The 115,343-nt window shown below is 61.3% G+C and carries 99 protein-coding genes and 11 pseudogenes (1 of these 110 only partly in view); 67 read left to right on the top strand and 43 right to left on the bottom strand.

What is annotated here, in order from left to right:
• The 8 genes from BB934_RS38705 to BB934_RS38670 form a co-directional block, all read left to right on the top strand.
• On the top strand, nucleotides 1-197 hold the final stretch of the coding sequence (locus BB934_RS38705; RefSeq protein ID WP_162299266.1) for a GntR family transcriptional regulator. 472 nt of this gene lie to the left of the window's left edge; 197 of the gene's 669 nt are visible here — the last part of the coding sequence; the start codon falls outside the window, past its left edge; it ends in the stop codon at nucleotides 195-197.
• Between the two features lie 197 nt (nucleotides 198-394).
• Nucleotides 395-1,207 (top strand): Bug family tripartite tricarboxylate transporter substrate binding protein, encoded by an 813-nt coding sequence (locus BB934_RS38700; protein ID WP_157934593.1) that lies wholly within the window; start codon nucleotides 395-397, stop codon nucleotides 1,205-1,207.
• Between the two features lie 48 nt (nucleotides 1,208-1,255).
• Nucleotides 1,256-2,473, top strand: a complete 1,218-nt coding sequence (locus tag BB934_RS38695) for a mandelate racemase/muconate lactonizing enzyme family protein (RefSeq protein WP_099515012.1) — start codon at nucleotides 1,256-1,258, stop codon at nucleotides 2,471-2,473.
• 348 nt (nucleotides 2,474-2,821) lie between these two features.
• Nucleotides 2,822-3,694: an NAD-dependent epimerase/dehydratase family protein gene (locus BB934_RS38685; RefSeq protein WP_099515010.1), complete on the top strand. Its 873-nt coding sequence runs from the start codon at nucleotides 2,822-2,824 to the stop codon at nucleotides 3,692-3,694.
• A 65-nt stretch (nucleotides 3,695-3,759) separates the two neighbouring features.
• On the top strand, nucleotides 3,760-4,215 hold the full coding sequence (locus BB934_RS38680; RefSeq protein ID WP_099515009.1) for a tripartite tricarboxylate transporter TctB family protein: 456 nt from the start codon (nucleotides 3,760-3,762) through the stop codon (nucleotides 4,213-4,215).
• On the top strand, nucleotides 4,215-5,720 hold the full coding sequence (locus BB934_RS38675; RefSeq protein WP_099515008.1) for a tripartite tricarboxylate transporter permease: 1,506 nt from the start codon (nucleotides 4,215-4,217) through the stop codon (nucleotides 5,718-5,720). Before BB934_RS38680 ends, BB934_RS38675 begins: the two co-directional genes overlap by 1 nt.
• A gap of 100 nt (nucleotides 5,721-5,820) precedes the next feature.
• Nucleotides 5,821-5,967: a hypothetical protein gene (locus BB934_RS47960; protein ID WP_157934592.1), complete on the top strand. Its 147-nt coding sequence runs from the start codon at nucleotides 5,821-5,823 to the stop codon at nucleotides 5,965-5,967.
• Nucleotides 5,968-6,287: 320 nt separating this feature from the next.
• Nucleotides 6,288-7,967, top strand: coding sequence for an MFS transporter (locus BB934_RS38670; protein ID WP_099515007.1), 1,680 nt, complete (start codon nucleotides 6,288-6,290; stop codon nucleotides 7,965-7,967).
• Nucleotides 7,968-8,296: 329 nt separating this feature from the next.
• On the opposite strand, the gene BB934_RS38665 is transcribed toward BB934_RS38670, so the two are convergent.
• From BB934_RS38665 to BB934_RS38655, 3 genes are all read right to left on the bottom strand, one after another.
• Nucleotides 8,297-9,307, bottom strand: coding sequence for an ABC transporter ATP-binding protein (locus tag BB934_RS38665; protein WP_099515006.1), 1,011 nt, complete (start codon nucleotides 9,305-9,307; stop codon nucleotides 8,297-8,299).
• Nucleotides 9,228-9,575, bottom strand: coding sequence for an oligopeptide/dipeptide ABC transporter ATP-binding protein (locus BB934_RS38660; protein WP_099515005.1), 348 nt, complete (start codon nucleotides 9,573-9,575; stop codon nucleotides 9,228-9,230). Before BB934_RS38660 ends, BB934_RS38665 begins: the two co-directional genes overlap by 80 nt.
• A gap of 126 nt (nucleotides 9,576-9,701) precedes the next feature.
• Entirely contained in the window at nucleotides 9,702-10,469 is a 768-nt protein-coding gene (locus tag BB934_RS38655; RefSeq protein WP_099515004.1) for an IclR family transcriptional regulator, read from the bottom strand.
• 113 nt (nucleotides 10,470-10,582) lie between these two features.
• Here BB934_RS38655 and BB934_RS38650 point away from each other — a divergent pair, with 113 nt between their 5' ends.
• The 11 genes from BB934_RS38650 to BB934_RS38600 all read left to right on the top strand — a co-directional run bounded on the left by BB934_RS38650 (nucleotide 10,583) and on the right by BB934_RS38600 (nucleotide 21,532).
• A complete protein-coding gene (locus BB934_RS38650) occupies nucleotides 10,583-11,860 on the top strand; it encodes an ABC transporter substrate-binding protein (protein ID WP_099515003.1) in 1,278 nt (425 codons plus the stop codon).
• 78 nt (nucleotides 11,861-11,938) lie between these two features.
• Nucleotides 11,939-12,946 (top strand): carbohydrate ABC transporter permease, encoded by a 1,008-nt coding sequence (locus BB934_RS38645; RefSeq protein ID WP_099515002.1) that lies wholly within the window; start codon nucleotides 11,939-11,941, stop codon nucleotides 12,944-12,946.
• On the top strand, nucleotides 12,943-13,761 hold the full coding sequence (locus BB934_RS38640; protein WP_099515001.1) for a carbohydrate ABC transporter permease: 819 nt from the start codon (nucleotides 12,943-12,945) through the stop codon (nucleotides 13,759-13,761). Before BB934_RS38645 ends, BB934_RS38640 begins: the two co-directional genes overlap by 4 nt.
• Nucleotides 13,762-13,865: 104 nt before the next feature.
• Nucleotides 13,866-14,576 (top strand): RraA family protein, encoded by a 711-nt coding sequence (locus BB934_RS38635; RefSeq protein WP_237050721.1) that lies wholly within the window; start codon nucleotides 13,866-13,868, stop codon nucleotides 14,574-14,576.
• Nucleotides 14,577-14,627: 51 nt separating this feature from the next.
• A complete protein-coding gene (locus BB934_RS38630) occupies nucleotides 14,628-15,680 on the top strand; it encodes an ABC transporter ATP-binding protein (protein ID WP_099514999.1) in 1,053 nt (350 codons plus the stop codon).
• Nucleotides 15,681-15,706: 26 nt separating this feature from the next.
• A complete protein-coding gene (locus BB934_RS38625) occupies nucleotides 15,707-16,696 on the top strand; it encodes a mannonate dehydratase (protein ID WP_237050720.1) in 990 nt (329 codons plus the stop codon).
• 58 nt (nucleotides 16,697-16,754) lie between these two features.
• A complete protein-coding gene (locus BB934_RS38620; protein WP_157934591.1) occupies nucleotides 16,755-17,771 on the top strand; it encodes a mannonate dehydratase in 1,017 nt (338 codons plus the stop codon).
• Nucleotides 17,768-18,940 (top strand): extracellular solute-binding protein, encoded by a 1,173-nt coding sequence (locus BB934_RS38615; RefSeq protein ID WP_157934590.1) that lies wholly within the window; start codon nucleotides 17,768-17,770, stop codon nucleotides 18,938-18,940. The genes BB934_RS38620 and BB934_RS38615 overlap by 4 nt, the downstream gene beginning before the upstream one ends.
• The gene (locus tag BB934_RS38610; protein ID WP_099514996.1) at nucleotides 18,937-19,764 is read left to right on the top strand and encodes an SMP-30/gluconolactonase/LRE family protein; all 828 of its coding nucleotides are present in this window, start codon (nucleotides 18,937-18,939) and stop codon (nucleotides 19,762-19,764) included. The genes BB934_RS38615 and BB934_RS38610 overlap by 4 nt, the downstream gene beginning before the upstream one ends.
• Nucleotides 19,761-20,531 carry an SDR family NAD(P)-dependent oxidoreductase gene (locus BB934_RS38605; protein WP_099514995.1) on the top strand — a complete coding sequence of 257 codons (771 nt, stop codon included), beginning with the start codon at nucleotides 19,761-19,763 and terminating at the stop codon, nucleotides 20,529-20,531. Before BB934_RS38610 ends, BB934_RS38605 begins: the two co-directional genes overlap by 4 nt.
• 29 nt (nucleotides 20,532-20,560) lie before the next feature.
• Nucleotides 20,561-21,532: an aldose 1-epimerase family protein gene (locus BB934_RS38600; RefSeq protein ID WP_099514994.1), complete on the top strand. Its 972-nt coding sequence runs from the start codon at nucleotides 20,561-20,563 to the stop codon at nucleotides 21,530-21,532.
• Nucleotides 21,533-21,903: 371 nt separating this feature from the next.
• Here BB934_RS38600 and BB934_RS38595 read toward each other — a convergent pair whose 3' ends face one another.
• Nucleotides 21,904-22,995 (bottom strand): mandelate racemase/muconate lactonizing enzyme family protein, encoded by a 1,092-nt coding sequence (locus BB934_RS38595; protein WP_099514993.1) that lies wholly within the window; start codon nucleotides 22,993-22,995, stop codon nucleotides 21,904-21,906.
• A 7-nt stretch (nucleotides 22,996-23,002) separates the two neighbouring features.
• Nucleotides 23,003-23,794 (bottom strand): NAD-dependent epimerase/dehydratase family protein, encoded by a 792-nt coding sequence (locus BB934_RS38590; protein ID WP_099514992.1) that lies wholly within the window; start codon nucleotides 23,792-23,794, stop codon nucleotides 23,003-23,005.
• Nucleotides 23,795-24,475: 681 nt separating this feature from the next.
• Here BB934_RS38590 and BB934_RS38585 point away from each other — a divergent pair.
• The 7 genes from BB934_RS38585 (at nucleotide 24,476) to BB934_RS51290 (ending at nucleotide 30,403) form a co-directional block, all read left to right on the top strand.
• The gene (locus BB934_RS38585; protein ID WP_099514991.1) at nucleotides 24,476-25,447 is read left to right on the top strand and encodes a TRAP transporter substrate-binding protein; all 972 of its coding nucleotides are present in this window, start codon (nucleotides 24,476-24,478) and stop codon (nucleotides 25,445-25,447) included.
• A gap of 167 nt (nucleotides 25,448-25,614) precedes the next feature.
• Nucleotides 25,615-26,103: a TRAP transporter small permease gene (locus BB934_RS38580; RefSeq protein ID WP_418294836.1), complete on the top strand. Its 489-nt coding sequence runs from the start codon at nucleotides 25,615-25,617 to the stop codon at nucleotides 26,101-26,103.
• Nucleotides 26,094-27,377: a TRAP transporter large permease gene (locus BB934_RS38575; protein WP_099514989.1), complete on the top strand. Its 1,284-nt coding sequence runs from the start codon at nucleotides 26,094-26,096 to the stop codon at nucleotides 27,375-27,377. Before BB934_RS38580 ends, BB934_RS38575 begins: the two co-directional genes overlap by 10 nt.
• Before the next feature lie 48 nt (nucleotides 27,378-27,425).
• Complete coding sequence (locus BB934_RS38570; protein ID WP_099514988.1) at nucleotides 27,426-28,193, top strand: cupin domain-containing protein; 768 nt, start codon at nucleotides 27,426-27,428, stop codon at nucleotides 28,191-28,193.
• Nucleotides 28,194-28,370: 177 nt separating this feature from the next.
• A complete protein-coding gene (locus BB934_RS38565; RefSeq protein ID WP_099510510.1) occupies nucleotides 28,371-28,793 on the top strand; it encodes a helix-turn-helix domain-containing protein in 423 nt (140 codons plus the stop codon).
• On the top strand, nucleotides 28,682-29,332 hold the full coding sequence (locus BB934_RS38560; RefSeq protein WP_237050355.1) for an IS630 family transposase: 651 nt from the start codon (nucleotides 28,682-28,684) through the stop codon (nucleotides 29,330-29,332). Before BB934_RS38565 ends, BB934_RS38560 begins: the two co-directional genes overlap by 112 nt.
• Nucleotides 29,333-29,821: 489 nt before the next feature.
• On the top strand, nucleotides 29,822-30,403 hold the full coding sequence (locus tag BB934_RS51290; RefSeq protein WP_099514987.1) for an aldose epimerase family protein: 582 nt from the start codon (nucleotides 29,822-29,824) through the stop codon (nucleotides 30,401-30,403).
• Nucleotides 30,404-30,530: 127 nt separating this feature from the next.
• On the opposite strand, the gene BB934_RS38550 is transcribed toward BB934_RS51290, so the two are convergent.
• A complete protein-coding gene (locus tag BB934_RS38550; RefSeq protein ID WP_099514986.1) occupies nucleotides 30,531-32,393 on the bottom strand; it encodes an IclR family transcriptional regulator domain-containing protein in 1,863 nt (620 codons plus the stop codon).
• Here BB934_RS38550 and BB934_RS38545 point away from each other — a divergent pair.
• From BB934_RS38545 to BB934_RS38535, 3 genes are all read left to right on the top strand, one after another.
• Nucleotides 32,377-33,168 carry an RraA family protein gene (locus tag BB934_RS38545; protein WP_099514985.1) on the top strand — a complete coding sequence of 264 codons (792 nt, stop codon included), beginning with the start codon at nucleotides 32,377-32,379 and terminating at the stop codon, nucleotides 33,166-33,168. The genes BB934_RS38550 and BB934_RS38545 overlap by 17 nt on opposite strands.
• Complete coding sequence (locus BB934_RS38540) at nucleotides 33,158-33,610, top strand: nuclear transport factor 2 family protein (RefSeq protein ID WP_099514984.1); 453 nt, start codon at nucleotides 33,158-33,160, stop codon at nucleotides 33,608-33,610. The genes BB934_RS38545 and BB934_RS38540 overlap by 11 nt, the downstream gene beginning before the upstream one ends.
• A gap of 157 nt (nucleotides 33,611-33,767) precedes the next feature.
• A complete protein-coding gene (locus BB934_RS38535) occupies nucleotides 33,768-34,466 on the top strand; it encodes an IS6 family transposase (protein ID WP_099514983.1) in 699 nt (232 codons plus the stop codon).
• Nucleotides 34,467-34,702: 236 nt separating this feature from the next.
• Here BB934_RS38535 and BB934_RS38530 read toward each other — a convergent pair whose 3' ends face one another.
• Nucleotides 34,703-35,542 carry a hypothetical protein gene (locus tag BB934_RS38530; RefSeq protein WP_099514982.1) on the bottom strand — a complete coding sequence of 280 codons (840 nt, stop codon included), beginning with the start codon at nucleotides 35,540-35,542 and terminating at the stop codon, nucleotides 34,703-34,705.
• Nucleotides 35,539-35,994 carry an ABA4-like family protein gene (locus tag BB934_RS38525; protein WP_099514981.1) on the bottom strand — a complete coding sequence of 152 codons (456 nt, stop codon included), beginning with the start codon at nucleotides 35,992-35,994 and terminating at the stop codon, nucleotides 35,539-35,541. Before BB934_RS38525 ends, BB934_RS38530 begins: the two co-directional genes overlap by 4 nt.
• A 209-nt stretch (nucleotides 35,995-36,203) precedes the next feature.
• Here BB934_RS38525 and BB934_RS38520 point away from each other — a divergent pair, with 209 nt between their 5' ends.
• Nucleotides 36,204-36,890: a TetR/AcrR family transcriptional regulator gene (locus BB934_RS38520; RefSeq protein WP_162299265.1), complete on the top strand. Its 687-nt coding sequence runs from the start codon at nucleotides 36,204-36,206 to the stop codon at nucleotides 36,888-36,890.
• Between the two features lie 170 nt (nucleotides 36,891-37,060).
• Here BB934_RS38520 and BB934_RS38515 read toward each other — a convergent pair whose 3' ends face one another.
• Complete coding sequence (locus tag BB934_RS38515; protein WP_099514979.1) at nucleotides 37,061-37,963, bottom strand: EamA family transporter; 903 nt, start codon at nucleotides 37,961-37,963, stop codon at nucleotides 37,061-37,063.
• A 90-nt stretch (nucleotides 37,964-38,053) separates the two neighbouring features.
• Here BB934_RS38515 and BB934_RS38510 point away from each other — a divergent pair, with 90 nt between their 5' ends.
• Nucleotides 38,054-38,536, top strand: a complete 483-nt coding sequence (locus tag BB934_RS38510) for an Lrp/AsnC family transcriptional regulator (RefSeq protein ID WP_099514978.1) — start codon at nucleotides 38,054-38,056, stop codon at nucleotides 38,534-38,536.
• Nucleotides 38,537-38,610: 74 nt separating this feature from the next.
• On the opposite strand, the gene BB934_RS38505 is transcribed toward BB934_RS38510, so the two are convergent.
• On the bottom strand, nucleotides 38,611-39,783 hold the full coding sequence (locus BB934_RS38505; protein WP_099514977.1) for a mandelate racemase/muconate lactonizing enzyme family protein: 1,173 nt from the start codon (nucleotides 39,781-39,783) through the stop codon (nucleotides 38,611-38,613).
• Nucleotides 39,784-40,000: 217 nt separating this feature from the next.
• Here BB934_RS38505 and BB934_RS38500 point away from each other — a divergent pair, with 217 nt between their 5' ends.
• The 9 genes from BB934_RS38500 (at nucleotide 40,001) to BB934_RS38460 (ending at nucleotide 49,651) form a co-directional block, all read left to right on the top strand.
• A complete protein-coding gene (locus BB934_RS38500) occupies nucleotides 40,001-40,741 on the top strand; it encodes a FadR/GntR family transcriptional regulator (RefSeq protein ID WP_099514976.1) in 741 nt (246 codons plus the stop codon).
• Between the two features lie 105 nt (nucleotides 40,742-40,846).
• Complete coding sequence (araD, locus tag BB934_RS38495) at nucleotides 40,847-42,571, top strand: L-arabinonate dehydratase (RefSeq protein WP_099514975.1); 1,725 nt, start codon at nucleotides 40,847-40,849, stop codon at nucleotides 42,569-42,571.
• Between the two features lie 14 nt (nucleotides 42,572-42,585).
• The gene (locus BB934_RS38490) at nucleotides 42,586-43,302 is read left to right on the top strand and encodes an RraA family protein (protein WP_099514974.1); all 717 of its coding nucleotides are present in this window, start codon (nucleotides 42,586-42,588) and stop codon (nucleotides 43,300-43,302) included.
• 53 nt (nucleotides 43,303-43,355) lie between these two features.
• Complete coding sequence (locus tag BB934_RS38485; RefSeq protein WP_099514973.1) at nucleotides 43,356-44,837, top strand: ABC transporter substrate-binding protein; 1,482 nt, start codon at nucleotides 43,356-43,358, stop codon at nucleotides 44,835-44,837.
• Entirely contained in the window at nucleotides 44,834-45,856 is a 1,023-nt protein-coding gene (locus BB934_RS38480; RefSeq protein ID WP_099514972.1) for an ABC transporter ATP-binding protein, read from the top strand. The genes BB934_RS38485 and BB934_RS38480 overlap by 4 nt, the downstream gene beginning before the upstream one ends.
• Nucleotides 45,849-46,868, top strand: coding sequence for an ABC transporter ATP-binding protein (locus tag BB934_RS38475; protein ID WP_162299264.1), 1,020 nt, complete (start codon nucleotides 45,849-45,851; stop codon nucleotides 46,866-46,868). Before BB934_RS38480 ends, BB934_RS38475 begins: the two co-directional genes overlap by 8 nt.
• Entirely contained in the window at nucleotides 46,865-47,785 is a 921-nt protein-coding gene (locus BB934_RS38470; RefSeq protein WP_099514970.1) for an ABC transporter permease, read from the top strand. The genes BB934_RS38475 and BB934_RS38470 overlap by 4 nt, the downstream gene beginning before the upstream one ends.
• A 1-nt stretch (nucleotide 47,786) precedes the next feature.
• Nucleotides 47,787-48,623, top strand: coding sequence for an ABC transporter permease (locus tag BB934_RS38465; RefSeq protein ID WP_099514969.1), 837 nt, complete (start codon nucleotides 47,787-47,789; stop codon nucleotides 48,621-48,623).
• A gap of 62 nt (nucleotides 48,624-48,685) precedes the next feature.
• On the top strand, nucleotides 48,686-49,651 hold the full coding sequence (locus tag BB934_RS38460; protein WP_099514968.1) for an NAD(P)-dependent oxidoreductase: 966 nt from the start codon (nucleotides 48,686-48,688) through the stop codon (nucleotides 49,649-49,651).
• 283 nt (nucleotides 49,652-49,934) lie between these two features.
• On the opposite strand, the pseudogene BB934_RS38455 reads toward BB934_RS38460, so the two are convergent.
• Nucleotides 49,935-50,639 (bottom strand): annotated as a pseudogene (locus BB934_RS38455) (Tn3 family transposase); the annotation flags it as partial.
• An 81-nt stretch (nucleotides 50,640-50,720) separates the two neighbouring features.
• Here BB934_RS38455 and BB934_RS38450 point away from each other — a divergent pair.
• Both BB934_RS38450 and BB934_RS38445 read left to right on the top strand, forming a co-directional pair.
• On the top strand, nucleotides 50,721-51,842 hold the full coding sequence (locus tag BB934_RS38450) for a tyrosine-type recombinase/integrase (RefSeq protein ID WP_099514967.1): 1,122 nt from the start codon (nucleotides 50,721-50,723) through the stop codon (nucleotides 51,840-51,842).
• Complete coding sequence (locus BB934_RS38445; RefSeq protein WP_237050718.1) at nucleotides 51,839-53,893, top strand: tyrosine-type recombinase/integrase; 2,055 nt, start codon at nucleotides 51,839-51,841, stop codon at nucleotides 53,891-53,893. The genes BB934_RS38450 and BB934_RS38445 overlap by 4 nt, the downstream gene beginning before the upstream one ends.
• Before the next feature lie 252 nt (nucleotides 53,894-54,145).
• Here the strand turns inward: BB934_RS38445 and BB934_RS38440 are convergent.
• Together BB934_RS38440 and BB934_RS38435 are read right to left on the bottom strand one after the other, a co-directional pair.
• Nucleotides 54,146-56,419 (bottom strand): annotated as a pseudogene (locus tag BB934_RS38440) (Tn3 family transposase); the annotation flags it as partial.
• Between the two features lie 157 nt (nucleotides 56,420-56,576).
• Complete coding sequence (locus tag BB934_RS38435; RefSeq protein WP_157934589.1) at nucleotides 56,577-57,035, bottom strand: GNAT family N-acetyltransferase; 459 nt, start codon at nucleotides 57,033-57,035, stop codon at nucleotides 56,577-56,579.
• Nucleotides 57,036-57,169: 134 nt separating this feature from the next.
• Here BB934_RS38435 and BB934_RS38430 point away from each other — a divergent pair, with 134 nt between their 5' ends.
• The 3 genes from BB934_RS38430 to BB934_RS38420 all read left to right on the top strand — a co-directional run bounded on the left by BB934_RS38430 (nucleotide 57,170) and on the right by BB934_RS38420 (nucleotide 65,960).
• On the top strand, nucleotides 57,170-57,574 hold the full coding sequence (locus tag BB934_RS38430; protein ID WP_099515626.1) for a nuclear transport factor 2 family protein: 405 nt from the start codon (nucleotides 57,170-57,172) through the stop codon (nucleotides 57,572-57,574).
• Nucleotides 57,575-58,140: 566 nt separating this feature from the next.
• Nucleotides 58,141-65,652, top strand: a complete 7,512-nt coding sequence (locus tag BB934_RS38425; RefSeq protein ID WP_162299263.1) for an HYD1 signature containing ADP-ribosyltransferase family protein — start codon at nucleotides 58,141-58,143, stop codon at nucleotides 65,650-65,652.
• On the top strand, nucleotides 65,649-65,960 hold the full coding sequence (locus BB934_RS38420; protein WP_099514963.1) for a DUF6881 domain-containing protein: 312 nt from the start codon (nucleotides 65,649-65,651) through the stop codon (nucleotides 65,958-65,960). The genes BB934_RS38425 and BB934_RS38420 overlap by 4 nt, the downstream gene beginning before the upstream one ends.
• Before the next feature lie 590 nt (nucleotides 65,961-66,550).
• Here BB934_RS38420 and BB934_RS38415 read toward each other — a convergent pair.
• Nucleotides 66,551-66,808, bottom strand: a pseudogene (locus tag BB934_RS38415) (IclR family transcriptional regulator domain-containing protein); the annotation flags it as partial.
• Between the two features lie 449 nt (nucleotides 66,809-67,257).
• Here BB934_RS38415 and BB934_RS38410 point away from each other — a divergent pair.
• Nucleotides 67,258-67,788 (top strand): annotated as a pseudogene (locus BB934_RS38410) (transposase); the annotation flags it as partial.
• A 148-nt stretch (nucleotides 67,789-67,936) separates the two neighbouring features.
• On the opposite strand, the gene istB reads toward BB934_RS38410, so the two are convergent.
• Nucleotides 67,937-68,683, bottom strand: coding sequence for an IS21-like element helper ATPase IstB (istB, locus tag BB934_RS38405; RefSeq protein WP_099508289.1), 747 nt, complete (start codon nucleotides 68,681-68,683; stop codon nucleotides 67,937-67,939).
• Between the two features lie 13 nt (nucleotides 68,684-68,696).
• Entirely contained in the window at nucleotides 68,697-70,235 is a 1,539-nt protein-coding gene (gene istA / locus BB934_RS38400) for an IS21 family transposase (protein ID WP_099508288.1), read from the bottom strand.
• Nucleotides 70,236-70,412: 177 nt separating this feature from the next.
• Between istA and BB934_RS38395 the strand changes: the two are divergent.
• Nucleotides 70,413-71,348, top strand: a pseudogene (locus tag BB934_RS38395) (transposase); the annotation flags it as partial.
• A gap of 255 nt (nucleotides 71,349-71,603) precedes the next feature.
• Here BB934_RS38395 and BB934_RS38390 read toward each other — a convergent pair.
• The 5 genes and pseudogenes from BB934_RS38390 to BB934_RS38370 all read right to left on the bottom strand — a co-directional run.
• Nucleotides 71,604-72,398 (bottom strand): DUF1194 domain-containing protein, encoded by a 795-nt coding sequence (locus BB934_RS38390; protein ID WP_099514961.1) that lies wholly within the window; start codon nucleotides 72,396-72,398, stop codon nucleotides 71,604-71,606.
• Between the two features lie 159 nt (nucleotides 72,399-72,557).
• Nucleotides 72,558-73,412 (bottom strand): lysine/arginine/ornithine ABC transporter substrate-binding protein, encoded by an 855-nt coding sequence (locus BB934_RS38385; protein ID WP_099514960.1) that lies wholly within the window; start codon nucleotides 73,410-73,412, stop codon nucleotides 72,558-72,560.
• A gap of 718 nt (nucleotides 73,413-74,130) precedes the next feature.
• Nucleotides 74,131-76,743: a tyrosinase family protein gene (locus BB934_RS38380; protein ID WP_099514959.1), complete on the bottom strand. Its 2,613-nt coding sequence runs from the start codon at nucleotides 76,741-76,743 to the stop codon at nucleotides 74,131-74,133.
• Nucleotides 76,743-76,997 carry a hypothetical protein gene (locus tag BB934_RS38375; protein WP_099514958.1) on the bottom strand — a complete coding sequence of 85 codons (255 nt, stop codon included), beginning with the start codon at nucleotides 76,995-76,997 and terminating at the stop codon, nucleotides 76,743-76,745. Before BB934_RS38375 ends, BB934_RS38380 begins: the two co-directional genes overlap by 1 nt.
• A 280-nt stretch (nucleotides 76,998-77,277) precedes the next feature.
• Nucleotides 77,278-77,478, bottom strand: a pseudogene (locus BB934_RS38370) (hypothetical protein); the annotation flags it as partial.
• Nucleotides 77,479-77,619: 141 nt separating this feature from the next.
• Between BB934_RS38370 and BB934_RS51285 the strand changes: the two are divergent.
• Nucleotides 77,620-77,835 carry a LysR substrate-binding domain-containing protein gene (locus BB934_RS51285; protein ID WP_418294827.1) on the top strand — a complete coding sequence of 72 codons (216 nt, stop codon included), beginning with the start codon at nucleotides 77,620-77,622 and terminating at the stop codon, nucleotides 77,833-77,835.
• Nucleotides 77,836-78,063: 228 nt separating this feature from the next.
• On the opposite strand, the gene BB934_RS38360 is transcribed toward BB934_RS51285, so the two are convergent.
• Nucleotides 78,064-78,345: a hypothetical protein gene (locus tag BB934_RS38360; protein ID WP_099514957.1), complete on the bottom strand. Its 282-nt coding sequence runs from the start codon at nucleotides 78,343-78,345 to the stop codon at nucleotides 78,064-78,066.
• 645 nt (nucleotides 78,346-78,990) lie between these two features.
• Between BB934_RS38360 and BB934_RS38355 the strand changes: the two genes are divergently transcribed.
• From BB934_RS38355 to BB934_RS38345, 3 genes are all read left to right on the top strand, one after another.
• A complete protein-coding gene (locus tag BB934_RS38355) occupies nucleotides 78,991-79,335 on the top strand; it encodes a c-type cytochrome (protein ID WP_237050716.1) in 345 nt (114 codons plus the stop codon).
• A 129-nt stretch (nucleotides 79,336-79,464) separates the two neighbouring features.
• Complete coding sequence (locus tag BB934_RS38350; RefSeq protein WP_099514955.1) at nucleotides 79,465-80,490, top strand: IS110 family RNA-guided transposase; 1,026 nt, start codon at nucleotides 79,465-79,467, stop codon at nucleotides 80,488-80,490.
• A 659-nt stretch (nucleotides 80,491-81,149) separates the two neighbouring features.
• On the top strand, nucleotides 81,150-81,359 hold the full coding sequence (locus BB934_RS38345; RefSeq protein ID WP_157934588.1) for a hypothetical protein: 210 nt from the start codon (nucleotides 81,150-81,152) through the stop codon (nucleotides 81,357-81,359).
• Nucleotides 81,360-81,726: 367 nt separating this feature from the next.
• Here the strand turns inward: BB934_RS38345 and ald are convergent, their stop codons facing one another.
• The 8 genes and pseudogenes from ald to BB934_RS38310 form a co-directional block, all read right to left on the bottom strand.
• Nucleotides 81,727-82,836 (bottom strand): alanine dehydrogenase, encoded by a 1,110-nt coding sequence (gene ald / locus BB934_RS38340; protein ID WP_099514953.1) that lies wholly within the window; start codon nucleotides 82,834-82,836, stop codon nucleotides 81,727-81,729.
• Between the two features lie 12 nt (nucleotides 82,837-82,848).
• Nucleotides 82,849-84,285 (bottom strand): aspartate ammonia-lyase, encoded by a 1,437-nt coding sequence (gene aspA / locus BB934_RS38335; RefSeq protein WP_099514952.1) that lies wholly within the window; start codon nucleotides 84,283-84,285, stop codon nucleotides 82,849-82,851.
• Between the two features lie 42 nt (nucleotides 84,286-84,327).
• Nucleotides 84,328-85,209, bottom strand: coding sequence for a GNAT family N-acetyltransferase (locus BB934_RS38330; RefSeq protein ID WP_099514951.1), 882 nt, complete (start codon nucleotides 85,207-85,209; stop codon nucleotides 84,328-84,330).
• A 33-nt stretch (nucleotides 85,210-85,242) separates the two neighbouring features.
• Nucleotides 85,243-86,472 (bottom strand): aminotransferase class V-fold PLP-dependent enzyme, encoded by a 1,230-nt coding sequence (locus tag BB934_RS38325; RefSeq protein ID WP_237050714.1) that lies wholly within the window; start codon nucleotides 86,470-86,472, stop codon nucleotides 85,243-85,245.
• Between the two features lie 24 nt (nucleotides 86,473-86,496).
• On the bottom strand, nucleotides 86,497-87,819 hold the full coding sequence (locus tag BB934_RS38320; RefSeq protein ID WP_099514950.1) for an NAD(P)/FAD-dependent oxidoreductase: 1,323 nt from the start codon (nucleotides 87,817-87,819) through the stop codon (nucleotides 86,497-86,499).
• A gap of 344 nt (nucleotides 87,820-88,163) precedes the next feature.
• Entirely contained in the window at nucleotides 88,164-88,445 is a 282-nt protein-coding gene (locus tag BB934_RS38315) for a multicopper oxidase domain-containing protein (RefSeq protein ID WP_335645680.1), read from the bottom strand.
• Nucleotides 88,446-88,463: 18 nt separating this feature from the next.
• Nucleotides 88,464-88,637, bottom strand: coding sequence for a hypothetical protein (locus tag BB934_RS50735; RefSeq protein ID WP_335645679.1), 174 nt, complete (start codon nucleotides 88,635-88,637; stop codon nucleotides 88,464-88,466).
• A 282-nt stretch (nucleotides 88,638-88,919) separates the two neighbouring features.
• A pseudogene (locus BB934_RS38310) lies at nucleotides 88,920-89,138 on the bottom strand (FAD-dependent oxidoreductase); the annotation flags it as partial.
• A gap of 55 nt (nucleotides 89,139-89,193) precedes the next feature.
• On the opposite strand from BB934_RS38310, the gene BB934_RS38305 reads away from it, so the two are divergent.
• A protein-coding gene (locus BB934_RS38305) for an IS3 family transposase (protein ID WP_418294720.1) occupies nucleotides 89,194-90,335 on the top strand; the annotation gives its coding sequence in 2 pieces (ribosomal slippage) (nucleotides 89,194-89,452 and nucleotides 89,452-90,335; 1,143 coding nt in all).
• Nucleotides 90,336-90,353: 18 nt separating this feature from the next.
• On the opposite strand, the gene BB934_RS38300 is transcribed toward BB934_RS38305, so the two are convergent.
• From BB934_RS38300 to BB934_RS38275, 5 genes and pseudogenes are all read right to left on the bottom strand, one after another.
• Entirely contained in the window at nucleotides 90,354-91,430 is a 1,077-nt protein-coding gene (locus BB934_RS38300) for an NAD(P)/FAD-dependent oxidoreductase (protein ID WP_099514948.1), read from the bottom strand.
• A 730-nt stretch (nucleotides 91,431-92,160) separates the two neighbouring features.
• Nucleotides 92,161-92,826 (bottom strand): annotated as a pseudogene (locus BB934_RS38290) (ornithine cyclodeaminase family protein); the annotation flags it as partial.
• Between the two features lie 165 nt (nucleotides 92,827-92,991).
• Nucleotides 92,992-94,752 carry an adenylate/guanylate cyclase domain-containing protein gene (locus BB934_RS38285; protein WP_237050713.1) on the bottom strand — a complete coding sequence of 587 codons (1,761 nt, stop codon included), beginning with the start codon at nucleotides 94,750-94,752 and terminating at the stop codon, nucleotides 92,992-92,994.
• Between the two features lie 440 nt (nucleotides 94,753-95,192).
• Nucleotides 95,193-95,765, bottom strand: coding sequence for a PRC-barrel domain-containing protein (locus tag BB934_RS38280; RefSeq protein WP_099514946.1), 573 nt, complete (start codon nucleotides 95,763-95,765; stop codon nucleotides 95,193-95,195).
• 209 nt (nucleotides 95,766-95,974) lie between these two features.
• Nucleotides 95,975-96,205, bottom strand: a complete 231-nt coding sequence (locus BB934_RS38275; protein WP_099514945.1) for a hypothetical protein — start codon at nucleotides 96,203-96,205, stop codon at nucleotides 95,975-95,977.
• Nucleotides 96,206-96,681: 476 nt separating this feature from the next.
• On the opposite strand from BB934_RS38275, the gene BB934_RS38270 reads away from it, so the two are divergent.
• On the top strand, nucleotides 96,682-99,150 hold the full coding sequence (locus BB934_RS38270; RefSeq protein ID WP_099514944.1) for a PAS domain-containing protein: 2,469 nt from the start codon (nucleotides 96,682-96,684) through the stop codon (nucleotides 99,148-99,150).
• Nucleotides 99,151-99,251: 101 nt separating this feature from the next.
• Here BB934_RS38270 and BB934_RS38265 read toward each other — a convergent pair whose 3' ends face one another.
• Both BB934_RS38265 and BB934_RS38260 read right to left on the bottom strand, forming a co-directional pair.
• Entirely contained in the window at nucleotides 99,252-99,698 is a 447-nt protein-coding gene (locus BB934_RS38265) for a putative zinc-binding metallopeptidase (RefSeq protein WP_237050712.1), read from the bottom strand.
• Nucleotides 99,699-99,874: 176 nt separating this feature from the next.
• A pseudogene (locus BB934_RS38260) lies at nucleotides 99,875-100,316 on the bottom strand (YciE/YciF ferroxidase family protein).
• Nucleotides 100,317-100,668: 352 nt separating this feature from the next.
• Between BB934_RS38260 and BB934_RS47955 the strand changes: the two are divergent.
• From BB934_RS47955 to BB934_RS51495, 8 genes and pseudogenes are all read left to right on the top strand, one after another.
• Nucleotides 100,669-100,902 (top strand): hypothetical protein, encoded by a 234-nt coding sequence (locus BB934_RS47955; RefSeq protein WP_157934587.1) that lies wholly within the window; start codon nucleotides 100,669-100,671, stop codon nucleotides 100,900-100,902.
• A 50-nt stretch (nucleotides 100,903-100,952) separates the two neighbouring features.
• Nucleotides 100,953-102,734, top strand: coding sequence for an adenylate/guanylate cyclase domain-containing protein (locus BB934_RS38255; RefSeq protein ID WP_099514943.1), 1,782 nt, complete (start codon nucleotides 100,953-100,955; stop codon nucleotides 102,732-102,734).
• Between the two features lie 64 nt (nucleotides 102,735-102,798).
• Nucleotides 102,799-103,236 carry a transposase gene (locus BB934_RS47950; protein WP_157934586.1) on the top strand — a complete coding sequence of 146 codons (438 nt, stop codon included), beginning with the start codon at nucleotides 102,799-102,801 and terminating at the stop codon, nucleotides 103,234-103,236.
• Between the two features lie 542 nt (nucleotides 103,237-103,778).
• A pseudogene (locus tag BB934_RS38245) lies at nucleotides 103,779-103,982 on the top strand (aldo/keto reductase); the annotation flags it as partial.
• Between the two features lie 20 nt (nucleotides 103,983-104,002).
• Complete coding sequence (locus BB934_RS38240; protein WP_157934584.1) at nucleotides 104,003-104,683, top strand: DUF6064 family protein; 681 nt, start codon at nucleotides 104,003-104,005, stop codon at nucleotides 104,681-104,683.
• A gap of 253 nt (nucleotides 104,684-104,936) precedes the next feature.
• The gene (locus tag BB934_RS38235; protein ID WP_099514940.1) at nucleotides 104,937-107,090 is read left to right on the top strand and encodes a carboxypeptidase-like regulatory domain-containing protein; all 2,154 of its coding nucleotides are present in this window, start codon (nucleotides 104,937-104,939) and stop codon (nucleotides 107,088-107,090) included.
• A 37-nt stretch (nucleotides 107,091-107,127) separates the two neighbouring features.
• A pseudogene (locus BB934_RS51500) lies at nucleotides 107,128-107,436 on the top strand (PQQ-dependent sugar dehydrogenase); the annotation flags it as partial.
• Nucleotides 107,422-107,610: a PQQ-dependent sugar dehydrogenase gene (locus BB934_RS51495; protein ID WP_237050787.1), complete on the top strand. Its 189-nt coding sequence runs from the start codon at nucleotides 107,422-107,424 to the stop codon at nucleotides 107,608-107,610. The pseudogene BB934_RS51500 and the gene BB934_RS51495, both read left to right, overlap by 15 nt.
• Nucleotides 107,611-107,785: 175 nt before the next feature.
• Here the strand turns inward: BB934_RS51495 and BB934_RS38225 are convergent, their stop codons facing one another.
• Nucleotides 107,786-108,568, bottom strand: coding sequence for a Bax inhibitor-1/YccA family protein (locus tag BB934_RS38225; protein ID WP_099514938.1), 783 nt, complete (start codon nucleotides 108,566-108,568; stop codon nucleotides 107,786-107,788).
• 49 nt (nucleotides 108,569-108,617) lie between these two features.
• Between BB934_RS38225 and BB934_RS38220 the strand changes: the two genes are divergently transcribed.
• The 6 genes from BB934_RS38220 (at nucleotide 108,618) to BB934_RS38195 (ending at nucleotide 112,410) form a co-directional block, all read left to right on the top strand.
• Nucleotides 108,618-109,058, top strand: coding sequence for an FAD-dependent monooxygenase (locus BB934_RS38220; RefSeq protein WP_099514937.1), 441 nt, complete (start codon nucleotides 108,618-108,620; stop codon nucleotides 109,056-109,058).
• A gap of 141 nt (nucleotides 109,059-109,199) precedes the next feature.
• On the top strand, nucleotides 109,200-110,003 hold the full coding sequence (locus BB934_RS38215; RefSeq protein ID WP_099514936.1) for a sulfite exporter TauE/SafE family protein: 804 nt from the start codon (nucleotides 109,200-109,202) through the stop codon (nucleotides 110,001-110,003).
• A 186-nt stretch (nucleotides 110,004-110,189) separates the two neighbouring features.
• Nucleotides 110,190-110,387 (top strand): hypothetical protein, encoded by a 198-nt coding sequence (locus BB934_RS38210; protein WP_099514935.1) that lies wholly within the window; start codon nucleotides 110,190-110,192, stop codon nucleotides 110,385-110,387.
• Entirely contained in the window at nucleotides 110,368-110,769 is a 402-nt protein-coding gene (locus BB934_RS38205; RefSeq protein ID WP_099514934.1) for a response regulator, read from the top strand. Before BB934_RS38210 ends, BB934_RS38205 begins: the two co-directional genes overlap by 20 nt.
• A gap of 2 nt (nucleotides 110,770-110,771) precedes the next feature.
• Nucleotides 110,772-111,203: an anthrone oxygenase family protein gene (locus tag BB934_RS38200; protein ID WP_099514933.1), complete on the top strand. Its 432-nt coding sequence runs from the start codon at nucleotides 110,772-110,774 to the stop codon at nucleotides 111,201-111,203.
• Nucleotides 111,204-111,459: 256 nt separating this feature from the next.
• Entirely contained in the window at nucleotides 111,460-112,410 is a 951-nt protein-coding gene (locus tag BB934_RS38195; RefSeq protein WP_237050711.1) for a GNAT family N-acetyltransferase, read from the top strand.
• Between the two features lie 26 nt (nucleotides 112,411-112,436).
• Here the strand turns inward: BB934_RS38195 and arsH are convergent, their stop codons facing one another.
• From arsH to BB934_RS38170, 5 genes are read right to left on the bottom strand one after another with little or no spacing between them, the layout of a single operon-like run.
• On the bottom strand, nucleotides 112,437-113,171 hold the full coding sequence (arsH, locus tag BB934_RS38190) for an arsenical resistance protein ArsH (protein WP_099514932.1): 735 nt from the start codon (nucleotides 113,169-113,171) through the stop codon (nucleotides 112,437-112,439).
• Entirely contained in the window at nucleotides 113,164-113,868 is a 705-nt protein-coding gene (locus BB934_RS38185) for an aquaporin (RefSeq protein WP_099514931.1), read from the bottom strand. Before BB934_RS38185 ends, arsH begins: the two co-directional genes overlap by 8 nt.
• On the bottom strand, nucleotides 113,865-114,290 hold the full coding sequence (gene arsC / locus BB934_RS38180; protein WP_099514930.1) for an arsenate reductase (glutaredoxin): 426 nt from the start codon (nucleotides 114,288-114,290) through the stop codon (nucleotides 113,865-113,867). Before arsC ends, BB934_RS38185 begins: the two co-directional genes overlap by 4 nt.
• Nucleotides 114,291-114,298: 8 nt before the next feature.
• Nucleotides 114,299-114,841, bottom strand: coding sequence for an arsenate reductase ArsC (locus BB934_RS38175; protein ID WP_099514929.1), 543 nt, complete (start codon nucleotides 114,839-114,841; stop codon nucleotides 114,299-114,301).
• On the bottom strand, nucleotides 114,834-115,190 hold the full coding sequence (locus BB934_RS38170; RefSeq protein WP_099514928.1) for an ArsR/SmtB family transcription factor: 357 nt from the start codon (nucleotides 115,188-115,190) through the stop codon (nucleotides 114,834-114,836). Before BB934_RS38170 ends, BB934_RS38175 begins: the two co-directional genes overlap by 8 nt.
• Between the last annotated feature and the right edge of the window lie 153 nt (nucleotides 115,191-115,343).

Here is a 115,343-nt window from a genome sequence, read left to right as displayed (position 1 = left end):
TGATCGATGCGCTGCGGCGCACTTTGGGCAATCGCCCGGGGCGGCTGGAGGAAATCATCGTCGAGCACCGCGAAATTCTGGACGCCATTGCGAGCGGCGATGCGGAGCGTGCCTTCAAGTCTGCGCAGCAGCACACGGCTCATGCGCGGGACCACATGCTTGACAACATCAAGGAAGCGGCTGGGACAACAGCCTGAACTCTGAGGAAACCATGCTTAAGAACGGTATTTCAAGACGCGCTCTTCTTGTCGGCAGTGCAGTTCTGTCCGCCGCGCTGATCGGGCCGGGCACGGCGGGCGCCCAAGCAGCCTACCCGTCGCGCCCTGTGCGCTTCGTAATCGGGTTTCCCGCTGGTGGGGCCTCCGACACCGTCGCCCGGCACCTTGGAGCGGAGTTGTCGAAGAGCCTCGGTCAGCAGTTTGTTGTTGAGAGTAAGCCGGGCGCCAGTGGCAACATCGCGACACAAAGCCTGATCGGCGCCCCAGCCGACGGGCACACCATCTATCTCGCGCAGATCGTGCTGGCGACCAACCCCTTCACGATGGATGTGGGCTACGATCCGCAAAAGGATCTGACGATGGTCACTCAGATCACCAGCATTCCCGTCGTCATGCTGACCCACCCGAGATCGGGCCTCAAAACAGTGCAAGACGTCGTTGCGGCAGCGAAAGCCAAGAATGGTGAGTTGAAGTTTGGTGGTGTATACGGGACCTCGTCCCATCTCGCGCCTGAGCTTCTGGCGCGGGATCAGAACTTCAAGTTCAAGCTGGTGCCCTATCGCGGCGGCGCACTCGCCGTACAGGCGCTGATGTCCGGGGAAGTCGATGTGGTCTTTGACCTGATGTCGGCCACGCTAAAGGGATTGCTTGACAGCGGGACCTTGCATGGCGTGGCCATGATGCAGGACACGCCCGTAAAGGGTTTTGAGAAGATCCCGACAGCAAGTTCTGCCGGGGTTACGCCGGCCGGCTTTTTCCGGAGCTGGATGGGCATCTGTGTCAAGGCCGGGACGCCGCAGCCGATTGTCGACAAGCTGCATGCTGCAACTTTGGCAGCCCTCGACAAGCCGGATCTGCGCAAGAAACTCGAGGATCTCGGCAATGAGGTCGAGACAAGCGCCAGTCCGGCTGAGTTCCAGAAATACTATCTCGAAGAGATCACACGGTTCGGCGATCTTATCAAGGTGATCGGCTACAAGCCGCAATAAGGCGTGCAGGCACACCATTCCAGCACTCTCAGCAATGAAATAGGGCCAATGAGAATCGTTGATATTGTTCCCCTGCTGATGCAGGCCGGTGCGCCATCCGTCACCTCATGGACTGGCTCAGGTGGGCAAAGTGCACTCGCAACGGGCCGGAACTGGCTGTTCGTCAAGGTCATCACCGATGTGCCAGGATTGGTCGGCATTGGCGAAGGCTCAGGCTGGCCGAGAGTGATTCATACGGCAGTCACTGATCTCAAGTCGGAGCTGATCGGGCAGGATCCGCGCAACATCGAACAGCTGTGGCAGCGCATGCGTCTCGCCCTGATGGGACATGGTGATACCGGGGTTGTGGGCGCAGGCGCGATCACGGCGATCGACATGGCACTCTGGGATATCAAGGGCAAGGCGCTCTCGACACCGGTCTGGAACCTGCTTGGCGGCAAAGTGCGGGGCAGGGTACGCTACTATGCCCACGCCAAAAGCGTCTTGGACGCGAAGGCGCTGGCCGCGCGCGGCGTCACGACAGTTAAGCTGGGCGGCCATGCCGGCATTGTCAAGCGTGTTGCCGAAATGCGCGCGGCGCTCGGTCCTACAATCGATTTGGCCGTCGATCTGCACGGTCCGCCCTGGCTGCCCGCCAACGACGCCATTTCCATTGGCAAGGCACTGGAACCCTACAATCTGCTGTTCCTGGAAGACCCGGTCGCGCCGGAAGACATGGAAGGGTGGGGCCGCGTGCGCCGCGCCCTGCCGCATACCCCAATTGCGGGCGGAGAGCGCTTCGCGACGAAGTGGGGTGCGTATTCTCTGATCAAGCAGGGCCTTGTCGATATCATCCAGCCCGATACCGGTCGCGCCGGTGGGATTACCGAAATGAAGAAAATCGCCGCGCTGGCGGAGACGCATTTCGTGCAGTTCGCGCCGCATTCCGGCTCGCTCGGCCCCGTGGCGGAGTTCGCCGCCGCGCACCTGATGGCGGCCATCCCCAACGCACTCATGATGGAGCGCCTGGAGCCGGACTGGTCCGGCAAGGCCGAGGCCATCAAGCCGCCGCTGGAAGCTATCGATGGCCATATCACCGTGCCTGACGGCCCAGGTCTGGGCGTCGGGCTGGTCGAGGAGTTCATCGCGGCTCATCCAAGCCAGCGCAATGTCGCGATCGCCACCGGCGGCTGGCAAGATCCTGACGAGGCGGGCGCAACCTATGTCGCCATGCGCCGCCGCCGCGCCGAACTGCTGACGTCAGAATTAGGCCCTGTAGCGCCATGATCCAGGCCGCGACAGCTCGTTCCACACAAGGTCACACCAACCTGGTGGCGCCGCCCGCGACGCGGGGCGCAGTGTTGTTCGGTTGCCGCTACCCTGACGCCTTTCTGCGAGGGCAGGGGGCCCTCAACTTCGATGCCCCGCTTAGGAACGAACGTGGCGAGGGTGTCGTTGGCATGCCCGCCTATCGCGCGCTGGAGATCGCGGACAAAACCGTAGAGCACACGGCCGATCAGGGCAGGGTTAGGGAAGAAGTCCGTGATGCGAGCAGCCGGTTCGGGCTTTATTCCATAGTCCAGCAGGCTGTGACAGACCGCTTGACAGGGCGGGGTTAGGGCAGCGGGTGATAAAATGACAAGGCACCAAGTCTCCGGCAAACCGACCATTCTCATCACTGGTGCAGCGGGTCGCATTGGCTCATTGCTGCGCCGAACCCTGCCGCACGACCCGGCGCTCAAGGAGCACTTTAAGGGTTCCTTTGCACTCAAAGTAACGGATATTCTCGACCCAGGACCAGGCAACAAAGAGGACGAAGTGTTTGTCGGCACTCTCGCCGATCCAGCCTTCGTTGCCAGCATGTTTGTCGATGGCAGCGTCCGGGCTGTGATCCATCTCGCAGGCTATCCGCGCGAAGCCGATTGGGACGTTCTGCTCGATGCCAATATCCGCTCCTCGATCAACATCTGGGAAGCGGCGCGCAAGTTCAAGGTGGAACGAGTCCTCTACGCCAGCTCGAACCATGCGATCGGTTTTTATCCGCGTTCGCGGACGATCGACAGCACGATGCCACAGCGGCCTGACTCGCGCTACGGCCTCACCAAAGTGTTCGGCGAGGAGCTGGGGTTTCTCTATGCCTATAAATTCGGTATTCGCTCCTTCAGCATGCGGATCGGCATGTTCCTGCCCGAGCCAACCACCCATCGCGGATTGTCGACTTGGTTGTCTCATCCTGACATGGTGGCGCTGGCCAAGGTTGGTCTGACCGCGGATTATACCTGCGAGATCGTCTACGGCGTTTCGGACAATTCCCGCTCGTTCTGGGACAACTCCGCAGCGCAGCGTCTTGGCTATCACCCACAGGACAGTGCGGATGCTTACGCCCATCTCTTCCCCGCATCGGACCTTGCGCAGGACGATGCTGCCGAGCATTTCCAAGGCGGTCCCTACATCAACGATGGCCTGACGAGTTCACCAGCCTTCCGCGCGGAGCTCGACAAGGATTAAGGTCTGTTCGCCGTCAAGAATGCTGACAGTCAAAAGAAGAACGGATCACAGCAGGGAGAAACACCATGATACGCATTCGTGCGCCCCAGGATCTTGGGGCCGGGATCATCTTTCTCGGCGTGGGGTTCGCAGGGCTCTATCTGGGCGCAAACCTTTCAGGAATAGGCGCTAGCGGCCAACTCGGCTCCGGGACCATGCCACGCATTCTGAGCTGGATCTGCCTTGGCTTCGGCGCTCTTATGCTGTTTCGCGCGCTGCGCATTGATGGCCCTCCTGCGGCAATTGTGCCGTGGCGGGCGCTCGCGTCGGTCACGTTCGCTGTCATTCTGTTCGGCTTTCTGATCGAGCGCGTCGGCTATGTGCCGACAGCGATCGCGACGCCGTTGATCGCAGCCTTCGGCCTGCCTGGGGTGCGCTGGAAGGAAGCTGCTCTGGTAGCGGTTCTCCTAGGCCTGGGCACGGCGCTGCTGTTTGTCATCATCCTGGGTCAGCCGCTCAAGCTTTGGGGGGGAGCGCAGTAATGGACATTCTCGCCAATCTCGCGTTGGGACTCAGCACGACATTCACGCCCATCAACCTCGCCATGTGTCTGACAGGGGGGGTGATCGGCACCCTCATCGGCGTGCTGCCCGGCATCGGGCCGATCGCCACCATCGCCATGCTGCTGCCGCTGACCTTCTCCCTGCCGCCGGAGGGCGCGCTGATCATGCTGGCCGGCATCTACTACGGTGCGCAGTATGGCGGCTCGACCACTGCCATCCTCGTCAACATTCCCGGCGAAGCATCGAGTGTCATCACCACCATCGATGGCTATCAGATGGCGAGAAACGGCCGTGCAGGTCCAGCTCTGGCGATCGCTGGCATAGGCTCCTTCGTGGCGGGTTCTATCGCGACGGCGCTCATCGTTGCGGTCGGTCCCAGCCTGGCTGGACTGGCACTCTATTTCGGGGCAGCGGAGTACTTCTCGCTGATGGCGCTCGGGCTGGTCGCTGCCACGGTTCTGGCGAACGGCGATCTGGTCAAGGCACTCGGCATGATCTTTGTCGGGCTGTTGCTCGGCCTCGTCGGCACGGATGTCAACACCGGCGCACAGCGCTTCACCTTCAATCTCAACATTCTGGCCGATGGCTTGGGTTTTGTGCCACTCGCCATGGGCATGTTCGGTCTTGCCGAGATCATCAACAATCTGGGGCACCCTGCTGAGCAACGCTCATTGGTGACCAAGCGCATCACGGGGCTGTTCCCGACCAGGGCGGATCTAAAGGCTTCTGCTGGCGCGGTCCTGCGGTCCACGGCGCTGGGCTCGGTCCTTGGCGTGCTGCCCGGCGGCGGGCCCACCCTGGCGGCCTTCTCCGCCTATGTGCTGGAAAAGAAAATCGCCGGCACGAGTGGAACATTCGGCAAAGGCGACATTCGCGGCGTTGCAGCACCGGAAGCGGCCAACAATGCTGCGGCGCAGACATCCTTCATTCCCATGCTCACCCTGGGCCTGCCGTCGAACGCGATCATGGCGCTGATGATCGGAGCCATGACCATTCATGGCATCGCCCCCGGCCCGCAGGTGATGACCTCCAATCCCTCGCTGTTCTGGGGTCTGATTGTCTCGATGTGGGTGGGAAATCTGATGCTGCTGGTGATCAATCTGCCCATGGTCGGTGTCTGGGTTCAACTGCTCAAGGTGCCTTATCGCATCCTGTTCCCGGCCATTGTTCTGTTCTGCTCCACGGGGGTGTATGTCATCGGGCTTTCGGTCTTTGAAGTTTATGTCATGGCCGCTTTCGGTCTTATCGGGCTGGCTCTGGCCCGTTGCGGCTGTGATCCGGTGCCGCTTCTGCTTGGCTTCATCCTTGGACCCATGATGGAGGAGAACCTGCGCCGTGCGCTCCTGATCACCAACGGCGATGCCAGCATCTTCCTGTCCCGCCCACTCTCTGCGGTTTTTCTGGCACTGGCCGCACTCCTGATCTGTCTTGCCTTGCTACCATCCCTCGGCCGCAAGCGGGAGCAAGTCTTCCAAGAAGCTTAGGAAACGGGAACGTGCTCTGGAAGAGGAGCAAATTTGGGTATGAAGGAGGCTGGTCTCCGTGCCAAAACAACAGAGGCACTTCATTGGGAGGTCTCAAGCGATGGGATACCTACCCTACAAGGGAGCGTTAATCACGCGGCGACTGAACCAGATTGGCGCACCCAACAACCTGATCGACAATGTCTTGATTCTGACGGCAATCACGGCAGCAGTCGTGGTGTACCTGATCGCTCGTCAGATGCCCTAGCCAGAGAGCATCGATGAGAGGATTACTGTTTCTCAATTCTTAGTGCTAACCGGTGTCGCAGTCACTCTCGATCAAAGGTCGGTGGCGAAAGATGACTGCGACAAGGTGAGGGTCACAGCACGGTAGTGTTTCCTGGTGCCGCGTCGCGCCAAGGTTCAGGAGCGCCAGAAGCCGGCTAGAGGCAGGACGAGGAGTTCGCCTGTTCTCCCTGGTTCAAGGGACGCCCCTTGTGCACTGCTAGGACCCTCAGGCGGGTCGCCATATCCGCACGTCCACCACGTCGGCCGATTGCTGATCATCCTTGCGAACCTGAGTTGTCTATGCTGACAAGAGACCATCAAGCGTCGGGTAACAAAGGGTCTCCCTTGTCACCCTTCCGGCATCACATCTTTCTCGCTGTTTGGATTGCAAGCTTGGCCTCCAACTTCGGAGGTCTGATTCAATCGGTTGGCGCGGCCTGGCTGATGACCTCGATCGGCGGTTCCGCCGATCTCGTTGCCTTGGTACAAGCATCGATCACGCTCCCAATTATGCTTTTGTCGCTCGTGGCGGGAGCCATTGCTGACAATTCCGACCGACGCAAACTGATGCTGGCATCGCAGCTTTTCCTCCTGACTGTGGCAGTCGCTCTTGCCTTATGGACCTACTTCGGTGTGATGACACCCTGGCTTCTGCTTGCCTTCACGTTTCTGGTCGGTTGCGGAACAGCGTTCAACGGTCCGGCGTGGCAGTCACTGGTGGGTGAGATGGTGCCACGATCCGACCTGCCGGCTGCAATCGCGCTCAACGGTATGGGTTTCAATATTGCACGCAGTGTGGGACCTGCCATTGGAGGTATAATCGTTGCAACGGTCGGTGCATTCGCTGCATTCGCGGCAAATGCGATCAGCTCCGTCGGCCTGATTGTCGTTCTGGCACGCTGGCACCCTGTTGGGACGCCCAGGATCCTGCCGCCTGAAACGCTCGGCGCTGCCATGGCTGCGGGCATCCGTTATGTTGCGATGTCGCCCAATCTTGGCGTTGTTCTGTTGCGCAGCGCCGTGTTCGGCTTCGCTGCCATTGGCGTCCAAGCCCTAATGCCGCTCATTGCCCGCGACCTGATCCACGGCGGGCCGCTAATCTACGGTCTCCTGCTTGGCGCCTTCGGCGCCGGGGCCGTCGGCGGTGCTCTGCTCAGTGCCCGGTTGAGGCAAGCCCTGTCACTTGAGGTCCTGGTCCGCATCGCCTTCTTCAGCTTCGCGATCTGCGCAGCCGTAGCGGGATTGAGCCCCTTCCCATCGCTAACTTTCGCTGCGATGGCGCTGGAAGGGGCTGGTTGGGTGCTTGCGCTCACCAGTCTCAATGCCGCCGTGCAGCTATCCTCGCCGCGTTGGGTCGTTGGTCGCGCTCTCGCGCTCTATCAGATGGCGACCTTCGGCGGAATGGCCTTCGGCAGCTGGAGCTGGGGCATGGCAGCCGAACGTTTAGGCACGGCGGACGCACTCCTGATGTCGGCGGGAGTGCTGCTGGCCGGAACCGTGCTCGGCGTTCGCTTTCCGCTGCCCGAGTTGAAGATGCCGAACCTCGATCCGCTTAATCGGTGGACGGAGCCCAACATCGCCTTGGACATCCGCCTACGCAGCGGTCCCATCGTGGTTACAGTCGAATACGTCATCCGCGAAGCGGATGTGATGGCATTTCTCGCAGTCATGGCGGAGCGAAAACGGATCAGACGCCGGGATGGGGCGCGTCACTGGTCGCTGTTGCGTGACTTGGAAAACCCGCACATCTGGATCGAGCTCTATCGCGTCTCCACGTGGCTGGAATACGTGCGGCTCAGCCAGCGTATCACACAGGCTGACGCTGCCGTGGGAGACAGGCTGCGGGCACTCCATCAGGGACCGGATGGGCCGCATGTCCGTCGCATGATCGAGCGCCAGACAGGCTGGCCGACCTCGGACCCGGAGGCTCAGGCCGATGACATGGCCGACCCGCTCACAGATACGACCCGGTCGTCCTGAGCCCTTGCCACAACCCGGCCTTGTCACCCGAAAGCTGAAGGGTGGGCAAGTACGCAGGAGAGTAGGGGGATGCAGCTGCGCCTCGTGCATAAGAGTCATGCAGGCGGCCTCTGCCGCAAATCCTGACTGAAGTTGAAGGTCTTGAAAGGACGGACGCGAACTTTACTCCGCATGATGCCTCGCCGTTTACCTGATGCCTGTAAAAGGACAACAACACACCACGATCAGCCCCAAGCGCTGCACTTCTTCATCATTCCCTGGCAGAGAGGGGTCAAGCCGAACATTCATCGAGCCACTGGCATCAAGGGCGTGCATACCGGGACAGAATTTCAGGACTGATCTGTGCCACGGGAGCCCAAGCGTCCATCACGGGCATCCAAGTCATCGCGGATGCAGGCTTTGGCGTGCCCCGGCGCGACCTCGGTGAGTTCGGGCCTGATTTTTGCACAGGCTGGCAACGCAAAGGCACACCGTGTGCGGAACACACAGCCGGATGGCGGGCTCATAGGGCTCGGGATTTCGCCCGTGAGCTCGATGTGGGAGTGCTGGGTCGGCGTGTCATGTCGCGGGATCGCCGAGAGCAGAGCACGCGTGTAGGGGTGGTGGGCGCGCTCGAACAGATCGTCGCTCGAGGCAATTTCCATCACCCGGCCGAGGTAGAGCACGGCGACACGATCACTCACATGCTGCACCACAGCAAGATCATGGGCGATGAACAGCAATGTCAATCCGAGCCGTTCCTTGAGGTCTTCGAGCAGGTTGATCACCTGCGCTTGCACGGGAACGTCGAGCGCGGAGACGGTTTCATCGACAACGATGAGATCAGGTTCGACCGAGAGCGCGCGAGCGATGCCAATACGCTGGCGCTGGCCGCCTGAGAATTCATGCGGATACCGTTCCGTGGCCGATGCGGGCAGACTGACGAGATCGAGCAATTCACGCACGCGCCGACCGCGTTCGGCAGCGTTTTTTGCAAGGCCATGAATCTGCGGCCCCTCGCTCAAGATCTGCGATACGCGAAGCCGCGGATTGAGGGAGGAGTAGGGGTCCTGGAAGATCATCTGGACACGCCGACGGGCGGAACCCTGCTGGTTGCGTAACGCCTCGGCGAGCGTTACCCCCTCGAGCCGGATCTCACCCGAGGTCAGCTGCACAAGCCCCACGACTGCCTTGCCAATGGTGCTTTTGCCGGATCCGGATTCTCCGACAAGGCCGAGAACCTCACCGCGGGCGATCGAGAACGAAACACCGTCAACCGCCTTAACAGCCGTTGCTGTTTCGCCAGAGCCGGTAGGATAATATTGCTTGAGACCCTGGACTTCGAGCAGGGGCCGGTTCATGTCGCATCCTCCTTGATGCTGGTGTCCCGCCATCGTAGGCAGCGCATCGATGCCCCCTGATCGGTAGCTTCCAGCTCGGGGAGAAGGCGCACGCGCCGGGAAGGAGGCGCAGGTCGGGCACTTGCCCGGCCAAGACCGCAAGGCGGTGCGGGCGCGCGCGTTTTGGCGCGAGGCGTGGCAGCGAGGCGAGAAGGCCTTTCGTGTAGGGATGGGTCGGTCGCGAGAGAATCGTTGCAGTTTCGCCCGTCTCGACGACCTCGGCGCCCACCCCGAGATCGTGCGTAGCTGTCGATGCTGCTCCCGCCTATGCCGGACCGACGCTGGGTTCTCGCCCGCCAGAGGGGCGTGGTTCGTGCCATGTCTCTGGGTGGTAGCAAAGAGGCACCCCTCTGGTTCAAGCTCCCAAGCGGCGTGAAATCGCCTCGGCGGTTCGCAGCAATTCGGGTACGATATGCTCAGAGAGTTCCTCAGCGTTTGCAACGAACGTAATGCTGAGTGCCGCGACCACGCGCTGCCCCGCATCATGAATGGGAGCCGCGAGTGCTCTGACACCTTGGACGAACTCACCGCGGTCCTCGGCCCAGCCCTTGCTTCGGATCTCCGCTAGCTCGTGCCGCAGTGCTGCCTTGTCAACGATTGTCGTGTCCGTATGCGGAAATAGCTTGCGCGACAGCACCAAATGGACGTCCTGCTCTCCGGCATAGGCGAGCAAGAGTTTGCTTGCAGCGCCCGCGTGAAGCGGAAAGCGTCGCCCGACCTGTGCGGCAATGCTAAAGGGGCCACTGCCGAGCGCAACACCGATGACCACGGCTTCGTCGCGGTCGCGGATCGAGACCTTCACGGTGCGACCCTCGCGAGCCGCAAGGTCTTCAATATAGGGACGGCACACGCTTGCGAGATCGGGTGGCGTTGGGACCTGTCGCGCCAGACGCACAAGAGTTGGTCCCAACGAGAACACAGCCTCACCTGGGTGGCGGGTCACGATTCCATGCTCAGCCAGCGTGTTCAGCATCCGGTAGACGGTTGTGCGCGAGAGCTTCAGGTCGCGGGCAAGCTTTACCGCGGACGCCCCGTCCAGTGCTCCCTCCAGGGCGAAGAGCACGGTCATCATCTTATCAATGACCGGAATGCGGTGAATTGCAGCGACAGCTCCGTCGTCCATGGCGAACTCCCTTGACAGATGAGGCGGTTCTCGACATTCTTAATTCATATAAGAAGCATGGTTTCAAATATGAAACAAGCGGATTTTGAGGAAACGCAAAGGAGGAGACGACCATGACGCATCTCACGAGGCGCACAGCGCTTGCGGCCACGCTGGCACTGATGACAGTTCCGGCGGCCGCCCAGCAGCAAACAATCACGTGGATCACCCATCCCGTGATCTACGACGTCACCGGCAAGGGTGAACTTCTGAAACAGTTCACGGAGCGCACCGGTATCAAGGTCGAGGTCACGACCTTCCCGACCGACGCGCTGGCGCAGCGCATACCCGCCGAGTTCATCGCAGGCAGCGATGCCTATGATGTGATGACGATGGCGAACTTCTGGTCAGATCGCCTAACGCGTTACGTCGAGCCGCTTGAGCCGTATCTCGCCAAGAAGCCCGTTCCTGGCGGTATCGACGCATTCTCGGAAGGCTTTGTGCGTCAGTTCCGCATTCCACAGACGCCAGAAGGCAAGCTCTACGCCATCCCACTGCGGATGTCAGTCGACATTCTGTTCTACCGCAAGGACCTCCTCGAGCAGGCCGGCGTTGCGGTGCCAAAGACCCTCGACGAATACTATGAGGCAGCGAAGAAGCTGACCAAGGACGCCGATGGAGACGGCAAAACCGACGTCTACGGCGCCGTCTATCAGGGTGTCCAAGCCAACCAAGGTCTCTACGACTGGTACGATTGGGCAGCTCCCCTCGGCGTAGATATCCTTTCACCCGATGGCAAGAAGCCTGCCTTCAACACGCCCTCGGCGATCAAGGCCACAGAGATGCGCCGGCGCTTTGTCGCCGAGGGGCTCGTGAGCCCAGGGGTCCTGTCTTACAGCTTCGATGACGCCATCAGCGCGATGGCACAGGGCAAGGCGGCCATGTCGATCATGTTCGACGCTTACTGGTCACAGCTTGAGAATAAGGAGAAGAGCCAGGTGGCCGGCAAAATCGGCTATGCCGCCGCGCCACGCGATCCTGCCGTGGACAACGCCTACTTCGGTCGGGGATGGGGACTGTTTCTCAATGGCAAGTCGAAGCGCAAGGACGCCGCCTGGGAGTTCATCAACTGGCTCACGGCGCCTGAGCAGCAGCTTTGGATGGCCGTGAATCACGGCAACCCGATCAGCCGACCGGCAGTGGCCGCCCATCCGGATTTCATCGCAAAAGTGCCCGTTGCTTCGGCTCTGGCCGAGGCGCTCCCAAAGGCGCGGACTATGCCCGTATCGGGGGAGTTTGTTCGCGTGCAGGATATCCTTGTGAAGCATGTCAGTGCTGCTCAAGCGGGCAGCGTCACGGCCAAGGAGGCACTCGCCGCAGCCGAGCGTGAGGTCGCCCCGATCCTGAAGTGAACCAGCGTGGCGAAGGGCCGTGTCATACCGGCCCCCGCTCGTCTGAATGCCAAGCACACCCTTGCCAGGGGCGGAACGATGCGAACACAGCCTGACGGCGTCGCGCTTGACGTGCAGCCGATACCAGCCAACCGACAGAGCGCGCGCATGGATCGCGCCGTGGCCGAGCCTTTATCGCGCGGCCCAACAGGAGCGCTCAAGAGAATGCGAGACGGCCTTGGCGATCGAGCCATTCCCTATCTGCTCATCGCTCCCGCTGTGATCGCGCTGGCCGTCACGGTTGGCTATCCTATCCTCTACAACGTCTACATCAGCCTGTTCGACTGGAACATCCTCGACTCCGACGCTCCCGAACAGCTCATCGGTCTTGGCAACTACAGCGCAATCCTTGCCGATCCAGGGTTTCTGCATTCTTTAGGTGTTACTGCAGGTTTCACGATCCTGGCGGTCGGAATCGAATTCGTCCTCGGGCTGTCGTTAGCAATGCTTGTTAACGAGCAGATCTACGGCCGTCGCCTGATCCGCACGTTCCTTGTGGCTCCTGTCATGGCAACGCCCATCGTCGTGGGACTGATCTTCAAGGTGCTCTGGCATGCCGAGTTCGGGGTGGTGAACTACTTCCTGTCGCTTGTTGGCCTGGGACCCGTCCATTGGCTCTCGGATCCGAGCACGGCCTTCATTGCGCTCCTGATCACCGAAGTCTGGCATAACACCGCCTTCGTGTTTCTTGTTCTGTTAGGGGCGCTTCAAATGATTCCCGCCGAGCCCTATGAGGCGGCGATTGTCGACGGAGCATCCCTCGTTCAGCGTTTTCGCTATGTGACGTTGCCGCTTCTCAGGCCGGCGATCCTCGTCGCCTTGCTGTTTCGGCTCGTCTTCACCATTCGGCTCTTCGACGAGGTGTGGGCCCTCACCCGAGGGGGGCCCCAGAGTGCAACAGAGACAATCTCGATTCTGATCTACAAAGCCGCGTTCGAGCAGTTCCGGATGGGCTACGCCGCAGCGCTCTCGATCTTGCTTCTTGGACTGACAGCCGTCCTGGCCCTTGTCCTCATCCGTGTTCTTTACCGGAGCGAGCCCACATGAACCGAAGAACCCTTGTGCTTCTCTCGTTCCTTGCCGTGATCGCCGCGGCGACCACGCTGTTCCCAATCGCCTGGATGATCAATCTGTCGCTCAAGACGCAGGTTCAGGCCCTGAAAGTTCCGCCGGACTTTGTCTTCACGCCAACGTTTCAGGCCTATCAGGCAGCATGGAGCAAAGCCGGGTTCGGCCCTGCGCTTCTAAACAGCCTCGCCATCAGCGCCATTGCCCTGACGGTCGGTCTCACTCTCGGCCTGCTCGCAGCCTATGCCGTGTCGCGGTTCCGCTTTATCGGCGCGCAATCATTACTCTTTGCCATGCTGGTGACGCGCATCTTCCCGCCAGTCGCCTTGATCTTGCCGTTTTACCTCAATCTCAAAGCGATTGGTGGTCATGACACCTATTGGGGCCTCGCCTTGGCCTACGTCGCGCTTAACGTGCCGCTCGCGACCTGGATGTTGAAAGGCTATTTCGACGCCATTCCGAAGGAGCTGGAGGAATGCGCCATGATTGACGGTGCGTCGCGCTTCACGGCGGTCCGCAAGATCACGCTTCCCCTCATGGCGCCTGGCATCGTTGCAACGGCGATCTTTGCCTTCATCGTCTCGTGGAACGACTTCCTGTTTGCCTTGATCCTCACGAGCCGCAATGCGCGCACGTTGCCTGTCGTTATCGCCGAATTCGTCGGCGACACGGGTGTCGATTGGCCGGAAGTGATGGCCGCATCCGTGACGGCGCTCGCGCCGATCCTCGCGGCGACCTTCATTCTCCAGAAGCACATCGCACAGGGCCTGATGGCCGGCGCGGTCAAAGGCTGATCAACCCGAACCGATTGAAAACCGATACCAAGGAGACTTTTTCAATGTCAGTACCTGCCAGCAGAAGTTCTGTCGATACCGGCGCTCTCCAGCGGGAAGCCGGAATGATGAAGCTTGAACGCCTCATCGCCGAGCGCGAGACCATCGTGATCGCTGAATTCCCGGTTCCCACGAAGGATCTTCTCCAGCGGTACGAGAAACTTTACACGGGCGCCATCAGCGACGTGTTGCGCGAGTTCTGCCTGATGGACCAAGCTCTGCCGGGCTACCTGCAACCGCTGCGGCCAGAGCGGACCGTGGCCGGCATTGCTTTCACCGTGAAGAGCGCCCCGAACACCAAGGTCACTGGAGAACTGACGTTTCGCACCCAGATGCTCGATGAGATCGGCGAGGACACATTTGTCGTCTGGGATACGTCGGGGGACATGGACTCGACGGCCTGGGGCGGTGTCATGACAGCCACGGCCGTCGGCAAGGGAATCCGGGGAGCCGCCATCGACGGCGGCATCCGTGATACCAACCAGATCCTGGAGAAGGATTTTCCGATCTTCTACAAGTACCGCAGCCCCAATGGTTCGCTCGGCCGCTGTCTCATCACGCATTATCAGCTCCCGGTCAAATTCGGCACCGTCATGGTGCGTCCGGGCGACGTCGTCATCGGCGACATTGACGGTGTCATTGTCGTCCCCCGTCGGGTCGCCATGGACGTACTTCTACGGGCCGAGGAGATCACCCGCAACGAGAAGCAGATCTTCCAATGGGTCGCCGATGGTGATTCCGTCCAGGAGATCACCAAGAAGGGCGGCTATTTCTAAATGCGAGCGCCCGCCCCTTCAATCAGCCTGTCGTGAAGAGGAAATCAAGCCATGGCACGCGTCACCATCGAACACGTCCATAAATCCTTTGGATCCGTCCCGATCATCCGGGGGGTGTCGGTCGACATCGAGGATGGGGAATTCGTCATCCTCGTCGGCCCCTCGGGCTGTGGAAAATCGACCTTGTTGCGGATGGTGGCCGGGCTGGAGAACATCACCGATGGCGAGATCCGCATCGGCCCGCGGGTGGTCAACAATGTGCCGCCCAAGGAGCGTGACATCGCCATGGTGTTTCAGAATTATGCGCTCTACCCGCATATGACGGTTGGCGACAACATGGCGTTCTCGCTCAAGCTCAAGAACGTCCCCAAGAGCGAGATCGGCACAAAGGTCAACCGGGCCGCAGAAATCCTCGGCCTGACCCCGCTCCTCGCCCGGTATCCGCGCCAGCTCTCCGGCGGCCAGCGCCAGCGTGTGGCCATGGGCCGCGCCATTGTGCGCGACCCGCAGGTCTTCCTCTTCGACGAGCCGCTCTCGAACCTCGACGCCAAGCTGCGGGTGCAGATGCGCACCGAGATCAAGGCGTTGCACCAGCGCCTGAAGACCACCACGGTCTATGTCACACACGATCAGATTGAGGCCATGACCATGGCCGACAAGATCGTGGTGATGCATGACGGCGAGGTCGAACAGGTCGGCGCACCGCTCGAGCTCTATGACCGTCCGGCGAACCTGTTTGTGGCCGGCTTCATCGGCTCGCCGGCCATGAACATCCTGGACGGTCGCCTCAGCCCCGCCGGGTTTGCCATGGGGGATCTGCGCCTTCCAGTTCAGAATGCTCCTGCGGCCTCGGACGGACGGCCCGTTTATTATGGCGTCCGCCCGGAGCATTTCAGGCTCACGGGCGAGGGCCTGCCCGTGGAGGTCATCGTCATTGAACCCACAGGGTCCGAGACGCAGGTCGTCTGCAGAGCGGGCGGACGCGACATCACCTGCGTCTTCCGCGAACGGATCAGCGCGAAGCCCGGCGACATCCTCCAGGTCCAGCCTGATCCCGCCCTCGTGCACCTCTTCGACAAAGACAGCGGCATTCGGTTGAATTAAGCGCCCGACACACACGAGCCACGATTATGAAACTCTGTATGCTGCTCCCGCCGCGTCCCGATATCCGGTGGACGCTCGCCTCCCAAATGGGCGTGAAGCAGGCGATCGCCAAGCTTGCGCCGGAAGGGACGGGCACCCTTCCGCCTTGGGATCTCGACAGCCTGATGGCGCACCAAGCCCGCTACCGGGCAGGCGGCCTCGAGATCATTGGGCTTGAGGGCGATCAATTCGATATGAGCCGCATCAAGCAGGGGCTTCCCGGCCGCGATGAGGATATCGAGCGTTACAAGCGCATGCTCGCCAACATGGGCAAGGCCGGAATACCGCTCCTGTGCCTGAATTTCATGGTCACCGGTTGGCAGCGCACCGGCACCGCCGTGCCGGCAAGGGGCGGCGCCTTCGTCAGCGGCTTCGAGGCCAGCGAGGCGGAGGCCCTGGGTCCAACGCCGGCCGGCATCATTCCGGTCGATGATGTCTGGGATAATTACGCCTACTTTATCCGTCGGGTCGCGCCTGCGGCCGAGGAGGCGGGCGTGCGGATGGGCCTCCACCCGGATGACCCGCCGGTCGGGCGAATCCGCGGCGTCGGGCGCATTCTGACCTCGGCCGACGCGATCGCGCGCGCCATTGACCTCGCCCAAAGCCCGCAGGTGGGGCTCACCTTCTGCCAAGGCAGTTTTCAGACCATGGGCGAGGACGTCATCCAGACGGTCCAGCGCTTCGCGAACAGAATTTTTTTCGTGCATGTCCGCGATGTTCGCGGAACGGCCGAGAGTTTCGTCGAGACCTTTCCGGAGGAGGGTGACAGCGACATGGCGGCGATGTTCCGCACCTACCGCGATATCGGCTTTGATGGTCCAATCCGGCCCGATCATGCGCCTGCCATGGCGGGCGATCCTGTCCACCAGGGAGAGGTCTCCGGCACCAATGTCGGATATGAGGCCACAGGCATGGTCTACACTGTCGGGTATATGAAAGGCCTGATGCAGGCCACCGGTCTGACTTGGAACGCGTGAGGGAACAATGACTGCTTTAGAGACGCTGCCGCCACGACACGATTGGAAGAGCCTTTCGATGCGAACGGCGATGGCGACCTTCTGGCCGCCGACGGACGACCGCCTCCGCTTCATGAAGCAACTCGGCATCGACGACACCATCCTGTGGGCGACGACCTTCCCGACGCCGAAGGCCGTCAGCTTCAAGGAACTCCTGAGCATCCGCACACGGTGCGAGGCACACGGACTGCGCGTGTTCGCTGTTGAGAGCGTGTCCGCGCATTTCTACGACCGGATCGTCCTCGGCAAAGAGGGCCGGGACGATCAGATCGAAGCCTACAAGCGCATGATTCAGGCTGTCGGACGCGCCGGCATTCCGCATCTTGGCTACAACTGGATGATCAACGGTGTCTGGCGCTCCACCTATGCGAACCCGATCCGCGGCGGCGCCAAGGCAACCGGCTTCGACTACAACCTCATGCGCAACGCGCCTCTGATCGCCGACCGTGAATATTCGGAAGAGGAATTCTGGGACAACTACGAATACTTCATCCGCCGCGTCATCCCGGCCGCCGAGGCCGAGGGCGTGAAGCTCTCGATTCATCCCAACGATCCGCCGGTCGAGCGACTCGGCGGATTGCCCTGTCTGATGCGCTCGCGCGCCAATCTCGAGCGCGCGCTCGCGATCCAGCCGAGCGAGGCCCATGGGCTCACGTTCTGCCTCGGCAATTGGGGCGCGATGGGGGCTGACCTCGTCGAGGCGATCCACCATTTCGGGCCGCTCGGCAAGCTTCATTATGTGCATTTCCAGGCCACGAAGGGCACCGTACCGGCCTTCACCGAAAGCTTCGTCGACGATGCGGATTACGATCCGATTGAACTCATCGCGGCCTTGGACGAGGTCGGCTTCAATGGCGTCATGATCCCGGGCCACGTGCCGCAGATCGATATGGATATCGAGTGGCGGACGGAGCTCTCGGCCAAGAAGACGCCGTATCACCACCCGATGGGCGGGTTTGCCGCCCGCGCGTTCACGATCGGCTACCTCAAGGCGACGATCGCTGCGGTTCGCAGGAGCAGGGAGGGTCGGCCGTGATCCACCTGCGTGGCATAACCTGGGCCCACACGCGCGGCTTTGCGCCCTTGGCGGCGCTCGGGCGGGTCTGGGAGGATTTTCACTCCGACCAGAAGGTGACATGGGAGACGCGTTCGCTCTGGTCCTTCGGTGAGGAGCCGCTCGAGCGCTTTCTTGATGACTACGATCTGCTCGTGTTCGACTATCCGTTCGCGGGTGAAGCCCTTGCCAGCGGATGGGTCCGTCCACTGAACGAACTCCTTCCGGCGGATGTGCTCCGGGCCAGGCACGAGGGCACCGTCGGGCCGCTCTATGAGGCCTTTACGGTCGGCGCTGCCCAGACTGCGCTGCCCATCGACGTCGCGACCCATGTCGCGGCCTCGCGGCCTGACCTGCTCGACCGCTTCGGGGTGGGACTGCCGCGGAACTGGTCTGAGACCGTCGCACTGGCCCGAGATACGGGCAGCGTCGCCATGCCGATGCGTCCAACCGGGATATGGGGCGCCTTCCTGACCCTGTGCGCCCATGCCGGGAGCGAGGCCTTCAAGTCAGACCTCGCCTTCGACCCCGACATCGCACATGCGGCCTTGAAGGACCTGCAGGCTCTCGCGCTCCATGTGCAACCGTGGTGCTACGAGACCTATCCGGTGGCCCTCCTCAATCGCCTGGCGACGACAGACGACATTGCCTTCGTTCCCCTCACGTATGGCTACTGCACGTATGGCATGAGAGGCTATGCTCCGCACCGCCTCGCGTTTCACAATCCTCGGCTTGGACCGGGCTGTCCGCGCGGTGCCATTCTGGGTGGTGCCGGTATCGGCGTCTCCGTACGGTCGAAGTACCCGCATGAGGCGGCCCAGCATGCGGCGTGGCTCACCTCACCCGATATCCAGAGCACCGTCTACGTGAGCGCCGGAGGTCAGCCGGCTCAGCGGGCTGCATGGGAAAACCCTGTCGCCGACGATCTTACAGGGGGGTTCTTCTCCAATACCCTCGCCAGTGCCGAACAGGCCTATGTCCGGCCCAATGCCGCGGGCTTCCATGATTTCCAGAACTTCGCGGCGGGCCTCCTGCACAGGATTGTCGTTGGACAAGGAGACGCACGGGCTGCGCTGCGCGATCTCAGTGAGGCATGGCGTGAAGGAATGCGGCGCGTGCCGCAATCACGAGCAGAGTCGACTGAGCCATGACGGCGAGCAGAGTGGTGGCCGAGGGCCTGGCCTTCCCTGAAGGCCCGGCGTTTGAGCCGGATGGAACCTTGTGGTGGGTAGAGATCGACGGGAGTGTGCTCGGCTGTCGCCGCAACGACGGCAGCATCGATCGCCGTGTGATCGGGGGAAAGCCGAATGGCCTGGCCTTCGACAAGGCCGGCGAGCTTTGGATTTGCGATCAGGGCGCGAACGCGGTGCGTCGGCACGATCCTCTGACGGGCGAAACCGCGACAATCGTCAGCGCCATCGACGGAAAGCCCCTGGGCAAGCCCAACGATCTCGCCTTCGACGCCATGGGCAATCTCGTCTTCACCTGCCCCAATGACGCCCGGCAGGAGCCGAACGGATACATCTGTTGTCTTGGGACGGATGGCGGTCTTCACCGGATTGCGAATGGCCTCTTCTTTCCGAACGGTCTCGCCTTCACGCCGGATGGCGCTCACCTTGTTGTCGCCGAGACCTATCGGCATCGTCTTTGGAAAGGCGTATGGGATCCTTTCAAGAGAGTTTGGGTTGATCCCCAGCCTTGGATCGAGGTCGGAGGCCCCATCGGCCCGGACGGGATGGCCTTTGCGAATGATGGGCTCCTCTATGTGGCGATCTTCGGCCAAGGCCTAGTGAGACTGTTCGATCACAATGGCGGTCCAAAGGGGACCATCGCAACACCAGGACAACGGCCAACAAACGTTGCCTTCGATCCCTCGGGACAGCAGGGGCTTGTGGTAACGGAAGCCGAGCACGGGCAGCTCTTGTCCTATCCCTCCATTCGATCCCTCCCGGTTCTTTTTCCGAGATCATCATGACATCAAATCTCTTCAATCTGTCCGGCCGGCGCGCACTTGTCACTGGCTCAAGCCGGGGCATCGGCCAAGCCATCGCACTCGGCTTGGCGGAGCATGGCGCAGCGGTTGCATTCCACTACGTGAGCCGCGAAGACGAAGCGAGCAAGGCGGCCCGGCAAGCCGAAGAGTTTGGTGTCCGCACCACTGTGGTGGGCGGCGACGTTTCCCAGGAGGGAGCTTCGCGCCGCATGGCCGAACAAGCCGCGGACCAACTTGGCGGTCCACTCGACATCGTCATCGCAAACGCTGCCGTCGAGATCCGCCAGCCGTGGGACGAGACAGCCTGGAGCAGCGGGCGACAGCAGTTCGATGCGAACATGCTGGGGACATTGGAGCTTCTTCAAGCGACGATCCCGAGCATGGTGGAGCGCAAGTGGGGGCGTGTCGTAACAATCGGCAGCGTCCAACAGGTTCGCCCGCATCCGCAGCTTGTGGTCTATGCGGCGCTCAAGTCGGCTCTTGTCAATATGGTCCGCAATCTCGCTCTCCAGCTGAGCCGGACCGGGGTCACCGTCAACAACATCGCGCCCGGAGCCATTCTGACTGATCGCAATGCCGCCGTGCTCTCTGATCCCAAATATCATGAATGGGCGGTCGAGCGCATTCCCATGGGGTTCGTCGGAGAGCCCGTCGATTGTTCGGGAGCAGTCGTTCTCCTGTGCTCGGAAGCCGGCCGCTACATGACAGGGGTGGACCTGCTCGTGGATGGCGGGATGCATCTTGGCTAGAGGTCAATAGGGTCGGTGAACCGAATCCCTTGCGCGGTGATGCGTTCGCGACCGTGCTGAAGCGCCTCCGAACCGCTAACAAGGTCGAAAGCAACACGATGTCTGAACGTCTCATCTTGATCAGCGAACACTTGCGGGTCGCCTTATCGTCGAAAGGTGCCGAGCTCCACTCCGTACTGGACAAAGACCATCGGGAATGGCTATGGCAGGGCGACCCGGGATCCTGGCCCCGACGCGCGCCCGTGCTGTTTCCGGTGGTTGGACGGTGCGGCGGGAACATCGTGCGCCACCGTGATACCTCTTATCCGATGACCATTCACGGCTTCGCACCTGATGCCGAGTTCGCCGTCGAGGCGCATGAGGAGGATCACTGTGTGCTCGTGTATACGGCAAACGATCAAACCCGCGAGTCATACCCGTTTGATTTCCGACTGCAGGTGAGCTTCGAACTGTCCGATGCAAGCCTGGTCCAAAGGGCGACGGTCACCAACCTCGGTGATGACGATATGCCTTCGTCCGTCGGCTTCCATCCTGGATTCCAATGGCCGCTACCGTCGAGCGGGACGTCGGGTCGCGAAAAGCACGTCGTCATGTTTGAACGGCACGAGGATCATCCCGTCCGCCGCATATCTGACTGCGGGCTGGAGCCGCCGGTCCATCCGACCCCCGTCTTCCACCAGGAAATCCATCTTGATGACGAGCTCTTCAGGGCCGGAGCGATTGTCTTTGATCGCCTCAGGAGCAGAAAAGCGTGGTTCGGGGTGCCTGGCTTGGAGGGAGTACGGATCGATCTGTGCGACATGCCCCACCTCGGCCTCTGGACGCTGCCCCCGGCGAACTTCCTCTGCATCGAGCCTTGGCAAGGCTATGGTGATCCTAAGGATTTTACCGGCCAGCTCTTGGATAAGCCGGGTATGGTCCGGCTTGCGCCGGGAGCGTCCTACACGCGAACGATCCGCATGGCTTTCCTGTGCGAAACACCGGATTGGCTCGGTTCCTGACGTTGGACAATGTCTAGTCTCGTTCTGTCATCAAGATCCATCACGCAATCGTCAAGGAAAACAGACCTGGGCTTTGAATTAAGCCAATGTAGGAGAGCCCATCGAGATCTCGGCTCGGTCTGGTCACAAAAACGGCTGACCGATCAGCGATTGTGCAGTAGGGTAGGGATGCAGGCGGGCTCTGTAGCAATTCCTGACTAAAGTTGAGGTTCTTGAAGGGACGGACGCGAACTTTACTCCGCATGTTGCCCCGCCTCTTCCCTGATTTCTATGAAAGGAGAACATTACGCTACTGTCAGCCCAAAGCGTTGCACTTCAAACGAGTCCCCGGCAGAGAGGGCTCGAGCCGAACATTCATCGCGACGCTGATATCAAGCGCGTGCATACCGAGACAAAACCTCAGGACTTGGCTCGAAACCAGAGCCCGGCACCTGTGGAATGGTGAAATCGCCTCCCGCCTGCAGCGATTTGATATCGCTCAACCAAGCTTCTGGGGTGACGAACAGGTACTCGAGCTGGCGAACCTGGGGCAAAGCAGCCGCGAGATGAAGTGAGGCATAGAAGCCAGGTCCAAAATAGGGGCAGTGGGGCAGGAGCTCGATTCCAGCATGAGCGGAAATCTCTGCAATCTTGAGGAATTCCGTGACACCGCCGACTTTAGTTACGCTGGGTTGAGCAAAATCGACGGACTTCGCGTCGAGCGCGGCCTGAAACTGGACAGACGTCGCCCAATTCTCGCCTGCTGCAATGGCGAGGCCGCTGCCACGCAAGCGCTTCAGTGCTGCGAAGTCCTCTGGCGGAAAGATTGGTTCCTCCAACCAGCTCGTTCTCAGGTCGATCAACTGATCGATGCTGTCGCGTGCAAACGTCTCGGACCAGTTGCAGTTTACGTCAACCGAAATGGGAATGTCAGGTCCGGCTGCGTCCCGGCACGCCGCGATCTCAGGCAGTGTGATCTCATGAAGCTTGAGCTCCTTGAAGCCGCATGCCAGTGCCTCCCCTGAGACCCGTGCGGCAATGGACTCATCCCCATAGCGGACCAGGCTCGCGTAGTAAGGCACCGATGTCTTGCGCTGTTGCCCCAGGAGGTGAAACAACGGCTTGCCTTCACGCTTTGCCTTGAGATCCCACAACGCAATATCGATGCCGGAGATTGCAAATATCGTAATGCCATATCGCCCGAACAGCGCAAGGCGGCGTTGTGTCTTATCGTTCCAGGTCGCGACGTCGTCGATGACTTCGCCTATGAGAAGCGGCGCAATCATTCTCTCAATGATGGCTTTGGTCGCATCCGCCGTGAAATACCCGAAGCCCTCTCCCCACCCGATGAACCCATCCTCATCCTCGATGCGGACGAGAACGGTCTCGAGGGTCCTCCAAGCCGTCGGCGTGAGACCCTCTCCTTTGCCACCGTCAATAAATGGGATCTCAATGATGGTAGTTTGAATCGATCTGATCTTCATCGGTCGCCTATCTGATGGGAAGAGGGGAGGCTGCATACGCCCCTCCGATATAGTCCGCGCCGTCTGCGTCGCTCATATGCGGATATGACTTGAAGTCCGGCGAAAGGTGGTCTTCTGCGCGATCCTGCGGGCGGTAACCGAGTTCTCGGGCACGTTCATTGGGAAAGAAAGGCCTTGGGCAAATCGAAACGCCATAGACGACATCATGGATAATTCGGTCGCTCACGAGCCCCAGCTTGACGAGTTCCGACAGATCACGAGGACTGACCCACATCCGCAATCGCCGCTCATCCAACACCGTTGGATCAGCGTTCCCAATCCGAATAACGAGCGTGCTGATACCATAGCGGTGCGCATAAAGAGCGCATGCCGCCTCTCCGAACGATTTGCTCAAGCCGTAAAAGCTGTCAGGAGCTACATCGGCCTTTTCATCGATTGAACGATCCTGATGGAGCTGGCCGAGCACATGGTGGCTGCTGGCAAAAACAAACCGCCCAACCTTATTCCGGTGTGCCGCCTCGAGCAGGTTGAGAGTCGCCCGATAATTTGAGTCCAGTGTCTCCTCAAAACCGACGCCAACGCCATGCACGCGCGCCAGATGAACAATTCCCGCAACTCCTTTCGCTGCACGCATGACATCGGCTTGAGCAGAAAGTTCGCCGACAATCACCTCTTCATTCTCCATAGGGCCCGGGCACGTGGTGCGGTCGAATAGGCGAAGCGCGTAGTGTGACCTGAGATAGGGGCGAAGAGCAGATCCGACTCGTCCTGCGGCGCCCGTTAGAAGGATTGTCTTCATGTCTGATTTTCACTCTTAGAGCGAGTTATGGTTCGAGCCGGCTGTTTCGAACTCCGAATTATCTTGACGAGACCCATCACCGCCGTCTGGTTTCTTTCGCATAGGCTGGTGCTTGCCGGGGCTGACGGAATCTCTCTACTTGTGCTGCCTGTTGGGGTAGATTTCCGTACCGGTCGCTGGCAAATTCGGCTCCATGATATGCAACGCGTCTCATCCTGCGGCATGTAATGCTGAACCTCGGCATGCCTCCTCCCGATCCGCCGTATTCGCTGCCCTCTACATTCCTGAAGGCGTGAGGCCAACCCTTCGCCAGTGCTAGTTCCCTCGCAGGCGAGGCTAGCCCCTTGTCTCATATATTGGATCAGAAAGTCACACTACTGTGCAATGCCGGAAGATCCGCCTCTTTATCATAATATGAGACGCGCGAGAGCGGGGCGCTTGGCTTACACGGGTATTGTGCCTAGCCTTTTCACGCGATCAAAGGAAGCTTGAGAAGGCTGCGCCCCATAGGCAGGCTCCGAGGCCTCGGCTAAGTCTCTGATGCTCACATGAGCACCAGACGTCACTTGCGAAGGTCAAGTCAAGATTTCTTAAGACGTGAATAAGTTACGATGTCACCGTGGCCCGTGGCCGAGGTGGCAGCGATAAGAATTAACGCCGTATCCCCTGGGAGGATAAATTATGCGTCGTGCACTCTGTACATTACTTCTTGGTGCCTTTGCTGCCCTGATGACTGTTCCTGCACAGGCCCGGGATTTTCGGGTGGCCGACAACACCGCGAGCGACTACCCCACAGTGGAAGCACTCAGGCATATGTCGAAGCTGGTGAGCGAGCGAAGCAATGGTCGGCTGGGAGTGAAGGTCTTCCCGAATGCTGCCCTCGGTAACGAGCGGGATACGATCGAGCAGGTCAAGATCGGCGGTCTCGACATGTTCCGCCTCAGCGCTGCCGCTTTGAACAACATCGTGCCTGAGACGATCGTCACTTCGTTGCCTTACATCTTCCGCTCTGAGGAGCACATGCGGAAGGTTCTTGATGGCCCGATCGGTGACGCGATTCTGGCTGCCATGGAAAAGCAGGGCATGGTCGGGCTCGCGTTCTACGAGGATGGTCCGCGCTCCATCTACACGAAAAAGCCAATCAAGACCTTGGCTGATCTCAAGGGTATGAAGATCCGGGTTCAGCCCTCCGATATGTTCGTCGCGATGGTTCACGCGCTTGGCGCCAGCCCCACCCCCTTGCCATACGGCGAAGTATACACTGCGATCACGACGGGCATCATTGACGGTGCTGAGAACAGCGTCCAGTCCTACGAGAGCTCACGTCATTTCGAGGCGGCAAAGTACTATACTCTGACTGAGCACACGCTCGTTCCCTCCGTCGTGGTGTTCTCCAAGAAAATCTGGGATGGCTTGACGTCCGAGGATCAGAAGCTGATCCGTCAGGCGGCCAAAGACTCCGTGCCGTATCTTCGCGAGGTCCTGGCGAAGCGGGCTGAGGCCTCGAGAAAAACCGTTGAGGCTGCGGGAAGTCAGATCGTGCCAGTCGATAACAAGCAGGACTTCGCGAATGCGGTGACGCCAATCTATTCGAAATTCGCGACCACCCCTGAGCTGAAGAGCCTGATCGAGCGCGTTCAGGCTGTAAATTAGACCAGATGGATGAGAGGCGGCGCCCTCACGCGCGCCGCCTCGATGTACTTGAGCTCGGGCTTTCAATCATTTCTGAGAGGGGCAGCGTGATCTCCGACAACAGTCTCGATCCTCATGTCGAGGATATTGTCCATGCGCATTCGGCTTCGGAGCAGCCCCTTACCGGCCTGCTAACCAGCTTCAATCGCACGGTGGCCCGATACGGGATGTGTCTGGCCGTCGCTGGTCTCTTCCTGATCATTGCGACGATCGCTTATCAGGTGTTTGGCCGTTATGTCCTAAACAATCCGCCGACTTGGGCAGAAGGCCTTGCACTTGTCCTGGTCCTCTGGGTGACGCTGATTGCCGCCGCGGTCGGTGTGCGCGACGCAGGACATATTGGCATGGAGTCCCTGCTGGTCCTTGCTCCGACGCGGATCAGGGAGCGAGCCGAAATCGTCATCCATACTCTCGTTGGCCTGTTCGGGCTCGCAATGGTCTATAACGGCACAATTCTGGGATTATCGGTGATGGACTACAAGATCCCCAACCTCGGCCTGTCGGAAGGGGTCCGCTACATCCCCTTCGTGATCTCAGGCGCGCTCATCGTCCTGTTTTCCATCGAACACATTATCGCGCTCGTACGCGGCAAAGAGGTCGTTCCAGCATGGCACTGATCATCTTAGGAGGTACGTTCTTCGCCCTCCTGCTTCTCGGAGTTCCCGTTGCCTTTGCGATTGGCTTGTCAGCACTGTGCACCATCTTCTACGAGGGGCTTCCGACGGCCGTTCTGTTTCAGCAGATGATGTCGGGGATGAGCATCTTCTCGTTTCTCGCCATTCCGTTCTTCGTGTTCAACGGAGAGCTCATGCTGCATGGCGGCATAGCGGACAAGATCGTCGCAGCTGCACGAAACACCGTCGGCCACATTCGCGGCGGCCTCGGGATGTCAAGCGTGGTCGCCTGTACTGTGTTCGGCGGAATTGCCGGGTCGCCCGTGGCTGACGTCTCGGCCATGGGGTCGGTGATGATCCCAATGATGAAGCGGGAAGGGTATGATGCCGACTATGCCGTGAATGTCACTACCCACGCCGCGCTCGTGGGGGCACTGGTTCCGACGAGCCACAATCTGATCATCTATGCATTGGCAGCGGGCGGGAAAGCGTCGATCGGCTCTCTCATTCTGGCTGGTGTCTTGCCGACGATCCTTCTGACCGTCTGCAACCTTGCTGCTGCATATTATGTTGCCAGAAGGCGCGGCTATCCGGCGCTTTCGAAGCCGCACCGGGACATCATGTATCGATCGCTCGCCGCGGCGACTCCAGGACTGTTTGTGCTCGTCATCATCCTGGCGGGTATCATCTCGGGTGTCTTCACGGCAACCGAGTCGGCCTCTATTGCGGTTCTCTACTCCATCGTCCTCACGTTCTTCCTCTATAAGACGATGACCTGGGAACGCTTCATGAAAGCCGCAGCCCACGCTGCGAAGACAACAGGAGTAATTCTCCTTCTCGTCGGCGCCTCCACAATGTTCCAGTACCTGATGGGACTCTACGAGGTCGCCGATATGGCTGGGACATTCATGCGAGGTATCTCGGACAAGCCTTGGGTGATCTTCCTTATGATCAACCTGATCCTCTTTGTCCTGGGCACGTTCATGGACATGGCGAGCACGATCCTGATCTGCACGCCGATATTCCTTCCGATTGCCATGCAATACGGCATGCATCCCGTCCAGTTCGGCATGGTGATGCTGATCAACTGCGCCTTGGGTCTCAATACTCCCCCCGTGGGCACCACTCAGTTTGTCGGCTGCGCCATCGGGGGAGTGCAGGTAATGGATGTCATGCGGTCGATCTTGCCCTTCTATACAGCATTGGTGGTGGCGTTGATGCTCGTCACATACGTGCCGGCGTTCTCCATGACCCTGCCCCGCCTGTTTATGCCTTAGGACCAACCGGAACAGCACCGCTTAATCCAAAAATAGCAGGAGAAACTCTTGAACAAGATCGCGCAAGAACAGATCGAGCCGAGCCTTTACGCCAATACCTCTTCGCGGACGCTTCTCGAAGGGGAGATCCAGGGCGCGACAGTCGTTCATCATTCACTGCTTGAGGGCGCTGCTCTAACTTCCATTGCGGATCTCCACGTGCTGCGCGTGTTCTTCCTCATCAGCGGGGACGCCTCTTTTTCTCATGGCGCCGCCAAACTGAGATTTAGCGAGCGGATGTGTCTTGTTCCCGATCCCCGCGAGGGCTTGCTTATAGCTGTCGATGACAGATGCGAACTTCTCGAAATCCGCTGGCAGCTGGCCAACGGTGAAGTCGAGGGTTTGTTGCCCTCTGTTGGAAGCTTTCCCTATGTCCAAATCTATTCCGATTGCGATCAGTATCGCGATTACTTCAAGAGCGAGAAGACGATCAGCCGAACGATCATCCCGCCGCACCTGCTCCCCCGCTTCTGCATGGGGTCGGTGGAGTCCATTGGACCTGACCGAATTGAGCCCCATGCTCACCCAATGCTGGACCAGCTGTTCTTCAGCTTGGCTGAGAACGACATCATTCTCTTGATCGATGGTGAGCGCCATCGCATGAAGGGGAACACGTTGCTCCATATTCCGCTGGGCTCAGACCATGGGGTTGACGTGCCGCCAGGCCACCGGATGCACTATCTCTGGCTGGATTTCTTCTCTGAAACAAAAGGGATGGACTACATCGTCGATGTTCATAAGGATGTCGAGCGGCGCACACTATCCGACACTGTTTAGGTCCGGCGTCGGCAGGCCTTGGCACAAGCGGACGGAGTCGGTGTACTCTCGATCGCCCTTCGCTGCTTTATGGCCGTCGTAAGCTAGATGCTTTTGCAGCTAAAGCGCTTTTGATCTGGACTTGAATCGCTTCGGGTGGTCTGTGCGTTGACTGGGATATGGCCCGGGAGGCAAACCATGCCCCAGCCCTATTCTCCTGATCTGCGTGAGCGTGTTCTTGTCGCCTGTGCGCGTGGCGACCTTCCTCAGGTTGAGATTGCCCGCCGCTTCCAGGTCTGCCCCGCCACCGTCTCGAACTGGCGCCGCCAAGAGCGCGAGGAGGGCCGACGCTGTCCCAAGCCGCACAGCGGCGGCGTGCCCTCGCGCCTGGATGCAGCAGCTCTGGAGGTGCTGCGTCAGCTCGTGGCCGAAGACAATGACGCGCTGCTGCGCGAGTACCGCGAGCGCCTGGCCGAGCGAACGGGCGTGACGGTGTGTCTGGCGGTGATCTGCGAGGCGCTCAAGCGGCTCAAGCTGCGTCCGAAAAAAAGACCCTTCGGGCGGCCGAGCAGGAGCGGCCCGAGATTGCCGCCGAGCGCGAGGCCTATCGCCAGCAGATGAGCGAGCTTCCCGTGGAACGCCTGGTGTTCCTCGATGAGAGCGGAGTGACGACCAAGATGGCCCGCACTCATGCGCGAGCGCCACGTGGGCAACGCGCCTATGGCTCCATCCCGCTCGGCTCGTGGCAGCGGCTGACGGTCTTGGGCGCACTCGCCTGTGAGGGCCTGGTCGCTACGATGAGCATCGAGGCCTCGACCTCGACCTCCGTGCTTTTGGCCTATCTCGAGCAAATCCTGGTACCGGCCCTCAAACGCACCAAGCCGGATGCCATTCTGGTGTTGGACAACCTGCGCCCGCATCGGGCCACAGAAGTGCGAGACCTGCTCGCGCAGGCCGGGATCGGGCTTTTGTACCTGCCGCGCTATTCCCCGGAGTTCAACCCGATCGAGCCCGCCTGGGCCAAGATGAAAGAGCGGCTCAAGGCGAAAGCGCCTCGCACTCTTGAAGCTTTGGAAGCGGAACTCAAACCCGCCCTCGACACCATCACCGCAAAGGATGCCCGAGGCTGGATCAGGCATGCCGGCTATGCCCTACACTGATCCCAAAAGCGCTTTAGTGCGAGCTCTGTAGAGCGTCTCGAGAGCATCAACAGTATCATTGGCCGTTCTATTCTGAACTGGCACCTCCAAACGCACGAGCAACTTTCTGCTCCTGTTTCGACCCGAGAGTGGACGTTCGACCGTTTGGAACAGGAGCGGCCTGAACATGCCTGCAGCCGAAGGAGATCCTCATTCGCCATTCTCAGGACTTGTTTGTCTCCAATCTGGATATCTTGAAGCGGCGCTTGCGCCGCGAATTGGGCGACTTGTCTCGTTCAGATCGTTCGACACGGGAGCACCAGACGATGTAATCGTCCCGCTTGAGGAGTGGCCGAGCGAACCGCGCCGCTGGGCAAAAGCTGGTGCATACCCACTAATCCCCTACTCGAACCGGCTAGTAAATGGCGAGTTGAGGAGCCGAGGGAGGATTCTCCGGATTGCCCGCATCCAGATGCATGGCCGCACAGTCGTCACGGTCATGCTCACCTCATGTCCTGGGCCGCTGACAGCATTGGGCCAGAAATGGCGACCCTATGGGCGACATCGGAACCGTGCGAAGACTGGCCGTGGCGCTTCCGCGCATGGCAAGAGTTTTGCTTATCGCCGAGTGCTCTGCGTGTGACGGTCGGAATCACCAATCTGGATATGGAGCCATTTCCCTTTGGCCTCGGGTGGCACCCTTATCTCGCCTGGCGGCCGGACTATCGGGTTCTGCACGCCGCTAGATGGTGGTGGCCGCATGATGGCGAGTATCTTCCCACAGGCTCGCGCGTTGCCTTGAACGGAGCAGATCCCCTTCAGGATTCTCGCACAGCTTATCTCGCTGACTGGACGCGGGTTGACATCGACCGTGGTGAGGCGGCTGCGCTCAGCATTACCGCCAGCACCTGTATGTCGCACCTCGTGATCCATCGAGCACCTCAGAACCAATATGTGTGCGTTGAGCCAGTGACCCACTTGGCCAATGCCTTCAACACCGCAGAGAGGGAATGGGATCAGACCGGAGTGCGTTTCTTGAAGCCGGGAGAGAGCGCCAGCGGATGGATCGAGGTCCGGATTACCACGCACTGACTTGGCACAAAGCACGACACCAAAGGGTGCTCCGGTGACATATGGCACGATGCTAAACGACAAGGCTTCCCTGTACCTAGTCGCCCGACGAACTGATTGGACGGAGGGACATGAACCTAGCCGGCACTCAGGTTCGTGCCTTGGTACCCGCGCTAGACTGTGAGGTCTCAGCGTTCAGATGCTGCGACGCAGACCCAGGCCGAGCGACGAGAAGCCGGCCGGAGAGCGGTGCATTGTCAAGCATGTCTCGTGTCAGGCCTCCCCGCGCTGTTGTGATGAAGATGCTCTGCCCGTCCGGGCCGCCGAAGGCAATGCCGGTCGGTCTTGGAACTGGGAGACCCAAAACGCGGTCGAACTCGCCCTCGGGTGACAAGCGGACAATACTCCAGCCGTCGTAAAGCGCCACCCACAATCTGCCCGAAGCATCGACCGCAAGTCCACGCGGTTCCCCAGATACGCGGGGAATTCGGCTGAGGATCTTTGGGGTACGATTGCCCGTCTGAAGAGCATAGATTGTCCCCTTCGACGGATCGGCCCCATACAAGGTTCTGCCATTCGGGGCCCAGGCCAACGCCTGAACCTGGGCCGCCACTGTCCAGATCGGCTCGATTTGGCCAGCCTTCGTCACGGATCCGATCCGGCTGCCTGCAGCGTCAACACCGGCTGCCCAAAATTGGCCGTCCGTCCCTGCCGTGAGCGCCATAATTTGCGTCTCGACATTCAAAGATTGGCTTGCAATGCAAGTGCCGTCCTTGATTTTCAGTTGCCTGTTCGCCAGGATCACAAGCATTGTCCCGTCTCGAAACGAAGCGGCATCGATTGGAGCCTCGGGCTTAGGCTGGAATGCGCGCGAAGCAGCCTCAGCCGTTTCAAAAACCAACGGACCTAGACGATCGACCCAGTGCAGCACGCCTCGGCGTGGGTCCCAAGAAGGGTCTGCGCCATAAAACGTGGCTTCCCGACCGGCTGGATAGACCAAAGGATTGTTGGGGTTCGAAACTGGAGCCTCGGTGGAGTTCGGGAGCTGCAGGCTGATGTTACGCGCAACAGAAGCAATCTCAGGGCCAAGCTGCTCGACGCGTTCTCGTGTCAGCCGCCAAGCTGGGCCTGCAACGCTGATAGCGGCCACCGGCCGGCCGCGACTGTCCAGTATGGGTGCGCCAACACAACGGTTCCCGACGATGATTTCCTCGTCCTCGACGGAATAGCCACGCTGTCGCACGATACTGAGCTGGGCCTTCAAGAGGGTTGGGTCGGTCATCGTGTTCGCCGTGAATCTCTGAAGTGCACTCCTGCCGAGCAGCCGGTCCACTTCCGCCTCAGAGAGGTGGGCCAGGACCGCCTTGCCTTGGCTGGTGCAGTGCATGGGCTTACGGATGCCAAGTTGGGCAGCTGATCTTACGGCATGCAGACCCTCGAACTTGCCCAGGCCTACCATTGCATCGTCACTCGGCACCGCCAGGTAAGCGGTTTCGCCTGTCATGTTGCGCAGGCGCTGCAATTCGATGCTGGCGATGGAGACAAGATCCGGCGCGGCCCAGACATTTTGAGCGAGCTCCAGGAACTTGTATCCTAAAGTGTAGCCCTGAGCCACTGGATCGAAACGCACGAAGCCATGCGCCGTAATGGCAGCCAGGATGCGATAGAGCGTCGGGCGCGGCCAGCCCGTCGCTTTGACTAGCTCGGGTACCGTTACAAGGCCTGGTGCAGAGCCGATCACATCTATCAGGCGAAATGCTTTGCCGATAAGGGCGGCCCCGGGAACAGGGCGTCGTGAAGGCAGTTCATGACCATTCCAAGTGGCATCCATGGCATCCGTTGGTTCTGGGCTTTTGACCATATTGTGAGACCCGCTCCGGACCGACTTACAAAATGCACTTTCACCGAGCCGCATAATGGATATCAACGAGATAATCGAGTGAATTTCGAGGCAGGTCCGGAAGTCGCTTTCAACCCTAAGGAAGAAGAGCTCAATGAAATACCAGCTCAAACACGAGATCCCGGTATCTCGAGAAGTGATCGGGCGATTGAAGAATGTCTCCAGCGGCTCGTTGACGACCGAACTGTTCAAGAAAGGCCTGCGTCAGTGCTTCCTTGTCGGCCTGCGGCCGATGAACCCAAATGCGGTCAAGTTTGCGGGCGAAGCGTTCACAATGCGGATGATCGCAGCTCGCGAGGACATCGATACCATTGAGACGCTCACGCCGTACCCCAACCCGATGAACTTGCAGTGGGAGGCCGTGGAGAACATTGGCGAAGGGCAGGTCCTCGTCATCGACAGCCGCAACGACCCTCGCGCCGCCTCAGCAGGCGCTATGCTGCCGACCCGAATGAAGGTGCGTGGAGCAGCCGCGATCGTCACGGATGGTTCGTTCCGAGATGGCCAGGAACTGGCTGACCTCGACTTCCCCGCCTATGGCAGGCAGGTCACGGCCTCGACGCGCCTCTCCTACCACCATGTCGCCGATCTGCAGGTGCCTATCAGCTGTGCGGATGTGGCGGTCTATCCCGGCGACATCATTGTCGGTGACGGTGATGGCATCACGGTGATCCCGCGCCACCTCGCGGCCGAGATGGCCGATCTGTGTGAGCGTCGGGATCAGCTCGAAAAGTACCTCTCCTACAGAATCGGCGCTGGCGAGCCCCTTTACGGCGTCTACCCGCCAACCCCGCAGGTCCGGGCAGACTTCGAGGCCTGGCAGCGCGCCGGTGCGTGTCCGGAGGATGCCGTCCATATCCGCGCCGAGGCCGCCAATGTCCGTTGAGATAACTCCTGCCTCCATGGAGGCGCTGATCCGACGCTACTTTGCCGCTTGCAATGCCGCTGATTATGAGGGCCTCACGTCCTGCTTCACGCCGGATGCGGTCCACTACTTCCCGCCGGGGCTACCCGAGATTCCTTGGCGTGGTGCAGATGTGATTGCTCGCAAGTGGATCTGGTGCGTTGAGAATCTTGGATCACAGTGGACTATTGAGAAGGTTCTTTGCTCGTCGACAGCCCCCGAGGCTGTAATCGAGTGGACACACTGGAAGAACAAGGCCGGCACTGCGCTACGCGGGGACGAGTGGTACGTCTTCGACACCGGCACCGGCCTAGTTAAAGAGATTCGCGCATACTACGCCTCGCCGTCCGACTCATCCGTTCCTGTTTCGGAGTTAGCAGAATTCGACTATGCAGGACGAGGCTATCATCTAACTTCGCCATGACGGGTCTGCCCAAGTGAGCGCTGTTCGGGCCCCAAAAATTGGCTCCGTTGCATTAACTTGGAACGGTCACAACGAACCCATTCGAACGGTTCTGTCGCAAACCTTTTGTTTCACAGTTTCAGCTACTGGAATGGAGGTCTTAGTGGCGGAGGAATAGGTGTTCAAGGGCAGGCACTTTGATCGATCAGTGATCCTGCTCTGCATCCGGTGGTATCTGGCCTATAATCTCAGCCTGCGCAATCTCGAGGAGATGATGGCAGAGCGCGGCGTCTCGGTCGACCACGCAACCATTCACAGATGGGTTGTCCGGTACTCGCCCGAACTTCTGAAGCGCTTCAATGCACGCAAGCGAGCCGTTACCGGAAAGTGGCACGTCGACGAGACATACATTAAGGTGAGAGGTCGCTGGATGTACCTTTACCGGGCTATCGACAGCAACGGCGACACGGTTGAGTTCTCGTTCAGTGAGCGGCGAAACTTGCCGGCTGCCAAACGGTTCCTGCGCAAGGCGCTCAAGCGGCATGGCCGGCCTGAGCGGATCGTCATCGACGGCAGCCAGACCAATCGCGAAGCCATCCTGTCGTGTGATGCCGAGAGCCGACTGCAGGACCGTTCAAGGCGCAAGCTCAAGCCGATTAGGATCCGGCAGAGTCAATACCTCAATAACTGCATCGAGCAGGATCACCGCGCCGTCAAATGCCGCGTGCGATCGATGCTCGGCTTCAAGTCGGTTGACAGTGCCCGCGTGATCTTGGGTGGCGTCGAGTTGATCCACATGCTGCGCAAACAGCAGGCGAAATATGCCTGCAATCGGCAGCTATCTCTCGCCGAGCAGTTTCACCTGCTCGCCGCATGAGTGCCACACGATACATTGCTACTTTCTCGTTCCTGTTCCAGATTTGCGACAGAACCCTGGATCTTGCGGCTTCGCGCGTGGGTTGGCCAGCTTCGGCTCGGCATCGCAGGCCGTCAAAGCGCCAAGTGTACTCCTCAATCGCGCAACGCACCTGATTCCGACAACGTTCCGCTACCAAACCATTAGGGAGCACACCGCTGCAGTGGAGCCGGATATGGTGTGGTGGAGTGAGCCCTCTAGTTCGGGAAGATGGGGATTCCGCGCAGAGCCAGCCAGAGAACCACGCCTGTGCCGACACAGTAAGCCGAGGCTGCTCCAACAACTACACTGATTGCTGGCCGTGGCCTGAGCAGACGCCCGGCAATCAGTCCAATGACGGGCAGCACATGCATCGCGTGCATGCCGAGGAAGTGGGCGGCCCGCAGATCGCCTCCCGTGCGCGACCAGCCAAAGACCGGCACGCCGCCCGCATCAGAGCGCACTCCGCTGATCCAGTGGCCATCGCCAGCTGAGAGCATAGCGCCGGCACCAGCGCCGAGCACGAACGTCAGGACCAAGCCAAGCATCACGGACAACCAGAAGGCCGTGCTCCAGCGGGCCGGGCGGTGGCGCCAAAAAAGAACCGCGACGGCGGGGCTCACGGCTGTCAGCGTGACGGCCCCGATGCCCATGAGCGTGTACATCATGCTGTGGATAGGATCGCCCACGTTGTAGTGGGAGGCGAGCCCGCGCGCGACTTGGAGGGTGATGTAGGCGATCTCGAAGGCCGATGCGGCGACCGTCATGGTCACTAGCACCGCCACGGCGCGCCCGCGGCGGACCCCTTCGGGCAGGGCTGCCAGGAACCAGGAGAGCGTCAGGAGGTAGAGCCCGATGGAGGCCTGGAATTTGAGCGGCTTGATCCAGATGGGGACGTCGTTGAGGGTGCGCGGGTCGAGGACCAGAGCGAAGGCGGTCGGCACCATGAGTGCGAGAATCGCAAGGCCGGCGCGCAGGAGACGCGGCTCGAAATGGGCCGATGCGCCGGAAAGCCGCGGCAAATGGTCGGCAGCCGGCGCAGAGACGAGCATGGTCATGCGGTGGCTCCTTGGGTGCGGAGGGGGGCGTAGCGCAGGCGGGCTGCGCGGAGCGCCAGGAAGACAAGCAGGCCGATCGGGCCGAACAGGAAGGTGAGCGCCAAGGGAGGCAGGATCAGCCAATGGGGCAAGCCGACCCGACGGGCCTCCCGTACCTCCCAGGCGCCGACGAAGAGATCGAAAGCGAGGTAATGAAGCCAGCCCGCCAGCAGCACGCCACGATGGCCGAAGAGAGCATCCACCTCGTCCAGCGAGCCGAACCCGCCCGGCGCCTCGCCCCAGTAGCGGGCGATGAGCCCCGCATAGGCGAGGCCGATCACAGCCGGAATGACGAAGGTTGCAACGGCCTGCGCGAGACGTGGCCGCAAGGGCGCGAGAACCAGGGCGAGCCAACCTGCCATCGCCATGAGACCGGCCAACGAGAACACACGATCGAGCCAGAGATCCGGCATGAGGCGGTTCCTTTCTTGTCAGTGTCAAGATGAAGGATTGCACAGAATTTGACGGTGTCAAGATCGCACCTGTAGGATCCTTGTCGCGGCGAGACGTCTGGGGGTGGCGCAAGGCTGCCGGCGAGAGTTCCGGGTGTCCGAGTCCGAGCAGCCCTGGAAGCCGTCGTCGCTGCACGCCGATGCAGGCGGGTGGCCAGCAGGGGATTGGGATGAAGAAGGGCGCACGGATGAAGGTGGGACGAGACAGGATATCGGCGGGATCGAAACCTTCGGCCTATCATCATGGCGACTTGCGGCGAGCCCTGCTCGCGTCGGCCGAGATGGTGCTGGCCGAGCGCGGGGTTGAGGGCTTCACCTTGCGGGAATGCGCTCGCAGGGCCGGTGTCTCGCACGCAGCGCCGGCGCATCACTTCGGTGACGTGACGGGGCTCCTCACGGCACTAGCGGCGCTCGGCTTCGAGACGTTGACGGCGGCCATGCGGGAGGCCCGGGTGGGGATCGAGAATCCGACCGAGCGGCTGCGGGCGATCGGGCGGGGCTATGTGGCTTTCGCACGGGACTACCCGGAACGCTTCCGGCTCACCTTCGACTGGCATCGGCTGAACCACGAGGATCCAGTTCTGCGGGCTGCGGGCGAGGCAGCCTTCGGGGAGTTGGAAACGGCAATCCGGCTCGTGGCCGGCGCTGCTGACGAACCGCTCGAGGGAGACCTCCTGGCAGATCTCGTCCATACCTGGTCGCTGGTGCATGGCTTCTCGCACCTGCTTCTCGCCGGTCAGCTCGACCACACCGGCGCAGGCGAGCGAGCAATCACGGACCTGCTCGAGAGCGTCATCAGGCGCATTCGTGTTTCAACCCAATCGGGAACTCGTGGGCAATTCGAAAGGGGAAGGTAGAGACTGCTTCGATGCGCGATTCACACTGACTGGTCCGTAATTGTGAATTTGTCTCGCTGTGCATTCAATGATCATTGATGAGCGTCAAGCGTCAGAGGGGAGCTCCAACAGGAATCAGTCTTGAGTGCTCAAGCATTCGCACATGGTGGCGACCTCTCATCGTTGGACACTCAGAGGGTTGTTTCGGCTATCTCCTTCAATGGGGGCGGTGATGGCCGGTGGAGGGCCACGCCGACCATCACCAGCAGCACGCCGAGAATGTCGCGTGTGCTCGGGATCTGCGCCAGCACCAGCGCGGCGATCACGGTTGCGGTGGCGGGCAACAGCGCGAGCAGCAGGGCGAAGCTGGCACGGGGCAGCCGCGACATGGCGAGCTGGTCGCACACATAGGGGATGACCGACGAGCACACCCCAACACCGATGCCGGCCAGGAGCAGCATCGGGTCGGCGATCGCCCGCATGGCTTGCATGAACCCGATCGGCATAATGAACAAGAGCGCCGCCGTCATCGCCGCGCCGAGCCGGTCCACCCCGCCGGAGGCTCCGCCCTCCGCGATCCTGTGGCCGAGCAGGAGGTAGCCCACGAACATGGCACCGTTCAGGAAGGCCCAGAACAAGCCCAGCGGGTCGCTCGACCAGCGAAGGTCGATGAGCACGAACACACCGGCGATGGCGAGCAGAAGGGCAAGGAGGTTGCGGCGGGTGCGAAGGCCGTAAGCGGCGACGCCGATGGTGCCGACGAACTCGATGGCCGCCACCAGGCTCATCGGCAGCCGGTCGAGGGCGAGATAGAACGACGTGTTCATGACGGCGAGGCAGAGACCGAGCGCCAGCAGGAGGATGCGCTCGCGGGCACTGGCGTGCGCGAAGATGCGCCAGGGCTTCGTCCAGGCAGCGAACATGAGCGCAGCGGTCGCGATCCGCATCCATGCGACCCCGAGGACGCCGACGGCCGGAAACAGCAGCACGGCGAAGGAAGGACCGAGATAATGGAACACGGCGCTGACGCCGAACCAGGCGTGGGGCGGCACTACCTCTGCGGCGCTGGTGAAGCTAAGGTTCTTGGCTTTCATGCCTTGTATGATGGAGGCGGAAACCGCAGAATGGAATGAGCTACAACAGGCGACGGGCGGTATGCACCTTCGTTCTAAAGGATCACAACCGTGAAGCGCCTTCGATTTCAAACTGGTCCTCTGGACGCGACCGACGCGATCATCGTGCGCGCGCTTGCCAGGGATGCGCGCACTGCCATGTCGGAGCTGGCGCGCGAGGTCGGGATGTCGGCGCCGAGCATCACCGAGCGCGTGCGACGCCTCGAAGAGGCAGGCGTCATCAGGGGCTATCAGGCGGTGGTGGACCCAGCGGCCTTGGGCTTGGTGCTTGCCGTCCACATCCGCATTCGTCCTATGCCGGGCCTTCTTGCCAAGGTGGCGGACGTGCTGCGCGGCCTCGATCCCATTATTGAGTGCGACCGCGTGACGGGCGAGGACTGCTTCATCGCCAAGGCTTACGTGCGTGATGTGGCGGAGCTGGAGGCGCTCATCGACGAGATCAACCCGCACGCGATGACGACTACCTCCATCATCCAATCCTCACCCGTGAAGCGGCGGATGCCTCCTATCAAGGGCGAAGGCACACGCGGCTAAACAGCCTTGTCAGCAAGGCCTAGTATAGGGAGCCCAATCCGAAGGAAACAGGCTCCCGCTTCCGACGCTGATCTTTAGGTGGCTCGGTAGCGTTCAAGCACCTTGCGATTGAGGGACACGCCAAGACCAGGTCCCGTGGGCACGGGAAGCTTGCCGTCTACAAGCTGTTGACGCTCGCCGACCACAGGATCACATAGTTCGGTGCGCAGCGGATTCTCATAATACATGCACTCGTAGGTACGGAACGTCTCTGCAGCCGCAGAAATATGAAGGCTTGCGGCAGCGCAGATTGCCCCTGACAAACCCATGTGAGGTGCAAAGGCTGTATGATGAGCCGCCGCAAGCTCCGCGATACGCCACGTTTCCGTGATGCCGCCAGACCGCGCAATGTCAGGCTGGATCAGTCCGACCGATCTATCGGCCAACTTGACGAGGGCCTCTCCTGCAACGTAATCGGCCTCACCGGCGGCGAGACGAACCGGGGAGCGTCGTGACAGAAGTTTGTAACCTTCACGATCATGTGCAACGATCGGCTCTTCGAAAAACTCATAGCCCGCATCAGCTAGGCCGTGCGCTACCCGTAGTGCGTCGTCCACATCAAACGCCCAGTTCCCATCTGCATAGAGTTTGATGGAATCGCCGACCAGGCGCCTGACGAAATGAGCTCTTGCGATCGCGTCCTCGACGGGATTGCCAATTTTGATCTTGATCTCCTTATAACCCGCATCGAGCACGAGCTTGACCTCTTCTTCGACCGACTTGTCGTCAGCCCACATCACGGATGAGGCATAAGCTCGTAGTTCCGTTCGCCCCATTCCGCCTAAAAGTCGGTGCACAGGCTGACCTGCGGCGTGACCTGCGATGTCCCACAGGGCGACATCGATTGCGGCAATTGCCTCAACGATCTGCCCGCCAGGTTGGCCAGAAATTGTGGCCCGCATTGCTTTCCAAAGCGCTCGTCTATCTCGTGCGTCGCGCCCGATGATCCTTGGCGCAAGCAACTGATCAACGAAGGCCGCATGAAGACGCGAACTAATCCGGCAAAATCCTTCACCAAGCCCAATGATCCCATCAGCCGTCTCTACCTCGACGACGAGGATCTCCGAGACTTGATGTGCTCCCTTGGCAGACTTTTGCGGCACAGCGAGGCGAACGCTCAGCGGGTGCGCTCGAACACTCTTTATTGTGAGGGGACGGTCTAAGCCACTGTCATGCTCAGACGAATTTGAGAGGGCGAGTTCGCTCACGCGGGGCTTCCTTCATGTTCCATGCAGCCTAGCTCCACGCCGCCAGGCAAGGCTCAATTTGTAAGTTTCAGATTTACAAATAATGACAAACAGAATATGTTGTAAGTAATTGGGTCTGTCAAGCCCAGAGCGTCTTGTGACTGGCAGCCCCCTCGTGGGATACACTAGAACAATATTGTAGCGCTGAGGTTCAGCGCCTCGCATAGGGGATTTTTGTATGCCTACAGATGCGCCGCAGATCACTTTGGGTGGGCGAAGGACCGAAATGGTCTACAGAGCTCTTCTCACGGATATCAAGGAAGGCCGCTATGAAGCGCATAGCAGACTTCCGACTGAAAATGAGCTCGCCGAAACATTCGCTGTCTCGCGGCCGGTCATTCGGAACGCCTTAGCTCTCCTCAAGCAGCAAGGATTGGTGCGTTCCGTTCAAGGCTCCGGCACGGTGGTCATCTTCGGCTCCGAGCAAACCGCGCCTGAGCAAGGATCAGGGAGTTTGCTCAGCGGCAGCGTGCGGGATCTGCAGCGCTGCTTCGAGTTTCGAATCCTGATCGAGGGCGAGGCGGCATATGCTGCAGCGCTGCGGCACAACCCACGTACACTCGAGCGGATGGCCGATTGCGTCTACACGACTCGCGGCCCCGCGCTACCCGCTCTTGCTGAACAGGCGCATCAAACCTTCGACTTTCATCGTGCGGTTGTCGATGCGGCCGACAATCTATTCTTGCAGCAATCGCTCGACCTCATCGTCGGGTCGGCAGGCTTCAGGGCGTACCTATCGCGACGGCGGGGGAGAGACGGGATCATTCACGACCATGGTCAAGTGAATTCAGAGCACATTGAGATCTTCCACTTAATCGAGCGACGCCAAGCCGCCGAAGCGCGGGAAGCCATGAGAGGGCACATCCAGAGGGCTCATGACAGCTTCATGGGGCGTATACCACTGACAAACGGCGAATAGGCCAGAGACAACCTGATTGACAAATTTGTTAAAATCAGTTGACATATATGGAGGTTGTCAATAAGTTGGAGGAATATCTCCAGCTTGCGCGGAAACGAAGGTCACATGAAGCGGATCGAAGTATCAGATCTCAGAAGTCAGCGCTGGTTCGACGCCCCAGGCATTCGTTCATTCAACGTCCGAACGCGCGCACTGCAAATGGGCTACTCGCGCCGCGATTTTGAGAAGAAGCCTGTCATCGCGATCCTCAACACCTGGAGCGATTTTGCGCAATGCCACTCGCACTTCAAGCAGAGGGTCGAGGAGGTCAAACGCGGGGTGCTGCAGGCTGGCGGACTTCCGATGGAACTCCCTGCCATGTCACTCAGCGAAACCATGGTGAAGCCCACAACGATGCTCTACCGAAACTTCCTCGCAATGGAGGCCGAGGAGCTCATTTGGAGCCATCCCGTAGACGGTGTCGTTCTGATGGGTGGCTGCGACAAGACTACACCGGGCCTCATAATGGGTGCGGCATCGGCCGGGTTGCCCGCCATCTTCGTGCCAGCTGGACCGATGCTGACTGGACGCTACCGTGGCCGGCCGCTGGGAAGCGGCAGCGACAACTGGAAGTTCTGGGACGAACGTCGCGCCGGGACAATCAGCGAGCACCAGTGGCACGATATGGAAGCGTCACTGGCACGCTCACCAGGTCATTGCATGACAATGGGCACAGCATCGACGATGACAAGCGCCGCCGAAGCGCTTGGGCTGACGCTCCCCGGGGCTGCATCCATACCGGCGGTCGACTCAGCTCACGCTCGTATGGCCTCTGACTGCGGACGCCGTATTGTTGAGCTTGTTTGGGAGGATGTGCGGCCGCAAAGCATCGCAACCCGAGCATCTTTCCTCAATGCCGTTGCGGTCGTCATGGCGCTCGGCGGGTCAACAAATGCAGTGATCCACCTGATCGCAATGGCGGGACGGTTCGGCGTTCCCCTCACATTGCGAGACTTCGATGAGGTCTCACGCGTGACACCTGTCCTGGCGAACTTGCGACCCTCGGGGGCGCATCTCATGGAGGACTTCTACTATGCCGGGGGACTGCGCGGCATCATGAGCCGAATGACCGACCGCCTTGACCTATCATGCCTAACGGTAAGCGGATTGAGCCTTGGCGAGACGCTCATGGGTGCTGAGGTTTTTGACGACGACGTGATTCGGCCCCTCGACAGGCCTGTCGCCTCTGAGGGAGGGATCGCAATCCTCACTGGCTCGCTGGCACCAGACGGGGCGGTCATTAAACACTCAGCCGCCTCCCCGAACTTATCCAGGCATCAAGGCAGGGCCGTAGTCTTTGAGGATCGTGATGATCTCGCCCGGCGCATCGATGACGAGGCGTTGGAGGTGGATGAAACATCCGTGCTGGTGATGAAAAACGGCGGAGCAGTCGGAGCGCCTGGGTTGCCTGAGTGGGGTGCCCTTCCGATCCCCAAAAAGTTGCTTGCGAAAGGTGTTCGCGACATGGTGCGAATTTCCGATGCTCGCATGAGCGGGACGAGCTTCGGCACCTGCATCCTTCATGTGTCACCGGAGGCCGCCCGCGGAGGGCCACTCGCTCTCGTACAGGATGGCGACTTGATTGAGCTGGACATACCAGCGAGGCGAATTGAGCTTTGTGTGGATGCTGATGAACTCGCCCGGCGCCGTGACGCTTGGACGCCGCCAGCTCCATTCTTCAGCCGCGGCTACGGACGACTGTTTGCCGAGCACGTCACGTCGGCGGATCAGGGCTGCGACTTTGATTTCCTTCATGCCGGCACCGCGACGCCGGAACCTAAAATCTACTAAGGGAGTACGAAGCGATGTCGGTTCCGGATGCAGCAATCATCAACAGCCTCCGTCGGCTCTCAACCGCAACACTAGCAACGATCCTCTCGCATCGTGGGATTACGAGAGTCTTTATGCATGGCGTCGCTCCGCTGCCGGGATCGCGGCCGAGACTTGTAGGACGCGCCTTCACGATGCGATCTGTCTCGTCGCGAGAGGACAAGGTCGCGCAAGATCGCTCAATGCCACCAGAATTGAACTTACAACGGCGTGGCGCCGAAGAATGTGGTCCTGGAGAAGTGCTGGTGATTGATTGTCGAGGAAACGCACAGGGAGCAAGCGGCGGTCTTATTCTTTTCGAACGCATGCGAGTTCGGGGTTGTGCCGGTGTTGTCTCGGATGGAGGTGTACGCGACGCTTACGACATCGTTGAAACCGGGTTCCCCGTCTATGCTAAGGCGGTTTGCCCGCCCAACAGTCTCGTTGCACACCGCTTTGTCGAATTGCAGGTGCCGATCACCTGCGGGGAAGCTGCGGTGTACCCCGGGGACTATATCGTAGGCGATCCGGACGGCGTCATTGTCGTCCCTGCGGAAATTGCCGCAGAGGTAGCAAGCGAAGCCTCAGCTTACGAAGATAAGGAAGAATTTATCATCCGTCGAATTCGGAGCGGTGCAAGTGTTTATGGGACATATCCGCTCACAGGAGATGGCTTGGCCGAGTATGAAGCCAGCCAGAGGAGCAAGGGCTGACCGCCCTGCAAAAACTTAGAACAACAAGCAAGCTTACAAAAAGGAGGAAGCAGATGAAACCAGTTGTTTTCGCAGCCGCACTGATGGCAGCCATCCCACTGTGCCAATCGTCCCTCGAGGCGAAAGTTCTACGAGTAGCGCCTCCATCACCAGTGATCGACCTTGACCCTCACGGTCCAAATGGAACTCTACGTGACACGCTTCTGGCAAACCGCCAAATCTATGATCCACTCGTCGAATTCAACAATGGCGCTCCGGTGGGCCGTCTCGCCACGGCATGGCAGCAACCCGATCCTCTGACGTGGATCTTCACTCTGCGTAAAGGTGTCAAGTTCCACGACGGCCAAGCGTTCACTTCTGCCGATGCTGCAGCATCGATTGAGCGGCTTGTTAAGCAGAAGGGAGGATTTGCTCCACTTTGGGCAGCATTGGATAAAGTGGAGACTCCTGATGCACATACTCTTATCGTGAGGTTGAAAGAGCCAGTGGGGCCATTTCTCCGGAACGTGTCATTGCTGCACATTGTGCCAGCCAGTAGCGCAAAGGAGGCTGGAGACAAATACGGGGCAGCCATTCGCCTTCCCGGTACAGGTGCATTCAAAATCAAGACGTTCCGTCCGGGGCAAATCCTCGAGCTTGAAGCGAACACAAGCTATTGGGATAAGCCTCCGACCCTCACGGGCCTTGTCATCCAGAACATACCGGAGCTGACTGGCCGGGTTACGGCTCTTTTGAACAATGAAATCGACTTGATGTGGTTCCTGCCGGACGATCAAGTTACCGCTCTGAAGAAGAACCCCGAAATTACTGTCAGTGTCGCCCCTTCTGCGCTCTATTACTACAGCTGGTTCAACCCGCAACGCAAACCTTTCGACGATGTGCGAGTACGCCAAGCACTCTGGCATGCTGTTGATGTCAAGCGCGTAGTGACTGACGTCCTGCCTGAAACTGGCGAGGTCGCTGGGGCGCCAATCTCGTCAGCTGTGTTCGGCTTCTCACATAGGCCGCAATACGAGTACAGTGTTGAGAAAGCCAAGAAGCTCTTGACCGAAGCGGGCCTTCCGAACGGCTTCACTACTGAGTTGCAGTATTCCCCCTCCCAGGGGCCCGAACTTGAGCAGCTAGCTCTCGCGTTCATATCATACTGGAGCAAGATCGGTGTGAAGGTTACGCCCGCACCACTCGAAAATCCAGTTTGGACCAAGAACTTGCGCGACCTCAACTGGGATATGACGATGGCGTCGAATCCATCGTTTACGGAGGATGCCGATTACACATTGGGCCGTTTGTATACGACTAAGCGAAGTGGCTACGAAAGTCCCGAGGCAACGAAGCACTTGATTGCCGCGCAGCGAGAGACGGATCAGGAAAAGCGTAAGCAGATCTACAGTGCAGCCATTGACGTTCTTTGGAACGATGCACCTGGCATTTTTCCAGCCGAGCTCAAGGCGGTCTACGCGTATCGTAAGAACATCTCGAACGTCGATTTCTCCGCAACCTATACACCGCGATTCCGGGGAACTGAGGCGCGATGACCCTCAACGATATGATGGAAACCAAACCATTAGCGAAGGAGCCTGCCATTGACGTGGCAGGCCTCACTATCACGGCTCGAAAAGAAGACGGTGGGTCGGTGCCTTTGGTGAAAGATATCTCGTTTGCCTGCCGGGCTGGCGAGGTTACCGCACTCATCGGTGAGTCTGGGAGCGGAAAGAGCCTGACAGCAGCGGCGCTACTGGGCGTGCTCGACGCGGCAGTCTATGACGTCTGTACTCAGGATTTAGCAATAGCAAGGTACCGGGCAACCACATACGATGCCGAAGCACTATCGCCCATACGCGGGCGCAAAGTTGGTTATATCGTCCAAGATCCAGGCTCGGCGCTGGATCCGACGATGAAGATTGGTGATCAACTCGCAGAACTGTTCATGATTCATAGGGGCATGAACCACTCCGCCGCGCGGGTCGAAGTCAATCGATTGCTGGATCTCGTTCGAATCCCAAATGCGGCCGCACGCTATGATGACTACCCGCATGCGTTCTCAGGGGGAATGAAGCAGCGAGTCATAATAGCTGGGGCAGTCGCACTATCGCCTGAGGTTTTGATCGCTGATGAACCGACCACTGCGTTGGATGTGACAGTTCAAGCGGAAATCCTTGCCCTTATTGACGACCTGCGCACGACGTATGGCATGAGCGTGCTGCTGATTACTCATGATCTTGGGGTCGTGTACCAGGTTGCTGACCACGTCATTGTGATGTACGCAGGGCGAATTGTGGAGAAGGGCCCGGTCGAAACAATCTGCACGACGCCGGCGCATCCCTATACAGCCGGACTTCTGGCGTCGGTTCCCGACTTATCACGTTCCGGAGCAGCAATTGCGGCTATTCCTGGCAATCCGCCCAAACCTGGGCAAGATCAGGGATGTGCCTTCAGCCCTCGCTGCGTCCGAGCTCAAGCAGTTTGCACGACGGATAGGCCGCATCTGCTGCAACGCGCCCAATCGATTGCTGCATGCCACTTTCCTGTCACCTCAGGAGGTCACCTTGGCTGATCAACTTCTGGCTATCGATGGCTTGGAAATCACCTTTCGGGTCCCTGATGCAACCGGACAGTCGCGGCGACTCGTGAAAGCCGTACGCGGTGTTTCGCTGCAGGTAGCGCGTGGTGAGACCCTCGGGATTGTTGGTGAGTCGGGAAGCGGGAAATCCACAGTAGCACGTACAATCGTCGGACTGAACCAACCGACGGTGGGCACAATTAGAGTCGATGGTAATGAACTATCCGCCGCCCGGGGATCGGCTGCACGGGCAGGCGTGCAGATGGTCTTCCAGGATCATGCGTCAACGCTCAACCCATTCCAGACCGTTGCGCGGATTCTAGACGATGTGATGCGCATTGCGCACCCTAACCTGTCCAGCGCGGAGCGTCGGATGAAGGCTGAGCATCTCATTCAGCGGATTGGATTAGATGTTTCGGCACTTGAGAGACGACCAAACAGTTTTTCAGGCGGACAGAGACAGCGGATTTCAATTGCTCGCGCCCTCAGTGCGGAGCCTCGGCTGTTAATCTGTGATGAGCCAACCTCAGCGTTGGACGTCTCAGTACAGGCGCAAATCCTCGATCTGCTGGCGTCGCTCAAGCGAGACGGACTTACGATGCTGTTCATCTCCCATAATCTTGCAGTCGTGCGGCAGGTGGCCGACCGAATTGCAGTGATGTATGCTGGTTTAGTTGTCGAGGAGGGACCCGCAGTTCAACTCATTGAGGCGCCCTCTAACCCTTATACACGTGCATTGGTCGACGCGGCTCCACTTCTGACAAAGCGCGGAAGTTTGCTTACACGAAGCAGGGATCTGCGGTTCAAGGGAGACATCTCGGCTGCCGTACAAGGCTGCCCTTATGCGAATCGATGCCCTCGGGCGGGCGTCGCATGCTCGACGCTGCCGCCACTATCGGAGGTCAAAGGCGACTGGTCTTCACGATGCCACTATCCGATTCTGGAGGCGGATTCTGAAAATCAGCCCCGCTTGAAGCACGTCGTAGAGGTAGAGGGCAGATCATGATCATGTATGTTCTGAGACGGTTTGGGATTGCCCTTCTCACGGCCATAGCTGCCGTTACTGCTACCTTTGTGATGCTCCGGATCGCGCCGGGCGATCCGATTGCGGTCCTTCTTGGTGACATGGCCAGTGACGCAGAGATTGCTGAAGCGCGTCAGGCCTATGGGCTAGACCTCCCGATTTGGCAGCAGCTTGTATTCTACCTCGGCAAGGCTGCCACGCTCGACTTTGGGCAATCAATTGCACAAGGCACTCCTGTTAGAGAACTTGTGCTGTCCCATCTACCCACGACATTGCTTTTAGCCACATCCACGATGCTTCTCGTGATCGCCTTAGCGTTGCCGCTCGGCATTTACTCGGCGCTTCGCAAAGGGCGATCAGCAGATCACGCGACGAACGCGGCCGCACTGGTTGCGCTATCATTGCCGGAGTTCTGGACAGGCATCGTGATGATCCTTGTTTTCTCGCGCCTGCTCCGGTGGCTTCCCAGTGGTGGTGCAGAAAGCGCTTGGGCGCTCATCATGCCGACCGTAACGCTTGCGTTGCCGCTCATTGCCGTGAACCTGCGGCTCATGTCGACTGAAACGATCAATGTTCTACGGGCACCCTACATCACGATGGCTCGTGCTCGTGGGCTGCCGCAGGGATCCATCCTGCGCCGACACGTCTTCCGCAACGCGTTGATTCCGGTAGTGACGGTTGGCGGCATCCAACTCGGCCATCTTCTCGGTGGCGCAGTGATCGTAGAAACAGTGTTTAATTGGCCTGGCGTGGGACAACTGTTGATCAGGTCGATCGGAATTCGCGACTACCCTGTGGTACAGGGCTGTCTGATCCTCATGACATTTTCAGTCATCATCACCAATATGCTCGTCGACTTCGCTTATCGGCTGATCGACCCGCGCTTTCGGAGAAGCTGACATGCGTCCTCTCTCGTGGAAGAACCTACTCGGCCCCGGTATCCTGCTCGCTTTTGTGGTCCTTGCGATCGTCGGTCCATCGATGGTTGACTTTGATCCAGTGTCGGTTAACACGCGCCAGCGCTTTTTCCCACCGCTCACTCAAACGAATGATGGCACCTACGCTTTCTTTGGCACCGACCAACTGGGCCGTGACATCTTGGCTCAGATCCTTGTCGGTGCGCAGGTGTCGCTTGGGATTGCTATCTCGGCGGCATTTGTTGCAGCGGTGATCGGAGCCTTCGTGGGAATTGCTGCTGGGTGGGCTGGTGGATCGATAAGTGAAGCGATCATGCGCGTCATTGATGTGCAACTCTCGTTTCCATCAATCTTGATAGCTGTCTTCCTGGCGGCCTTCATCCCTCCTAGTATCCTGACGGTGATCGTCGTTCTTGCTGTCACCCGATGGGCAGCTATCGCTCGACTTGCGCGCGCTATCACACTGAAAGTGTGCTCGCAGAGTTACGTTGAGTCTGCGCTGGTTTCCGGGCTGCCCACGTGGCGGATCATCACGACCTGTGTGCTCCCAAATTTAGCCGCTCCTCTTCTGGTTCTGTTAACCGCAGACCTAAGCTTGATCATTCTCGCAGAGGCGTCACTCAGCTATGTGGGGCTGGGAACGCCCCCGAGCGTGCCAAGCTGGGGGCGGATCATCGCCAACGGCCGCAACTTTCTAGATAACGCTTGGTGGATTTCTACCATTCCTGGCATTGCGATATCACTGGTAGTCATAGCCATCGGGTTAACGGGGGAGTTGCTGAGGTGGCACTTCGCGAGGGATGGTTGGACGATGCTGTGATAGGGCTTGTATCTCAGTTTAATGCCGGACAATCCCAGCTCGAGCTGATGAGGAAGTAAATTATGCAACGAACCGGTAATGGAGATCCTCTGCATATCGGCTTCATGGTCAAGTGGCAGCCGCACGATCGCGCTGTTGTCGAGCAAACTTGTCCGCCGACGATGATCTGCCACTTCCTTGATGAGGATTTGAGTAAGAACACCGAAACGCTCAGGCTTGTCGACGTTCTTGTGGTTGGAACACAAGCGGTCTCATCCAGTCTGATTACTGCTGCTCCGAGACTGGGTCTTATCCAACGGTGGGGGACGGGCTTTGATAATATCGATCTTGTGTATGCCAAGAGACGCGGCATCACCGTTGCTGAGCTGCCGGGGTTCAACGCAAGGAGCGTCTCGGAGTTCATAATCTGTGCCATACTAGCGTTATTTCGACACCTTCCTGAAGTAACGGCGGCATGGGCGGATGGCCGCTGGCTCGGTGGAGACCTGCGCGCGCCAGCCCAAAGGCTTGAAGGGAAAACGGTGGGGTTGCTTGGCTTTGGCGCGATTGGGCAGGATGTCGCTCGCCTTCTGGCAGGTTTTTCAGTCAGAATAATCTACCATGATTGTGCTGACGTAGATCACGAAAGTCCTAAGGTTAGATCTGTGACCAAGGAGGAGTTGTTGCGCGCGTCTGATGTCATTTGCGTTCAACTTCCATTAACGGAGGCCACGCGCGGCGCAATAACTGAGGCTGAAATAGCTTTGATGAAGCCGTCAGCTACGGTGATCTCGGTTTCTAGAGCTGGTGTGGTGGACGAAGGTGCCGTGCGAGCAGCTGTGCGAGCAAAACGGCTCTTTGCGGCGAGTTTCGACAACTTTGAAGTGGAACCACTTCCGAGAGACGCGATACGGTCAGAACCGCGGATCCTTGCGACACCTCATATGGCTGGAGCCACCGTCGAAGGTTTCGAGGCCCTAGTTAGGGCCTGCTTCGAGAGTATCGCTCTGGCCCATGAGGGTGCTATCGCGTCTACGCAAACTGGATGAGTGGCGGCTGGGATGCCGGTAAGCCGGAACTGCAAAGCTAGTTGAAGTTGCGCCCAATTCCTTAAGCGCGCTCCCTCGTTGATAGACATCAACCTTCAACCGCAAGAACTGCGATCCTGCTATGGATTGCTTAGATCGCGCACTCGGAATCGATTTAGATCTGCTTCGGTTGTGGGATCCTGTTTCTAGTGGCGTCCCAACGTTTGGGGGTCGGAACAAGAACTGCTTCCAAACACACGCTAAGCTAGAACGAACAAAGAACCTCCATCTTTGCCCAACCGGATCATGCGGCTCGTGCCAAGGGCTGCGGCGGGCGCAAGGGGCGAAAGCCGTCGACCAGCGAGGGCTCCTCGCCCCATGCGTAGGTGCCGGTGAGATTGATGTGCTCCCAGCTCAGAGGGGACACATGTTTGAGCACCTCAGGCCGAATGATCCGTCCCTGGCGGCGGAGATGATCCACGGCGCGTCCGAGATAGACCGTATTCCAGTGAACAATGGCGCTCACGACCAGGTTCAGCCCGGATGCTCGGAACGCCTGGCTTTCGAATGAACGGTCCCGGATCTCACCACGCTCATGGAAGAATACGGCCCGTTTCAGCTTGTGGGCGGCCTCACCCTTGTTCAGACCCGCTTGGCAGCGCCGCCGGAGTGCAGGGTCGGAGTACCACTCGATCATGAACAGGGTGCGTTCGAGACGACCGAGTTCACGTAAGGCACGGGCCAGCTGGCTGGGATTGCGGGAGGCCGCCAATCGCTTGAGGATTGTCGAGGGAGCAACCGTCCGCGTTTGGATGGAGGCCGCCAGATGCAGCAGGTCATTCCAGTACTCCATGATCAGACTGGTGTTGATCGGCACGCCGATATGTTCCTGGAGTGCAGGGTAGGTCTCCGGCTTCTCGAAGGTATGGAGCTTCCGGTCCTTGAGATTACGAAGGCGTGGAGCAAAGCGCCGGCCCGTCAGAGCAAAGAGACCAAACACGTGATCGGTGGTTATGTGGACACTCGGCGGACAGAGACAGCAGGAAGTGCTATTCTCCCGCTGCGTCCGACCCAGGTCTGGAGGCCTGCGATGTTCACGGTCCGGCGATGCCTCAGGTCATCAGTCCCGGTCGAACTCGTTGATTCTGTCGACAATTCCGTCGCGCCCGTTACGGACTATCTCAGCTATCTGGCCTCGCGCGGCTGCTCGCCGCACACCATCGCCGCCTACGCATACGATCTGCGTCACCTCTGGACCTTCCTCACCACCGCGGAACTTGACTGGACAACACTGACGCCAGTCCGTGCGATCGCGCTCCTCATCCACCTGCGCACCGTACCCTCCCGCGCCAAGCGGGCCGGAGGCCCTGGTATCGACGTCGAACGACGGCTGTCGCCGGCGAGTGTCAACCGCGCGCTCGCCGCCATCTCTGCGTTCTATGACTGGGCCATGCTCGCGGGCCATCACGCGGGTCCTAATCCGATCGCCAAGGTCGAGGCGCGCGCCGTGCTGCGCTCAGTCGATCGGCACCGCCCCTTCCTCGAGGGCATCGCGCGCACCGCGCCGATCCGGCGCACGCTCGCCGTAAGGACGGTGCGCCAAGTGCCACGGCCATTGTCCGGCGAGGAGGTCACGGCCATCCTTTCTGCGCTGTGCTGTCGACGCGATCTCGCGCTCGTCCGCCTCATGCTCGACGGCGGCCTGCGGCCCGGCGAGGCGCTCGGCCTCAAGCTCGAGGATGTCGCTTACGGCCGCAGGCGCGTCGTCGTGCGCCATCGCGAGGACCATCCGCGCGGGGTGCGCGCCAAGGGACGCCGCGAGCGCGTCGTCGACCTGCACGAACCGGCAACGCTCGCCGCGGTCGCCGACTACGTGACGCTCGAGCGCCCGCGTGACACTGGCTCCGCCTTCCTCTTCCTCGTCGGCGGCCATGGCCGGCGCCGCGGCGAGCCGCTGTCCTATGTCGCGCTCGCCAAGCTGTTCGCGCGCGCCTGTGAGCGTGCTGGTGTGCGCGGGCCCCGCGTGACGCCCCATGCTCTCCGGCATACCCATGCTACGCGCATGTGGGAGGGAGGCATGCGCGAGCTTGCGCTCATGCGCCGGCTCGGTCATGCGTCACCCGAGTCCACCCGTGTGTACACGCGTGTCTCGGATCCGATGGTGATCGCCGAGTACCGGCGCGCCCTCGGCATGGACGGGCCGGCCTCGTGAGGGCCGCAGGCACGATCTCGGCGGCGGCGCTCGCCGTCGGCAACCCGCCGCCGGCGCCCGTCCTCGCCGACCACTGCGACGAGACCGAGTTCGCCGACCACGTCGCTCGCCAGCCGATCTGCGCCGAGTACAAGCACGCGCAGCTGCAGATGTATCGGCGCTTCCGAAGTTGCTGGCCCGACCTCCATGCCTGGCTCGCCCGGCCGTTGCCCGAGCGGGTCGGCCGTCTCAGTGGCGAGCGCCGGGGGGCGGCCAGCTTCCGTCTGTCCTACCAGGCCCGCCCCTATCTCTATTTCCTAGCCCTCACCGACCGGCTTCGCCTCGACTATCCGTGGCTGCTCGCTGTCGGCAACACTCGGCCGCTCGTCGTGGCCTCCCAATTGGACATGGATCTCGGCATTCCGCGGCTCGTCGAAGAGGGGGTGGCGCTGGGCTACAATCGCGCTGCGATCAGGCAGGCGATCTCGTGGTCGGTCGTCCGGATCGCCATGCATGAGGGCGTCCGCGATCCCGATCGGCTGCGCGCCGAGCACATCGACCGGCTGCTCGCGGCCATCCGCGACTTCGCGGAGCATAGTAGCATCGACCTGTTCTTCGACTCGGCCGATGCCTACCGACGCGGACGGGCCAAGAGCTGGATCACGCATGGCGGCCAGCTTGCCGTCATCCTCTACCACCGCGGCCAGTCGGAGCGGCAGCCGGCGAAGACGATGCCGCCTTGGGCCTTCCGCCCGCCGGTTCAGCCCGAGATGCGCGCGCTCGTCGACCGTTGGCTGGATTTCTCAAGGCCGATGCTGCGGCCCAACACTGTCTACCACCGAGAGATCTCGCTGCGGCGGCTCCTCGAGTATCTCGCGACCGCAGCACCCGAGGTGCGCAGCTTCGCGCAGGTGACCCGTGATCACGTCCTCGGCTTCCTGGCAGCGATGGCCGAGAACATCCAGCCGACGACGGGCCGCCGGCTCGCCACGCACACGCGACGCGGCAGGAAGTCGGATGTCGCGCTGTTCTTCCGCGATCTCGTTGTGCTCGGCTGGGAAGGGCCGGGGCAGTTGCTCATCGACTACCGGGACAAGCCCCGCGTCGTCGACCGGGTGCCCCGCTTCATCCCGCAAGCGGAACTCGACCGTATCATGGAGGCGATCCGGGCGCTGCCGTGCCCGTATCGGCGCGCAGCGCTCTTGACGCTGCGCTGGTCGGGCGCACGGCGTGGCGAGGTCCGCCGCCTCTCCTTCGACTGCCTGGACCGCTACCCCGACGGCACATATCGGCTGCGTCTGCCGGCGGGCAAAACCTACAAGGAGCGCACGGTCCCGCTCCACGACGAGGCGGCCGAGGCGCTGCGGGGCGTCATGGCGTTGCGGGCCGATGCCCCGGACCGCTGGTTCACCGACGAACTGACCGGCGGCCGGGTCCGCCACCTCTTCGTCGTGCGGGGCAGGCTGATATCGGCGTACTATCTCTTCGAGACGGCGCTTCAGCAGGCCTGCCGCAACGCCGGTCTCGTGGACGCGTCGGGCCGCGGCACGATCAGCGCGCATCGCTTCCGACACACGCTCGGTACCCAGCTCGCAGAACGCGGCGCCAAGCTCGACACGATCATGAGCGTGCTCGGGCACCAGAGTCCGGGGATGTCGATGGTCTACGCCCGAATCTCCGACCCTGAGGTGCTGCGTGATTACCAGACGGTGCTTGGTCCGGGAGCCCTGATCGCCGGTCCCGGCGCCGAGGCGGTGCGCTCCGGTACTCTGTCGGCAGACGCGATCGACTGGCTGAAGGCCAACTTTCTGAAGACCGAACTCGAACTCGGACACTGCCTGCGCCTGCCCGAGGAGGGGCCATGCGAGTGCGACCTGTACCTGGCATGCCCGCGGTTCGTGACGACGCCCGCATACGCCTCCCGGCTTCGCGAGCGACACAGCGTCGAGTTGAGGCTCGCCGATGATGCCCGGTCGCGCGACTGGCCGCGCGAGGTGGAGCGGCACTGCGCTGTCGCTGCACGCATCGAGCGGCTGCTGGCAGACATAGGGGAGGACCCACTCGGCGGATGACCGCCGCCATGCTCCACGATGCGAAGCGTCACCGGCCTGCAGCCAGCGTGGCACCGACGGCCGGGCGGCCCTCAAGGACGCTGCTGCGCCGCTCCGCGGTGGCCTGCGGCCATCCTTGACCGCCGCCCGGCCTCGGCGCATCGGGGAAGGCAGGTCGGGACGAAGGGATGGTCCGTTCGATCGAACAAAGGGATTGATCCATCAGATGCCGAGAAATGCACCCGCAGGACGCGCTTGACTTGTCCACATAACGCTGGCGCCGCCGGTGTCGGTGAAGTGCTCCTGGATGTCGAGTGCCGTCTCGTGGTGGAACAGGCCATCGAGCACGTACGGAGCCTCACTCTCGGTGGCGCTGATCGGCAGGATGCTGAAGTAGCCGTACTGGTCGGAGAGATGGCTGTAGAACTTCGAGCCTGGTTCGCTGCCGTAGTGCAGGTTGACATCGCTCCGCGGGCCTGCGCGATCGCTGGCCTGGAAGAATTGTCCATCCGACGAGGCTGTAGAGCCATCGCCCCAGAGCAGGGCATGTGGGTGCTGCGCATGCCTGTCGGTGATGCAGGCCTGCGCCAGCTTGTAGGTCTCAGGTCGCGTATGGAGGATCCGCTTCCAGGCAATTTCCCGCGCACTGATGCCTTTCGAAGCCACAGCCATCCGTTTGGCACCGAGGTTGGTGGCGTCGGCTAGAACACCGGCCAACATAGCTCGAATGTTCTCAGGCGGTTCCTGGGTGCGGATGTGGGTGAAGCGATCGGCAAACCCGGTCCAGGCATGCACCTCCGTCAGGAGATCGGGCACCTCGACCAGCGGGTACATGTCGGCCAGTTCCCATTTCAACTCCTCGGCTGCTGCCGGTACATCGCCGGGAAGGGGAGTGACGACGAGCTGCCCAGCCTCGATCCGAACACCTTCGAGCTTGCCGTTGCGCGCACGATAGGCGAGCCGCTTGAGGTTAAAGTCGAGGGTCTGACGCGCCTCGCTGAGATATGCCACAGCATCACCCTGAACGCCGAGACCGAGTTCATCGGCTGCTTTCAAAGCTGCGAAGGCCGGCTTCGACATGAGCTGTTCGTCCATGGGCCGGAAGGCGCGGCTGCCTTCAATCCAGATGTCGCCGGAGCGCAACCGATCCCGAAGGGCAGCCAGCGTCGCGATCTCGTACAGACGGCGATCCGGCTTGGCGTCGGCAAAGATCAGCTTGCGGGCTTGAGATGTGAGGTGGCCGACTGGCGCTCGCTCCGGCAGGGTCCGGCGTCCGGCAGCATTCAAGGTTTTGAGTGTCCCGATAGCCGCCAGCAGCGAGTCATGCCGGCGAGACGAGCGGAAGGTAAACATCTCGAGGAAGCGCGCTGCGTACTTGCGCACGGGGCCATAGCGCTCCGCAGCCAGCAGAAGCGGATCGGGATCAGCATCCCGCACCATGGCTTCGACTTCGGGTTTGGCCTGCAACAGGCGATGCCATCCGATCTCATCGTCGAGAACATCGATGGCATTCCGGCCTGTATCGTTGGCGACAACGAGGGCTCGCAAGGTGTCGCGGAACAGGCGTAGCGCCTTGGTGGTCTCTTGACGAGTGTCGGCGTATTTCTGCTTGCGGCGCGTGTTGGCTCGCGCGAAGAGCCGACCGATCAGCTTGTTGAACATCGTGACCGCCTCGTCGGTTAACCGCTCCCCGAACGTGATCAGTTGCGCGACGATTGTCGCCCGCCGCCGATTGGCGTTGAAGTCGGCTACAAGCCACGCCGGCGCCGCGTCACCCTCACGGACGATCTGGGTCCAGCGCTCAGGGTGGATTCGCTCGCGCCGCTGCGGATCCACGGCTATGGAGCGGGCGAAAGCCAGACGATCCATGAGGCCGATCAGATTGTCGGCGCCGGGTGCATCCGGTGCCGTGCGCAGCCAACTGAACCGGGTCTGCTGGATTGCTGGATCAACTGTGAGAAGGGCATCAAGGCTGTCGAGCTGATCCGGGGATAAGCCCTCCAGCAAGGCAGCTTCGGCCCGCTGGCGAGCAATGGCGCGTCCGGCGATGCCGATCGTCTCGAGTGCGCCGTCGGGCAACAGCAGGGCGCCGCGTTCGCGGAACGCATTGACGACGGCAGTTGCGATCGGCAGTCCCTGATCTGTTGCCGTGGCTGCCTTGATCGCAGCTACCAGAGCCGCACGCCGATCCTCGCGTGTCGCAGTCCGGACGCCCAGATATTGCGTCAGGCGGCGGCTGTGATCGAAGCGGGTGTGATAGCGGCGCGAGTAGAGGGCAAAGGCGCCGGAGTCGACCTCCAGTTGCTCAGCCACGTAGGCCACCATAGCGGCAGGTGGACTCTCGTCGACCCCGAGGATCCGGCCAGGATAGCGCATGAGGCAGAGCTGGACTGCGTAGCCGAGTTGATTGTGGGACCGCCTCCGAACCTCAGCCTGGAGCCGATCCTGCGGCGATAGGGTGTAGTGCTGGATCAGGCTTGCTTCGTCATCTGGAATACCGAGCAGCGCCTGACGCTCCTCTGGGCTCAGAAGCTTCCGCCGTATCATCACTCATCTCCCGCACTTGTTGCCCCACCGCTTTGGCGGTTCGGAGCAAGGGTGCGGGATGTTGCTGCTCGGTACAGCAGCCGCCCGATCTTTCCACACGTAACGTTCTGGATAGCGTTACCGGGACGGTCCGGAGGAACTGCCTAATCTTGGTTCGTCAGAAGGGGAGTGGGGCGATTAGCCCGGACAGAGGGGAGTTCCTGGTTCGTTCTAGCTTAGCGTGTGTTTGGGAGCAGTTCTTGTTCCCACCCCGAGACGCCAGCAGCGGATCGGCTGCGATTTGGTCCAGTGTCGCCCGGAGCGCCTCGGACGCATAACCCTTTCCCTGGTAGTCGACCCCGAACCAGTAGCCCACCTCGATGGTACCGTCCGGATGATCGATCACGCCCATGGCCCCAATCAGCGTGCCGTCGGGTAACCGGACCGCGAAGAAGTATTCCCTCGTGTCATTCTGGCTGGCGATGAGGGCCTGTGCCTTCTCCAGCGGGAAGTCACCTTCCATGAAAGCCATCCACTGGCTCACGGCCGGAAGGTCGCTGATCCTGGCCAACTCGGGAGCATCCCGGATCTGTAACTGGCGGATCGCCAAGCGTTCGGTTGTGAAGGGCTTCAACATCCGGCTACCCTCCGGCCCAGTCTCCTCGCCTTGAGCGTGGACGCAATGGGAATGCGGGTGTTCTTCATGACCGCGCCTCCAGCCACTATACTCGCCACGGCCCCGCGCAGGAATTGCTTCGAAGGAGGGCAAAAATGGGCGACCCAGCCGAAGTACGAGACCAGGTGCTCCAGGCATTGGAGCGATTTGAGAGCTTGGTGGCCGCACGGGATCCAGCGCTTCTCTCCGAGTTCGCGGAAGAGGCAGACATCCGTCTGGTCGGCTCTGAAGCCAGTGAGGTGGCGACCGGACTGACTGAGGTTGATGCGCTCGTTCACAGGTTCTTTGGACTGCCGGTTCAGATCAGGTGGGAGTGGCGAAGCCGCGACGTATCCTTTGTTGGGGACATCGCGTGGCTCTTCGCCCAAGGCGAAGCGGTCCTCAGCGGCGAAGGTACCGAGCAGCGCGTGCCCTACCGAATGACTGGCGTGCTGGAACGTCGAAGAAACACGTGGCGCTGGCGCCATTTTCATGGATCAGAGCCAATCGCAGACCGGTGAACGACCGCCCTATGCGTGACTCTGCGCCGGCTACAACGACCAGGTGATAGTGCTTGCGGGCTCACCGAAGCGACGGCTTCTGACACATCTGCGAAGTAGACTGTATGTCTGCTTCGGAAGGGGAAAACAGACACTCCTAACAGTGTGAAAGTCAGGATTTGACCTGTCAGACAGCGTCGGACCAGATCGCGTTCTGCGTGAGGGCCGCCGAGTTCAGAGCCTGCCCTTCCGGCATGATTGCTCTCTCAGCGTGGGCGAGGTGGGCGGTCAAGCCCTACAGCCGCGTAGCGGTGCGCCGCAGGCACAGGGCTTGAGGGCCCGCCGGAGACCCAAGCCATCATCCAGACTGCCAGAGTGCAACTCGCTCCGACACTGTCCGTCAAATCGAGTCCAGGATTCTACACCTAAAGCGACGGCAATTTCCTTGCGTGACCCACAGCGGCCATATGGGAGTTGCGGCTGCGGTCTACTCGAAAGCGAGCTCTCAGCAGTCACAACCGACAGTGACGCCTGCGGCTGTGTGTGTTACTATAAAAGTTTCTCCGCGTCTTCGTGGAGTAAATACTTTGGCCGAAAAAGCTGGACTGAGCCTTGTTCTCAGCCGTGGTACGGTGCTCCTGCTCCGCGTGGCTGTTCTGTTCGGATTCAGTTCCGAACTTGCGCTCGCCGAGCTGCCCGCGCCACCACAAGCCATCTCGGGCACCTTCGGCGAAAGCACTTCGACTCCGAGCATTGAGCAAGCCACTGGCGTGCTGACTTACACGGTGCCATTTTCTCTCCCGGCCGCGAGGGGGGACGTGCAACCCGGGCTCGGACTTCATTATCGATCGACTTCCGGCACCGGCGAAGCGGGCGAGAGCTGGTCGATAGGGCTTCCCGCTATCGAGCGCGCACCACTCTCGGGCTGGCCGATCTACGCAGACGCCGGTAACCCACGTAGCGAGGATCGGTTTGCGTACGCCGGTAGTCCGCTTACATTTGTGTGCACGGTGGGTGGCGACCCGGCTTGCCCCGCGGCGGCGGGACCGATGCCCAGCTGGGCCCAAGGATTCAGGCACTATAGACGGCAGGTCGACCGCGGCGGCGAACGGCTCTTTTTGAGTGGTGACCGCAAGACTTGGATCGTCCAGCATAAAGGCGGCCAAATCTTCGAACTCGGATCGCCGTTGACCCGCCCCGATTTGACCACCGATGGAATCGATCGGGAAGGTGGGCCGCCTTTCTCGATGTTCCGGTGGAATCTCGTGAGGCAGTACGACCTGCACGGTATCGAAGCCGGAAGCTTGGGAGGTGGAAAGAACCTGATCGTCTACGGTTGGGGCGGCAATAGTTCGCGAAAGTACTTGTACAACGTGTATTACACCCCGCCCGCGAACAATTGGGGTTCCAGCCATAGTGACTTTGCGTATCACGTCCAGCTTTGGTGGGACTGGCCACCGTACTTCCGGCGCGATTACACAGAGATGGATAAACGTCGCCACTGGCTGCGGCTTCGCAGGGTCGCCGTAGCCGCAAAAAACTCCGCGGGCACAGGAGAGCGGGAGGTCGTGCGGGCCTATAATCTGACCTACTACGCCGATCGCAGCGTCCCTGCCACGTCTGATCAGGCCCCGCTCTGGGGTCGATCCTACTTGAAGCAAGTGCAGCTCGAAGGCCGCTGCGGCGTAAAGGAACTGAACGGGAGCATTCCTGAAATCACGAACTGCCCAACGCTGCCGCCGCAGTCTTTCGAATACGAGAACGCGTGGATTGCCTTAGGAAAGGCGGAGCGGTCACCACTCGAGGCGACGCCGGCGGCAGGGAACGAGGGGCTAAAGTACGTCGCCAACTCAGCCGTGCTCGACGTCAACCGCGATGGTTTCCCCGACATCGTCCAAGGATGGCCGCAGAACCATCAGATCGCCGTGTGGCCCGATGGCGGCATTGCCTGGTGGCATCCGGAATGCCCAGAGCCTAACGACAGCAACGCTCGGGTCGATGTCTGGTTTCATGTCGCCAGTACGCCCGCGGGGCCCCAGCTCATTTGCCACTATGCCTCGGACCCTACCCCGGTAACCATCCGCTCCGCCCGCGAGCACATCGCCTACATCAATCGGGGACCGACGTCGCTAGGGCCCGTGAGGCTTCAGCACCACTGCCTCGACGCGGGTGACGGTGCAAGCGGAACACTGACCCATTGGCAAACGCTGCCGCCGAGCGGCCATTCGCATGTCGCGCTCTTTTCCCAATGGGGTGCTGAGGCGGTCGGCCCGTGGGGAGATGCACTTTTCCTTTGGACAAAAGCGAACCTCCATGGCTTCGGCATCGAAGCGACTCCTGCCGAGGAGAGCTTCTGTCCGAATGCCCGCCCGTCGGACGGGAATCTGAAATATCCATCACTCAAGTGGGTCGAAACTCCGGACACTTTCTGGGCCAAGCGGCCGACTGACTTGCAGCCCCCGCCAACCAGCGGAATTTACGTGGACATCGACGGAGATGGATTGGTCGATCGCCTAAGCGTCGAGCCGGAGCAAGCGAACGGGTTCCAGAAAGCGACTGTTCTCCTCTCGCGACGTGTTCCCCACCTGCACGTTGAGGACGGGATCGAGGGGCCAGCGCTTATTCCCTTCACACGGGCGCCCGAGGCATCGCCCGCTGCGTTCAGAGGGGGCGCCACGTCCTATTACGCTGATGTGAGCGGCGACGGCGTCGTCGATCTCGTCACAATTGAGGGCTTCGATCCCGTACCGATCGTCCGACCGGGGAACGGGCGAGGCCATTTTGGCTGCCGGAGCGAAGATTCAATCTGCTCGGTTGCAGGCAATGGCTCGTGGTTGGGCCGTGGCTACCGAATTTTTGTGCCTGATGCAGATTTGCCGTGGCCCGTCTCGGAGTATGATATCTCTGCCGGATGGAAGCGGAAGGGATTTTTCCACGACGTCACCGGCGAAGGGTTTGCCGATCTGGTGGTCTATCAGCCGGACGAGATCGGGAGCGACGGCTTCCGACGGGGCTTCATTCGGCTCTGGGTGAATGTCGATGGTCGCACATTCCGGTGCGCCAATCCGTCCGATGCATGCAAGGTCGGAGTCGTGGTCGATCCGGACAGACCGACCGCTCTCGAAGTCGATGCCCGGGTCGTCTTTGCGGACATTGATGCTAACGGGACCGATGAGTTCGTCCTCCTCGGGATCAAGGGTGCCTGGCACTTCTCGTTTGTGACCAAGACCCCCATGGGATCATGGGGGCCGCGCGCGCCCCGTCCGGGACTCCTCACCCGTATCCGTAACGGCGTTGGGGCCGACACTGAAATCGCCTATCAGACCATTCAAGAACACGATCGCAACGCTTGGTATTCGGATCCCGATGCCGACAGCTTCCTGCAAGTGTGGCGTTCCCACAGCCCGGCAGTCTTGCCGGTCGTTTCCCGCATTACCCAGCGCGATACACCCGCGGCTCTTGGTACACCGCTGGTGGACCCGTATCGCTTCGACCGCACGACGAAGTATTCCTATCGCGATCCCGCCTATGACCCCTGGGAGCGCGCGTTCAAGGGATTTCGCCGCGTCAGGGCCACATCTGAGACTGGCGAGGTGATCCAGACTTGGCACTGGTTCGGCGATTGCGAGAGCGGGAAAGTCTCACCGAACTGCACTCGGACGAGCGACGTCTCCGATAATGCGGCCCTGGTGGGTGTCCCGGTCCGCGTTGATCGTTTCGTGCCCAGTGATGGCGAGACGCCCACAAAATGGCTGTCGACGACGACCATGGTTTACACGAGCGCCGGCAGCTTCGATGTTCCAGCGGCAAATTTCCCACCCCCGGCGGCGGATCGATCTGTTCGCCGCTCGCAGGTTTTCGAGCTGCACCAGTTTCTGTACGACACGGAGACAGGCGTCAGCGTCGCGAATGCCGATCAGCATCCATTTGCTCGGCAGCCCGTGCCGGATCAGCCCGGCAAGCGCCAGCACCTCGTGACGCAGATGAGTTACGACGCCGACGGCAATATGACGGCCGTCGTACGCAGGGGACGGGAACTCGCCACCGGCACGACGAACGAGTACCCGGATCCTCAAATCACAACCAGATCGACGCCGCCGTCCGGTCGCTGCGGGGCCGACTGGGGCTGCCGTGCCTCGGGCATGATTATGGAGGAACAGCGCCAGGGAATGAGCCTTCCCGAGACTCTGCGTCGGCGCTCCTTCACATACAATGTTGCCGGAGACTTGATCAGTGTGCGGGCGCAGCTCAGCTATCCCTATCGGGTGTTCGGCCAGGCCTGGCTCGACCGGAACCTCGCACTCGGCACTGGCCCTCCCGCAAGCGCTTCGATGGCTCCAGGTGAGCGAACGCTTGTGAGCATCGACGTAAGTGAGCACGGGGTGCCCGTGCGGATCACCGGCGCCCCCAGCCTGCCCAGCGATAGCCGTCTGCTTGCGAGTGCAACACTTGATCAACCCTATGCGCAGTTCATCGAGACACTGACGCGGTTTAGTGCCGGGCCGGGCGGTGGTCCGCTGGCAACGAAGTTCGGCTTCGACCGGGGCCTTGGACAGATCACATATACGAGCGACCCGTCGGGTGCTTCGCAGACACGGGTCTACGACAGCTTTGGACGTTTGGCTGAGGTTCACTTGCCGAGGCGAGACGGCAGCTTCGGGGCAACGGAACTCGCCCTGCGCCTGAGCCATCACGAAAAAAGTCCGTTGTCGTTTGTGAGGATCGAACGTTGGATCGACACGGACCATTTCATCGCGTCCTACGAGATTTTCAACGGGCTTGGTGAGCATATCCTCGGTTACGACCAAGCGGATGTCGATGCCGATGGATCACCCTGGATCCAACGCGATTGGACAGAGCGGGACTCCGCGGGCCGCATCAACACGCAGGTGCGTCCGAAGTCGTTTTTTGGCGATCCCTTCACGGTAGCAGACACGGCGCCGCCGCTCTCTGCCATGTTTGGCCGTATGTGGACGGAGTACGACGACTTCGGACGGCCACTCGAGCGATACAGCGACCAGACGCTGCTCGCTAGATTTGCTTACCGCCCGCTCGAGGTTGAAGCACGCGATGCCGAGCAGGTGATAACAGGCGGCCCGCACGGGAATGCCTTCGCTAAGATCGCCTTTGACGGGCATGGCCGGGTGGCGGAGACAAGTTCGACTGGCAACGGTGACGTGATCATCGCAGAAGCCGATTATCTTGGTACCGGCGAGCCTCGGAGCCTCAAACGCCGCCACGCCAACGGTTCAGACACTTACACCCGAACACTCCAGTGGGATTCGTTTGGCCGACTCGTTGAAAACGACGAGCCAAACACCGCGCGAACGGAAGGCTCAACTCGCCGGAACTGGAAGTATGTGTACGACGACGCAGGGCGTCTCGTCGGAACCAGCGACGCCCGGGGCTGCGGGAGCAATCTCTACTATGATGGCCTCAGTCGGCTGATTGCCGAGGACTATTCCCCGTGCGAAGCCAGCCATGCGCCATACACGGCGCCCAACCTTGCGACGGGAACTGGCACCGAAGCATTCTTCCGTTACGACGACTACGAGCCGGGGCAGATCGCCCCCTCTCCAAGCTTCAACGACCGCGCTGAACTTGCGCTCGGGCGGTTGGCCTCCATCCAGGACCGTGGTTCGCACACACGACTGAACTACGATGCCCGAGGAGCTCCGCGCCTTATAACACGTCGCATCGCCAAACCTGGCAGTCCCGCAGCAGAGCTTGCAAACCGCTACGCCACGCCCTGGTTCAGCCAATCGTTCCAATTCGATCGGGGCAATCGGCTCCGCGCCCGAGAGACCACGCCCAGCCTCGATTTCAAGGAGACGTTCGACTATTCGGAACGAGGTCTGCTTCGGACTATCGGCAGCAGCGACGGTCTGCTGATCAGCGAACTAAGCTACTTACCCAATGGTGCAGTCGATTATTATTATTACGGCGATGCGGCTAGGACTCGGGTGGCGCTGAGTTATGACGCCCGTGATCGTCTCACAAACTACCGGGTCAATCGACACAACGCGATTCCTGTCTGGTTAAGCGGTCTACCACCGACCTATTCGAAACCGGACCCAGAAACCACCCAGCTCGACCTCCTGCACCACCGGTTCGTTTATGGCGCATCGAGTAACCCTCTCAAGATCGACGACTTGTCATCGGGTTTGTGGCCCGACGGTGCGAAACAGGTCAGCCGAGCCGCGAGCTATGATGACGCATACAGGCTTACTAGCATCCATCATGATCACGGTAACGACAAACAGGTGCTGGCGTTTGATGCTGAAATGAATGCCGGCAGCAATAGACCAGTGCCCGAAGGTCCGGGCCAAGAGCGAGTGATTGAACAGATGTTTCGTTTCGACTGGTTGGGCAACAGCATCGAAACGCTCGATGACGCCACCCGTCATTACGACCGCTCGCTCGGCGAGATCACCAATGGCGCAGCTCTTCTTACGGGTGCCGTCGAGGGACCGCACCAGATCCGAAGCGCCGATGGGGTGGCCGCCAGCTACGATGCGGCAGGGAACATGCGCGAACTGATCGTCAGTCGCGAATCTTGCCTGTCCAAATCTCAGAAGTGTTCACACCGCTTCCGTTACAACTTTGACGAGGTCGGGCAACTGACGCGGGCGGGACGGTGGGACTATTCTGCAGGTGCCGTGCCCCCACATGATGCCAACGTTCCCCCGGACTGGACTTTGTCCTATCGCTACAGCGAAGGAGCTCGGGTTCTTCGCACGACGAAGGATCGCGCGGGAGAGGAAAAATATTCGTTGGACGTCTTCGATACCCTGCGGATTGACCGGGCCGATTATCACGTACCCAGCGGCAGCTATGATTTTGCCATAGATAATGAAATCCGATTCACTGCCGGAAACGGACGTGTTTTCAGGGACAGGGATCTTGTCCTTCCGCTCGCGAGGCAGGATGGAAGGAAGATCCATACCTTCCTGTCGATTCCCGATTACCTGGGATCGACGGCGTTCGTCATCGACAAGGATTCGGGCGAGGTTGTCGAACGCGCGACCTACCAGGCGTTCGGCGCTCCTGACGTCGACTATCGGCCGGAACGTTGGGCGTCCTCCCGGGAGGACTTCAAGTTTACCGGCAAAGAGGAAGACATCGAAGTCGGCTTGATCTACTTCGGGTTACGCTATTACCAGCCTCGCATCGGAAGGTGGGTAAGCGCCGACCCGCTTACCATTCACTCGCTGGCTGGAGATAGCAACCCTTATGCCTACGTGTCCGGACGTGTCATGACGCACGTCGATGCCTTTGGGCTGCAGGGCCAACCGCCGGGACCACCGCCGCCAATTCCTGGGACGCATTGGAACGATGCAACGAGTGTAGAAACGTCATGTAACCCGTGTGTTAGCGACGATCGGATGGTTCGGCTGGAAAATGCGGCGTCGATGCGGGCAGAAATGCAGGCAAGCCGGCAAATTACAGCCAAGAACGTTTTTTTAGGAACTGCGCAGATTCCGATCCCGGGAACAAAGAACGCCTATTTCACACAAGGTGGCGTTCAAACGGCCGTGCACAACGCCCTGACCGGTATGCTGATTAACGCGGCTCTTCCCCCGGGTATCGGCCTTCTGCTAAGGGGCATGGGGGTCAATCTCAGCAAGCCATTCATCTTGCCGGTGGGAAATGACGAGAATGACAAAAGCACCTTGGTGGGCACAGGTGCAGTCGTTATCGCCAGTGTAGTGGCAGGAAGGGCGCCAGCAGCCGTTGGTGAAGGCGGTGCCATAGGTCGCCAAGTCCTATATCACTACACCAGCGAGGCGGGCATGACGGGCATTATCGAGCGCAACTCTCTCAATCCGTCGCTCTGGCGAGTTGGAACCAACGACGTTCGATATGGGAACGGGCAATACGTGTCGGATATCGTTCCCGGCACCCGGACGCCCGGGGAATTGTCGCGCGACTTCCTCGGCTTCCCATTCCAAGAAAGCCGATTCACGCATTATGTTGAGATTGATGCTACTGGCTTGGGGGCGGTCCAAGGGCGCGCGGGTGTGTATGTTATCCCGAACGAAGTACCGCTCGATCTTACGGGAAGGCTTCTCAGCAGCGGAAGGGTTCCGGGCAGATGAAATACATTAAAGTTAGGTGGTTACATACTTCGCCCGACTCTCCGGTGCTGCTCTACAGCGAGCTGAATGACGAGCTATGGGAAGTGAGAAAAGTAGAGGTTTATGCCGATGGGCGGGTGGATTTTGCTGATCGCGAAGAGCAATCTGGCAGCACCAGACTCGGCATAGAGCCGCTGCCCACGCTGGAGGAAATCGCGGCTGATCCGGAATTTGAACTGACCGTAATATCAGCCGAGGAGTTCGATTCGGCCTGGGAAGTGGCGAAGGCAAGACAAAAGGATCGGCTCCCCTACAGGGTAAGCAATTAGCACTACAGATCCTATGGGGGTGGATAGCGGTCCACTCTCTGGCAGAGTGAGGGTGCTGTATCCACTCACGCTGGAGGCGACCCATGTCCGTTGATCCCCGATCTGAGCCGACCGCTATCCGCACCCATCTGGGGTCAGCGCAAGATCTGCTCCTGATTGAGCGCTAACGGAGTACGTAGTAGGAACATGCACTCCCACGCAGGCGTACCGAGCTACCCAACGGCCAAAAACGCCTTGGTTCAGGTGTCTGTGTCGCCGTACAGCGCCGCGGATACCCAAATAGGAAGGATGTGGCGGCTCGGCAGCTTCGCCACAGCGAGTGACTCTGCTTGGTGGGATTCGCGGACAGGATTAGAGACAAACAACAATGGTTTACGCGAGGCACGTCGAGGTGATGGTGCCGCACGCATAGGGTTAGGCTTCAAGCCTCGCTCGAACGGTTGCCGATCCGTTCTGACTTAGCGCTCAATCAGGAACGGATCTTGCGCTGGCCCCTATTTGGCGCGGTTTATTGCACAAACCTTGCACGCTCCCCTACTACCTTCGATAAAGTTCAGTTTGAAACGACGGTGCGCCTGTACGAAAAGCGATCAGGCCGCCTTATGCGAGCGATTGGACTGAGATCCAAGTCGTTCCGATACTTTGGCAGCGCACTCCAAAAGCTTGGTCGCAATCGGGCTTTCCCAATTCGCGTCGAAGGTGCCCTCGGGTCCAATTGCGGTGATCACGAGCGCGACAGAGCCCGATTGGTCGAATACCGGGACACTGAAGGCATTGACGCCCGGAATCGGATGGCCGACGGCTCGCGCCATCCCTTTTTGCCGCACCTCCGCCAATGCTGGGGCCAGCGCAAGATCTGTTCCCATTGACACGCTAAGGTAGAACGGATCGGCAACCTTTCGGGTAAGGCTTGCGACCTGACTACTTAGCGTGGACCACGACGATGTACCCGTCGATTGGGTACCCGGTTGAAACTATTGCATTAACTTGCTTTCTCGAACTTATCTCGACGGCGACCGTCTCTCATAAGCAAGACCTCGGGAAGACTTACGCTGCCCCACCAGTCTTTCGTCCCAGGATGATGGCTCAGACACCCAGATGAAAGCTGGATTCAGCCAATGTGAAGGCACGTTCGGTCGGTTTACAGGTCCACATTCTTGCAACGTACTGCGTTAGCGTGTTTTTGGGAGCAGATCTTGTTCCAGACCCAGAAGGGCAGGGGAGTTTCAGAGGTTGACCCTGGGTGTGTCAAAACGCGGCTGATGATATGATCGCCCAGCCATGTTTGGGGGATCCGATGAGACGCTTTGTTGAAGGCGTGGATCGCAGCCAGACCACCCTGTTTCCCGAAAGCCTGGACGACTGGGTTGATGACAACAACCCGGTGCGCGTCATCGACGCGTTTGTCGATGCGCTCGATCTGAGGGCGCTTGGCTTTGACGGCGTCGTACCCGAAGCAACCGGGCGCCCGTCCTACCATCCGGCCATCCTGCTTAAGCTCTACATCTACGGCTATCTCAACCGGGTGCAATCGAGCCGGCGATTGGAGCGAGAGGCGGCCCGCAATGTCGAGGTGATGTGGCTGACCGGCCGTCTGATGCCCGATCACAAGACCATTGCCAACTTCCGCAAGGACAGCGGCCGGGCCATTCGGCAGGTCTGCGCCCAGTTCGTCACCCTGTGCCGCAAGCTGGGGCTGCTGAACACGGCCAGCGTGGCCATCGACGGCTCCAAGTTCAAGGCGGTCAACAACCGCGATCGCAACTTCACGCGAGCCAAGGTGGAGCGCCGCCGGGCGCAGATCGAGGAGAGCGTGGCGCGCTATCTGAGGATACCGACGAAGCCGTCCACTTCGTCCAATCTGAAGCCGTCCAGGCATTCCGATTTCAAGCCGTCCGTGGTTCCGAGGTGAAGTCGTCCACCTGAGCGCCGCTCTTCGGGTCGTTGATGGATGGTGGTTGAGGCGGTGGCGCTGGTCAAGCGTCGGCTTGCGCGTGGCGGGTCTTGCGCAGGCTCTCGCCGGTGAGAGTGATCCGGTAGGCGTTGTGCACGACCCGATCGAGAATGGCGTCAGCCAGAGTTGGAAGGCTGCCGATCATCGCGTACCAGTTCTCGACCGGCACTTGGCTGGTGATCAGCAACGAACCGGCATCATAGCGGTCCTCGACGATCTCCAGCAGATCGCGCTGCTGCTCGCCGGTGAGCGCCTCAGGACCCCAGTCGTCGAGCACCAGCAGCTTGGCCCGGGCGAGTGTGCGTAACAGGCGAGAGTAGCGGCCATCGCTGCGGGCGAGATCGAGCGCTGCAAACAGCCGCGGCACACGATGGTAGAGCACCGACAGATCCTCCCGGCAGGCGCGGTGTCCAAGGGCGCAGGCGAGCCAGCTCTTTCCGACGCCGCACGGGCCGGTGATCAACAGATTGCGCCGCTCGCGGATCCAGTCGCAGGACGCCAGCTTGAGAAACAGTGCCCGGTCGAGGCCGCGCGCGGCCCGGAAGTCGACATCCTCGACGCTGGCAGGATGGCGCAGTTTGGCTGTCTTGGCCCGGGTCTCGAAGCGCTTCTGCTGGCGCGTCGTCACTTCATGATCGAGGATCAGGCCGAGCCATTCGGCATGGCCGAGCGCGTCAGCCTCGGGATTGGCGCCGAGCGCCTTGAAGCCCTTGGCCATGCCGTGCAGGCCCAGCGCGTGGAGCTGGTCGAGGGTGGGATGGGTCAACATGGTCGGTCTCCGTTCAGTGGAAATACCCCGGTCCGCGGACGTTGGGGTGGGTGATCACGGGCGTGTCGGCCGCCGGGGCGGGAGCACGCTCGTGGTAGGTGTCGAGTAGCGACACGATGCTCTTGTAGGTCAGCGCCCGGATCGCCAGGGCTTTGGCCGCGACCGCCTCGACACGCTCCTTCGGGATGCCGCGCATGTGCTGCAAAACCCCGATGCAGGTGCGAAAGCCCTGCTCGGGATGGCGGCGCGCCGACAGGATGGCGGCAATCAGTCCCTCGGTGTGGGGGCCGATCACCGCCGCCCAGGAGCGGAAGCGCTCGGGCGACCAGGCGGCATAGCGGCGATGAGAGCTCGGCATGTGCTCGGCCTGCGTGCCGTGCGCCCGTCCCGCGAAACGCCGCGCGTGGGCAGCCACGCGCCCGCCCTTGTGGAAGGCCTCGATCGTGCGTTGGGTGACGCGCACCTCGACCTGCTGGCCGATGAGGCCAAACGGCACCGAGTAGAAGAAGCCCTCGACCTCGATGTGATAGTCGAGCCCAACCCGGGCGAACTGCCAGTGCGCGAAGACGTAGTCCTGCGCCGGCAATGGTGCGAGGGCCGGCTTCTCGATGGTCTCGAACACCTGGCGCCGGCTGACGCCGAGCCGGCGCATGGGCACACTGTTCATGCGCGTGACGGCCTCGGCGATGGCCGCATTGGCCTCCTGGAGCGAGAAGAAGGTGCGGTGGCGCAGGCGGCCGAGAATGTAGAATTGGGCGAAGCGCACGCCGGACTCGACTTTTGCCTTATCCTTCGGGCGACGCGGTCGGGCCGGAAGAATGCCGACCTCGTAGTGGGCCGCCATCTTGCCGTAGCTGCGGTTGATCTCGGGATCGTAGAACGAGGCCTTGTGGACGCCGCTCTTCAGGTTGTCCGGGACAACGAGCTTGGTCACGCCGCCATGGAAGCGGAACATGCGCACATGGGCTTCGATCCAATCCGGCAGGGTCTGGGTCCAGGTCGCTTCGGCATAGGTCAGGTTGGAGGCGCCGAGTACGGCCACGAAGATCTCGGCGTGGCGGATCTCGCCGGTGAGCGGATCGACGATCGGCAGCTTCTTGCCGGAATAATCGACGAAGACCTTGTCGCCGGCGACGTGATGCTGGCGCATGGTCGGCGTCAGGCGGCGCTCGAAGGAGCGAAACAGATCGCAGAAGCGCGAATAGCCGTATCCGTCCGGATGATCCGCGAGATATTCCTCGTGCAGGATGGCGATGCTGACGCCAGGCCGCTTGAGCTCCTGGACCAGGTGGGCCCAATCCGGCTCCGGCCGGCGGCGCGTTCCGATCCGGGCGCCCGCCCGGGCGAACAGCTTCTCCTCGAGGGCGGTATCGCTCAGGTCCTCCGGCAGGGGCCAGATCAGCCCGGCCGCCTTGGCCCGCTGGATGGCGTCCCGCACGGTCGAGCGCGCCGCGCCGACAATCCGGCCGATTGCGCGGTCGCTGGTTCCACTCGCGTGGAGCCGTAGCACTTGCCGCATCTGTCGCATGGTCATCTCTCTGTTTGCCGGCATCGCGTCCCTCTCTGGTGGAGAGGTCGAAATGCCCCAATTGGATGACCCGGTGCAGCACGGTTCTTCCGCCTGAGCCCTGGACGGGATCAAATCGGAAGGATGGACGGCTTCAGTTCGGAAGGGTGGACGGCATCAAATCGGAACCATGGACGACTTCAAGTCGGTACACATGGACGGATTGCGTCGGTATCCGCACGCTATCTCCAACAGCTCGATACCGCCGATCGGCATGAACCGACAGAAGCGCTGGTGGCCAGGACCACCCGGCTGAAAGAGAAGATCGCCCGGCTCGAACAGGAGATGCAGCGTCTGGCCGAGGTGGAGGCCCAGATGCTGGCCTCGCCCGACCAGCAGATCTCGCTGACGGACCCGGATGCGCGCTCGATGGCCACGAGCGGGCGCGGCTCCGGGGTGGTGGGCTACAACGTGCAGGTGGCGGTCGAGACCGAGCATCATTTGATCGTGGCGCATGAGGTGACCAACGATGGCTGCGACCTCGCCCAGCTTTCCACCATGGGCAAGGAAGCCAAGGCTGTTCTGGAGGTGGAGACGCTCGAAGCGGTGGCTGACCGTGGTTACTGGGACAGCGAAGAGATCCTGGCCTGCGATCAGGCGGGGATTACGGTCACCCTGCCCAAGCCGATGACGTCGAGTGCCAAGTTCAAGGGCCGCTTCGGCAAGCCGGACTTCGTCTACCTGCCGGAGGAGGACGCTTATCGCTGCCCGGCCGGTGAGAAACTGCGGTACTACTACAGCAATGTCGAGCGTGGGCTGACGCTACGGCGCTACTGGACCACCGCCTGTCAGAGTTGCCCGATCAAGAGCCATTGCACCACAGGCCCGCAGCGCCGGATTGTACGCTGGGAGCATGAGGAGGTGCTGGAGGCGGTGCAGCGCCGGCTGGATCTGAACCCCGGGGCGATGCGCCAGCGGCGGGAGGTGGTCGAGCATCCCTTTGGCACGATCAAGCTGCGCATGGGCGCCACACACTTCCTGATGAAGACCTTACCGAAGGTAGCTGGCGAGATGGCGCTGCACGTGCTCGCCTACAATCTCACCCGGGTGCTGAACATCCTCGGCATCCAGCCTCTCATGGCCGCCCTCAGGGCGTAGGGGGCGAAGCTTTGCCCGCGTTCTCCAGCCTATCAGCGTCGGACACACCGCCTACAGGCGTTGAGAGCCTTGTTCCGTCATAAATCAGCCCGTTCGCACTCGCCGATGATGTTGAAGGGCTTTGGAGCGTGGAACGTCGCAATCCGACTTCTGCCAACGCGTTTTGACACGACCAAGACCCGGTGCAGACCTTCAAAAACGGTTGTTGGCGTGACGCATACAGCCTGCCTCGATTATGACAGGCGAGTGGAACCCTTATCTCATCGACCGGTTCGAAGCGCCCTCCCGACAGTCCATGAGAGGTTCACCCTTGGCCAACTTGAACAATGAGTCCGGAGATGGAATGGCGATCTCACGAACAAGCTTGAACCGGATCGCCTCGGCGAAGTGGGAGGCGTCGTATACTGGAATGATGAAGGCGCCCGTGCCTCCGATCACGCAATCGCGGTAATAGCGCTCAACATTCCAGAGACCCATCGGTCCATCCGGACGCTTGAAGACGAGCGGCAGTCCATTGATGGTGATGCCCTGAAGAACAGTCGCACCACGGGCCTGCGCAACCGGTCGACCGTGGTTGTTCGTCCCGTCTCCTGAAATGTCGATCACCTTTCGGGCGGGCTTGAAAGGAGCCGTCATCAGGAGGTGCCGGCCAAAGTCGAGGGCTCCTGAAACAGATGTCGCGCCGGGTGCGCGACGAGTCGGTACCTCTTCCAACCTCTTGGCAAAGGCAGCGGCCTGCTCCGCTTCGGCAATGAGGGTCCACGGGACGACAATCCGTTGGTCGAACGCGTCAGACCAGTCCATGTAGATGACGGCGATCCGCCCGTTCGTTCCACTGCGGATCGCGTTCTGGACTATGGCCGATCGGAATGCCTCAGCATAGCCCTGTCTCTGAAGGTCTGCCTCGTCGGCATCCATGGAGGAGGAGGCATCCACCGCCAGCACCAGCGCCAGATCGACCTCGGGCTGTGCATGGGCAAAACCATGCAAACCTAAAAGCAGAGCTGCCGCAACCAGGGAAAGGTACCCTCCAGCACCCGATCTGGCCATTGTGACCTCCTGCCGAGCCAAGCCCCATAGCGATCGCCGGTATGGACCGCAGCGAAACTGCCAAGGATGTCAGCGGCCGACTTGATGGGATCAGCCCCATACCGGAGGGGACGCCTCCAAGATCCAGCGCCGCACCCAAACCGCCTGGGCAGAACCCGCTCAGGTGATGGGCGTCACATCGATCTTGAACCATTTTTCAGAGAGACGCTTGACAGTCCCGTCTGCCTTGGCGGCAGCGACCGCATCATTGAACATCTGCTTCAGGTCGGTCTCGCCCTGACGCAATCCAACGCCAACGCCGGGGCCAAGCAGGCCTCCCGTGATGGATGGTCCGACCAACGCGTAGTCCTTGAACTCAGGCTTGCGCAGCGTGCCACTGAGGGCAGTTGCGTCCGCCAGCACGGCATCAATACGGCCGGCAGCGAGGTCGAGATCGTGCTGCTCCGTGGTCTTGTACTCGCGGATCTCCGCAACGTCCTTCAGGTACTTGTCAGCGAAGTTGGAATGGATGGTCGAGGTCTGCACACCGATGGTCTTGCCCTTGAGCAGCGGCTTGAGGGCGTCAATGGCCTTTTCGGCCTCGGCCTGTTGGGTCGACAAATTGTAGGCTTTGCCGGTGCCGGGCATGTTGGCGAGGGGCGTGTTCTTCGCCACCAGGAAGCCATTGGGACCAGCCGCATAGGGATTCGAGAAGTCGATGGTCTTCTTCCGCTCATCGGTGATGCTCATGCCGGCCATGATCGCGTCGTACTTCTTGGCCTGGAGAGCCGGGATGATACCGTCCCAGTCTTGGGATACGATCTCGCACTTCACCTTCATGCGATTGCAAAGATCGTTGGCGAGATCGATTTCGAAGCCTTCGAGCTTGCCGCCGGCGCCCGTGAAGTTCCAGGGCTCATAAGCACCCTCGGTGGCAATCTTGACGGTATCCCACTTCTTGCCCTGTGCTGCCGCGCCGCCAAGCGCAAGGGCAGCACCGAGGAGAGACAACCCAACGACTCGCAAGGACTTCATCGTCATTCTCCAGTCTTAAGGGGTTTCGGCTGAGTATCTGTCGTGTCACCTCTAGGGATGCAGTTGACTTTATGACTCTGAAAAGTCGAAGCCGAGAGCAATGGGATACGGGGCACAAGATAACATCTGACCTGAGCCAATCTTAGCGCCTTTTTGGGGCTGTGCGTAGAGGATGCTTCGGAATGAAGGTCTGAACTGGGCACTTCTCGAAAGCAAGCCGAGTGTCAGCCCTGGCAGGGAACAGCGGATGTTCCTGGAGGGCGGGGGATCGTCAGTGCATGATCCGGAGCCAACCTTGGCTGCTCTAGGGGAGCGCGCAAGGTTTGTGCAATAAACCGCGCCAAACAGGACAAACTCGGAACGATTTCTCTCCGATGTTACCGGTTTCTTGGGCGCACTCCGCTCGAAAGCGGCTAATAATCAGCGGGAGATCAGGGCCTTAGGCACAACACCCATCTCTCGCCCGTTGATCGGTACTGCCAGCCGACGCACATTTTTCCGGTTCAAAGTGCGGACAGTGTTGAGAGGCCAAATCAAACGAGATTGATTGCGAAACAGGGTCAAATCGGATGCCGCCTGATCAATGTTCGCCATTCGTCCAACTTGCCGAGGTTTTTTGCACAAACCTTGCGAGCTCCCCTTGTACCGAGTCCTTAAACTCAATCGCAATCCGAATTTGTAATCCACTGCCTAACAGCCCGCGAACCCGCCTTCCGCCCTAACGGATGATCGGCGGCTGCGGCTCGTCGGCGCACAGCTGCTTGGCGCAGCGCCGCAAATGTTCGATGTCGATGCCCAGGCGCTCTGCGCTCCTCGCGAAGCGATCGGTCAGCACATGCTCGCTGAGCAGGCAGCAGAGGAAATCCTTCAGTCCATCGCCGCCGTCGCCGGGCCGGCTGTCGCCGGGCTGAGGCGCTCGGCCTATGACCGCCGACAGCAGCTGCTCACGCGTGAACCTTTGCCCGCGCGAGGCGAAGCCTTCTGCGACCAGGTGGAAAAGGTGCGCGCCGTTCTGGGTAGCCATGACCGACGCCTCGAACACCCCGACATTGGTCTCGTGGAGCGAAAGCAGCGCGGTCGATTGGTCCGGCAGAGTCAAGGTCGCGTTGACCACCGGATGGGTGGCGAGCGGCCGGCCATATTCGGTCAGCGTGGCGCGCAGATAGAGCGTCGAGCCGGGCGCGACGCCGCTCTGGCTCATCGTCGCGCGCATGTTGAGGTTCGAGCGGGCATGGAACAGAGCGTGGAACGGAAGGCGCGGAGCCTGGCCGGGCACCGAGATGGCGCTGGGTATGTGGGTAAGCTTGGCGGCATCGCCTCGGCCCATCAGCGCGAGCAACAGGTGCCATTCGCCTTCCCAATGCTCCTTGCCATCGAGCAGGATTGGCAGGGTCACGCGTAGAGTCCGGGATGTCGAGCCGGGCCGGTAAGAGCCAGCCGGAAGCTGGGACACGCTAATGAGCGTCCCGTCCGGCGCCTGGAGGGCGATGGCCAGGAACTGTGGCGCTCGAGTCAGAGCAACCGCATCGAACTCAATGTCCGAGCGCGTGATCAAGAAGGGCACGCGCGCGATCTCGCCGAAGCCAACCGAGCCTTCCGGATCGCGGACAATGTCGCGATTAAGGACCCCGGCGAGGATCTGGATGAAGAATTTCTCGAGCAGGAATTCATCGTCCTGCGCAAGCGCGCCCGTGACCAGCATGAACCCGCCCGAATTGTCGGCGATGGCGCGCAGGATGTCGTTCTGGACATTGGCGGCGTCGGCGACTCCGACTGCGTAGATCCGATCGCTGATCAGGTGCTGGACGTCGGCGATCCGCGGCGAGCGGTCCTCGATCCCGTCGGTGAAGACGATGATCGCATTGACATCGAAATCACCCGAGATCGGCGAGGCGCCAATGAGATTGGTCGCCTGCTGAATCCCGGCGCCTATGCACGTGTGGGGATAAGCATCAGGCGGACCGTGCTGGCTGATCTTGAGCCGGAGGTCGTTGCGCACGAGCGATGGCAGCGCTCCGGCGACCTCGAGGTCCCGCACCGTCTGGGCCCCATCCGAGAAGGCGACCATCGCGACGCCATTGTCGTCGTAGAGCTGGTCGATGAAGGTGGTAGCCGCGAACTGGAGCACCTCTAGGCGCATGCGGTTGTTGCCGGCGTTGGCGAGCATGCTTCCAGACTCGTCGAGCACCATTGTCACCGAGGCCCTCGGCCGGCGGACCGAATTGGCGACGATTGGAACATTGTCGTCGCGCCAAACCTCGTCGCCGAATGCATTGTGGGCGACGACTCTCATGGTCCCCTGGTCAAGAGTTCCGGGAGCCTGGCCGGTATATTGCACCCAGATTCGGAACTGGTCGGTCGGGAAATCACTTCCGGGGAACGAATAGGGGCTTGGGTCCGCGAGGACGAATGGTCCCGCCGTGATCGCCGCATCGAACATCAGAGTCCCGCAGCCCGTGATCCGGAACAAGGCCGCGCGGTGGGTCGTGTCGCCCTCCGGCACGTCGTTGAACGTGACCTGCGGCGTTTCGAGCACCACGGTGAGCGGATCGCCCGAGATGAAGGTCGCATTTCCCTGCGCCTGGGCGGCGGCGAGCAGCAGATCGTCGGGAGGATAGACATAGCCGAGCGCGACATGGTCGAGCATCGACGCGGGTGTCGCTCCGCCCATCATCGGCGAGTTCAGATCAACCGCCGCTTCAGCGACGCGGTCGCAGCCACCACCGGTGGCCGTGGAATATTGCTCGAATGCCGGCGCCGGATGATTGAGCTGCCAGATGGCCCAGAGCCGGTCGATGTTGCCGTGATGGAGATAGAACAAGGGGTCATCGGGGGACCGCCCGCCGGCCATGCTTTCGCCGACCCAGTTATGACCGGGACCATGTGAGCCGCACTCGATCGCCCGAAACGCTGAAAACGTCCCGGCGGCAAGTTCCTGCAGCACATTATTCAGGCCGGGCAGGACCACGCCATTGTCGTGGCTTCGACGCGCGTAATCCCAGTGGTCGAACCGGCCTCCGCTATTGTTGCGCCCGCCGAAGAAGGACTTCCACGGCTCGACGTCGATGTCGCGTGAGTCCGAGCGGGTCCAGTCCCAGTAGGGCAGGCTCACCCGGTCGTCAAACTGCCGCAGCTCCCATTCAAGCCGAAGCAGGAAATGGCGATGCCAGGGAAGGAAGGCCGGCCCCCAGTGGATGCCATGATTGAAATGATCGTCATGCTCGCTGGCGAGATTGGAAATGACTCCGCGGCTGAACGCATCGTTCAAAGCGTCCGCAAGCCGTTCGCGCTCGATCGGCGTGAGATCGATGAAGTTCTTGCGGCAGCGCATCAGCGGTGTCCTCGCTTTCTGCTCGGCTTCTCCCGCTCGGCCTGCTTTAGATAGTCGCGCGCGGCCTCCAGCAGGGTCTCCTGCGGCGGGACGAACGCGTTGTCGGCAAGAACATAGCCTCCCGGGTATTTGAAAAATCGGCGCCGCGTGCCGTCGATCCACAATTCCTCTCGATCAAGGCCGCGGACGATCCGGACCGAATGCCCGTCGACATCATGTTCGGATGTTTCGGTCTTTTCCTTCGTACCGGGCATTGGCTTGCCTCCCGCGGGCACAAGCCCGCGTTTCCAAAGCATCACACGCTTACGATCCAAGTCGACGTGCAGACACGAAGCCAAGTCGCCCAAGGAGACTGCCTGCCGCTGCACTGAGTTATACTTGATCGCCGAAGCGTTATACTTGATCGCCGAAGCGCCAGACCCCTCGGGTATAGGTTTCCTTCCACGCAAATATTATAGATTCCGCAGTTGGAGATGATCATTGATTTACAGCAAGAAGTCAATCGGAGACGGAGGGCCGACGAAGGACAGGGCTTTACACGGGGGCTCGAAGCGACGGGTCGAAAGTGGCGCGGCCATACTTCGTGTGCTTGATCAACTTGAGGCGGGTGATCTGGCCCTCGGCCCGCCCATTGCTCCAAGGCGTCGTGAGGGCGGCGCGCACGGCCGCCCCGTCCTGGTCGAGGCCCGCCGCAAAAGTCTCGATGGCGCGCACACCGCATGAGCGGTCTTCGGCCCGCCACAAAGTAAGCCTGCGAGGTTATTCGGGAAGACCACGCTGATGTAACGCTGTGGCGCTTCAACCATCGAGAAAAGCCGCCGCTCACGTTGCGCATCCAACCAGCATGAGCAGCAATGATGGTGAGTTTATCAAGCATTGGGGTTGGCCGGGCTTGGCGTTATTATCCGGTCGGAATGGGATGTCGCAGAAGATCTGGACCAAGGCCGTCTGGTGCCGCTGCTGCCGCAGTGGCGGCTGCCGGATGCCGATGTTGTCGCGCTGTTAGGCGCTCGGGGCGGGCGGGTCGCGCGTACGGTCCATTTCATGGAAATCTTAAGGCAGATGTTTCAGCCTGTGCCATGGCGCCCTTAGCAGAGCTAACCATGTACTCTCCCATCAGGTTTCAGATCTGTTGGCTTTAGGATGGGGCTGCTTACCAATCAGCGCTTAGGTCCGAAGCTCCTGATCAGGGGCGACGCCGTACAGCTTGACCTTGGCGAGGGCGCCGGACCAGACGGTCATGAGCCTCACGCTGGCACAGGAGGCGGACTGACGAGCCTTGGGGAGACACCCTGTTTTCGGTCAATGCCGCCGAAGAGGTCAGGTCGCCGTGGCCCTGATGCATGACTCCAGCTCTTCAATCTGCCGGAGGTAGGGTACACGCCGTTCCCGATGGCCTTCCTCCAGCCTGCGGATCACATCCTGCTTGAGCCACTCGTCAACGGTACTGTTCCTGACGGTCTCAACGTCGCCCTCGTGGGCGCTATCAATGGAGGCCAAGGTCGCCAGGAGCGTTTGCCGCAGGGGCTGGAGTTCTGGTGGGTAGGTTGGGGGGAAGTCCTGGATTTCCGCAAGGGAAGAACGTCCGGACGTAGTGGGCATGCCTTCCTCCGCAGGCAACGGACTTGCGCCGTGCTCTCGCCTGTGAGAGGTGGGACGCAGTGCGACGCGACGCAAGCCTCTCCATCGGGAGTATCGCCCCATGCACGCGGCGCGGATGGATGCTGGTTGTGCTCAATAGAATTCAATAGAAAAAAGGACCAAGGGTAGTTAACCCTTTGGTCCTCAAGTATGTACATGAGCCATTCCATTTCTGGTCAGGCAACTTGAATGATAGCTGCTCATTCGTCTTGTTGTCCACCCATGCTGAACGGCGGGATTCATCTCTTTAGTTCTAGGTAGATTGGACGACCCACCACGTTCAATTCTGACTTTGATCGTTATGGTGGTGGTCCATATGGAGCAGACATGACAAGGTCCGCTCTGTGCGCGATGAGAGGCGTCAATGCTGCCGTGATGGGCCTGCTTATGGCGGCCTTGTAACATCCGGTCTGGACGACGGGCATCCTGGGCGCCGCCGACTTCGCCTTGGCTGCGGCTGCCATCCTGCTGCTGTTCATGTGGAAGACTCCGCCGTGGCTGGTCGTGATCCTGAGCGCCGTCGCGGGAGGATCGATCGCGGCGCTGTAATCAATCGGTGGGCGGCGAATGCTAGGCTCACATCGGCTCGTTAGGAGCATGCGCTGCATGGGGTTCATACGGCATTCAAGCAAAGCAATGGTGCTGGTGAAGACCCTCATCTTCATGGGTTTCGTCACCCGCGTCGTAGCCGCCGATGTCGAGGATGACGAGGTTCAGCAAGGACGAAGGCTCGTCGAGGCCCATTGCGCGAGCTGTCATGCGGTCCGACGCAAGGGTGAAAGCCCGGTGAGGCAAGCGCTGCCCTTCCGCGACCTGGAGAGGCGCTATCCCGCCGAGAGCCTGGCTGAGGCGCTGGCCGAGGGGCTCGGCGACGCCCATGCGGACGTCGCCACGTTCGAGGCCGAGGATGTGGACCGGATCATCACATATCTCAGATCTCTGGCGCGCTGACCGGAGATGCTGCAAGACTGCCCGGACCGGTCCCCAATGCGACGCAGGCTTTGATGAGGTGGACGCCCCCCAACGGCCCCGATGTGGCACAGTGGAGGTGTTGATGAACACCACTTGAGGGAGGCGCCCATGGGAGAAGTTAGCACGATTGGGATGGATCTGGCGAAGAGCGTGTTCCAGGTTCACGGAGCCGATGCATCCGGCGCGGTTCTGTTCCGCAAGAAGCTGCGGCGGCACCAAGTTCTCACTTTCTTTGCCGGCCAGCCGCCGTGCACGGTGGCGATGGAGGCCTGCGGCAGCGCGCACCACTGGGCCCGCGAGATCGGCAAGCTTGGTCATACGGTCCGGCTGATTCCGCCCGCTTACGTGAAGCCGTTCGTCAAGCGCCAGAAGAACGATGCGGCCGATGCTGAGGCGATCTGCGAGGCAGCCCAGCGTCCGACCATGCGTTTCGTGGTGCCCAAAAGCGAGCAGGCGCAAGCTGCCGCTGTCGTGTTCCGGGCGCGCGATCTCCTCGTGAAGCAGAGAACCCAGATCATCAATGCCCTGCGGGGACATCTGACCGAGTTCGGCATCGTGGTGGCGAAAGGCCCGGCTCACGTTCCTCAACTGGTACGGGCTGTCGAGGACGGGGGCGAGCCGATCCCGGAGCTCGCCCGACCGATCCTTCAAGGCCTGATCGAAATGCTGCAGGCGCTGGATGACAGGATTGCTGGGCTCGACCGCGAGATTGCTCAGCGGGCCAAGGAGGATGAGACTGCGCGGCGACTGATGACCATTCCCGGAGTGGGACCCGTCACTGCCACCGCCCTGGCGGCACTCGCACCACCAGCTGAGACCTTCAAGCGCGGGCGGGACTTTGCCGCCTGGGTCGGGCTCACGCCCTTGCAGCATTCCACGGGCGGCAAGCAGAAGCTCGGCGCCACCTCGAAGATGGGCGAGCGGACGCTGCGCCGCTTGCTGATCCTCGGTGCCAGCGGCGTCTTACGTTGGGCGGCCCGCAACGGGGCCCCCGCAGGGTCGTGGATCGCGCGGATGGTGTCGCGCAAGCCGCCGATGCTGGTTCGGGTCGCGTTGGCTAACAAGATGGCTCGCGTTATCTGGGCTTTGATGGCCAAAGGCGGGATCTACCGAGCTCCGGCCGCGAGCGTGTAAGCGCTGGCGGCTGTGGGGCTGTTGGAGCGTAGGAAAGTCGAAGGAGAGGGATGGCGCAACGGTCGATGAGACGGGATCAGGAAAACCAGTGTGCAACAACGCGCCTCGAGCGCGCCGCTTTGAATTGGACCTGATCCGCGAACTTCATCCGGGCCCGCGGCATGTGAATGGCCGCAGATGAGGCCGTACACATGGCAGCACTCGCCGACGCGCTCTACCACTCCAGAAGATTCTTCTTGCGTCACAAGGGGCGTCCACACATGTTGCATTAAGTTCACGAGGCATAACCAACAGCGTCCTCGCTCCATCTGACCAGTACTGCGTTCTGTGGCTTGACAGATTAATGCAACAGAGCCGGGTTGACAGGATATTGGGGCGTTGATCGCGGCGGGCCGCGCCCAATTCAGTCGATCTGCCGGCGGGGCACTGGTCATTGGTAAGCCTGTCCAGCCAGAAACATTGGTCCGGCTCCTGAAGGCACTTCTCATCCCGAGACAACACTAAGTACCAGGCGTACGGAAGTAGGCTGGCTGCACCCTCTGCAAAAGCCAAGTGGCATGATCTCCGGCAGGAACACCTCGGCCTCAAGGGCGTTCACTCATGAGGCCAGCTTGGCAATACCATGAATGGCTGTGCTGGGCCTCAACCGGAGCCTCCCCATGAGCAAACTTACGGCACTGATAGGCTTTATCTTCCTGAATGTTTCGTCTGCATGGGCCCAGACCCCGCCCGCTACTCCCGGCGCTCCTCCGGCGGGAGATGCCGGAGCATCCAGTGGCGGGATCATGGATTACTGGTGGGTGATCCTGCTGATCATCATCGTTATCGCAGCCATCTGGTACTTCTCGCGGCGCGGCAGGAATGTGTAACCAAGCCCGCAGGACCGGGAGCAGGGCATCAGGCTTTGATCAGCAGCCGTATTGATGCTCCTAACTGTCCAGAGATAAGAACCCGGCTATAGGCCGGGTTCTTTCCGTTCGGGGTCGTTCAGCGACACTGTGCTATTCAGCAAGAAATCCAAGGCAAGTTAGCCGTTGGACATTGTTCTGTCGGACGAAGTCTCCTGCGCCGAGCGGCTTTGTCATATCAACGAGTTCTACTTGCCTACACTGCTCATCCCGTAAATGCCGGATTGTGCATCTTCAATATCTTAAACAAGCGCAGCTCACGGCCTAAATGGCCTGCAATTGCTGGATGTGACAACGCCACGCTTGCCACTGCGGAACCGGCAAGCCATCAGCGCAGGCTCCTTAAATCGGTCCAGGGGAGGCCGAGGCTCTCTGCGACGGCTTTGTAGGTGAGCTTTCCGGCGTGCACGTTGAGCCCTTCCAGAAGCCCAGGCATCTCAACGATCGCATCGACGCCGCGATCCGCCAGCGCAAGGCCGTAAGGCAAAGTGGCGTTGTTCAGCGCTTCGCTCGACGTCACAGGCACTGCGCCAGGCATGTTGGCGACGCAATAATGAATCACCCCATCCACCTCGAAGGTGGGACTCTCGTGAGTCGTGGGGCGTGAGGTCTCGAAGCATCCGCCCTGATCGATCGCTACATCCACCAGAACCGCGCGCGGCTTCATGCGTGAAAGCATAGCTCGGCTCACCAATTTCGGCGCGCTGGCACCGGGCACGAGAACGGCACCGATCACCACATCTGCCTCCGCAATCTCCTCTTCGATAGCTGCCAGGGTGGAATATCGCGTCCGCACGCGCCCTGCGAACAGATCATCGAGTTGGCGCAGCCGGGAAATGGCGCGATCGAGAATGCTTACCTCGGCGCCCAGCCCCACCGCCATGCGCGCCGCCTGCGTCCCCACCACGCCGCCGCCCAGCACCAGCACGCGGGCCGGCGCCACCCCCGGCACGCCGCCCAGAAGGAGTCCACGCCCGCCGTTGTAGCGCCGTAGCGCCAGCGCCGCGGCCTCGATGGAGAGCCGGCCTGCCACTTCGCTCATGGGAGCGAGCAGCGGCAATCCGCCCTTCGCATCGACCACTGTTTCATAGGCCACTGCCGTGCAGCCGGAGGCGAGCAGGCCCTTGGTCTGCTCTAGATCAGGCGCGAGATGCAGGTAAGTGAAAAGAATCTGCCCTTCCCGCAGCTGCACCCATTCGGACGGCTGCGGCTCCTTGACCTTGACGATCATTGCTGACTTGGCGAAAACCTCTGCCGCGTCTGCAGCGATGTCCGCTCCCGCCGCACGATAGGCATCGTCGTGAGCGCCGATACCAGCGCCCGCATCGGACTCCACTAACACTTTATGCCCGTGTGCCACATACTCGCGCACTGCGCTGGGGGTGAGCCCGACGCGATATTCATGAGCTTTGATTTCCTTCGGAACCCCGACGAGCATGGCTGTTTTCCTTCAGTTCGATAGGAGGGTTGCGATCCTGCGCGGCCGCGTCATGTTTTCCGGCCGCAGAATGTCGTCGAGTTCGGCCGGGCTGAGCAGCCCTTCCTCCAGCACGAGGTCGGCAACGCCACGATCCGTGGCCTGCGCCTTTTGCGCGATGCGGGTCGCGTTCTGGTAGCCGATGACCGGGTTCAGCGCGGTTACAAGGCCGATGCTGTGGGTGACCAATTTCCGGCAATGGTCCTCATTGGCGGTGATGCCCTTGATGCAGCGCTCGGTCAGTGCTGTCATGGCATGGGTCATGATGCGAATGGACTGGAGAATGTTGAGAGCGATCACCGGCTCGAAAGCATTGAGCTGCAGCTGCCCCGCCTCTGCCGCAAACGTTACCGTCAGATCGTTGCCGATGACCTGATAGGCCACCTGATTGACCACCTCCGGAATCACCGGATTGACCTTGCCAGGCATGATGGAAGAACCCGGCTGCACCGGCGGCAGATTGATTTCCCCCAATCCCGCACGTGGGCCGCTGGAGAGAAGGCGCAGATCGTTGCAGATCTTGGATACCTTCACGGCGATGCGCTTCAGAACGCCCGAAAAGGTGACGAAGGCGCCGGTATCCGAGGTGGCTTCGATGAGGTCTGTTGCCAGCACCAGAGATTCACCGCTGATCTCAGAGAGTTCGGCAACCACGAGTGGCGCATAATCTGGATCCGTATTGATGCCAGTGCCGATAGCGGTCGCTCCTAAGTTGATCTCGCGCAACAGCCGCACCAGTTCGTGGGTGCGTTCGATGTCCTTGCTCATGGTGGTGGCGAAGGCCCAGAACTCCTGGCCGAGCGTCATGGGAACAGCATCCTGCAGCTGGGTTCGTCCCATTTTGATGATATGCGCGAACTCCACTCCCTTAGCGCGTAGGGCCGCGCAAAGATTCTCCATGGCCTGGGTGAGGTCGCTGTAACTCAGAAGGAGACCTAGCCGGACGGCGGTCGGATAGACGTCGTTGGTGGATTGCGACAGGTTGACGTGGTTGTTGGGATGCAGGTGCTCATACTGCCCCTTTTCGTATCCCATCAGCTCCAGGGCGCGGTTGGCGATCACCTCATTGGCGTTCATGTTGGTAGAGGTGCCGGCACCACCCTGGATCATGTCAACGACGAACTGGTCATGCCATTGTCCGGCGATCACCTCGTTGCAGGCCGCCGAGATCGCAGCTTCCAATCTTTCCGGGAGAAGGCCGAGCTTGCCGTTGGCGCGAGCGGCTGCCTTCTTCACCATCGCTAACGCACGCACGAAGTTGGGAAAATGGGAGAGGGGAATGCCGGTGATCTGGAAATTGTCCAGAGCGCGGGCCGTCTGCACGCCGTAATAGACGCCGGCAGGAACCGCCAGATCTCCCAGCAGGTCGTGCTCGACGCGCGTGGAGCGATTATCAGCTGGGAGAAGCATAGGGCTGGTTGGCATCACTGTACCTCTGAGGCCTTTCGTCATTCAGCCGGTGGTGTGGCTGGCCAGGGCATAAATGACGTGTGCCCCCGCCGCCTCAGGGACCCATGGACGCCCAAACGACATTTGCGTCAAGGTGTCGTAGACCGGCAGGCCGCATAGGACGACAAAGCGGGCAAAATCGCCCTCCATCTGCCCCGTGTCGATGCGTAGGAAGGTTCCGGCATGTTCCGTCACCAGCGGAAGAACCACCGCGATTGCGTCCTCGTCCGTCGCCGCGATGACCGGTCCGACTACGGATCCGCGTCCGAAGGGGCGGCATAGGGCGACGGCCTCCAAGTTTCCTTCGCGGCAGAGCACAATGCCGCGCGACCGCGCCACCAGCGACGCAAGGAGGTTTGCCCGGTCAGCGCCCCTGGCGCGCCTGTCCAGCTCGCAGAGAGCGGCAAAGTCGGAAGGGCGGAGGTCTCTCACCTCGGCCTTAGCGGGCGGCACCACGTCTGGGGGCATCGTTGCCTCCCCCTGGCATTGGTAGACGGTCCTTTCGTCCACAAAACCGAGCGAGAGACACAGGCGGTGCGCCGCCTCCGTAGCATGAAGGCCAAGAGAGCGTCCTTGGGTGCGCGCCAGCGCGTGGCGCATCAGCCAAAGTCCGCCGCCGTTAGCCTGCAGACGAGGCGGAGTGATAACCATGCCGACCGTAGCGAAATCATCGCCGAACGGGAACCACATAGCCGAACCGTACACCCGGCCGATAGAGTCCAGCGCCACAACCCCTTGTCCCACCTCGCGCAGGAGCTGCCAGTCCTCGGCCCGATGAGGCCAGCCGACGCTCAGGGACAGCGCATGGAGGGCGTCGGGCTCTACATCCATGATGTCCCCAAGTCGCACGGTGAAGGCATCAAGGAGAAACGTATCGTCCAGCATGATCGCACCTATTGCTCGCAGGCCAGCCTCGTCTTAGCGGCCAGCGTGTTCTATGACATCCCTTAGTGCTACCGCGAAGGTATCAAGGTCGGTTTTCAGCATGTAGATGTGCGGCGAGACGCGGAGGCCCTCGACATGCTCAACCCTGCGGTATTTAACGTGAACCAGATGTTTCTCTCGCAGCTCTCGTTCAAGGGCTTTGGAATCCACGTAATCGATGGAGAACAGGCTCACGGCGCCGAGGTCATCAGTGTCCAACGGTGTATGCAGCCGGAAGCCGGGGATATCGCGAGCGAGGCCCACCCAATAGCGGGTGAGCTCCTGCAAGCGTGCATGGATGTTGCGCACGCCAATCTCGCTGTGAAACCGGATCGCCGGCGCGATTCCCGCCTGTAGCGCAGAATTATAGGTGCCGAGATTCCAGTGATCGAACTTGTCGATCCCGGACGACGGCTGCTCGAAGGGTGCGAGCAGCGGCCATGTGCGCTCGGTTTGAGATTCCTTGACGATCAGCATGCCGTTGCCGACCGGCGCGCCCAGCCACTTGTGGAGGCTTGTCACAAAGAAATCGCAACCGAGCTCACGAAAGCTGACAGGCATCTGCGCGAAGGTTTGGGCGCCGTCGACGACCGTGATGATTTCATGCGCTCGAGCCAAAGCGCACAGCTGCTTGATCGGCAAAACCCGGCCGTTCCAGTGGAACATGTGGGTTAGCTGCATGACGCGAGTGCGCGGCGTAATCGCCGCTTCGAAGGCGGCGATGACATCGTCGTCGCTGGCCATCCAATCGAAGCGGCAGGTCACCGCCTCGATGCCTTCCCGCTGCTGCCGCTGGAGCCAACCCGCACGCATGCTGGGATAATCCCACGGCGACAACAGCACTTGGTCGCCAGACGTGAGTGGTATCCCGAAGATGGCCGTGGACAATCCCTCCGAAGAATTGCGGTTCAGCGCGATTTCATGCGGCGCACAATCGATCAATCCAGCGAGCTGCTTCTTGATGTCGGGGAGCGCCGCGTCCAGCTTGCTCCACATGTTGACGTCGGGATTCTGGCTGGTCAACAGATAGGCATCGATGACCGCCTGCTGGACCACGAGCGGTGGCGGGCTGACGGCTGCATTGTTCAGATTCAACAATGGCTGCTGCTGCGGATAGGCTGCGCGGATCCGATGCCACGCCACTTCTCCAGTATGGGCGCCGGCAATCGGAGCCAGAGGCATCCCTTGCCCGGTGCCCGGTGGCTCGATGGCGGGTAAAATCATGCTCTGCTCCATCGCAGCCGGAAATCAGATCGATCCGACCTCCACCTTCGAGCCGTCGAGCAGGCGCGAGAGGCGGAAGGGAGTGGGATCAACACAAGGTGTATCGTTGGCGACCAGGTCGGCAGCCAGTTGTCCGATCCCCGGTCCGATGCCGAAGCCGTGGCCGGAACACCCCGCCGCCAGGAAAAAGCCCCGGATCTCCTCTATAGAGGAGATGACCGGCACTGCGTCGGGGGTGGAGTCCACATAGCCGCCCCAGCTCTCTGCAACCTCGATGCCGGCCAAGGCAGGGAAGAGCTTTTTGACACGCTGCAGGGTTGCGGTGATTGCCTGGGATTTGGGCGAGGGGTCGAGAACGCGGATGTGCTCGAAGGGGGACGGTTCGTCCAGGCTCCATCTGCCCAGCGCTTCCGGTCCTTCGAAGAACGACTTGCCAAGGCCGATCTCCACGGCCTTCAGGCGCTTGACGAACATGGGCATGAAGGAGCGCGCGTGGCGAATGCCTTGCGGGGTGATCTCCAGCACCGCCTTTCCGCTGATGGCCAGCGTATAGCTGCCATCGATGCGGCGCGTGAGCACGCAGTCCGGCGTATAGATCGCCTCCCCCACGTTCGGAGCCGGGCGGGTGCGCAGGGTACTCTGGCGCACGCTCGCCTGAGGAAAGGAAATCTTGTGACGACGGCAGAAGGCGGACGCCCAGGCGCCAGCGGCGCACAGGACCGCGTTGGCCCGGATAAACCCCTTCTCCGTGACGACGCCGGTCACCGCGCCATGGGTGATGTCAAGGCCGCGTGCGGCGCAGTTCTGGTGGATCGTGGCACCATGGGCGCGCGCGCCTTCGGCGATCGTCGGTGCGGCCAGTCCCGGTTCGGCCTTGCCGTCCTCCCACGAGTGAACGCCCCCCAACCAGCGCCGCTCGGTACCAGGCATTGCGGCAGCCGCCTCGGCAGCGCTTATCATTTTCGTATTGACGCCGAACTGGCGCGCCGTCTCACGCCACTTTTCCCATTCACCAAGCTGCTTGGGATTATCGGTCGCGTAGACGAGGCCGCACCGGCGGAACCCAAGATCTCGACCGATCTCGGCCGTGAGTTCGTCCCAGAGCCGCAGGGCGATGCCGGAGAGCGGCAGTTCTCGCGCATCGCGGTTCTGCTGCCGGCACCAACCCCAATTCCGGCTCGACTGTTCGCAGCCAATGTACCCTTTTTCCAAAAGGGCCACCGAGTGGCCGCGCCGGGCGAGGAAATGCGCGGCGGTCGCGCCGACGATGCCGCCGCCAATGATGACAACATCGGCGGCTGCGGGAAGTTTCTCGTCGCTCGGAATGCGCAGAATTGAGGGTGACACGGAGTAAGACCTAAGATGATGGCAGTTCGCTGGATGTCAGTATTCAACATCTCCGCCACAGAATGCGCCCGAGCAGGCACTCAAATTCGGAATTTTACGCTGAAGAATGGGCACCTTTCGGCAGTTACTGCAGGCAGGGCGACCTTAGCATGTGCCTGTTTTCTCGCCCCGGGTGTCCCATGAGCGCCGAGTTCCAGGGATGGGTGGTCTGATTCAGGGCGGCTCGTTCTGGCGACCGCGCGGAAAACACCGACGACTCCCGCCTTCGAGCTGACGGGATCCATGCAAACGATGCCTGCGCAAAAGCAGGGGAGCGTTGGACAACGCCCCTCCTCGTGCGTCCATCACCCGGCAACGCCGTCATAGGTAATGAAGCCCATCATACCCGCCGCCATGTGATAGAGATGATGGCAGTGGAACGCGAAGGTTCCGGCGTTGTCGGCATCGTATGCGACCGTCACTGAGTTGTCCGGCGGAACCAGGACCGTGTCCCTGACTGCTCCCGTCAGCTGGACCCCTTCGATGACAATGACCTGGAAGCGGTGCCCATGAAGATGCATCGGGTGGGCCTTCATGCTCGTGTTGCGCATGGTGATCGCCACCCGCTCGCCCTTGCGGACCTGCACGGGCTTCTTGAGGCCAGTCTAGCTCCAGGCATAGCCGTTCATGGTCCCCTGCAGCTCGGTGGTGATCATGCGGTCGGCCGTACGGATGCTCAAAGGCGTCGCAGCCCGCAGCTGCCGTTCGAGGCCGAGATCCAGGACAGGCCCGTACAAGGTGAAATGACCGCAGCCAGCGCTGGCCGCAAGTACCAGCACGGTTACGTACATGCGAGGCCGAAGACGGTGTGCTCGAGGATTATTTTCGGACGGGTCCGCGCGGCTTGGGTGTCCTGGCCCCGCGGTTCCATAGCCCATGCCCGGCATCAGGATGAAGTACGGAGCGACGAGAAAAGCCAGCGCCAGGATCTTGGGGAAGGAGGGTAGGCTGTCGCAGCTTTTCGACGCTCTAAAGCCCTACGAGAAGCGGCCCATATACGATGCTGCTCCCCCTTGGAACTCTCGGGTTCGCGATGTCAAGAGTGATCATGTTCGTCGTGGTCAGCTCACGATATCCTTGAATTTGTAATAGGCTCCTACGATGGGCAGAAACCAAGGCCGGCCGAAGTGCCCTGGAATGGCAGGCCACGGCATATGGCCGAATGGACTTTTCTCGGGATGTCCATCCATCACATCAACCATAAGCGAGCCAAGATGGATTGACATTTGTGCACCATGTCCGCTGTATCCCATGGCAAAGTAGAGACCGTCTCGCTCGCCAGTATGGTCTTGCTTCGAAAAAATGGAGAGCTTCTGATGAAGCAGGAGGATCTCCATGCCGAAGACCCGTTTTAAGAGAGAGTTTCAGGATGAGGCCGTCCGCCTCGTTTTGACGAGTGGGCGCTCGCAACGCGCGATCGCCGACGATCTTGGGGTGAACCGTTCGACGCTCGCGCGCTGGATGGCGGAGCACCAGGATATGCGGCCTTCGTCGGCCCCGCCGCCCAATGAGGATGTCATGGACGAGCTCAAGCGCCTCCGTCGCGAGAACGAGGTGCTGCGGCAAGAGCGCGACATCCTCAAGAAGGCCACCGCTTTTTTCGTCAAGGAGGGAAGTCGATGAGGTTCACGTTCATCGATGCGGCGAAAGCGGAATTCCCCATCCAGCGCCTGTGCCAGGTTCTTGAGGTGAGCCAGAGCGGCTACTTTGCCTGGCGAAGTCGTCCGGCCTGCCAGCGTCAGCGCGACGATCTGGTGCTGCTCGCCCATGTCCGGTCCGCCTTTCGAGAATCGAATGGCACCTATGGCAGCCCACGGATGACGCGCGAACTCCAGGATCAGGGCCTGCCGATCGGGCGCCGTCGGACGGCCCGACTGATGCGCGAGAATGGGCTCAAGGCCCGGCAGAAACGTCGCTTCAAGCGCACCACCGACAGCCACCACGCCTTTCCTATTGCTCCCAACCTGCTCGAGCAGGACTTCTCGGCCGAGCGCCCGAACCAGAAGTGGGCCGCGGATATCTCGTACGTGTGGACGAGCGAGGGCTGGCTCTACCTGGCCGTGGTCCTGGATCTCTTCGCGCGCCGGGTGGTTGGCTGGGCGGTGAGCGACCGGCTGCACAAGGAACTGGCGCTCGAGGCGCTGCGCAAGGCTCTGGCGATCCGAAGACCCGGTGAGGGGCTGACCCATCACGCGGACCGCGGCAGTCAATATTGTTCGATCGAGTATCAGGCCGAGTTGCGGAAGCACGGCATCCGGATCTCAATGTCCGGGACAGGCAATTGTTTCGACAATGCCGTGGTCGAGACTTTCTTCAAGACCTTGAAGTCCGAGCTGGTCTGGCGCACCGTCTTCCAGACGAGAGCCGAGGCCAGGAAGGCGATCGGTCGTTACATCGATGGCTTCTACAATCCCGTCCGGCGTCATTCGACACTGGACTATGTCAGTCCGGCTCAGTTCGAAAGGCTGGCCGGATAGCTACCAAACCGCTCTCCACTAAACCGAAGCAAATCCAGTATGAGGAAAGCGGTCCGCCGTCATGTCGATCAGGCCACCCCAGCAGTAATCGATACTGATACCAGTGAGCTGGGGAAAGACGTCCAGCATGGAACGTTGAAGGATTACACCGCTCTTAGCGTCCGATCGAGGGCTGGATAATGCGAACCGGGCTCGACCACCGTAGATGAGGCGATTGTCCGGGGAAAGGCGGAAGAAGTTGACGAGGTTGCGCGAGGTGGTGACGGTGCGGTTGCCAGGCATGATTCTCGCCGCAATAGCAGGAGCGAGGGGCTCGGTCGCAATCACGAAAGCGCCGATTGGCACAAATCTCCGTCGGAAATAGCCAAACGGCCCCTCTGTGTTGCCGCCGGTTGCGACAAGGACCTGTGAGGCTGTCAAATGACCACGCGGCGTCGTGATCCGGAAACCGGAACCGGCCTGCTTTTCGAGTTTTGTCACACAGGCATTCTCGAATATGCGTGCGCCCGAGCGCGCTGCTGCAGAGGCGAGACCGCGGCTAAACTTTCCCATATGCATCATGGCACTACGGCGCTGCAGCATGCCACCGAAGAAGCGGTCTGTGCCAACCTCATTCCGTATATCGTCTTTGAAAAGTAGTTGGGTGTCCGGGTCAACTTCGCGGGAGATCATCTCATAGTTCTTAGCAATGCTCGCGAAGTGAGCAGGTTTAGCTGCAAGCTTCACCTTACCGGCCCTGCGGAAGTCGCAGTCTATCTTTTCCTCGCGCACAATGCGCTCAACAGTGTCCACCGCAGCATCAAAGGCTTGGTAAAGCTCTCGTGCACGATCAACACCGTGCTTCGCAGCCACCGCGACGAATGAATGGGCCATGCCGTTGTTGACATGGCCGCCATTGCGACCCGACGCCTTTGATCCAATGGCCTCGGCCTCTAACACAACGACGGAAGCTCCTTTGCGCACGGCGGCCAGCGCTGCTGACAATCCGGTAAAGCCGCCGCCAATAATCGCTACATCGGCCGTGCCTTCCAGGGGACCCTGCTCACCATCTGTGAAGGGCGGCGCCGTATCGAGCCAGTAGGGTTCCAATTTCATGCGATCTGTCTTTCCAGAGAGACTTCCGCCTATCGAATCGGTTCTTGAAGCACGGCCAGAGGAGGCAACCCCTCGCTGTCCCTAATCTCAGCACACTCGCAGTATGGTGTCGGTGACTTCTGGCCACGATTGATGACAACCTTGTTGTTGATGCCGATATCGTGTGCCGGCATCAGGTCGCAGCGTAAGCATGAGGAGACGTGCAGCATATCCTCAGATTTGGTCCCAAGTGGTCGCGCACATAGTCGAATGCCTTCCGACAGGGTTTGTAGGATTGAGCCTGCTCGGCCGTGTTCTGCATTGAAGGGAGCCTGAAGCCTCTCGATATTACGCAGGATAAGCTCGTTCATTGCGTTCAAGAGGAGCACGAGCGGGATCCTACTGCCTACGCGGCTCAAAGGCTCGGCCACGTCAGAGTGCGGACCCCAATTGGGAATAGCATCGCAGAAGCACATTGTGTCCTTTGACTGACACTCGACATTCCAGCGTTTGCAGACCAGTGCCAGGGCATTGCACACGACGTCACGATAAGGCTTCCGGTTTCCAAGGACCTCTTCGAACCAAAAAGCCGCGAAGCTGCGAATGAAGCCGTTCATCGGCTCTGGTCTGAATTCGCTGACATAGCTGATGTATTTGGGTCGGAATTGCGGCATGCCGACTCTTACCCATTGTCTAGCGTTTAATCGCCGGCACAATGTTCATTAGGCAATCGAGTTGAATGGCGCGTAAGCTAAATCGACACCAATGCACCTCGTTTGTCGAGGAGATGACGAGCGATGTAGAGGTCCTGCAACGACAGCCCTGAGCTGTCGAAGATCGTAATCTCATCCTTTGAACCTCGGCCCGGGTGGCGGCCTGACAGTACCTCACCGAGTGGGGTGATAACGGCATCGGAGGCTGCATGCTGAAATTCGCCGATGCTGCGCGCCTGATCGGCAAGATCACAGAACAAGGTCGCACGCCGAAACAACTCGGGCGGTAGTTCCTGCTTGCCACGCGCATCAGATCCCATGCTGGCGATATGCGTCCCTGATCGAACCCAGTCAGCGGCAAACAGGGGTGCCCGTGCCGGTGTCGCGGTCACGATGATGTCGGCGGCTTCACAGGCATGCTGGGCTCCTGTGACCTCGGCCTCCAAGCCCAGCTGGCGCAGCGCGGACGCCATCGCCTCGGCCCGGTGGGTGTTGCAAGCGACAATCAGCACTTGGCGGAGCGGTCGCACCCGCGCCAAGGCCATGCATTCGTACTGCGCCTGATGACCGGATCCGAAGAGCGCTAGTGTCGCGGCATCCCGGCGTGCCAACGCGTCAGCCGCCACCGCGTCTGCAGCAGCGGTGCGGTAGGCGTTGACGAGACCCGCTTCGATGGCAACACCGATCCGCCCGCCGCCGCCATCGCCTTTCCGCCAGTGGGTATCGCGTTGCCCGCGGTCGCGCCGTCAATTCCTGGCCGATGCGACCGGTGCTTTCCCCTCGTGGTTTGATTTGAACTGGCTTGGGGGATGCGCAGCGACAGCTTCAGCTACTCGACGGCAACGTGACAGTAGCAGAGCACGCGGGCGTCAGCTTGGAAAACCTGCCTTGATTAACCCCTCCCGAAGATGCTCTCGGTCTTCGGCTCGTTCCAGGAGAACGTCACGCGTCAGGAAGGTCGAGATCGAGTAGTCGGGACGGACCTGAAGCACAGTGTCCACAAGGGCCTTCGCCTTCCCCTCCTCGCCGAGCTGCGCGTAGCAGGCCGCAAGCCTTGTGTGCGACCAGGGCCCTGGGTTTGGCAGCCGCCGGAAGGTTTCCGCCGCGTCTGCGTAGCGCCTGAGGGAGTAGAGCGTGGTGCCAAGGCCCGAGTTGTACCACGTTGGGTGGAACGGATTGAGACACCGGGATCGCTCCATCCACGCGAGCGCGTCCTCCGGCTTGCCCCGGAGGGTCAGCACATAGCCCATCTGCTGCATCGCGTCCGCATCGTTTGGATTGAGCTGGAGCGCCCGGTCCAGGTGGCGTTGCGCAGTTGCGAGGTCGCGGCGGTAGACGCAGACGAGACCGAGCATCCGGTGGCACCGGCTCTCCTGTGGGTCGCGGTCGATCGCCTGGGCTGCCATGGCAAAGGCCGCGTCCAACGTGGCCCGAGAGGCGGCGGCGTACCCGTCGACCGCACATCGCACGAACGCGAGGTACGACTGCGCCAGCGCGAACTGCGGATCAAGGCCGACGGCCCGCTCCAACATGGCGGCGGCCTGTTGATTACTATCGTCCTCGTAGCCTCGGAAGTGCGCCAGACCTCGGAGGAAGAAGTCATAGGCAGCCATGCTCTCCGTCGGCTTACGTAAAGCAAGCTGGAGCCTTGCGTCCTCGATCCGCCCGAATAGGGTTGAAGCGATGGTCTGGGCGACTTCGTCCTGAACTGCGAACACATCGTCGACGTGTCGGTCGTAGCGTTCAGCCCAGAGCTGGACGCCCGTTCCCGCTTCGACGAGTTGGGCTGTGACGCGAAGACGATCACCCGCGCGGCGCACGCTGCCCTGAACGAGGAAGGACACGCCAAGCCGACGGCCGACTTCGGCGAGATCGAGGGATTGGTCTCGGACAGCAAAGGACGAGTTGCGGGCGACGACGAACAGCGACCGGAAGCGGGCGAGACCGGTGATGATCTCGTCGGTGATGCCATCACTGAAGTGGCTCTCGGCACCGTCACCGCTCAGGTTCCCGAACGGGAGCACCGCAACAGTTGGCCTCTCCGAGACCATTGTCGGCGGGCTCCTCGGCTTATCAGATGCGAGCTGTCCGATCAGACGCACCGAGAACACCCGTATACCGCCGTCGATGTTCTTGACGTCCTGCTGGCCCAAATCGGTGCACGTGAGTAACAACGGCCGCGCGGCGTACCGGTGGGCCTCTTCAGATAAGCAGAGGCCACCAGGTTCGGCGAGAGCCTGAAGGCGAGCGGCGACGTTAACCCCGTCCCCGAACAGGTCGCCGCCCTTCGCCACGACATCCCCGACATGAACACCGATACGGAACTGCAGGCGCTGCTCACCCGGTCGGGTGGCGGCGTTCGCGTCTGCTATCGCACGTTGGACTGTCAGAGCGCATCGTACGGCGTCAACCACGCTCGGGAACTCGGCGAGGATGCTGTCTCCGGCCGTGTTGGCTATCCGGCCCCGATGGTCGGCGATACTGCCGTCGATGATCCCGCGGTCAGCCTGAAGAGCTCTCAGGGTGCCCTGCTCGTCGGCCCGCATCAGCCGCGAGTAACCTGCCACGTCGGCTGCGAAAATCGCCACGAGGCGGCGCTCGTCAGAGCCCATGGTCTGTGCGCTGTCCACGGGGCTCAGTATGGGTATTTCCGGCGACACAGTCCACAGCCCACTCAGAGCTTGCATCTTGCAAAACCCGCTCACGCTCCCTTGGCAGAAGCAAAAAGCCCTCAGGGGTTCCCAAGGGCCTCGGATAGCTGTCTTGCACGCCGCCTTTGGGTGGCCCAGTGCTTTAGGTGCCTAGGTCGCTGGTACTGCCTGGCTTCCAGTTCCGCAGCTACGAGACCGCCGCGGGCCGCTATGGCTTTCCTGCGGATCGCCCCCAAGGCGTGAGGATGACGAACACGCTCCCGAGGTACAGGGAGATCGCTCCCTCATTCTTCCAATGGTCCCAGCGGTGGTCCTTGGAGATGGCTGCCAAGTCGGGGCTCTCCGCGCCTGACGCGCTACGCTGGGAGTTGGACGACCCCAGGAGTGTCACTCGCGACTGGATTGGGTAGTTGCCCCGCTCATACCGGTCCTCTCGGAAAATCGCGCCAGTAATCCTTCGTCTCCTGCTCGCGTTTGGGATCAGGCCAGGCTTGGTCATCACCATAGAAGCTTGGAGCACCCTGGACCTGCGCTTTCGTGATGTCCGTGCGATAGCCCTCAAGCTCTTTGTCGTATGCAAGCTTTTCCCACGGGATCGTGTGATGATGGACGCCGATGCCTAGAAAGCCCCCGAACGTCACATCGACGTAGACGACACGGCCACTCGCCTTCTCGATCAACAGCCGCTTGATGGTGCCAATCGGGTTGTTCTCGCGGTCGAACACCGCTGTGCCCTCAACACGATCACTCTCGATGATCGGGTGGGATGAAGCGAGCCGATTGGTTGGACCCCAGAGAAAAAAACCATTCTCAAGTATGCCTGCCGCAACGACTGCTCTGCTGACGTTGAGGTTCCATTCCTCATCCGGGCCGACTTGGCGCACGAGGGTCCACGGTCCTTCCTCGGTGGGTAGCATGTCGCCTCTGTGGTCATCGGTGAAGCCGCGCAGGTCAGGGAAGCTCGTAGCCTGGAAGATGTAATACGTTCTCATGAGCGCCTCCCGTTCGAAGGGGTGGGTGGTCCCTTTTCCATTGGCTCACGACACTTCTGGAAAAGCAACGTCGAGGCAGGCTTGGATACGGCGCCGGGGTTCTGTTGCATCAACTGCGGGAGTTACAATCAGTAGTCCCTTTCCGGGCGCGACCACTACTACGTCCTGTGGTGTGACGGGTTTCGCAACAGAGCCATGGAAACTGCGGATCAGTTCCGGAGGCGATAAGAAGGCGGGGATGTCGTCATGAGGTCGCATTCGTATTCGAGGGCGGCCCGCACGGCATGCCAGCGATGCTCCAACCTGGCGCGTTCCGCCGCCGCTTTCCGGTACGCCGCTAGTGCGATCTCCTCACGCCGGAAGAGATGCTTGATCGGTCCGAACGATTGCCGGCGGAACGCCTCATCGAGCACGCCTTCCAATGCCTCGCGGACGGTCATCAACCTGTTCCTGGCAATCTTGCAGTCGCGGCGCACCCTCTTGAGGGCTTCGGATGTCTGGTCGAGCTCGCCGAGAGAGACGAGGTCGGGCCGACGGGCAGGCGGGATCAGGACCCCATGGCACTCTCCCGTTGCGGCGCTCCCACGCCGTCCGGCCGATCACAGGTGACCGACGCGTCAAGCAGCCTAGCAGGCCGTGGGCGGATCGGGCATCGGGGCTTTCCCCGAAGTCGGCGCAGGGAATACCTGATCGGGCCGGCTTCCATCGCCCCTGTCTTCATCCCCGGGTCCGCACAACGACGTCATCACCTCGCCCAGCCCCGTCTTCAGGCCATCCGCCAAGTCGTTCTCCTCGCACTCCACACGTCTGGGCGTCCGGAATCGCCGCAGGGAAACCCTGAGTGGTCCTAAGGTGTCAGGAATGACCGGATCGGTTACCCTATGTGAGCTCCTGCCCTCCAGTCTCGGAGAAGGCCATGACCGTTGTCGCGCTGCCGATTTCCGGACCCAGCCGACGTTGGCCGATGTTCGGCCTCCGCTGGCGCGTCGCCCTGACCTCGTCTGTGGTGGGTCTCGCCGCCTTCGTCGCCAGTGCGGCCTTCCTTAACGAGGAGGCCCTCGAGGACCGGGATGCGCTGAGGCAACGCGCCCAGGCCGCCGCCCTCGCGAGCGCCACATCCTTCGAACGCGAGGTGGCTGCGGCAGGCTTCCTCCTCATGGGGCTGTCCAAGGCACCTTCGCTCGTGTCCGGCGAGTATCGGGCATTCTACGACCAGCTCGCCGCCACGCCGAGACCGGAGGGAACATGGTTCACGCTGTGGAACCCCGACGGCCAGATACTCAACACCTTGCGGCCGTTCGGAAGTCCGCTCCCGAGGCGCACGGACTACAGGCAGTTCGATGATGCCTGGGCCAGGGTCCGCGACAGGGGCATCAGCGTGTCCAGCCGTGCTTTCTCTCCGGTGGCCAACACACCCATCATTGCAGTGGCCACTCGGATCGACGGTTCCGACGGGCGCATGAAGGGGGTCCTTTCGGTCAACCTCCCCGAGGCCAGGATCGCCGCGTCCCTCCGGGACAAGTCTCTTCCGGATGGTTGGGTGACGACGGTGTTCGACCGCAACCGGATGCCTGCGGCCTCCAGTGGCGATGCCCGGCCATCCTCCGTTGGCATGCCGACGGCGCTCCAGGAGCGGCTGCGCTCCCCCGAAGCGCCAGCGGACGGGACAGTTTACGATCCCGCCTCGGGAACCTTCTTCGCCTATCGCGCCTCCCGGACCACCGACTTCGTGACCGCGACGATCGTCCCCGCCGCCCTGATCGAGGCTCCCGTCACGGAGGCGCGCTCGCGGATCGCCTGGGCCGGCCTCGCCCTGCTGCTCGCTGGAGGCGCTGTCGGTCTGGCGGTCGCTCGCCAGGTCGGACCCATCGAGACCTCTGCAACAGAGTCCGCACGCAAGCTGCGTTTGGCGGAAGCCCGCTACGCCAGCCTGTGGCACGATACGTCCGAAAGCCTTTTTATCGTAACGGTCGCTCCCGACGGGCGCTTCGTGTTCGAGGGGCTGAACCCGGCGCACGAACAGGCCACAGGGCTCTCCCTCGTGGCCATCGCCGGCAAGGAGCCATGGGAGTGCCTGCCGCCCGAAACCGCCGCGGCCGTGACGGCCCGTTACCGGACATGCCTCGAGACCGGACAGCCATGGATCTACGACGAGGTCCTCGACCTTCCCAGCGGCCGTCGGTACTGGCAGACGAGCCTGGCTCCCGTCCGCGATCCGGAGACCGGACGGATCGTTACCCTGGTCGGGACGGCGCGCGACGTGACCGCCGACAGGGAGGCCCGCGAACAGGTCGAGCGCAGCCAGAGACTGCTCCAGGCCACCGTGGACGCGCTCGCCGCTCATGTCGCCATCCTCGACGGGACTGGGGTCATCATCGCGGTCAACCGGGCCTGGCGATTGTTCGGCCAGGCCAATGGCTACGCCGATGCGGACCACGGGATCGGGATCGACTACCGTGAGTCCAGCCGTTTCGCCGCCTTGGGTGGGGCGCGGGCTGCGGCCGTGGCCAGGGGCCTTACGTCCCTGCTCGACGGCGATCGTCACGAGTTTCGGTCGAGCTATCGCGGCGGCGACCGCTTCTTCCAGATGACGGCCGCCCGGTTCACGCACGACGGCGGAACCTACGTCGTCGTTGCGCACGAGGATGTCACCGAACTCATGGCGGCGCGCCAGGATGCACGGGACACCGCCCGCCGCCTGCTGTCGCTCCAGGAGGAGGAACGCCAGCGCATCGCGGCCGACCTGCACGACACCACCGCCCAGCACCTGGCCGCGGCCGGGCTCGCCCTGATGCAGGTCAGCGCGGTCGCGGGGGATCCCGGCGCCGTGGCAAAGGCCCTGGATCCGGTCTGGACCTCCCTGGACGAGGCGCAGCGGGAAATCCGCACCCTGTCCTTCCTGCTCTATCCGCCCGGTCTTCGCACGCATGGCCTTGCGGCCTCGCTGCGCCAGCTCGTCGGCGGTTTCGCGGACCGGACCGGGATCGCGGGGGAGGTCGCTGTCAGCGATGAGGTCGACGAGGTTCCCTTCGAGGTAAAGCGGTCGATCCTCCGGGTCACACAGGAGGCGCTGATCAACGTGCACCGCCATGCCGAGGCGAGCCGGGTCGCTGTCAATCTCGAGATCGCGGAAGGCGCGCTGCGCCTGTCGGTGATCGATGACGGCAGGGGCTTTAACCCAGCGATGCCGGACGGAAGCGGCGACGCGCCGCGTCTGGGCGTCGGGATTCCGGGCATGGAGGCCCGGATCCGGCAGTTCGACGGTGCCCTGGAGATTGTGGGCGGACCAGCCGGAACGACCATCAACGCCGTCATCCCGTTGGTCGATGGGTGGAGCCACCTATCTCTCGAGCCTACGGAAGGCACGCTCAATGACCTCCGTTGATTGCAGGAATGTGGCGATGCTCATCCCGCGACGCCTCTCGCGCTCGAGATCGTTGGCCTCGCTGAGCGCGATGATGATCAGGCTCTCGTCATGCCCGGTCATCATCTTGGGGCCATCGTTCGCGGTTCGGCCAGGAATTCGAAGACGAGACCGTGCTCCGGATCCTCCGCCCGCGTTTTCAGCGGCAATCGAAGCTGGAGCAGGGTATAGAACAGCCGATACTTCGCTTGCTCCATCACTCTCCAGGCAGCAAGGTTGGCCGGGTCCGACGCGTTGGGGATGACGCCATTGTGCCGACAGGCAGTGCAATAGGCCTCGCCCGCAGTAGCCGGGACGAGCCAGTTGCTGCTGTCGAACTCGGCATTGGCGCAGAAGCGGTGGGCACTCCCGGGCTGGGCCAAGGCACGCCAAGTCGTGTCGCTGTCGGGCTCCAGGACCGAGACGGTAACGGTATCGGGCAGGTAGCCGAGGCGGTGGCCGCAGCGCTCGCAAGCATGGTTCTCGAAATGGAGGAGCTGACCGCAAGCCTGACACTTGAAGAGCTTCATCGTGGCATTCCTTGTGCTGACGGTCACAGGAGTGGAGCAATCCTTCGAATTGTTGCGCTCCTTGAAGCGCTTGCCGCAAACATCATGGGATCGAGATGGACATCGGCAGACGAAAGGCCCGATCTGCATGATCCGACCTCGAGAGATTGAGCAAGCCCTTCGGCTGCGGCGGAGACCTACGCCGCTTTCGTGTTGACACGCGCTTCGGCAAGGCGTGACAACAGGGCATCGTTTTCCTTCTCCTCCTGAAGGGTCTGGTCGAGCAGGGTCACCGCTTCGGTCAAACCAAGCTCCTGGGCCCAGGTCTTGAGCGTGCCATAGCGGGTGATCTCGTAATGCTCGACGGCGTGGGCCGCGGACAGGATGCCGGCATCGAGGGCGGGACTGTCGGCGAAATCCTCCATGATTCTCGGTGCCCTCGTCGATGATCCCCTTGATCGCCTCGCAGGCTACGCCACGCGCGGGTTTCCCGAGGAGCTCGAAAATCTGCTCGAGCCGCTCGATCTGCCCTTGCGTCTGCTCATGGTGGGTCTGGAAGGCGACCTTGAGTTCGTCCGACTCTGCGCCCTTGGCCATCTTCGGCAGAGCCTTCAGGATCTGGTTCTCGGCGTAGTAGATGTCCTTCGAGGCTCTGTTGCATTAACTGCGCGACGCACAATCCATAGCGTACTTGCCTGGCCAAACGGCTACTGCATCATGTGGTTTGAAAGGTTAGTGCAACAGAGCCCAGGTGCGGTGGGAATCCACCTCACTCGGATGTCAGGCAAACTTCGCCGCGAACGCTGTTAAGGTCCAATATATTGTTTTTCATCTTGCGATTGGGAGAGCATATCAATGATTAGAGTGGCGTTGTGGCAGGGGCTTGGCAATCGGATTCAGGAATTTAATCCAAAGGCCAGATTGCCGAACCTGACCCCGTTGATCCGACGGGGTCAGTGAAAAGCAGTACCCGGAGCAGAAGGACGAGTTCATGATGGCCAGCTACGCCGCCTGTCGCTGCATGAGTGAAACCGCTACCAGTCGTGATCATCCGCTGCCCGGCAGCGCCTTCATGCTTGTAGCGCTCGCTTTCTTCTCCTGCTCGGATGCAGCGTCGAAGCCCTCCGCCATAAGTTGCGTCAAAACAGGAGCGGCAACCATACCAAGATCGGGAGCGTCGGGGGGATATCTCGGCATTGATGTCGATGATGCGCTTACAGCTTGAGAGCCTTGGCCGGGAACTTATGCTAGTCTTGACCGAGGGAAACTGGCGTTATGAGCGAAAGGCGAAAAATCGCTGCGATCCTAGTCGCTGATGTAGTCGGTTATAGCCGTCTCGCGGGCGCGGATGAGGATCGCACCTTAGCGCGGTTGCGGACGCTGCGCAGCGATCTGATCGATCCGATCATCGCCGTGCACAATGGTCGTGTGGTCAAGCGCACCGGAGATGGAACCCTCATCGAGTTCCGCAGTGTCGTCGATGCCGTGCGCTGCGCTATCGAAGTCCAGACCGGCATGGTCGAGCGTAACGCCGGGTTGCCGCCCGAGCGCCGCATCGAGTTCCGCGTCGGGATCCATCTGGGCGACGTCGTCGAGGAGAGCGACGGTGATCTCATGGGCGACGGCGTCAATATCGCCGCGCGATTGGAGGGAATTGCCAAGCCAGGCACGATCTATCTTTCCGAGGACGCCTATCGCCAAGTAAAGGCGAGACTTGATCTCACAGTCAGCGATCTCGGCCAGACCCAACTAAAAAATATTGCCGAGCCGATCCGGGTTTATTCGCTTCAGGTCGGAGATGCCGCACCAACAAAGCCGGCAATTCCCGGAGGCACCAACGCGCCTGAAGAACCCTCGCCATCGCCCGTTCCTGAAAAGCCCTCCATTGCCGTGCTTGCGTTCAACAACATGAGCGGCGATGCCGAACAGGAGTATTTCTCCGACGGCATAAGCGAGGACATCATCACGGACCTCTCGAGGCTTTCTGAGTTGCACGTGATCGCCCGCAACTCGTCCTTCGTCTACAAGACGGCAGCGGTCCCGGTGCCGGAGATGGCGAAGGCGCTTGGCGTTCGCTATGTGCTTGAGGGCAGCGTACGCAAGGTGGGCAACCGAGTGCGGGTCACAGCCCAATTAATTGATGCGAGCACCGGCGGACATGTCTGGGCCAACCGGTTTGATCGCGATCTCACCGACATTTTCACAGTTCAGGACGAACTCACGCGGGAGATCGTGGCTGCGCTCAGGCTGACGCTCGTGGTTGGCGACCGAGATCGATTAGCCCAGGGCCGCGCGGTTAATGTCGATGCCTATGAATTCTTCCTGCGGGGTCGCGAGCAGGCATCAGCGCACACCCGAACCGGAAATGACGCGGCACGCAGCTTGGCAGCCGCTGCCATCGCTATCGATCCGGGATATGCGGCAGCCCACGCACTCATCGCTTTCACCCACGTGCTCGACTATGTCAACGCCTGGAGCGCCGATCCGGAGCATTCGCTGCGGACTGGGCTCGAGCTTGCGCAGCAGGCGGTGGGGATGGCGGAGGAACAGCCGAACGGTCACTTCGCACTCAGCATGGCTTGCATGTGGAGCCGGGACCTGGACCGAGCGCGAACAGAGGCGCAACGAGGCCTCGCGCTTTCGCCCAACTCAGTCGAACTCCTCATGGTGATGGCCCATGTCCAGATATTCTCCGGCGATTCAGCAGAAGCCCTCAGGACACTGGATGTTTCGATGCGGTTGGACCCGCACTATCCGGAAGTCCTGCTCCAGTTTCTCGCCGATGCGCACTTTTCTCTCGGCGAGTATAGGAAGGCGGTTGCTGCGATCGAGCAGCGCCTCGTACGCAATTCTCAATCAGAGACCGCTTATGCTCTGCTGGCATCGTGCTATGGCCACCTTGGTCGATCCGCAGAGAGTCGACAAGCGTGGGAGCACGCGCTCCAGCTAAACCCCAACTTCTCGATCGAGCGCCGCCGCCGCGTCCTTCCATTTCGGAATCCCGAGGACTTTGAGCGCCGCGTTGAAGGACTCCGCAAGGCGGGGCTGACAGTCTGAGGGTCCCGGCGACCGACGCCGTAAAGAGGCCGCATAGCCTTGCTCCGAAGACCTCTGCCCATGCATGTTCCTCGGCAGGTTTGCTTTCGCCCTGCCCGGCGGATATTCGAATCTACTCGCACGGTGGGCTATCGACATGTCTAAAGCTGAAACACTAAGGCCTGAGCCTGATCCGCTTTCTCGGCCGGCTCATCCAGGATGCCAACGGCAAGGTGTTCCTGATCTGGAACGACCTGCCAATCCATCGGCCCAGGCCGTGCCGGGCTGGTTGGCCAAACGCGAGGAGCAGATCAAGGTCTTCTCCTTGCCCTCCTACAGTCCCGAGTTGAGCCCGGGCGAGGGGCTGAACGCCGACCTGAAGCAAGCCGTGACCCGCAAGTCACCCGCCAGAAGCAAGCACGAACTCAAGCGCACCGTTATCAGCTACATGCGCCGGCTCGCCAAGCTGCCTGAACGAATCCGAAGCTACTTCGGTCGTCAGACCTTCCGCTATGCCGCGTAGTTCAACATCTCCCAAGTCGGATCAATAAGTCTGGCTGCGTTTGCCACTAAGGACCGCAAATTTGTCTCACGTCATCAAACTGTGATCTGAAATTGAGACTTTCCCCGAAAGCATTCAAAAGCGATGCTCGCAGACTGGGTTAGGGGCTCACGGAAAGGAGAACTCCAAATGCGGAGAAGTTCTCAGCCTGATAGCCGCGCCTGGCAACATAGCAGGGAAGACGCAACCATCGGCCTGAGAGAGATTGAGGCGACAGCGCGGACCATCCTGCGAAACCGCATTGAGCGTTCACCCTGGTATTCCAACCTGTCAGAGGAAGATCGCTCCGAACGCATTGCCCATGACGTGGAATGCTATTGGTCCACAGTGATCAATGAGGCCGCTCGACGTCTTGAGAGCCAACGCGCACAGCAGACCAAGCGCAGCGGGTCCTAGCTGATCCTCGTCGTGCTCGTCTCGTCGTCAGTTGTCTGGGTGCGCTATCATCGGAAGCACAAATAGGGAATGAGCACATGAGCCAAGCTCTGACTGGCTTTTGGCTCCTCCCGGCTTGGGCAGCCGAGATCGATGCACGAAGCTGGGCGCAGTTGATCCTGAAGTTCATCCTGTCACACCCGGCTGTGACCTGTGCCATTCCGGCAACCACCCGGGTGGAGCATGTGCGCCAGAACATGGCGGCGGCCACCGGACGGTTGCCCGATGCCGCGATGCGGGCCCGCATGATCGCTTATGTCGAGGACCTCTGATGGGGGACTGGTGGTCCTACATGCCATCCGATTTCCTGCTGTTTTCGGCCCGTACCTATTATCGTCTGTTCGAGCTCTACAACCGGGCGATCTGGCCGGCGCAGATCCTGGCACTGCTGCTCGGGCTCGTCGTCCTGTGGTGGCTGCAGCGCGGCAATCCCCGCCAGGGAGTGGTGACAGTGATCCTTGCGGCCGGCTGGCTTTGGACGGCCTGGGCTTACCATCTGGAGCATTACAACACGATCAACTGGGCGGCACGCTACTTCGCGATCGGCTTTGTCATCGAGGCAGTGCTGCTGATCTGGACAGGCGTCATTCGCAACCGGCTCTCGTTTCATCCCTATAGGGATTGGATCGGCCGGACTGGAATAGGGCTGGTTCTGTTCGCGCTTGTGGTGCAGCCGTTGATCGGCCCGCTTGTTGGTCGCGATTGGAAGCAGGCCGAGATCTTCGGTGTCGCGCCTGATCCGACCGTCCTTGCTACACTCGGCATCCTCCTGACCGTGGACAAGCGGCCGCCGTGGGGGCTCATGATCATTCCGCTGATCTGGTGCCTCATTAGCGGAGCAACCCTCTGGACCATGGGCTCGCCGGATGCCTGGGTCATGCCCGTGGCCGCCCTGGGTGCTCTTGGGTTGGCCGTCTATCGGGTGTTGTCTGTGCGAGGGCAAGGCGGGATCAGGGAACCAGAAGGGAGTTGATGTCGACTTCTAAGACTGAGCGCCCGTGTTGCGAGTGGGGCTCGTGCCCATGATCTGGGCAGATCTTGCGAGGCTGCGGATCCGTGTGCCTTCAGAAGCCGTAGCGAACGATCGCGGGAGGGCACACGCTCACGAACGATGCGCCGCCTGCCTCCGGAATTCCACTGGACGCAGACGGGCCTCGACGCTCGGGCTTTGCAACAATCCGTGCTATCTTGCCCAGACAATGAGAACCGTGCCAGGGAGGACAGCGATGGCACGCCGGCGGGAGCTCTGTTCAATCTTTGCTGCGATCGGCATCCTCGGGTCTGTGGTCGCCACTCCGGGCTCGGTGAGCGCCCAAACCATCGTTGCAATCGATGCCGATGACATTGGCGGCGTGGTCATGGGGCCCAACGGACCGGAAGCTGGGGTCTGGGTGATTGCCGAGACAAGCAATCTGCCGACCAGGTTCGCCAGAACGGTGGTCACCGACGATCAGGGTCGCTATGTCCTGCCCGATCTTCCCAAAGCCACCTATCAGGTCTGGGTGCGCGGTTATGGCCTCGTCGACTCACCCAAGATGACGGGCGAGCCTGGCAGGCTGCTCGACCTCCAGGCAGTGCCGGCACCCAGTGACAAGGAGGCGGCGCAATACTACCCGGCCATCTACTGGTATTCCATGCTGCAGATCCCGGAGGCGGCCCAGTTCGGCGGTAAGGGTGACATCCCCGAGAACATCACCCGGATCGACTGGCTCAAGCAGGTCAAGAACATCGGCTGTATCGGCTGTCACCAACTCGGCCAGCACTCGACCCGCACCATCCCGAAGCAATTGGGCGAGTTCAGCTCATCCGAGGAAGCCTGGATCCGCCGCGTGTCCTCGGGCCAGTCGGGCGAGAGCATGGTCAACCAGCTCGCCGGCCGCTTCGGCGGGGTGCCGTTCAAGTACTACGCCGACTGGACGGACCGCATTGCACGGGGCGAGCTGCCGCATGCCAAGCCGAAGCGGCCGGAGGGTGTCGAGCGCAACATCGTGGTGACCACCTGGGAGTGGCTCACCGAGAAGAAGTACCTGCACGATCTGATCGCCTCGGACCGGCGCCATCCAACCGTGAATGCCTATGGCCCGCTGTTTGGCTCGGCGGAATACTCCACCGACATAATCCCGATCCTCGATCCAAGGACGCACACCGTCACCGAGTTCGTGGCGCCGGTGCGTGATCCGGCCACGCCGGAGGCGCTCGGGCCCGGCCATGCTGCCAGCGACAAGGTGCTGGCGCCTTCGCCTTACTGGGGTGAGGAAAAGATCTGGGACACCAAGGCCAACAACCACAACGGCATGTTTGATCGCCAGGGTCGGGTGTGGTTTGCGGCAGCCGTGCGCGGACCCAACAACCCAGACTTCTGCAAGCGGGGCTCCGACCATCCCTCGGCCAAACTGTTTCCGCTGGAGCGGACGAGCCGTTCCATCACACGGCTCGATCCCAAGACGATGCAGTACACCTTCATCGATACCTGCTTTGGCACCCATCACCTGCAGTTCGGTTATGACGCGAACGACACCTTGTGGACCAGCGGCGGCGGTCCGGTGATCGGCTGGGTTAACACCAGGGTCTTCGACGAGACCGGCGACGCGGCCAAGGCTCAAGGCTGGACGGCGTTGGTTCTCGACACGAATGGCAACGGCCAACGGGACGAGCATGTCGAGCCGGACCAGCCGCTCAACCCGACGAAGGATAAGCGTATTACTGGAGGCTTCTATGCAGTGAGCCCAAGCCCGCTGGATGGCTCCATCTGGGGCTCGGTGGGAGTGTTCAGCGGGACACCGGCAGTGGTCCGCCTCAATCCCGGGCCCAATCCCCCTCAGACCGCGCTGGCAGAAATCTACCACGTACCGCGGCCCGGCTTCGGCATCCGGGGCGCCGACATCGACCGGCAAGGGGTGGTGTGGGCTTCACTTTCGAGCGGTCACCTGGCGAGCTTCGACCGCCGCAAGTGCAAAGGCCCGCTTAACGGACCACAGGCGACCGGCGATCACTGCCCTGAGGGCTGGTCGTTCCATCAGTACCCTGGTCCGGGCTTCCAGGGCATCGGCGAGAACAGTGCCGAGTCGAGCTACTACACCTGGGTTGACCAGCACAACACGTTCGGGCTGGGTGAGGATGTGCCGATATCCACCGCCAACCTGATGGACGGCCTGGTCGCGCTCAAGGACGGCCGAATGATCTCGTTGCGGGTGCCTTATCCGCTGGGCTTCTACGCCAAGGGCTTTGACGGGCGCATCGATGACCCGAAGGCCGGCTGGAAGGGTCGCGGCCTGTGGACCACCAGCGGCGACCGGACGCCCTGGCTGCGGGAGGGCGGCAAGGGCAGCAAGCCGATCGCTGTCCACTTCCAGCTCCGTCCGGATCCTTTGGCTAAGTAAGCGTCATGCGCCACCTCCTTTGAGAGCACAGGATCGGATTGTGCGGGCTCCCTCAGGCCAAGTCAGGGTTGAGACAATCGCGCGCGGTCTCGTTCATCCGTGGGGTCTCGCCTTCCTGCCCGATGGACAAATGCTGGTCACCGAGCGTCCTGGTCGGCTGCGGCTGGTGTCCCGGGATGGGGGCGTATCCGCACCGCTGGCTGGGGTCTCACGTGTGTTCGCGCGAGGGCAGGGTGGGCTGCTCGATGTGGCACTCGCCCCGGACTTCGCCTCCAGCCGCTGGGTCTATCTCGCCTATGCCGAGCCCGGCTCCGGCGGCAGCGGAACCGCCGTGGCGCGGGGACGTTCGGTGGCCCGCGGCGTGGTTCGGCTGACAGTGCAGGGGCAGCAGGTCACGGGAGCGGAGCGCATAGCCTTAGGCCAGCGAGTCCGGGACGTGCGGCAAGGTCCGGATGGTGCGGTGTACGTGCTGACGGACCAGGCGAGGGGCGGGATCCTGCGTCTGACGCCAGCTGGTTGAGGTGGATAGCAAAGAGGCTGTCAGAGCTGGCACTGTCCCACCCACCTGAGGGTGTTCAGGCGCAGCGGGCTCCGTTCTCCCGTGCGTGGCAGGCATAAAAGCATCCCGGGGCAACGGACAAAAGAAAAGCCCCGGCTTTCGGCCGGGGCTTCGCGATCACTCGGTCCGCTTGTCCTTACGCTCTGCGGTTGCCCACGAGCGCGAGGAGGAACTGGAACATGTTGATGAAGTCAAGATACAGCGTCAGGGCGCCGAACACGGAGGCCTTCGCGGCAGTCTCGGAGTCGAAATTGCCGTAGAGGTACATCTCCTTCAGCTTCTGCGTGTCGTAGGCCGTCAGGCCTGCGAAGATCAGCACGCCGATCACGGAAATGCCGAACTGCAGCATGCTCGATGCCACGAAGATGTTGACGATCGAGGCCAGGATCAGGCCGACGAGACCCATGATCAGGAACGAGCCCATGCCGGATAGGCTGCGGTTCGTGGTGTAGCCCCAGAGCGACAGCGAGCCGAAGGCCGCCGCCGTGATGAAGAACACCTGCACGACGCTCGCGCCGGTGTAGCGGATGAGCAGCGTCGAGAGCGAAGCACCCATCACCGCCGCGAAGGCGAAGAAGGTGCCGCGGGCCGCAGCCGCCGACATCCGGTCCATCCGGAACGAGAAGAAGAAGATGAAGGCCAGCGGCGCCAGCGCCACGACCCACATCAGCGGCGAGCCGTACAGCGTCGCGCCGAACTGGGTCAGGTTCACGCCGCCTATGCGGGCGACGGCCTGGGACGGGTCGCTCGTCGTGGCCAGCATGTTGATGCCGAGCGCGACCAGGGCCGAGATGGCCAGACCCAGGACCATGTTGTTGTAGACGCCGAGCATAAAGGCGCGCAGGCCCTGGTCGACCTGAGCTGCCGTCCGGGCAAAGCCGGTGCCATAGGCGGTTTGGTTTTGCTCATACGGTTGCATCGGGCTCTCCGTGGAAAGATGTTTCTCCTGGACAAGATAGGTGCCCCGGTTGAGCTCCCATTCAAGGTCGAATGCTGCTCATGACTCGCTGCAACTGCTTTGCGAGAGCACGATCACGCAGATCGGGGTGAATTATCGCGGCAGCCGCTTGAGCGATGGCAGCGCCGGGAGCGTCAGGGGCGGCGACCGCCTGCCTTGGGTCACGACGGCCAGCAGCGCGGGCGAGGAAGACGATAATTTCGCGCCGCTGAGAACACTCAAATGGCAGGTTCACGTCTATGGTGAGTGCGGCGCCGGGATCGCGGAGGCCTGCGCCCGAAGGGGATTGGCGCTGCACGTGTTCCCTTGGCAAGCGATGACAGCCCGCGCGGGTCTCAAACAGGGCGCCGTGTACCTGGTGCGGCCGGATGGCCATATCGGCCTGGCCGATCCGGACGCCAGCCCGGCCAGGCTGGAACAGTACCTGGACACCCGGGGCGTGCAGCCCTGAGCACCGCACACTGGTCGATCGCGGCCGTGGTGTGCCGGTGCAGGGTTCCGGTGCTGGTTTTCCGGTAACCTGTTTTCCCTGGACGTGCTCACGATCAAGGAAACGGCTGCTTTCAGGATCATAATCGCGTAGCTCTGGTACATGCCCAAGGATGCAATCCATGCTCCACGCAATCTCCCGCTGGCCTTCGGCGCTGGTGCCACCATCGGTGCCCTGGGCGGCCTGATCGGTCTTGGCGGGGCCGAGTTCCGTCTGCCCTTGCTCATCGGGATGTTTCGCTTCGCGGCACTGGAAGCAGTGATCCTGAACAAGGCCACGAGCCTCGTCGTGGTGGCCGCCGCCCTGCCGTTTCGGGCGGGAACGGTGCCCTTCGGGTTGATCACGGCCCATTGGCCCATCGTGCTCAACCTGCTGGCCGGGAGCCTTCTCGGGGCTTTGGTCGGCGCCGGATGGGCAACCCGTCTGAAATCGGAGACCCTCTACAAGGTGATCGCGGTGCTCCTGCTCGCCATCGCGGGAGTGCTGGTGTTCGGCCATGACGCGAGCGCAGGCCAACCTCTCCTTGCCGGGACGGCGCAACTCGTCGCTGGCGTCGCCGCCGGATTTGTGATCGGCATCGTCGCTTCCCTGCTCGGCGTGCCAGGGGGCGAACTGCTCATCCCGACCCTGGTGCTGCTGTTCGGGGCCGACATCAAGCTCGCCGGAAGCCTGTCCCTCGCCGTGAGCCTGCCGACGATGCTGGTCGGGTTTACCCGCTACAGCCGCGATCAGAGCTTCTCCGTCCTCGGTCGAAACCGAGCTTTCCTGCTCGTGATGGCAGCCGGATCGGTCGCCGGCGCGTTCATCGGCGGTCTGCTGCTCGGCGTGGTGCCGGATGCCGTACTGCTTCCGGCCCTGGCGGCGATCCTGCTGATCTCGGCCGTGAAGGTTTGGCGGCACGCGTAACTGCAATCGTTTATGCTCGGGGCGTATTAGCGGAATTCATCGAAATGGCCTGCACCGCATGGCCGTTTTGCCGCCACGCTGAAACCCATCGCACCACGGGCCGTTCACTCCCATTCACGCATGTCAGCCCAGGCCATTCGATCCGCATCGACGGGTTGACAGGATCAAGACCCAAGGAGAATGCCGATGCCCCGCGACGCCTCAGGCGACGTGCGCCTGCCCCACGTCGACGACCTTCACCCGGACGTCGCCACCTTCATGATCGCCCGCGCCTTTGCCGAGGTTTACCGGGATGAGCTGGAGCAGCCCGTCCCCGAAGCGCTGGCGGCGATCCTTCGGAAGACGGAACCGCAGGAGGTGGACGATGGATACCATGCAGCCTGAACCGCACGTCGCCCTGATCGTCGAGGACGATCCCGACGTTCGCGACCTTGCCGCGGCCCTGCTGGAGGAAACCGATCTCGACGTGGTCGAGGTCGAAAGCGCCGACGCAGCCGTGGCCTACCTCCAGGAGCGGGGAGGCGAGGTCGCGATGATGTTCGCCGACGTCCGCCTGCCGCCCGGTGACATGGACGGCGTCCAGCTTGCCAAGGCCGCCTGCACCCTCTGGCCCACGATCCGCATCGTGCTTACGTCGGGCGATCCCGGCGCGGTGTCCGACGGCCTGCCGGACGGCGTCACCTTCATGCCGAAGCCGTGGCGCGGACTCGACGTGCTCGTCGAGGCGGAGAAGGCCGTGCGGGAACCGCAAGCACCGGTGACGTGAACATGCTCACGGGCCAGCTTGCGCTCGTTGTCGCCGCCGTGTTCTCTGGCGCGGCCCTCTACATCAACGTTGCCGAGCAGCCCGCCCGCCTGGAGCTGGACGACCGCTGCCTGCTGACCGAGTGGAAGCCGGCCTATAAGCACGGCACGGCCATGCAGGCTCCGCTGGCCATTGCGGGCTTCCTGCTCGGGCTCGCGGCATGGTGGCAGAGCGGTCACGTCGGATGGCTTCTCGGGGCGCTGCTCATGATCGCGAACTGGCCTGTCACGTTCCTCGCCATCATGCCGACCAACAAGCGACTGATGGCAACCGAGCCTGCCGCGGCTGGTGCCGAGAGCCGGGCGATGATCGAACGGTGGGGCTCGCTTCACGCTGTGCGGACCGCGCTTGGCGTTGCGGCCTGCCTCGCGTTCCTCTGGGCCTCCCTCTCCTGAGCAGCTCGCCCTGGACGGACATCGGTCCCAGTGGCGGTGCCGTCCGGTCTCCAGCACGATGTCTGCCGAGCATTCCGCCTTACCCTGGAAGACGAGCGCGCCTCACATGTCCTCGGCGGTAACAAGGGCGCATCGAGCGATGGGGATGCCGTGGTCACGGGCGATTCATCAGCGGCACCTTCAGGCACGCTGACGGCATAGGGGTGCGCTGCTCCATTGCCTGCATCGCGATCTGGCTCGGAATCTCCTTTGCCTGATGGGCGCTGCCGCGGGAATCTGGCGGGCGATGCAGCGCCTCGCCGATACCGATGCGATGGAGGTGCTGCGAGAACGGGAGGCGGCCATGACCCCAGAGATCCGTCCCGCCACATCCGCCGATGCGGAGGCCTGCGGGCGCATCATCTTCGAGGCCTTCAGGGCCATAGCGGACCAGCACGGCTTCTCCTGGGATTTCCCGTCGGCGGAGGCGGGAACGCAACTTGCCGAGACCTTCATCGCGACCCCGTCCATCTACGGGGTGGTGGCGGAGCTGGACGGACGGGTGGTCGGCAGCAACTTCGTGGCCGAAGGCGACCCGATCCGCGGCATCGGGCCGATCACCGTTGACCCGGCCGTGCAAGGCAGCGGGATTGGGCGGCGGCTCATGGAAGCCGCCCTCGAGCGCGCGGGCGACGCCATGGGCGTGCGCCTCGTCCAGGATGCCTTCAACACCCGTTCGATGCCGCTTTATGCCTCGCTCGGGTTCGACGTCCGGGAGCCGCTCCTGCTGATGCGTGGCACACCCCGCAGCGGGCCGGATCTGGGCTTCTCAGTCCGACCGATGGCAGCCGGGGACGTCGGGGCTTGCACCGATCTCTGCTCGTCTGTCCATGGCGTCGCACGCACCCATGAGCTCCAGGAGGCGCTGCGGGTGTTCACGCCCTTCGTGGTCGAGCGTGAGGGCCGCATCACGGGCTATCTCTCGGCGGCGACGTTCTGGCTGATGAACCATGGTGTCGCCGAAACCGAACTGGACATGCGGGCGCTTCTGGTCGGCGCGGGAGCCATGAGGGCGGAGCCGCTCTCCCTGCTCCTGCCGACGCGGCAGGCAAACCTCTTCCGCTGGTGTCTGCACCAGGGAATGAGGGCCATCAAGCCGATGACGCTCATGACGATGGGCCACTACCAGGAACCGAGGGGCTGCTGCTTCCCATCGGTGCTCTACTGATCGGACTTCGGGATCCGTTCGCGTCCCTATTCGGCAGCCTTTGTCTCGTGGCTCATGGCGGCTGCCGCGAGGCGCCTGGCTTCTTTCTCGGCCGCCTCCTTGCGCTCGCTGTAGCGGTCGGTGAGGTAGTCGGAGCGGTCGCGCGTCAGCAGCGTGAACTTCACGAGCTCCTCCATCACGTCCACGACGCGGTCGTAGTAGGAGGACGGCTTCATGCGCCCGGCCTCGTCGAACTCCTGGAACGCCTTGGCGACCGAGGACTGGTTCGGGATCGTCACCATGCGCATCCAGCGCCCGAGCACCCGCAACTGGTTGACCGCATTGAACGACTGCGAGCCGCCGGAGACCTGCATCACGGCGAGCGTACGCCCTTGCGTCGGCCGCACGGCGCCTACGGAGAGCGGGATCCAGTCGATCTGCGCCTTCATCACCGCGCTCATGGCGCCATGCCGTTCCGGGCTGCACCAGACCTGGCCCTCGGACCACAGCGACAGCTCGCGCAACTCCTGCACCTTGGGATGGTCGCTGGCGGTGGCGTCCGGCAGCGGCAGCCCGTGCGGGTCGAAGACGCGGGTCTCGGCGCCGAAGTGCCGGAGCAGGCGCTCCGCTTCAAGCGTCAGGAAACGGCTGTAAGAGCGTTCCCGCAACGACCCGTAGAGCAGGAGGATGCGGGGAGGATGCGTGGACGGCCGGCGCGGCTCCAGCTTGGCGAGGTCTGGAGTGTCCAGGACCGCAAAGTCGACGTTGGGAAGATCACTCACCGGCCATGGCTCCGGATTTCGACGGGGTCCGTACAGAACTCAGCAGCCACTGCATCAGTGCCATGGCTCCAAGGGCGCCGACGACCTGCGCGACGATGAACATGGGGACGTTGGCCGGCGCGATGCCGTCAAAGCTGTTTGTCAGCGCCCGGGCGATCGTCACGGCGGGATTGGCGAACGAGGTCGAGGCCGTGAACCAGTAAGCGGCCGTGATGTAGAGCCCGACCGCGTAAGGGATCGCCTCGATCCGGAAGCGCACGACCGTCAGGATCGTGACGAGCAGCCCGAAGGTGGCGACAAACTCGGCAAACCATTGCGCCGGCCCGGTCCGGGCAGTCGCGGCGAACTGGAGCAATGGTAGGTCGAACATGCCATGGGCGACCAGCGTGCCGAGGCAGCCGCCGACGATCTGGGCCACCGTATAGGAGCCGACCTCGGGCCAGGGCAAGGCGCGATTGAGTCCCATGACGAGCGAGACCGCCGGGTTGAAGTGGGCACCGGAGATCGGCCCGAGGCCCAGGATCAGGACGACCAGGATCGCCCCGGTCGGGATCGTGTTGCCGAGAAGGGCCAGCGCCACGTTCCCGCCCGCAAGCTTGTCGGCCATGATCCCGGATCCGACCACGGTGGCGACGAGCAGCCCGGTCCCGAGCGCCTCGGCGGCCAGACGTTTTGCGGGCGCAAAGGTGTTGGTCACGCGCTGGCCACCCGCCGCCCGTGCTCGTCCACCACGCGCTCGCCGTCTTCCTTGACGAACTCGCCCTGCTGCGGCGGCAGGAGATCAAGGACCTCTTCGGATGGTCGGCACAGGCGCACGCCCTTGGGCGTGACGACGATGGGGCGATTGATCAGGATCGGATGCGCCATCATGGCGTCGAGCAGTTGGTCGTCGGTCAGGTCAGGATTGTCGAGGCCGAGTTCCATGTAGGGCGCGCCCATCTCGCGGATGACGTGGCGGACCGAAACGCCCATGCGGTCGATGAGCTGGCGCAGCAGGAGGCGGGTCGGCGGCGTCTTCAGGTACTCGATGACATGCGGCTCGAGGCCGGCATTGCGGATCATGGCCAGCGTGTTGCGGGACGTGCCGCAATCCGGGTTGTGGTGGATGATGACGTCCATGGGAATCCTCAGGCCTGGCGGCGGTCGAAGGGAAGGACGGTCGTGGAGGTCGCGCCCTCGAGGCGTCCGATCTCTTCCAGGTGATGGGTAAGGGCGATCTGGTCGAGGCTCGCCATCGGCAGCGCCAGGAAGGCTGCAATCCGGTTCTTGAGGAACTTGAAGGCCTGGACGAAGGCCCGTTCCTTGTCGATGTCCGGACCCTGGATCGCTGCGGGATCCTCGATGCCCCAGTGGGCTGTGGCCGGATGGCCGATCCAGACCGGGCAGGCCTCGCCCGCGGCGCTGTCGCAGACGGTGAAGATGAAGTCCATCACGGGCGCATTCGGTCCGGCGAACTCATCCCAGCTCTTCGAGCGAAAACCGTCCGTTGGATAGCCGAGGCTGTCGAGTACCTTCAGGGCGAATGGATTGACGGCGCCCTTCGGCTGGCTGCCTGCGGAGAACGCGTTGAAGCGGCCGGCGCCGTCCTTGCGCAAGATGCCCTCGGCCAAGATGGAACGGGCGGTGTTGCCCGTGCACAGGAACAGCACGTTGTAGGGTCGCTCAGCCATCGAGGGTCTCCTTCGGGGAACAGCAGGGGGCGAGGGCATCGATCAAGGGAGCGCACACGCCGGGATGGCCGCCGCAGCAATCCTTGAGCAGGAAGGTCACGACCTCGCGGAGCCGATCAAGGTCGGCGCGGTAAATGATCGAGCGGCTCCTGCGCTCGGAGCGGACGAGGCCCGCCCGGGAGAGGATGCCGAGGTGCGAGGACATGGTGTTATGCGGGACGGTGAGCTCGCGGACAATGTCGCCTGCGGGCAGGCCCTCCGGCTCGTGCTTCACCAGCAGCCGGAACACCTCGAGGCGCGTCGGCTGGGCCAAGGCTGCGAGAGACAAGATGACGTTCTCTGATTCCATATGTCGAGACTTATGGAACTGTTAGTGAAATGCAATAGGCCTGCTAAATCGAGAAAGCCCATCGCAATACGATGGACGAGCTTCCCAGAAGCGATCAACTCACGTCGCCAGGTCGGCTAACGGGTTCCCTAGATGCGACCCCTCACACTCTGA

It is taken from the genome of Microvirga ossetica, from assembly GCF_002741015.1.
GTDB classification, from domain to species: domain Bacteria; phylum Pseudomonadota; class Alphaproteobacteria; order Rhizobiales; family Beijerinckiaceae; genus Microvirga; species Microvirga ossetica.
Note: the sequence above shows the minus strand (reverse complement) of the source record. Positions and strands in the feature narration are given on the sequence as shown.

Bases quoted from the DNA above. Each gene is read 5' to 3' on its own strand.
- BB934_RS38695 (WP_099515012.1), top strand. From the start codon at position 1,256: ATGAGAATCGTTGATATTGTTCCCCTGCTGATGCAGGCCGGTGCGCCA.
- BB934_RS38685 (WP_099515010.1), top strand. From the start codon at position 2,822: ATGACAAGGCACCAAGTCTCCGGCAAACCGACCATTCTCATCACTGGT.
- BB934_RS38680 (WP_099515009.1), top strand. From the start codon at position 3,760: ATGATACGCATTCGTGCGCCCCAGGATCTTGGGGCCGGGATCATCTTT.
- BB934_RS38675 (WP_099515008.1), top strand. From the start codon at position 4,215: ATGGACATTCTCGCCAATCTCGCGTTGGGACTCAGCACGACATTCACG.
- BB934_RS47960 (WP_157934592.1), top strand. From the start codon at position 5,821: ATGGGATACCTACCCTACAAGGGAGCGTTAATCACGCGGCGACTGAAC.
- BB934_RS38670 (WP_099515007.1), top strand. From the start codon at position 6,288: ATGCTGACAAGAGACCATCAAGCGTCGGGTAACAAAGGGTCTCCCTTG.
- BB934_RS38665 (WP_099515006.1), bottom strand. From the start codon at position 9,307: ATGAACCGGCCCCTGCTCGAAGTCCAGGGTCTCAAGCAATATTATCCT.
- BB934_RS38655 (WP_099515004.1), bottom strand. From the start codon at position 10,469: ATGGACGACGGAGCTGTCGCTGCAATTCACCGCATTCCGGTCATTGAT.
- BB934_RS38650 (WP_099515003.1), top strand. From the start codon at position 10,583: ATGACGCATCTCACGAGGCGCACAGCGCTTGCGGCCACGCTGGCACTG.
- BB934_RS38645 (WP_099515002.1), top strand. From the start codon at position 11,939: ATGCGAACACAGCCTGACGGCGTCGCGCTTGACGTGCAGCCGATACCA.
- BB934_RS38640 (WP_099515001.1), top strand. From the start codon at position 12,943: ATGAACCGAAGAACCCTTGTGCTTCTCTCGTTCCTTGCCGTGATCGCC.
- BB934_RS38635 (WP_237050721.1), top strand. From the start codon at position 13,866: ATGATGAAGCTTGAACGCCTCATCGCCGAGCGCGAGACCATCGTGATC.
- BB934_RS38630 (WP_099514999.1), top strand. From the start codon at position 14,628: ATGGCACGCGTCACCATCGAACACGTCCATAAATCCTTTGGATCCGTC.
- BB934_RS38625 (WP_237050720.1), top strand. From the start codon at position 15,707: ATGAAACTCTGTATGCTGCTCCCGCCGCGTCCCGATATCCGGTGGACG.
- BB934_RS38620 (WP_157934591.1), top strand. From the start codon at position 16,755: ATGCGAACGGCGATGGCGACCTTCTGGCCGCCGACGGACGACCGCCTC.
- BB934_RS38610 (WP_099514996.1), top strand. From the start codon at position 18,937: ATGACGGCGAGCAGAGTGGTGGCCGAGGGCCTGGCCTTCCCTGAAGGC.
- BB934_RS38605 (WP_099514995.1), top strand. From the start codon at position 19,761: ATGACATCAAATCTCTTCAATCTGTCCGGCCGGCGCGCACTTGTCACT.
- BB934_RS38595 (WP_099514993.1), bottom strand. From the start codon at position 22,995: ATGAAGATCAGATCGATTCAAACTACCATCATTGAGATCCCATTTATT.
- BB934_RS38590 (WP_099514992.1), bottom strand. From the start codon at position 23,794: ATGAAGACAATCCTTCTAACGGGCGCCGCAGGACGAGTCGGATCTGCT.
- BB934_RS38585 (WP_099514991.1), top strand. From the start codon at position 24,476: ATGCGTCGTGCACTCTGTACATTACTTCTTGGTGCCTTTGCTGCCCTG.
- BB934_RS38575 (WP_099514989.1), top strand. From the start codon at position 26,094: ATGGCACTGATCATCTTAGGAGGTACGTTCTTCGCCCTCCTGCTTCTC.
- BB934_RS38565 (WP_099510510.1), top strand. From the start codon at position 28,371: ATGCCCCAGCCCTATTCTCCTGATCTGCGTGAGCGTGTTCTTGTCGCC.
- BB934_RS51290 (WP_099514987.1), top strand. From the start codon at position 29,822: ATGTCCTGGGCCGCTGACAGCATTGGGCCAGAAATGGCGACCCTATGG.
- BB934_RS38545 (WP_099514985.1), top strand. From the start codon at position 32,377: ATGAAATACCAGCTCAAACACGAGATCCCGGTATCTCGAGAAGTGATC.
- BB934_RS38540 (WP_099514984.1), top strand. From the start codon at position 33,158: ATGTCCGTTGAGATAACTCCTGCCTCCATGGAGGCGCTGATCCGACGC.
- BB934_RS38530 (WP_099514982.1), bottom strand. From the start codon at position 35,542: ATGACCATGCTCGTCTCTGCGCCGGCTGCCGACCATTTGCCGCGGCTT.
- BB934_RS38525 (WP_099514981.1), bottom strand. From the start codon at position 35,994: ATGCCGGATCTCTGGCTCGATCGTGTGTTCTCGTTGGCCGGTCTCATG.
- BB934_RS38520 (WP_162299265.1), top strand. From the start codon at position 36,204: ATGAAGAAGGGCGCACGGATGAAGGTGGGACGAGACAGGATATCGGCG.
- BB934_RS38515 (WP_099514979.1), bottom strand. From the start codon at position 37,963: ATGAAAGCCAAGAACCTTAGCTTCACCAGCGCCGCAGAGGTAGTGCCG.
- BB934_RS38500 (WP_099514976.1), top strand. From the start codon at position 40,001: ATGCCTACAGATGCGCCGCAGATCACTTTGGGTGGGCGAAGGACCGAA.
- araD (WP_099514975.1), top strand. From the start codon at position 40,847: ATGAAGCGGATCGAAGTATCAGATCTCAGAAGTCAGCGCTGGTTCGAC.
- BB934_RS38490 (WP_099514974.1), top strand. From the start codon at position 42,586: ATGTCGGTTCCGGATGCAGCAATCATCAACAGCCTCCGTCGGCTCTCA.
- BB934_RS38485 (WP_099514973.1), top strand. From the start codon at position 43,356: ATGAAACCAGTTGTTTTCGCAGCCGCACTGATGGCAGCCATCCCACTG.
- BB934_RS38480 (WP_099514972.1), top strand. From the start codon at position 44,834: ATGACCCTCAACGATATGATGGAAACCAAACCATTAGCGAAGGAGCCT.
- BB934_RS38470 (WP_099514970.1), top strand. From the start codon at position 46,865: ATGATCATGTATGTTCTGAGACGGTTTGGGATTGCCCTTCTCACGGCC.
- BB934_RS38465 (WP_099514969.1), top strand. From the start codon at position 47,787: ATGCGTCCTCTCTCGTGGAAGAACCTACTCGGCCCCGGTATCCTGCTC.
- BB934_RS38460 (WP_099514968.1), top strand. From the start codon at position 48,686: ATGCAACGAACCGGTAATGGAGATCCTCTGCATATCGGCTTCATGGTC.
- BB934_RS38450 (WP_099514967.1), top strand. From the start codon at position 50,721: ATGTTCACGGTCCGGCGATGCCTCAGGTCATCAGTCCCGGTCGAACTC.
- BB934_RS38435 (WP_157934589.1), bottom strand. From the start codon at position 57,035: ATGTTGAAGCCCTTCACAACCGAACGCTTGGCGATCCGCCAGTTACAG.
- BB934_RS38430 (WP_099515626.1), top strand. From the start codon at position 57,170: ATGGGCGACCCAGCCGAAGTACGAGACCAGGTGCTCCAGGCATTGGAG.
- BB934_RS38420 (WP_099514963.1), top strand. From the start codon at position 65,649: ATGAAATACATTAAAGTTAGGTGGTTACATACTTCGCCCGACTCTCCG.
- istB (WP_099508289.1), bottom strand. From the start codon at position 68,683: ATGTTGACCCATCCCACCCTCGACCAGCTCCACGCGCTGGGCCTGCAC.
- istA (WP_099508288.1), bottom strand. From the start codon at position 70,235: ATGCCGGCAAACAGAGAGATGACCATGCGACAGATGCGGCAAGTGCTA.
- BB934_RS38390 (WP_099514961.1), bottom strand. From the start codon at position 72,398: ATGGCCAGATCGGGTGCTGGAGGGTACCTTTCCCTGGTTGCGGCAGCT.
- BB934_RS38385 (WP_099514960.1), bottom strand. From the start codon at position 73,412: ATGAAGTCCTTGCGAGTCGTTGGGTTGTCTCTCCTCGGTGCTGCCCTT.
- BB934_RS38380 (WP_099514959.1), bottom strand. From the start codon at position 76,743: ATGCGCTGCCGCAAGAACTTCATCGATCTCACGCCGATCGAGCGCGAA.
- BB934_RS38375 (WP_099514958.1), bottom strand. From the start codon at position 76,997: ATGCCCGGTACGAAGGAAAAGACCGAAACATCCGAACATGATGTCGAC.
- BB934_RS38360 (WP_099514957.1), bottom strand. From the start codon at position 78,345: ATGCCCACTACGTCCGGACGTTCTTCCCTTGCGGAAATCCAGGACTTC.
- BB934_RS38355 (WP_237050716.1), top strand. From the start codon at position 78,991: ATGGGGTTCATACGGCATTCAAGCAAAGCAATGGTGCTGGTGAAGACC.
- BB934_RS38350 (WP_099514955.1), top strand. From the start codon at position 79,465: ATGGGAGAAGTTAGCACGATTGGGATGGATCTGGCGAAGAGCGTGTTC.
- BB934_RS38345 (WP_157934588.1), top strand. From the start codon at position 81,150: ATGAGCAAACTTACGGCACTGATAGGCTTTATCTTCCTGAATGTTTCG.
- ald (WP_099514953.1), bottom strand. From the start codon at position 82,836: ATGCTCGTCGGGGTTCCGAAGGAAATCAAAGCTCATGAATATCGCGTC.
- aspA (WP_099514952.1), bottom strand. From the start codon at position 84,285: ATGCTTCTCCCAGCTGATAATCGCTCCACGCGCGTCGAGCACGACCTG.
- BB934_RS38330 (WP_099514951.1), bottom strand. From the start codon at position 85,209: ATGCTGGACGATACGTTTCTCCTTGATGCCTTCACCGTGCGACTTGGG.
- BB934_RS38325 (WP_237050714.1), bottom strand. From the start codon at position 86,472: ATGATTTTACCCGCCATCGAGCCACCGGGCACCGGGCAAGGGATGCCT.
- BB934_RS38300 (WP_099514948.1), bottom strand. From the start codon at position 91,430: ATGAAATTGGAACCCTACTGGCTCGATACGGCGCCGCCCTTCACAGAT.
- BB934_RS38280 (WP_099514946.1), bottom strand. From the start codon at position 95,765: ATGAGAACGTATTACATCTTCCAGGCTACGAGCTTCCCTGACCTGCGC.
- BB934_RS38275 (WP_099514945.1), bottom strand. From the start codon at position 96,205: ATGACCGTCCGCGAGGCATTGGAAGGCGTGCTCGATGAGGCGTTCCGC.
- BB934_RS38270 (WP_099514944.1), top strand. From the start codon at position 96,682: ATGACCGTTGTCGCGCTGCCGATTTCCGGACCCAGCCGACGTTGGCCG.
- BB934_RS38265 (WP_237050712.1), bottom strand. From the start codon at position 99,698: ATGAAGCTCTTCAAGTGTCAGGCTTGCGGTCAGCTCCTCCATTTCGAG.
- BB934_RS47955 (WP_157934587.1), top strand. From the start codon at position 100,669: ATGATGGCCAGCTACGCCGCCTGTCGCTGCATGAGTGAAACCGCTACC.
- BB934_RS38255 (WP_099514943.1), top strand. From the start codon at position 100,953: ATGAGCGAAAGGCGAAAAATCGCTGCGATCCTAGTCGCTGATGTAGTC.
- BB934_RS47950 (WP_157934586.1), top strand. From the start codon at position 102,799: ATGTTCCTCGGCAGGTTTGCTTTCGCCCTGCCCGGCGGATATTCGAAT.
- BB934_RS38240 (WP_157934584.1), top strand. From the start codon at position 104,003: ATGCCATCCGATTTCCTGCTGTTTTCGGCCCGTACCTATTATCGTCTG.
- BB934_RS38235 (WP_099514940.1), top strand. From the start codon at position 104,937: ATGGCACGCCGGCGGGAGCTCTGTTCAATCTTTGCTGCGATCGGCATC.
- BB934_RS38225 (WP_099514938.1), bottom strand. From the start codon at position 108,568: ATGCAACCGTATGAGCAAAACCAAACCGCCTATGGCACCGGCTTTGCC.
- BB934_RS38215 (WP_099514936.1), top strand. From the start codon at position 109,200: ATGCCCAAGGATGCAATCCATGCTCCACGCAATCTCCCGCTGGCCTTC.
- BB934_RS38210 (WP_099514935.1), top strand. From the start codon at position 110,190: ATGCCCCGCGACGCCTCAGGCGACGTGCGCCTGCCCCACGTCGACGAC.
- BB934_RS38205 (WP_099514934.1), top strand. From the start codon at position 110,368: ATGGATACCATGCAGCCTGAACCGCACGTCGCCCTGATCGTCGAGGAC.
- BB934_RS38200 (WP_099514933.1), top strand. From the start codon at position 110,772: ATGCTCACGGGCCAGCTTGCGCTCGTTGTCGCCGCCGTGTTCTCTGGC.
- BB934_RS38195 (WP_237050711.1), top strand. From the start codon at position 111,460: ATGGGCGCTGCCGCGGGAATCTGGCGGGCGATGCAGCGCCTCGCCGAT.
- arsC (WP_099514930.1), bottom strand. From the start codon at position 114,290: ATGGACGTCATCATCCACCACAACCCGGATTGCGGCACGTCCCGCAAC.
- BB934_RS38175 (WP_099514929.1), bottom strand. From the start codon at position 114,841: ATGGCTGAGCGACCCTACAACGTGCTGTTCCTGTGCACGGGCAACACC.
- BB934_RS38170 (WP_099514928.1), bottom strand. From the start codon at position 115,190: ATGGAATCAGAGAACGTCATCTTGTCTCTCGCAGCCTTGGCCCAGCCG.